The organism is Agrobacterium larrymoorei (genome assembly GCF_037722385.1).
GTDB lineage: Bacteria > Pseudomonadota > Alphaproteobacteria > Rhizobiales > Rhizobiaceae > Agrobacterium > Agrobacterium larrymoorei_C.
Genome location: NZ_JBBKAQ010000016.1, coordinates 172,402 through 285,700 on the forward strand (window position 1 = coordinate 172,402; position 113,299 = coordinate 285,700).

109 protein-coding genes, 1 tRNA gene and 1 pseudogene (2 of these 111 running past the window's edge) are annotated in these 113,299 nt (G+C 58.4%); 62 read left to right on the forward strand and 49 right to left on the reverse strand.

What is annotated here, in order from left to right:
- The 5 genes from WKI41_RS15015 to yacG form a co-directional block, all read left to right on the forward strand.
- On the forward strand, positions 1-273 hold the 3' portion of the coding sequence (locus WKI41_RS15015; RefSeq protein ID WP_340194294.1) for a UPF0262 family protein. The gene continues 201 nt to the left of window position 1, outside the view; the window shows 273 of its 474 coding nt (coding positions 202-474); its start codon lies beyond the left edge, outside the window; its stop codon occupies positions 271-273.
- 2 nt (positions 274-275) lie between these two features.
- Positions 276-755, forward strand: coding sequence for a low molecular weight phosphatase family protein (locus tag WKI41_RS15020; protein ID WP_340194295.1), 480 nt, complete (start codon positions 276-278; stop codon positions 753-755).
- A gap of 107 nt (positions 756-862) precedes the next feature.
- The gene (gene infA, locus WKI41_RS15025; RefSeq protein WP_027673809.1) at positions 863-1,081 is read left to right on the forward strand and encodes a translation initiation factor IF-1; all 219 of its coding nucleotides are present in this window, start codon (positions 863-865) and stop codon (positions 1,079-1,081) included.
- A 30-nt stretch (positions 1,082-1,111) separates the two neighbouring features.
- Positions 1,112-1,735 carry a Maf-like protein gene (locus WKI41_RS15030; RefSeq protein ID WP_340194296.1) on the forward strand — a complete coding sequence of 208 codons (624 nt, stop codon included), beginning with the start codon at positions 1,112-1,114 and terminating at the stop codon, positions 1,733-1,735.
- A gap of 5 nt (positions 1,736-1,740) precedes the next feature.
- Entirely contained in the window at positions 1,741-1,956 is a 216-nt protein-coding gene (gene yacG / locus WKI41_RS15035; RefSeq protein ID WP_340194297.1) for a DNA gyrase inhibitor YacG, read from the forward strand.
- A gap of 66 nt (positions 1,957-2,022) precedes the next feature.
- Here yacG and WKI41_RS15040 read toward each other — a convergent pair whose 3' ends face one another.
- Entirely contained in the window at positions 2,023-4,203 is a 2,181-nt protein-coding gene (locus WKI41_RS15040) for a DUF1217 domain-containing protein (RefSeq protein ID WP_340194298.1), read from the reverse strand.
- A gap of 314 nt (positions 4,204-4,517) precedes the next feature.
- Between WKI41_RS15040 and flhA the strand changes: the two genes are divergently transcribed.
- The 6 genes from flhA to WKI41_RS15070 are packed head-to-tail and all read left to right on the forward strand — an operon-like array spanning position 4,518 to position 9,288.
- Positions 4,518-6,608: a flagellar biosynthesis protein FlhA gene (gene flhA, locus WKI41_RS15045; RefSeq protein WP_340194299.1), complete on the forward strand. Its 2,091-nt coding sequence runs from the start codon at positions 4,518-4,520 to the stop codon at positions 6,606-6,608.
- Positions 6,605-7,357 carry a flagellar biosynthetic protein FliR gene (gene fliR, locus WKI41_RS15050; protein ID WP_340194300.1) on the forward strand — a complete coding sequence of 251 codons (753 nt, stop codon included), beginning with the start codon at positions 6,605-6,607 and terminating at the stop codon, positions 7,355-7,357. Before flhA ends, fliR begins: the two co-directional genes overlap by 4 nt.
- A gap of 6 nt (positions 7,358-7,363) precedes the next feature.
- Complete coding sequence (locus tag WKI41_RS15055; protein ID WP_340194301.1) at positions 7,364-7,774, forward strand: hypothetical protein; 411 nt, start codon at positions 7,364-7,366, stop codon at positions 7,772-7,774.
- Positions 7,775-7,814: 40 nt separating this feature from the next.
- Positions 7,815-8,369, forward strand: a complete 555-nt coding sequence (locus WKI41_RS15060) for a rod-binding protein (RefSeq protein WP_340194302.1) — start codon at positions 7,815-7,817, stop codon at positions 8,367-8,369.
- A 23-nt stretch (positions 8,370-8,392) separates the two neighbouring features.
- Positions 8,393-8,758 carry a hypothetical protein gene (locus WKI41_RS15065; RefSeq protein ID WP_340194303.1) on the forward strand — a complete coding sequence of 122 codons (366 nt, stop codon included), beginning with the start codon at positions 8,393-8,395 and terminating at the stop codon, positions 8,756-8,758.
- Positions 8,755-9,288 carry a hypothetical protein gene (locus WKI41_RS15070; protein WP_340194304.1) on the forward strand — a complete coding sequence of 178 codons (534 nt, stop codon included), beginning with the start codon at positions 8,755-8,757 and terminating at the stop codon, positions 9,286-9,288. Before WKI41_RS15065 ends, WKI41_RS15070 begins: the two co-directional genes overlap by 4 nt.
- Positions 9,289-9,570: 282 nt before the next feature.
- On the opposite strand, the gene fliP is transcribed toward WKI41_RS15070, so the two are convergent.
- The 10 genes from fliP to flgB form a co-directional block, all read right to left on the reverse strand.
- Positions 9,571-10,308, reverse strand: a complete 738-nt coding sequence (gene fliP, locus WKI41_RS15075; RefSeq protein WP_340194305.1) for a flagellar type III secretion system pore protein FliP — start codon at positions 10,306-10,308, stop codon at positions 9,571-9,573.
- Positions 10,305-10,862 carry a flagellar basal body-associated FliL family protein gene (locus WKI41_RS15080; protein WP_340194306.1) on the reverse strand — a complete coding sequence of 186 codons (558 nt, stop codon included), beginning with the start codon at positions 10,860-10,862 and terminating at the stop codon, positions 10,305-10,307. Before WKI41_RS15080 ends, fliP begins: the two co-directional genes overlap by 4 nt.
- Positions 10,863-11,059: 197 nt before the next feature.
- Positions 11,060-11,785 (reverse strand): flagellar basal body L-ring protein FlgH, encoded by a 726-nt coding sequence (gene flgH, locus WKI41_RS15085; protein WP_340194307.1) that lies wholly within the window; start codon positions 11,783-11,785, stop codon positions 11,060-11,062.
- Positions 11,782-12,312: a MotE family protein gene (locus WKI41_RS15090; RefSeq protein WP_340194308.1), complete on the reverse strand. Its 531-nt coding sequence runs from the start codon at positions 12,310-12,312 to the stop codon at positions 11,782-11,784. Before WKI41_RS15090 ends, flgH begins: the two co-directional genes overlap by 4 nt.
- The gene (locus WKI41_RS15095; RefSeq protein ID WP_340194309.1) at positions 12,309-13,433 is read right to left on the reverse strand and encodes a flagellar basal body P-ring protein FlgI; all 1,125 of its coding nucleotides are present in this window, start codon (positions 13,431-13,433) and stop codon (positions 12,309-12,311) included. Before WKI41_RS15095 ends, WKI41_RS15090 begins: the two co-directional genes overlap by 4 nt.
- Entirely contained in the window at positions 13,430-13,918 is a 489-nt protein-coding gene (flgA, locus tag WKI41_RS15100; RefSeq protein ID WP_340194310.1) for a flagellar basal body P-ring formation chaperone FlgA, read from the reverse strand. The genes WKI41_RS15095 and flgA overlap by 4 nt, the downstream gene beginning before the upstream one ends.
- Before the next feature lie 17 nt (positions 13,919-13,935).
- Positions 13,936-14,724: a flagellar basal-body rod protein FlgG gene (gene flgG, locus WKI41_RS15105; protein WP_340194311.1), complete on the reverse strand. Its 789-nt coding sequence runs from the start codon at positions 14,722-14,724 to the stop codon at positions 13,936-13,938.
- A gap of 18 nt (positions 14,725-14,742) precedes the next feature.
- Positions 14,743-15,090: a flagellar hook-basal body complex protein FliE gene (locus WKI41_RS15110; RefSeq protein WP_340194312.1), complete on the reverse strand. Its 348-nt coding sequence runs from the start codon at positions 15,088-15,090 to the stop codon at positions 14,743-14,745.
- A complete protein-coding gene (gene flgC / locus WKI41_RS15115; protein WP_340194313.1) occupies positions 15,090-15,506 on the reverse strand; it encodes a flagellar basal body rod protein FlgC in 417 nt (138 codons plus the stop codon). The genes WKI41_RS15110 and flgC overlap by 1 nt, the downstream gene beginning before the upstream one ends.
- Before the next feature lies 1 nt (position 15,507).
- A complete protein-coding gene (gene flgB / locus WKI41_RS15120) occupies positions 15,508-15,897 on the reverse strand; it encodes a flagellar basal body rod protein FlgB (protein ID WP_340194314.1) in 390 nt (129 codons plus the stop codon).
- Between the two features lie 194 nt (positions 15,898-16,091).
- Here flgB and WKI41_RS15125 point away from each other — a divergent pair, with 194 nt between their 5' ends.
- Together WKI41_RS15125 and folD are read left to right on the forward strand one after the other, a co-directional pair.
- Complete coding sequence (locus WKI41_RS15125) at positions 16,092-17,867, forward strand: hypothetical protein (protein WP_340194315.1); 1,776 nt, start codon at positions 16,092-16,094, stop codon at positions 17,865-17,867.
- Positions 17,868-17,959: 92 nt separating this feature from the next.
- Positions 17,960-18,859, forward strand: coding sequence for a bifunctional methylenetetrahydrofolate dehydrogenase/methenyltetrahydrofolate cyclohydrolase FolD (gene folD, locus WKI41_RS15130; protein WP_340194316.1), 900 nt, complete (start codon positions 17,960-17,962; stop codon positions 18,857-18,859).
- 5 nt (positions 18,860-18,864) lie between these two features.
- Here the strand turns inward: folD and WKI41_RS15135 are convergent, their stop codons facing one another.
- Complete coding sequence (locus WKI41_RS15135; RefSeq protein ID WP_340194317.1) at positions 18,865-19,887, reverse strand: LacI family DNA-binding transcriptional regulator; 1,023 nt, start codon at positions 19,885-19,887, stop codon at positions 18,865-18,867.
- Between the two features lie 282 nt (positions 19,888-20,169).
- Here WKI41_RS15135 and WKI41_RS15140 point away from each other — a divergent pair, with 282 nt between their 5' ends.
- From WKI41_RS15140 to WKI41_RS15160, 5 genes are all read left to right on the forward strand, one after another.
- A complete protein-coding gene (locus tag WKI41_RS15140) occupies positions 20,170-21,531 on the forward strand; it encodes an ABC transporter substrate-binding protein (protein ID WP_340194318.1) in 1,362 nt (453 codons plus the stop codon).
- A gap of 97 nt (positions 21,532-21,628) precedes the next feature.
- Complete coding sequence (locus WKI41_RS15145) at positions 21,629-22,642, forward strand: carbohydrate ABC transporter permease (RefSeq protein WP_340194319.1); 1,014 nt, start codon at positions 21,629-21,631, stop codon at positions 22,640-22,642.
- Position 22,643: 1 nt separating this feature from the next.
- Entirely contained in the window at positions 22,644-23,804 is a 1,161-nt protein-coding gene (locus tag WKI41_RS15150) for a carbohydrate ABC transporter permease (RefSeq protein WP_340194320.1), read from the forward strand.
- A 38-nt stretch (positions 23,805-23,842) separates the two neighbouring features.
- The gene (locus tag WKI41_RS15155; RefSeq protein WP_340194321.1) at positions 23,843-25,498 is read left to right on the forward strand and encodes an alpha-glucosidase family protein; all 1,656 of its coding nucleotides are present in this window, start codon (positions 23,843-23,845) and stop codon (positions 25,496-25,498) included.
- Positions 25,499-25,519: 21 nt separating this feature from the next.
- Complete coding sequence (locus tag WKI41_RS15160) at positions 25,520-26,608, forward strand: sn-glycerol-3-phosphate ABC transporter ATP-binding protein UgpC (RefSeq protein ID WP_340194322.1); 1,089 nt, start codon at positions 25,520-25,522, stop codon at positions 26,606-26,608.
- 158 nt (positions 26,609-26,766) lie between these two features.
- Here the strand turns inward: WKI41_RS15160 and WKI41_RS15165 are convergent, their stop codons facing one another.
- The 6 genes from WKI41_RS15165 to WKI41_RS15190 all read right to left on the reverse strand — a co-directional run bounded on the left by WKI41_RS15165 (position 26,767) and on the right by WKI41_RS15190 (position 35,320).
- On the reverse strand, positions 26,767-28,128 hold the full coding sequence (locus WKI41_RS15165; protein ID WP_340194323.1) for a metallophosphoesterase: 1,362 nt from the start codon (positions 28,126-28,128) through the stop codon (positions 26,767-26,769).
- Positions 28,129-28,318: 190 nt separating this feature from the next.
- Positions 28,319-30,136 (reverse strand): phosphogluconate dehydratase, encoded by a 1,818-nt coding sequence (edd, locus tag WKI41_RS15170; RefSeq protein ID WP_340194324.1) that lies wholly within the window; start codon positions 30,134-30,136, stop codon positions 28,319-28,321.
- 108 nt (positions 30,137-30,244) lie between these two features.
- Positions 30,245-30,943 (reverse strand): 6-phosphogluconolactonase, encoded by a 699-nt coding sequence (gene pgl, locus WKI41_RS15175; RefSeq protein ID WP_340194325.1) that lies wholly within the window; start codon positions 30,941-30,943, stop codon positions 30,245-30,247.
- A gap of 11 nt (positions 30,944-30,954) precedes the next feature.
- Positions 30,955-32,430 (reverse strand): glucose-6-phosphate dehydrogenase, encoded by a 1,476-nt coding sequence (gene zwf / locus WKI41_RS15180; protein WP_340194326.1) that lies wholly within the window; start codon positions 32,428-32,430, stop codon positions 30,955-30,957.
- A 156-nt stretch (positions 32,431-32,586) separates the two neighbouring features.
- Positions 32,587-33,873 (reverse strand): NAD(P)/FAD-dependent oxidoreductase, encoded by a 1,287-nt coding sequence (locus WKI41_RS15185; RefSeq protein ID WP_340194327.1) that lies wholly within the window; start codon positions 33,871-33,873, stop codon positions 32,587-32,589.
- 10 nt (positions 33,874-33,883) lie between these two features.
- A complete protein-coding gene (locus tag WKI41_RS15190) occupies positions 33,884-35,320 on the reverse strand; it encodes a glutamine synthetase family protein (protein ID WP_340194328.1) in 1,437 nt (478 codons plus the stop codon).
- Between the two features lie 127 nt (positions 35,321-35,447).
- Between WKI41_RS15190 and WKI41_RS15195 the strand changes: the two genes are divergently transcribed.
- Entirely contained in the window at positions 35,448-36,632 is a 1,185-nt protein-coding gene (locus WKI41_RS15195; RefSeq protein WP_340194329.1) for an aminoacetone oxidase family FAD-binding enzyme, read from the forward strand.
- Between the two features lie 141 nt (positions 36,633-36,773).
- Positions 36,774-36,905 carry a hypothetical protein gene (locus WKI41_RS15200; RefSeq protein ID WP_340194330.1) on the forward strand — a complete coding sequence of 44 codons (132 nt, stop codon included), beginning with the start codon at positions 36,774-36,776 and terminating at the stop codon, positions 36,903-36,905.
- A gap of 60 nt (positions 36,906-36,965) precedes the next feature.
- On the opposite strand, the gene WKI41_RS15205 is transcribed toward WKI41_RS15200, so the two are convergent.
- Together WKI41_RS15205 and aceA are read right to left on the reverse strand one after the other, a co-directional pair.
- Positions 36,966-37,211 carry a hypothetical protein gene (locus tag WKI41_RS15205; protein WP_296015665.1) on the reverse strand — a complete coding sequence of 82 codons (246 nt, stop codon included), beginning with the start codon at positions 37,209-37,211 and terminating at the stop codon, positions 36,966-36,968.
- A gap of 104 nt (positions 37,212-37,315) precedes the next feature.
- Entirely contained in the window at positions 37,316-38,605 is a 1,290-nt protein-coding gene (gene aceA / locus WKI41_RS15210; protein WP_340194331.1) for an isocitrate lyase, read from the reverse strand.
- A 240-nt stretch (positions 38,606-38,845) separates the two neighbouring features.
- On the opposite strand from aceA, the gene WKI41_RS15215 reads away from it, so the two are divergent.
- The 6 genes from WKI41_RS15215 to WKI41_RS15240 all read left to right on the forward strand — a co-directional run bounded on the left by WKI41_RS15215 (position 38,846) and on the right by WKI41_RS15240 (position 46,504).
- A complete protein-coding gene (locus WKI41_RS15215) occupies positions 38,846-40,264 on the forward strand; it encodes a helix-turn-helix domain-containing protein (RefSeq protein ID WP_340194332.1) in 1,419 nt (472 codons plus the stop codon).
- A 186-nt stretch (positions 40,265-40,450) separates the two neighbouring features.
- Complete coding sequence (locus tag WKI41_RS15220; RefSeq protein ID WP_340194333.1) at positions 40,451-41,548, forward strand: polyamine ABC transporter substrate-binding protein; 1,098 nt, start codon at positions 40,451-40,453, stop codon at positions 41,546-41,548.
- A gap of 84 nt (positions 41,549-41,632) precedes the next feature.
- Complete coding sequence (locus WKI41_RS15225; protein ID WP_340194334.1) at positions 41,633-42,790, forward strand: ABC transporter ATP-binding protein; 1,158 nt, start codon at positions 41,633-41,635, stop codon at positions 42,788-42,790.
- Between the two features lie 10 nt (positions 42,791-42,800).
- Positions 42,801-43,709 (forward strand): ABC transporter permease subunit, encoded by a 909-nt coding sequence (locus WKI41_RS15230; protein ID WP_340194335.1) that lies wholly within the window; start codon positions 42,801-42,803, stop codon positions 43,707-43,709.
- Positions 43,710-43,712: 3 nt separating this feature from the next.
- A complete protein-coding gene (locus WKI41_RS15235; RefSeq protein WP_340194336.1) occupies positions 43,713-44,525 on the forward strand; it encodes an ABC transporter permease in 813 nt (270 codons plus the stop codon).
- 26 nt (positions 44,526-44,551) lie between these two features.
- Positions 44,552-46,504: an acetoacetate--CoA ligase gene (locus tag WKI41_RS15240; RefSeq protein ID WP_340194337.1), complete on the forward strand. Its 1,953-nt coding sequence runs from the start codon at positions 44,552-44,554 to the stop codon at positions 46,502-46,504.
- Positions 46,505-46,759: 255 nt separating this feature from the next.
- Here WKI41_RS15240 and WKI41_RS15245 read toward each other — a convergent pair whose 3' ends face one another.
- Complete coding sequence (locus tag WKI41_RS15245) at positions 46,760-48,400, reverse strand: ABC transporter permease (RefSeq protein ID WP_340194459.1); 1,641 nt, start codon at positions 48,398-48,400, stop codon at positions 46,760-46,762.
- Positions 48,401-48,494: 94 nt separating this feature from the next.
- Positions 48,495-52,352, reverse strand: coding sequence for an ATP-binding protein (locus WKI41_RS15250; RefSeq protein ID WP_340194338.1), 3,858 nt, complete (start codon positions 52,350-52,352; stop codon positions 48,495-48,497).
- A 313-nt stretch (positions 52,353-52,665) separates the two neighbouring features.
- Between WKI41_RS15250 and WKI41_RS15255 the strand changes: the two genes are divergently transcribed.
- From WKI41_RS15255 to WKI41_RS15265, 3 genes are all read left to right on the forward strand, one after another.
- Positions 52,666-52,742 (forward strand) — tRNA-His (locus WKI41_RS15255).
- 223 nt (positions 52,743-52,965) lie between these two features.
- Complete coding sequence (locus WKI41_RS15260; RefSeq protein WP_340194339.1) at positions 52,966-54,513, forward strand: Ppx/GppA phosphatase family protein; 1,548 nt, start codon at positions 52,966-52,968, stop codon at positions 54,511-54,513.
- 1 nt (position 54,514) lies between these two features.
- On the forward strand, positions 54,515-55,237 hold the full coding sequence (locus WKI41_RS15265; RefSeq protein ID WP_340194340.1) for an RlmE family RNA methyltransferase: 723 nt from the start codon (positions 54,515-54,517) through the stop codon (positions 55,235-55,237).
- Between the two features lie 14 nt (positions 55,238-55,251).
- Here the strand turns inward: WKI41_RS15265 and WKI41_RS15270 are convergent, their stop codons facing one another.
- Positions 55,252-56,649, reverse strand: a complete 1,398-nt coding sequence (locus WKI41_RS15270; RefSeq protein ID WP_340194341.1) for an MDR family MFS transporter — start codon at positions 56,647-56,649, stop codon at positions 55,252-55,254.
- A 193-nt stretch (positions 56,650-56,842) separates the two neighbouring features.
- Here WKI41_RS15270 and WKI41_RS15275 point away from each other — a divergent pair, with 193 nt between their 5' ends.
- From WKI41_RS15275 to WKI41_RS15285, 3 genes are all read left to right on the forward strand, one after another.
- Positions 56,843-57,841, forward strand: a complete 999-nt coding sequence (locus WKI41_RS15275; protein ID WP_340194342.1) for an MBL fold metallo-hydrolase — start codon at positions 56,843-56,845, stop codon at positions 57,839-57,841.
- Positions 57,842-58,060: 219 nt separating this feature from the next.
- Positions 58,061-59,566, forward strand: a complete 1,506-nt coding sequence (gene guaB, locus WKI41_RS15280) for an IMP dehydrogenase (protein ID WP_340194343.1) — start codon at positions 58,061-58,063, stop codon at positions 59,564-59,566.
- Between the two features lie 108 nt (positions 59,567-59,674).
- Positions 59,675-60,076 carry an MAPEG family protein gene (locus tag WKI41_RS15285; RefSeq protein WP_340194460.1) on the forward strand — a complete coding sequence of 134 codons (402 nt, stop codon included), beginning with the start codon at positions 59,675-59,677 and terminating at the stop codon, positions 60,074-60,076.
- Positions 60,077-60,086: 10 nt separating this feature from the next.
- On the opposite strand, the gene WKI41_RS15290 is transcribed toward WKI41_RS15285, so the two are convergent.
- The gene (locus tag WKI41_RS15290) at positions 60,087-60,974 is read right to left on the reverse strand and encodes a hydrogen peroxide-inducible genes activator (RefSeq protein WP_340194344.1); all 888 of its coding nucleotides are present in this window, start codon (positions 60,972-60,974) and stop codon (positions 60,087-60,089) included.
- A 72-nt stretch (positions 60,975-61,046) separates the two neighbouring features.
- A complete protein-coding gene (locus WKI41_RS15295) occupies positions 61,047-61,997 on the reverse strand; it encodes a LysR substrate-binding domain-containing protein (RefSeq protein WP_340194345.1) in 951 nt (316 codons plus the stop codon).
- A gap of 196 nt (positions 61,998-62,193) precedes the next feature.
- Between WKI41_RS15295 and WKI41_RS15300 the strand changes: the two genes are divergently transcribed.
- Positions 62,194-62,487 carry a DUF1127 domain-containing protein gene (locus WKI41_RS15300; protein WP_340194346.1) on the forward strand — a complete coding sequence of 98 codons (294 nt, stop codon included), beginning with the start codon at positions 62,194-62,196 and terminating at the stop codon, positions 62,485-62,487.
- Between the two features lie 143 nt (positions 62,488-62,630).
- Here WKI41_RS15300 and WKI41_RS15305 read toward each other — a convergent pair whose 3' ends face one another.
- From WKI41_RS15305 to WKI41_RS15330, 6 genes are all read right to left on the reverse strand, one after another.
- The gene (locus WKI41_RS15305) at positions 62,631-64,004 is read right to left on the reverse strand and encodes a glutamate--cysteine ligase (protein ID WP_340194347.1); all 1,374 of its coding nucleotides are present in this window, start codon (positions 64,002-64,004) and stop codon (positions 62,631-62,633) included.
- Positions 64,005-64,145: 141 nt separating this feature from the next.
- Complete coding sequence (locus tag WKI41_RS15310; RefSeq protein WP_340194348.1) at positions 64,146-64,883, reverse strand: 16S rRNA (uracil(1498)-N(3))-methyltransferase; 738 nt, start codon at positions 64,881-64,883, stop codon at positions 64,146-64,148.
- Between the two features lie 33 nt (positions 64,884-64,916).
- The gene (locus WKI41_RS15315) at positions 64,917-66,425 is read right to left on the reverse strand and encodes an inorganic phosphate transporter (RefSeq protein ID WP_340194349.1); all 1,509 of its coding nucleotides are present in this window, start codon (positions 66,423-66,425) and stop codon (positions 64,917-64,919) included.
- 93 nt (positions 66,426-66,518) lie between these two features.
- Positions 66,519-66,989 (reverse strand): NUDIX hydrolase, encoded by a 471-nt coding sequence (locus tag WKI41_RS15320; RefSeq protein ID WP_340194461.1) that lies wholly within the window; start codon positions 66,987-66,989, stop codon positions 66,519-66,521.
- Between the two features lie 129 nt (positions 66,990-67,118).
- Positions 67,119-67,913 (reverse strand): HAD-IIB family hydrolase, encoded by a 795-nt coding sequence (locus WKI41_RS15325; RefSeq protein WP_340194350.1) that lies wholly within the window; start codon positions 67,911-67,913, stop codon positions 67,119-67,121.
- Positions 67,910-69,247 (reverse strand): glycosyltransferase family 4 protein, encoded by a 1,338-nt coding sequence (locus WKI41_RS15330; protein ID WP_340194351.1) that lies wholly within the window; start codon positions 69,245-69,247, stop codon positions 67,910-67,912. The genes WKI41_RS15325 and WKI41_RS15330 overlap by 4 nt, the downstream gene beginning before the upstream one ends.
- Positions 69,248-69,469: 222 nt before the next feature.
- On the opposite strand from WKI41_RS15330, the gene WKI41_RS15335 reads away from it, so the two are divergent.
- Complete coding sequence (locus WKI41_RS15335; protein WP_340194352.1) at positions 69,470-70,744, forward strand: DUF3422 family protein; 1,275 nt, start codon at positions 69,470-69,472, stop codon at positions 70,742-70,744.
- Between the two features lie 3 nt (positions 70,745-70,747).
- On the opposite strand, the gene WKI41_RS15340 is transcribed toward WKI41_RS15335, so the two are convergent.
- Positions 70,748-71,653 carry a LysR family transcriptional regulator gene (locus WKI41_RS15340; RefSeq protein ID WP_340194353.1) on the reverse strand — a complete coding sequence of 302 codons (906 nt, stop codon included), beginning with the start codon at positions 71,651-71,653 and terminating at the stop codon, positions 70,748-70,750.
- A gap of 112 nt (positions 71,654-71,765) precedes the next feature.
- Between WKI41_RS15340 and WKI41_RS15345 the strand changes: the two genes are divergently transcribed.
- From WKI41_RS15345 to glcF, 3 genes are read left to right on the forward strand one after another with little or no spacing between them, the layout of a single operon-like run.
- Positions 71,766-73,199 carry an FAD-linked oxidase C-terminal domain-containing protein gene (locus tag WKI41_RS15345; protein ID WP_340194354.1) on the forward strand — a complete coding sequence of 478 codons (1,434 nt, stop codon included), beginning with the start codon at positions 71,766-71,768 and terminating at the stop codon, positions 73,197-73,199.
- Positions 73,199-74,413 carry an FAD-binding protein gene (locus WKI41_RS15350; RefSeq protein WP_340194355.1) on the forward strand — a complete coding sequence of 405 codons (1,215 nt, stop codon included), beginning with the start codon at positions 73,199-73,201 and terminating at the stop codon, positions 74,411-74,413. Before WKI41_RS15345 ends, WKI41_RS15350 begins: the two co-directional genes overlap by 1 nt.
- Before the next feature lie 2 nt (positions 74,414-74,415).
- A complete protein-coding gene (glcF, locus tag WKI41_RS15355) occupies positions 74,416-75,729 on the forward strand; it encodes a glycolate oxidase subunit GlcF (protein WP_340194356.1) in 1,314 nt (437 codons plus the stop codon).
- A 161-nt stretch (positions 75,730-75,890) separates the two neighbouring features.
- Here the strand turns inward: glcF and WKI41_RS15360 are convergent, their stop codons facing one another.
- Entirely contained in the window at positions 75,891-76,613 is a 723-nt protein-coding gene (locus WKI41_RS15360; RefSeq protein ID WP_340194357.1) for a L,D-transpeptidase, read from the reverse strand.
- Positions 76,614-76,795: 182 nt separating this feature from the next.
- Here WKI41_RS15360 and WKI41_RS15365 point away from each other — a divergent pair, with 182 nt between their 5' ends.
- Positions 76,796-77,425 carry a DNA-3-methyladenine glycosylase I gene (locus WKI41_RS15365; RefSeq protein ID WP_340194358.1) on the forward strand — a complete coding sequence of 210 codons (630 nt, stop codon included), beginning with the start codon at positions 76,796-76,798 and terminating at the stop codon, positions 77,423-77,425.
- 8 nt (positions 77,426-77,433) lie between these two features.
- Positions 77,434-77,865, forward strand: a complete 432-nt coding sequence (locus WKI41_RS15370; RefSeq protein WP_425341055.1) for a hypothetical protein — start codon at positions 77,434-77,436, stop codon at positions 77,863-77,865.
- Positions 77,866-77,870: 5 nt separating this feature from the next.
- Here WKI41_RS15370 and WKI41_RS15375 read toward each other — a convergent pair whose 3' ends face one another.
- Positions 77,871-78,908 (reverse strand): YeiH family protein, encoded by a 1,038-nt coding sequence (locus WKI41_RS15375; protein ID WP_340194360.1) that lies wholly within the window; start codon positions 78,906-78,908, stop codon positions 77,871-77,873.
- 81 nt (positions 78,909-78,989) lie between these two features.
- Here WKI41_RS15375 and WKI41_RS15380 point away from each other — a divergent pair, with 81 nt between their 5' ends.
- Positions 78,990-79,904, forward strand: coding sequence for a LysR substrate-binding domain-containing protein (locus WKI41_RS15380; protein ID WP_340194361.1), 915 nt, complete (start codon positions 78,990-78,992; stop codon positions 79,902-79,904).
- A gap of 62 nt (positions 79,905-79,966) precedes the next feature.
- Here the strand turns inward: WKI41_RS15380 and copM are convergent, their stop codons facing one another.
- The 5 genes and pseudogenes from copM to relB form a co-directional block, all read right to left on the reverse strand.
- Complete coding sequence (copM, locus tag WKI41_RS15385; protein WP_340194362.1) at positions 79,967-80,341, reverse strand: CopM family metallochaperone; 375 nt, start codon at positions 80,339-80,341, stop codon at positions 79,967-79,969.
- Positions 80,342-80,795: 454 nt separating this feature from the next.
- Positions 80,796-81,560: a hypothetical protein gene (locus tag WKI41_RS15390; RefSeq protein ID WP_340194363.1), complete on the reverse strand. Its 765-nt coding sequence runs from the start codon at positions 81,558-81,560 to the stop codon at positions 80,796-80,798.
- Positions 81,561-81,628: 68 nt separating this feature from the next.
- Positions 81,629-81,874, reverse strand: coding sequence for a DUF2798 domain-containing protein (locus WKI41_RS15395; protein WP_340194364.1), 246 nt, complete (start codon positions 81,872-81,874; stop codon positions 81,629-81,631).
- Positions 81,875-82,073: 199 nt separating this feature from the next.
- Positions 82,074-82,337 (reverse strand): annotated as a pseudogene (locus WKI41_RS15400) (type II toxin-antitoxin system RelE family toxin); the annotation flags it as partial.
- Positions 82,327-82,560, reverse strand: coding sequence for a type II toxin-antitoxin system RelB family antitoxin (relB, locus tag WKI41_RS15405; RefSeq protein ID WP_340194365.1), 234 nt, complete (start codon positions 82,558-82,560; stop codon positions 82,327-82,329). The gene relB and the pseudogene WKI41_RS15400, both read right to left, overlap by 11 nt.
- 153 nt (positions 82,561-82,713) lie before the next feature.
- On the opposite strand from relB, the gene hisS reads away from it, so the two are divergent.
- Genes hisS through WKI41_RS15430 form a run of 5 tightly spaced genes read left to right on the forward strand, consistent with a single transcriptional unit; the run spans position 82,714 to position 86,891 of the window.
- Positions 82,714-84,231, forward strand: a complete 1,518-nt coding sequence (gene hisS / locus WKI41_RS15410) for a histidine--tRNA ligase (protein WP_340194366.1) — start codon at positions 82,714-82,716, stop codon at positions 84,229-84,231.
- Between the two features lie 6 nt (positions 84,232-84,237).
- A complete protein-coding gene (locus WKI41_RS15415; RefSeq protein WP_340194367.1) occupies positions 84,238-84,606 on the forward strand; it encodes a VOC family protein in 369 nt (122 codons plus the stop codon).
- Between the two features lie 16 nt (positions 84,607-84,622).
- The gene (locus tag WKI41_RS15420; RefSeq protein ID WP_340194368.1) at positions 84,623-85,744 is read left to right on the forward strand and encodes an ATP phosphoribosyltransferase regulatory subunit; all 1,122 of its coding nucleotides are present in this window, start codon (positions 84,623-84,625) and stop codon (positions 85,742-85,744) included.
- Entirely contained in the window at positions 85,741-86,439 is a 699-nt protein-coding gene (gene hisG / locus WKI41_RS15425; RefSeq protein ID WP_340194369.1) for an ATP phosphoribosyltransferase, read from the forward strand. Before WKI41_RS15420 ends, hisG begins: the two co-directional genes overlap by 4 nt.
- Before the next feature lie 44 nt (positions 86,440-86,483).
- Positions 86,484-86,891: a GFA family protein gene (locus WKI41_RS15430; protein WP_340194370.1), complete on the forward strand. Its 408-nt coding sequence runs from the start codon at positions 86,484-86,486 to the stop codon at positions 86,889-86,891.
- Positions 86,892-86,939: 48 nt separating this feature from the next.
- On the opposite strand, the gene WKI41_RS15435 is transcribed toward WKI41_RS15430, so the two are convergent.
- Positions 86,940-87,386 (reverse strand): DoxX family protein, encoded by a 447-nt coding sequence (locus WKI41_RS15435; protein ID WP_340194371.1) that lies wholly within the window; start codon positions 87,384-87,386, stop codon positions 86,940-86,942.
- A gap of 203 nt (positions 87,387-87,589) precedes the next feature.
- On the opposite strand from WKI41_RS15435, the gene aac(6') reads away from it, so the two are divergent.
- On the forward strand, positions 87,590-88,042 hold the full coding sequence (gene aac(6') / locus WKI41_RS15440; protein WP_340194372.1) for an aminoglycoside 6'-N-acetyltransferase: 453 nt from the start codon (positions 87,590-87,592) through the stop codon (positions 88,040-88,042).
- A gap of 80 nt (positions 88,043-88,122) precedes the next feature.
- Here aac(6') and groL read toward each other — a convergent pair whose 3' ends face one another.
- The gene (gene groL / locus WKI41_RS15445) at positions 88,123-89,757 is read right to left on the reverse strand and encodes a chaperonin GroEL (protein ID WP_340194373.1); all 1,635 of its coding nucleotides are present in this window, start codon (positions 89,755-89,757) and stop codon (positions 88,123-88,125) included.
- Between the two features lie 76 nt (positions 89,758-89,833).
- Positions 89,834-90,130 (reverse strand): co-chaperone GroES, encoded by a 297-nt coding sequence (gene groES, locus WKI41_RS15450; RefSeq protein WP_062425989.1) that lies wholly within the window; start codon positions 90,128-90,130, stop codon positions 89,834-89,836.
- Positions 90,131-90,299: 169 nt separating this feature from the next.
- Between groES and chrA the strand changes: the two genes are divergently transcribed.
- From chrA to WKI41_RS15480, 6 genes are all read left to right on the forward strand, one after another.
- A complete protein-coding gene (chrA, locus tag WKI41_RS15455) occupies positions 90,300-91,619 on the forward strand; it encodes a chromate efflux transporter (RefSeq protein WP_340194374.1) in 1,320 nt (439 codons plus the stop codon).
- Between the two features lie 102 nt (positions 91,620-91,721).
- A complete protein-coding gene (locus tag WKI41_RS15460; RefSeq protein WP_340194375.1) occupies positions 91,722-92,570 on the forward strand; it encodes a TIGR01459 family HAD-type hydrolase in 849 nt (282 codons plus the stop codon).
- A 10-nt stretch (positions 92,571-92,580) separates the two neighbouring features.
- The gene (locus WKI41_RS15465) at positions 92,581-93,561 is read left to right on the forward strand and encodes a bifunctional riboflavin kinase/FAD synthetase (protein ID WP_340194376.1); all 981 of its coding nucleotides are present in this window, start codon (positions 92,581-92,583) and stop codon (positions 93,559-93,561) included.
- Between the two features lie 239 nt (positions 93,562-93,800).
- Entirely contained in the window at positions 93,801-96,704 is a 2,904-nt protein-coding gene (gene ileS, locus WKI41_RS15470) for an isoleucine--tRNA ligase (protein ID WP_340194377.1), read from the forward strand.
- 232 nt (positions 96,705-96,936) lie between these two features.
- Positions 96,937-97,569 (forward strand): hypothetical protein, encoded by a 633-nt coding sequence (locus WKI41_RS15475; protein ID WP_340194378.1) that lies wholly within the window; start codon positions 96,937-96,939, stop codon positions 97,567-97,569.
- An 80-nt stretch (positions 97,570-97,649) separates the two neighbouring features.
- Positions 97,650-98,126, forward strand: a complete 477-nt coding sequence (locus WKI41_RS15480) for a GNAT family N-acetyltransferase (protein WP_340194379.1) — start codon at positions 97,650-97,652, stop codon at positions 98,124-98,126.
- A 14-nt stretch (positions 98,127-98,140) separates the two neighbouring features.
- On the opposite strand, the gene WKI41_RS15485 is transcribed toward WKI41_RS15480, so the two are convergent.
- Positions 98,141-98,596 (reverse strand): nucleoside deaminase, encoded by a 456-nt coding sequence (locus WKI41_RS15485; RefSeq protein WP_340194380.1) that lies wholly within the window; start codon positions 98,594-98,596, stop codon positions 98,141-98,143.
- 72 nt (positions 98,597-98,668) lie between these two features.
- Between WKI41_RS15485 and WKI41_RS15490 the strand changes: the two genes are divergently transcribed.
- The 10 genes from WKI41_RS15490 (at position 98,669) to WKI41_RS15535 (ending at position 108,755) form a co-directional block, all read left to right on the forward strand.
- Complete coding sequence (locus WKI41_RS15490; protein ID WP_340194381.1) at positions 98,669-100,651, forward strand: pseudouridine synthase; 1,983 nt, start codon at positions 98,669-98,671, stop codon at positions 100,649-100,651.
- Positions 100,651-101,208, forward strand: a complete 558-nt coding sequence (gene rsmD, locus WKI41_RS15495; protein ID WP_340194383.1) for a 16S rRNA (guanine(966)-N(2))-methyltransferase RsmD — start codon at positions 100,651-100,653, stop codon at positions 101,206-101,208. Before WKI41_RS15490 ends, rsmD begins: the two co-directional genes overlap by 1 nt.
- A 135-nt stretch (positions 101,209-101,343) precedes the next feature.
- On the forward strand, positions 101,344-102,258 hold the full coding sequence (locus WKI41_RS15500) for a patatin-like phospholipase family protein (RefSeq protein ID WP_340194384.1): 915 nt from the start codon (positions 101,344-101,346) through the stop codon (positions 102,256-102,258).
- A 91-nt stretch (positions 102,259-102,349) separates the two neighbouring features.
- Positions 102,350-103,696, forward strand: coding sequence for a TldD/PmbA family protein (locus WKI41_RS15505; RefSeq protein ID WP_340194385.1), 1,347 nt, complete (start codon positions 102,350-102,352; stop codon positions 103,694-103,696).
- Positions 103,697-103,784: 88 nt separating this feature from the next.
- Positions 103,785-104,594: a 3'(2'),5'-bisphosphate nucleotidase CysQ gene (locus tag WKI41_RS15510; protein ID WP_340194386.1), complete on the forward strand. Its 810-nt coding sequence runs from the start codon at positions 103,785-103,787 to the stop codon at positions 104,592-104,594.
- Positions 104,595-104,665: 71 nt separating this feature from the next.
- Positions 104,666-104,902 (forward strand): DUF4170 domain-containing protein, encoded by a 237-nt coding sequence (locus WKI41_RS15515; protein ID WP_340194387.1) that lies wholly within the window; start codon positions 104,666-104,668, stop codon positions 104,900-104,902.
- 209 nt (positions 104,903-105,111) lie between these two features.
- Positions 105,112-106,428, forward strand: coding sequence for a lipid IV(A) 3-deoxy-D-manno-octulosonic acid transferase (waaA, locus tag WKI41_RS15520; protein ID WP_340194388.1), 1,317 nt, complete (start codon positions 105,112-105,114; stop codon positions 106,426-106,428).
- A 22-nt stretch (positions 106,429-106,450) separates the two neighbouring features.
- Positions 106,451-107,173 carry an HAD-IA family hydrolase gene (locus tag WKI41_RS15525; protein WP_340194389.1) on the forward strand — a complete coding sequence of 241 codons (723 nt, stop codon included), beginning with the start codon at positions 106,451-106,453 and terminating at the stop codon, positions 107,171-107,173.
- A gap of 123 nt (positions 107,174-107,296) precedes the next feature.
- Positions 107,297-108,328, forward strand: a complete 1,032-nt coding sequence (gene lpxK, locus WKI41_RS15530) for a tetraacyldisaccharide 4'-kinase (RefSeq protein ID WP_340194390.1) — start codon at positions 107,297-107,299, stop codon at positions 108,326-108,328.
- A gap of 112 nt (positions 108,329-108,440) precedes the next feature.
- Positions 108,441-108,755 carry a hypothetical protein gene (locus tag WKI41_RS15535; protein ID WP_340194391.1) on the forward strand — a complete coding sequence of 105 codons (315 nt, stop codon included), beginning with the start codon at positions 108,441-108,443 and terminating at the stop codon, positions 108,753-108,755.
- Positions 108,756-108,864: 109 nt separating this feature from the next.
- On the opposite strand, the gene WKI41_RS15540 is transcribed toward WKI41_RS15535, so the two are convergent.
- From WKI41_RS15540 to mutL, 6 genes are all read right to left on the reverse strand, one after another.
- Positions 108,865-109,362 carry a ferritin-like domain-containing protein gene (locus WKI41_RS15540; protein ID WP_340194392.1) on the reverse strand — a complete coding sequence of 166 codons (498 nt, stop codon included), beginning with the start codon at positions 109,360-109,362 and terminating at the stop codon, positions 108,865-108,867.
- Positions 109,363-109,477: 115 nt separating this feature from the next.
- A complete protein-coding gene (locus tag WKI41_RS15545; protein ID WP_340194393.1) occupies positions 109,478-110,635 on the reverse strand; it encodes a glutathionylspermidine synthase family protein in 1,158 nt (385 codons plus the stop codon).
- Positions 110,636-111,265: a DUF1190 domain-containing protein gene (locus WKI41_RS15550; RefSeq protein WP_340194394.1), complete on the reverse strand. Its 630-nt coding sequence runs from the start codon at positions 111,263-111,265 to the stop codon at positions 110,636-110,638.
- Between the two features lie 11 nt (positions 111,266-111,276).
- Positions 111,277-111,678, reverse strand: a complete 402-nt coding sequence (locus WKI41_RS15555) for a DUF350 domain-containing protein (protein ID WP_340194395.1) — start codon at positions 111,676-111,678, stop codon at positions 111,277-111,279.
- A 53-nt stretch (positions 111,679-111,731) separates the two neighbouring features.
- Positions 111,732-111,962, reverse strand: a complete 231-nt coding sequence (locus WKI41_RS15560; RefSeq protein ID WP_340194396.1) for a DUF2093 domain-containing protein — start codon at positions 111,960-111,962, stop codon at positions 111,732-111,734.
- Positions 111,963-112,107: 145 nt separating this feature from the next.
- Positions 112,108-113,299 carry the 3' portion of a DNA mismatch repair endonuclease MutL gene (mutL, locus tag WKI41_RS15565; RefSeq protein WP_340194397.1) on the reverse strand. It continues 629 nt past the right edge of the window, so the window shows 1,192 of its 1,821 coding nt (coding positions 630-1,821); the start codon falls outside the window, past its right edge — the gene reads right to left on this strand; the stop codon is at positions 112,108-112,110.

Sequence of the window (113,299 nt, forward strand, 5' to 3'; positions counted from 1 at the left end):
ACAGAGGATGGAACGGCTGTTGCCACCCACATCCTCTCGCTGACGCCCTTCCGCCGTATCATCAAGGACTACTTCCTGATCTGCGAAAGTTACTACGAAGCGATCCGCTCCTCGACACCGAGCCAGATCGAGGCGATCGATATGGGCAGGCGCGGCATCCATAATGACGGATCGCAGACCCTGATGGATCGTCTCTCGGGCAAGATCAAGGTGGATTTCGATACGGCACGCCGCCTCTTTACCCTCGTCTGTGTCCTCTATTGGCGAGGCTAGGCATGGAAGGTCCGGCCGCTCCAGACTTGAAAGACAAGGCCCCGCGCGCCATATTGTTCATGTGCGGCATGAACTCCATCCGTTCTCCAATGGCAGAGGTCATCGCCAAGCAGATCGTTGCTCCCGGCATATATATCCAGTCCGCAGGGGTGAGAGCTGGCGAACGCGATCCCTTCGTAGATGCCGTTCTGGATGAGTCCGGCCTAACGCTAGGCAAGCACAAGCCGCGCACCATGGATGAGATCGAGGACGACTTCTTCGATTTGATCATTACTTTGACGCCTGAGGCCCATCACGCTGCACTCGAGTTGACGCGTTATAACGCGCTCGACGTCGTCTACTGGCCGACTATGGATCCGACGGTTGAAACCGGTTCCAGAGAACAAAGACTGGAAGCCTATCGCGAGGTCCGCGATCACCTGAAAAAGCTCATTTCCGAGCGCCTACCGCAACGCGCGCAACCGTTTTCGGAAACGCTTTGAAGCGAACGACAATTTAGGTTCACAAATGTGCGGCGATTGTGTAGTTTCCGCGCAATTTTCCCGGGCACTTTGCGCCTGGCATCATCAACAGGAAGAAACAAACCTATATGACAAAAGAAGAAGTCCTTGAATTCCCGGGCGTCGTGACCGAACTCCTGCCCAATGCGACGTTCCGTGTGAAGCTGGAAAACGAGCATGAAATTATTGCTCATACGGCAGGACGCATGCGCAAGAACCGAATCCGCGTTCTTGCCGGCGACAAGGTTCTGGTCGAAATGACCCCTTACGACCTCACCAAAGGCCGCATCACCTACCGTTTCAAGTAATCGCCCGATAGATCGGACGGCTGGCAGAGCATGACAGACCCAAAACAAAAGCTGATTCTGGCATCCGGATCGCCACGCCGTCTTGAACTCCTGCATCAGGTGGGTATCGAACCCACGCGGCTGATGCCGATGGATATCGACGAGACACCCGCACGCCTCGAACATCCCCGCACGCTGTGCCGACGCCTGTCGTTGCAGAAGGCGCAGGCCGCGAATAAGGCGGTCAAGGGTGAACTGGCTTGGCGCGATGCCTATATTCTCGGGTCCGATACGGTGGTCGCCGTCGGCCGCAGGATTGTCGGCAAAGCGGAATACATCGAGGACGCCTCGGCGGCTCTCCATCTTCTTTCTGGCAGAAGCCATTGGGTCTACACCGGCATCTGTCTGATAACGCCGAACGGCAAGGTTCGCCAGAAGGTGGCCGAAACCAAGGTCCGCTTCAAGCGACTGTCGCAGTTCGAAATCGAAAATTACATCGCGTCCGGCCAATGGCGTGGCAAGGCTGGCGCCTATGCCATCCAGGGTATCGCTGGCTGCTTCGTGCAGAAGCTGACGGGCTCCTACACCAATGTGGTGGGACTGCCGCTTTACGAAACGGCCGCACTCCTGGCAGGCGAAGGTTTCGAAGTCACGTCGGGCTGGCAGGAAGGCTGAAAAGCATGACCTCCGATCCAAAGGTTACACCTCTTCGCAAGGCGCAGCCATGCCCCGAATGCGGCAGGCCATCCACACGTGAAGATTATCCCTTCTGCTCCGATCGCTGCCGATCACTAGACCTGTCCCGCTGGCTGAACGGCTCTTATGCCATTCCCGTTGCCGATGACGAGGAACTTGCTGATAACAAGCGCCGCACCGATAACGACAGCGATTATTGAGGGTTACCCTTCAGCATCGTGCTTCGCTTTGCGCGCGTGCCGCCTCAAAGCGTCAACCGAACGCAATCATCCTGCTCTCAGTTGGGCGACTGCCAGAAGCGTGTCCGCACTGATCGAGGCCGACCGGCCCAGGAGGCTGATCGACGAGGAGGTGGGACCGTTCTTCTGGGTATCGTAGAGCGCGGTAAACCGTTTGACGATCTTGTCGACATATTCTGAATCGCCAAGCTTGCCGACGTCTATGTACTTCTTCACCAGGTCGGCCTGTTTGGCCACGTCGATATTGCCGATCGCGGTTGGCAGATTATAGGCTGTCTTGAAGAAGGTGTAGAGCGCCTTGTCGCTGATGATCGAGTAGGGGCTCGTGATCTCAGGTGCCTTGCGTTTGAAGTAGAGTGCCAGGCGAACGCCATCATTTTGCTCGCCCTGTTGCACTTCCAGCGTTTGCTGCAGATACTGGTTTGTCGTCTCCAAAATGGCGCCGCGCTGCTGAACGCCTTCGGTCGCCGTCGCATCTAGCTGCCCCTTGGCGCTGAAATTGAAGGACGCGACAATTTCTGCAAACTTGCTGTTGCTCTGCGTGTTGACGAAGCTCTTCGGATCGGAAAGATCCGACTTGAACATTCTGCGAAGATCGGTGGCGGTGACCGCTTTCGGGTCAATGCTATTGGCTTCCAACACGAACTTTGTCAGTCGGCTGTCTGCGAGGAATTGATCGGCGGTTTTGATCCCGGCCATTGTCGACGTATAGTACGCAATCTCTTTGTCGGCGGCCTTGGAGGCAGTATCTTTGGCGGTACCCGTCAAGGCTCGCAGCTTTCCGGCTTTGTAATCCGCAGCCACCTGGGCCAGCATCCGCTGTGACTGAGCGGCCAGAGGGGCCTCTGTTCCCCCATCGGCAGTGAAGTTGAAGGCCTTGACGAGCTTGACGAAGCGATCGTCGTCCAGCCTGTTGACGTAGCTTTTCTTGTCGGCCACATCGCTGGAGAGGATCTTCTTCAGTTCGGATTTCGAGACCTCGTCGGGATTGATACCGAACGCTCTCAGGGCGACGTCCCAGACTTCGCTGACCTCGTCGTTGTTCTTGTCGTCGTCTTTCTTGTTGGAAACGAAGAAGTCGTCGAGCTTCGTCACCTTGGCGATGCGTGTCTCGTAATTGGCGACGGCATCGGTGATCTTCTTATCCGCGTCTTTCCTGAATTCCGTCGCGTACTGAGTTGCCACCGATGACATCTGTGCAGGCGTCTGCGCTTGCGTGCCGGCAGGAAGGGTGCCGTCACTGGAAAATTCGAACGCGTCGAGCAACTTGGTGTTGCCATAGGTCGTCGCGAAATTCTCGCTGTACATCAGGCTCGCCACGCTGCTCGCGAGCATGGTTGGGTTCAGACCAAACGCGGTTTTGACGTAGGCGACGAGACGGCTGTCCTTGACGAGATCCTGCGCACTCTGCACTTGGGGAACATGCTTTTCCCAGTAGCGCTGATTGGCATCCAGAAGGGTTGTCGACGGATAGGTCGACATGCTGGACACGTAATCGAGCTTCAGGTCCTCCGTCTGGTCGGCGGTCTGGGCCTGACCGTTGACCGTACCGTCCGCGTTGAAGTTGAAGAATGCCGTGAGCTTTTTCCAGGCGGGATTTTTTGCTTGGTTGGCCACGCTGTCAGGATCGGCAAGATCGCTTGTCAGCACCTGCTTCAAATAGGACTTGGAGGTAAAGGTCGTATCAAGCCCGACCGCATCCAGAACGTAGGTGCGAAGACGTGTGTTGTTGACCAGATCGTCAACATTGGTAATCGCGCCGATCTTGGACGCAAAATTAGCGGCCTCTGTCTTTATGTTGGTCTCTTCGGTCTTGAAGGAGGCCTTGTAGGCATCGGTCGTGCTGTCGGCCTGCGCGGTGCTCTGCGCCACCTTGGCGTCGCCCTTGAAGTTGAAAGCCTGGGCAAATTGAAGATAGCGCTTGTCGGTCAGCGTGTTGGCGAAGCTCTTGCTGTCGCTGAGATCGCTCTCCAGCACCTTGCGCATGAAAGCTTTACCATAGGTCATTTCGCCGAGACCATAGGCTGTCATCGCATAGGAGTAGAGACGGTAATCGCCGAGCAGATCGTCGACGTTTTTCACCTTGCCGATATTGGCTTCATAATATTCGGTGTCGCGCTTGACGGTCGCCTGGCTCTCTACCTTTGAGAGAGAGGCCTTCATATCCCGGTTGACCGTGAGATAACTGCTATATGTCGACAGAACCATGACGAGCCCTAGTTCGTTGAAGACCGTTCATGGTCGACGGATACGCGGTCATGGCGCAGATATTGATGCGATCATATTACAAGATGACGGTTGACCAAAGCTAAAAATCCTTTTCAACCGGGTAAAATGCGGAAAATGCGCGCTTTTTGACCGTTGTTCGCTTTCGTTCCCGCTGCCCGCTTTGCCTCCATTCTCGCGCAAGCTTGACCCATTATGCCTCGGTCGTTGATCTGCGTCCAACGGGTCGGCAAGGCCTTTTCATGATGGAAAGGCTCTGGACGTCCTGCCGGTTCTCATGATGAGATGGAGTTAGAATGGCTACCCCGCCCAGCGTAATGCCACTTCCGAAAGTCGCCCCCCGAGGGCGCGACATTGGGTTTGCAGCGGGCATCGTTGCCATTTTGTGCATCCTGTTCCTGCCGATCCCTCCCTTCATGATCGATATGGGGCTGGCATTTTCGATTGCCTTCTCCGTTTTGATCCTGATGGTGTCGCTGTGGATTCACCGTCCGCTGGATTTCTCCTCCTTCCCGACGATCCTGCTGATCTCAACCATGATTCGCCTCGCGCTCAATATTGCGACGACGCGCGTCATTCTCTCACATGGTCACCAGGGCCACGATGCTGCCGGCGGCGTGATTGCAGGCTTTTCCAGCCTCGTCATGTCCGGCGACTTCGTCATCGGTCTGATCGTCTTCCTGATCCTCATCGTGGTGAACTTCATCGTCATCACCAAGGGTGCCACGCGTATCGCGGAAGTCGGCGCCCGCTTCACCTTGGACGCCATCCCGGGCAAGCAGATGTCGATCGACGCGGATTTGTCCGCTGGCATCATCAATGAGAAGGAAGCCCAGCTTCGCCGTCGCGAACTGGAAGAAGAAAGCTCCTTCTACGGTGCGATGGACGGTGCGTCGAAATTCGTGCGCGGCGACGCGGTTGCCGGCCTTCTCATCACCATGATCAACATCTGCGGCGGCATCATCATCGGTGTCTTCCGTCACGGCATGCCGGTCAGCGAAGCGGCAGACGTTTTCGTCAAGCTCTCGGTCGGTGACGGTATCGTCTCGCAGGTTCCGGCGCTGATCGTTTCGCTCGCCGCCGGCCTTATCGTGACCCGTGGCGGCACGCTCGGCTCCACCGACACCGCCGTCATCAACCAGCTGAGTGGCTATCCGAAGGCCCTTTCGGTTGCCGCCGGCTTGATGTTCATTCTTGCGCTTGTGCCGGGACTGCCATTTTTGCCTTTTGTTGCGCTTGGCGGCCTGCTTGCACTCGGCGCATGGTTCATTCCGCGCCAGATGCAGCGCGAACAGGATGTGGCACGTGCCGAGGAAGACCAGAAGGCCGCAGACGCCACACAGGCCGAAAGCGAAACGGTCAAGAGCGTTCTGCGCACCACCGAAATCGAGCTGGCACTTGGCAAGCAGGTCTCGCCGCGCCTTCTCGGCGCACACCAGGAGCTGGGCTTCCGTGTGGGCAAGATGCGCAAGAAGTTCGCTGCGCAATACGGCTTCGTCGTACCGGAAATCAAGGTCACCGACGATATCGCCATCCCCGACAAGTCCTACCAGATCCGCATCCATGGCACGACCGTTGCAGCCAATCAGCTGCGCGTCGGCGAAGTGCTGGTCATCACCGGCAAGGGAAGACGTCCGTCGGTTCCGGGAGACGATGTCAGAGAACCCGCTTTCGGCATGCCGGCGGTTTCGGTGCTGGAGCATTTCGTCGAGGATCTGCGGCGCGAAGGCTTCCATCCGATCGACAACATCTCCGCGCTCCTCACGCATGTCAGCGAAGTCATCCGCAACAACCTGCCGATGCTTCTCTCCTACAAGGACGTCAAGGTTCTGATCGACCGGCTCGATCCGGAGTACAAGAAGCTTGCCGACGAAATCTGCTCGTCGCACATGTCCTATTCCGGTCTTCAGGCCATCCTAAAGCTTCTACTCGCGGAACGCGTTTCCATCCGTAACCTGCACCTGATCCTCGAAGCGGTTGCCGAATTGGCCCCGCATCTGCGCAAGACCGAGCAGATCGTCGAGCATGTGCGTATCCGTATGGCTCAGCAGATTTGCGGCGACCTTTCCGACAACGGCGTTCTGCGCGTCTTACGTCTCGGTACCAAGTGGGACGTCATCTTCCAGCAGGCGCTGAAGCGCGATCCGAAGGGCGATGTCATCGAATTCGATATCGATCCCCGCCAGGTCGAAGAATTCTCCAACGAGGCGACCCAAGTAATCCGTGAATACATGGATGTCGGTCTGCCATTCGTGCTTGTCACGCTGCCTGAAACGCGCGCATATGTAAGGATGATTACGGAACGACTGTTCAGCACCTTGCCGGTGCTCTCGCATGTCGAACTGGCAAAGGGTACGGAAATCAAGATCCTCGGCTCCATTTCATGATCTCTGACCCGCAAGGAACCATTATGGCGCTGTTCCTGGCTTTTTGCCGGATCGGTTCCTGCCTTATGGCGATGCCGGGGTTTTCTTCTGCCAGGCTTCCCGTCCAGATCAGGCTCTTCCTTGCACTGACGCTCTCCGTCGCTCTGTTGCCGCTACTTTGGGATGTGATCTATCCGGTCACCCAAGGTAACACGGTGGCCTTCTTCCGGGCGATGCTCTACGAAACCTTCATCGGCACGATGTTTGGCCTGATCGCCCATCTCTACCTGCTGGGCATGCAGTTTGCTGCAACCGTGATGGGCACGGCGATCGCCTTTACCGGCCCCCCCGCGCAGGACGTGCTTGAGGATACGTCAGAAAGCCAGCTTGCGGCGATGCTGACATTCGGCGTGCTGCTCGTGCTGTTCATCCTCGATTTTCACCACGTCATTTTCAAAGCGCTGGTCGAGTCCTACTCGTCGATCCCCTTGGGTGGGCCGATCACGGCCCAGCGCATGCTGATCACGCTGACCGATACGCTCGTTGCCTCGATGAATGTCGCGATCCGCGTGGCGAGCCCCTTCATCCTCTACGGCTTTCTGTTCAACGTGGCGATCGGTCTGATCAACAAGCTCGCGCCACAGATTCCGGTTTACTTCATCTCCACCCCTTACGCTCTGGCTGGCGGTCTGCTGCTTCTCTATTTCGGCATTGCCGCGGTGGTGAACCAGTTCGTCAGCGGATTCTTCCTCGTTTTCTCCAACATGTGAGTGGAAATGGCGGATCTTTCGAAATCCAAGAAACTCGACAGGCTGGTCAAGGTGCAGGGCCACCTGAAGCAGATGGTCGAAAACGAGCTTGCCATCACCACGCGTGAGCGTGCCGAACTCGCCGAAAAGATTGAAACACTCGCTGGCTATCTGACCTCGTATGATCCGCTTCATCAGGACATGCTGAAGCACTATGTCATGCGACACAGCCGTTTGGTGGCGCGCGATGTCCGTCTTGAATCCATTCAGGAAGCGCAGGAAACCCAGCTTCTGAAGGAAACCAAGAAGGGCGAAAAGCTGGAAGACAAGCGCGACAGTGCTCGCGAGGACGAGGCGCGAGTACGTGACGACAACAGTATCTACGAGCTGGTCGATCTGCAGATCAGCATGAAGGCCTCCAGCCTCCAGCAAGGTTAGGCGCTTATCGTCATCCGATCAAAACGGAAAGGATGACGACGTGGCGATTTCTCCTCCAAGCGATCTTGTGCTTGATGTGGTCAATGCGGCCGACCCGATGCAGGTCTCCGCTGCGCGTGAAAAGCTGCGGGCGGTGAGCGCAACGCGCGAAGCTTCGGTCCTGACGGCCAGCAATGCCGGTTTTGCCTCTGAAATCAACAGCATCGAGACGCCGGAAAGCCGCGCAGGCCTTGGAAACATCCACAGGCAGGAGCATCACGAGAAAATCCCCGAAACTTACCGCAAGTTCGAGGCGAGCGTTCTCAACACATTCATCCAGAACATGATGCCGTCCGATACTGAAGAAGTTTACGGCAAGGGCTCGGCCGGCGAGTTCTGGAAGAGCATGATGTCCGAGCAGATGGCCGACCAGATGTCCAAGAAGGGCGGCATCGGCATCGCCGAACAGGTCTATTCGCAGGCGCTGCAGCGCCAGCGCAATGCAGCCCCTGTCTCTGCCGTCAACGAAGACGACAAGAAGATTGCCATGAGCATGGTCACCGACTTTCAGCGACGCATCTTCTCCGACACCGACACCAAGAAAACCGATAGCTGAGTAAGGCGGAGCGCTGAAGCAACATGGAAATTGTCAACAACGACTACAGAATTCAGGCTGTGCTTGGTCGTCTCGAAGCAGTCATCGACAACGAGAATGCCCGGATCGGCAAAGAACCTGACTTCGACTTCAAACTGTCGAATGCTCACAAGAGCCGCTGCCTCTACGAACTGACGATGCTGATCCGCGACGTTGATAGCCCGAAGATTGCCGACGTGCATCGCCAGCAGATTCTCGACATCAAGGAGAAGCTCGCGATCAACACGCGCCGTGTCGAAGCGAGCATGAAGGCCGTGAAAGCGGTCGTCGAGTTGTTGAAGGATGCGCAGAAGAATGCCGAAGACGACGGTACCTATTCGCTGCAACAGTTCGCTCGTGAGGCGCAATGATTAAGCTGATTGCCACAGGGGTCCTGGTGCTTGTCATGACCCTTGGCGGGGTCTTCGCTGCTGTCAAGTTCGGCCAGCCCCCTGCGGACGATCACAAGATCGATGCACCGCCTCCGCCGCAATATGTCCAGGGCGATCTCATCACGCTGCCGGTTCTCACCAATGGCGCAGTCGCCGGCTACTTCCTGATACGCTCCACGCTTCTGGTGGACTCCGTCATCATGAAAGACGTTAAGGCGCCGATGACCGCTTACATGACCGACGAACTCTTCGGTCTGCTGATCGGCGACAAGATCCTTGACGTCAAGGAGGTCGGCAAGTTCGATGTGGCAGGCTTCAAGACCAAAATCAAAGACGGCATCAATGCCCGCATGGAAAAGCCGCTTGTCCGCGATGTGATGATCCAGCAGATGGACTACATCACCAAGGAAATCCTGGACGCTCGCGATTCCACCCGCAAGCCGCAGAAGATCGTGATCAATACCGATCCCGAGCCACCGAAAGCGGCCGCAGCCACCCCATCCCACTGATAGCTTTTCAAAGACAGAGCGTGTCGAGATCGTCTCGGACACGCTCTTCGTCCCTTGAGTCCCGACCGTTTTGGTAGCGCGTCGACCCGACTAAAAATACGACGAAGCTCTCAAGCTGGCCAATCCAAGCAAATGAGTTCTTGCGCGCTCGCGCGTCGGTGAACACCGTATTGCGTCGGGAATTTTATCTCCATTTGCGCCAAGAGTGTCGCGATCTTTCGCGTGCAGCAGGGGTTACAGCCGAGCGAGGTTCCCCGGCTGATGCTCATCCTTGAGAAAGTCTCAGTAAAACGACCGTACCAACGAGCCGACCAACAGGTTCCATCCGTCGATCAGCACGAAGAACAATATCTTGAACGGCAGGGAGATCGAGGTCGGCGGCAGCATCATCATGCCCATGGCCATGGTAATCGTCGCCACCACCATGTCGATGACAAGGAAGGGCAGGATGACGAGAAAGCCGATTTCGAAGCCGCGGCGGATTTCCGACAGCATGAAGGCCGGCACGAGGATTCGATATTGCGGCTGGGTGCCGTTCATCGTCTCCTGGCCCCGCTCGCTCGCCAGATCGACGAAAAGAGCCAGATCCTTCGGCCGCGTGTTGGCCAGCATGAAGGTCCGAAAAGGTTCTGCCGCCCTCTCGATCGCCTGCGCTTCGGTGATCTGGTTCTGTATCATCGGCTGAATGCCATCGTTCCACGAGCGCTCGAAGGTCGGCGCCATGACGTAGAAGGTCATGAACATCGCCATGCTCGTCAGGATCATGTTGGATGGCGTGGTACCGAGCCCCATGCCCGACCGCAGGATGGAAAAGGCGATGATGAAGCGGGGAAAGCTTGTGACCATGATCAGGATGCCGGGCGCGATCGAAAGGATCGTCAGCAAGCCGAAGGTACGAATGATCCATGCCGCAGCGGAGCCGTCGACGGGCAGATTTAGCAAATCGGCCGGTGACTGCTGCGCAAAAGCAACCCCTGGTATCAGGGCGAAAGCAATCAGGCAGATAAGGGTGCGAATCATTCTATCACGAAGGTTTTGAATAAAACCTTGGATACGCGCCCTTTCGTCCTGAGGTCAACGATCTCTCTCAGGTCATCCCTAAGATATTGAAAGCCACGTGGGCCCTGAATTTGCTGGAGAGGCACGGTCCTGATGTAGGCCATGATCTCCTGATGAAGCTCCTGAACCACGGCCGGGTCGGAAGGGCCATTGAATTGCAGCGCAAGTTCAAGCCTGACCCAGTTCTCTGCAGGATAACCGAGATTGGTAATGATCGGGTCGAGCGACACCAGGCTTGGCCCGACGGGTGCACCGTGAGCATCCTTGGCAGGCTCGCCATGGGCTTCCGCCTTCGGGGCTTCGCCGTGCTCGCCGGCTGCAGCAACTTCTGCCGGCGCCTCATGGGCAGGAGCCGTTGGCGCCGCTGACGCGGGTGGCGCGGGCACGAACAGCATCTTGCCGACGAACCAACCGCCGCCAAGACCCAGAAGGCACAGCACCGCAATCGCGCCGATCGCCGGGATGGGCGAGCTCTTCTTCGGTACCGGTCCTTCAAGTGCCAACTGGTCGGTCATAGGTCTGTCGCCTGTTTCAAAGTTTTACACGGCGGAACGCAAAAATTGCATCTGCCGCGTCTGTCGTCTTGCCACTCAAGCATGTCGCGCAAAGGCGTGAAGCGGTTTTGCGAGAACGACATGCGATCACAGGGATCTAAAGGGTGTGAGCGAATCTGAAAGATCGCGACACACTTTAGGATCGCATCGCTTGGTTCTTAGATCGGCGAGAAGAGGTCGACGACCTGCTGTCCCACCGGTGGCTGTTGAACTTCCATGATGCGTCCGCGACCGCCATAGGAAATGCGCGCTTCCGCGATCTTTTCGTAGGACACGGTGTTTTCGGAATTGACGTCCTGCGGCCTGACGATACCTGCGACGTTGAGAATTCGGATTTCGTGGTTGACGCGCACTTCCTGCGAACCGCTGATCAGCAGGTTGCCGTTTTCCAGAATACCGGTCACGACCGCTGCAACGAGAAGGGTGAGCTTCTCCGCGCGGTTGATTGAGCCCTTGCCATTGGCTTCGCTGTCGTTGTCGAAGCTCAGAGATGAGTCGGCCTGCGGCTTCCAGCCGAGAATTTCCGCATTTGCCTTCCAGCCGGTCTTCCGGTTGTTCTTTCGGCTGCGGTCCGTTTCGTTATCGAACGAGGCCTTGTCGTTGATCTGAATGTTGACCGTCAGAATGTCGCCGATATTGAGCGCGCGCGAATCCTTGAAGAGCGCTGCCTTGCTATCGCTCCACAGCGAATAGCCGCTTGCCGCATGAAGCGGTTGCTTGGGATAGGACGCGAGCTGCGGTGCCTGGTTGAATTGCAGGCCGCTACCGATCGGGCTCATCGCCGGAGCATTGCCGATTTCCCGCAAAGTCTGGTTCTTCGTAACGCTCTCGCATCCCGTCAGGATGCTCGCAGCTGATAGGGCGAGAATGAGCGCTTTGTTCATGACGGATCTCTTGATGTGGTTTTATCGGTCGCGCTGGCCATGATCGAGGCGACGGTTGCCGCCTTCTTCGCATTCATTTCGCTGAGGATCAGCCCGGATTGGCGCGGTGGCAGTTTCATGATGATGGCCGCAGCCATGCCCGGATCGAGCTCCTGAAGCTGGGGTGCGGCGGCATCCGCTTTCATTGTCTTGTAGACTTCGACGAGATTGCTTTCCGCCTGCTTTAGAAAATCGTTACGGCGCTGCAGCCAGTCTTCATACTCGGCCTTGCGTGCTTCGAGGATCGCGACACGCTCGTTGATGTCTTCCTGGAGCTTCTCGAGATCCTGCTTTTGCATCAGATAGCGCTGGTCTCGCGCCTGATCGACGATGTTGGTGCAATATTGCTGGATTTCCTGTCCGCTGGTCTCGCCGGTGGTAACGCGCACCTGTTCCTGCGCACGTGCCGAAGGCAGCGAACCGGCGACGACGAAGAGCGCGAGGAGAACCCGCTGTGGCGTAAAGATTCGGGAAACGGCGATCATCATTGTAGTACCAATTCTGCCTGGAGCGCACCTGCGGACTTGATGCCTTGAAGGATGGCGATGATGCCGTCCGGTTTGACGCCGATATTGTTGAGGCCTGCCACCAGCGATCGAAGGCTCGGACCTTCGAGAATGGCGACCGGGCCGCCGCTCTTTTCAGCCTGGATATCCGTCTGTTCCTGCACCGCGGTCTGTCCGCGCGAGAACGGGGCAGGCTGCACGACCTGCGGCATTTCGGTCACCTGGACCGTCAGCGTACCGTAGCTCACGGCGACCTTCGACACGCGGACATCCGCCCCGATGATGATCGTGCCGGTCCGTTCGTTGATGACGACCTTTGCCGGCGTGTCTGTCTCTACCGCGAGGTTTTCGATACTCGCCATCAGGCGGGTAAGATCGGCTGTGCGCGGCTTCTGGATGTAGACGACCTGGGAATCGCGCGCCTCGGCGATCGGCTCGTTGAAGGAGGTGCGAGCGTAGCTGTTGATCGTATCTGCGATGCGGATTGCGGTGGAAAAGTCAGGGTTTCGAAGCTGCAGGACGAGATTGACGGAATCCTTGAACTGCGAAGGCAGTTCACGCTCGATGATCGCACCGCCCGGCACCCGGCCGGCTGTCGTAACACCTTGCGTTACCTGCGCTGCCTGGCCCTCGGCGTTGAAGCCGGAGACGATGACCGAGCCCTGAGCAACGGCGTAGATCTGCCCGTCGGCGCCCGACATGGAGGTCATGATCAGCGTGCCGCCGCGCAGCGACGAGGCGTCACCAAGCGAGCTGATGTTGACGTCCAGTCTGCTGCCAGGGCTTGCGAAAGGCGGGAGGTTGGCAGTGACCATCACGGCTGCGACATTCTTGGAAGATGTCTGGTTGCCCTGCATCGAAATGCCTAGATTTTGCAGCATTGCGCGCATCGACTGTTCGGTGAAAGGCGACGAACGCATATTGTCGCCGGACCCTTGCAGGCCGACGACAAGACCATAGCCGATCAGCTGGTTTTCACGTCCCGACTGAAGCGACGCAATATCCTTCACGCGCGCCATCGTCTGCGCGAAGCCGTCTGGAGCCGCTGCGAGAAAAGCCATTGCCGCAAGTGCCGCAGCAAGAAAGCGCTGACGAAACCTCATCTTTGGAAAACCTCCACGGTCCCGTCGAGCTTCGCCGTTCCGCTCACCGTCACGCCGGTGTCTTTGTTACGCACGCGAATGATGTCGCCGGCCATGCCGTCTTCGATGGCAACGCCGGAGGCCGAAAGGTTCATGCCGTTATTGTTATAGGTGATGCGCACGGGCGCGCCGCGTTCCACCGCATAAGGATCGCGCAGATCGCCGGTCGGAATGGTCCGCCCGGCAACCAGCGTTCTCTTGGAAACCTTGCCCACCACCTCTTCGATCGACTGCGAGTAGCCGGGGGCGATATTGGGATTGGTGACGGGAACTTCCGTCACCCGGCCTTGGGTGATGATTTCGCCCGAAAGTATCGTGACTGTGGGAACGACAGCGAATTTCTGCTGCGACATGGCACTGTGCGGAGCGCACATCGCAAAAGCGAGTGCCAACGCGAACGTCGCCGTGCGACCTTGAACAGGCATGATTTTCGGGCGGAACTTCATGTTACCCTACCTTCCACTTATTTCAGGTTCTGGCTGACGATCTGAGCCATCTGGTCGGCGGTGGTGATGACCTTGGAGTTCATCTCGTACGCACGTTGAGCGGAAATCATGTCGGTGATTTCCTTGACCGAGTCGACGTTGGACCCTTCCAGATAGCTCTGCTTCAGATAGCCGAAACCAATCGACTGAGGCGTTCCGTCGACGGCTGCACCCGATGCATCCGTCTGGGCGAAGAGGTTGTCACCGAGCGGACGCAGACCGGCTTCGTTGGCGAAGTTGCTCATCGTCAGCTGACCGACTTCGGTCATCTGGTTCGACTGGCCGATACGCACCGAAACGATACCGTCATCACTGATCTTGGTTTCGGTCGAATCTGTCGGGATGGTGATCGCCGGCAGAACCGGGTAGCCATCGGTCGTTACCAGGCGACCGGTCGAATCCATGTTGAATGCGCCTGCGCGGGTATAGAGCGGAGCGCCGTCCGGACCCTGCACGCGAAACCAGCCCTTGCCGACGATGGCAAGGTCAAGCGCGTTGCCCGTTTGGGAGACAGGTCCCTGGATATGCAGCTTGCGCACGGCAGAGGTCTGCACGCCAAGACCGATATTGGCGCCTTCCGGTACCATGGCCTGGTTGGCGCGGTTCATCACGCCCTGGGCACGCTCGGTCTGATAGAGCAAGTCGGTGAATTCGGCACGGCCACGCTTGAAGCCGGTGGTGTTGATGTTCGCGATGTTGTTCGCGATGACCTCAAGGTTTGTCTGCTGGGCATCCATGCCCGTTGCTGCGATTGCTAGAGCTCTCATTTCTTAGGTCCTCACGGGTCAAATCTGCATTTTAACGACATCGAGATAGGCCGAGACGAGCCTGTCTCTGAGCGCAACAGCGGTCCTCAGGGTCTGGTCGGCCTGCATGACGGCGTCGACCACTTCGCGGGTATTGGCCTTGCCCTGCATGCCGGCGAAGGACATGGCTTCGCTGTTCTTGAGCGAGTCCACCGCATCCTGCGCAACGCCGCCAAGAACGCTGGCAAATGTCGGACCGACGGTTGCTGTGGCGGCGGTTGAGACGGCCGCGCCCGCAAGCGAGGTCAGTCCGCTTGCTACACCCTTGATGCTGTCCAACGCAGAGTTATTGGTCAGCGATTTAACGCCGTTAATGGAGTCGATCATCACGTAGCCTTCAATAGGTCGATGGTTGAGGAGATCAAATCGCGCGTCTGCTTGATGACCTGGAGATTTGCTTCATAGCTGCGGTTGGCTTCGCGAAGGTCGGCCATTTCGATCAGCATGTTGACGTTGGGAAGCTTCACCACGCCTTTTTCATCGGCCGCCGGGCTGTCCGGATCGTATTCCTCGATGAAGTTGGAGCGGTCGTAACCGAGCTTCTTGACCTCGACGAGGTTGGTGCCCGATGCGCGATCCATCTCGTTGGCGAACGTAATGGTCTTGCGGCGATAGGGATCCGCCCCTGGACCATCGCCGGTCGTACGGGAGTTGGCGATGTTTTCCGAAACGATGCGCAGGCGCGTCGCCTGTGCTTCCATTCCGCTGCCTGCGATCTTGAGCGATGTTGATAATGAATCCATCTTACTTGCCCACCGCGGTCATCATCATGGAGTGGAAGGTGCGAACGAGCTGCGTGTTCAATTCGAACTGCCGCTTGATCTCGCCGGTCTTTGCCATTTCAGTCGAAAGCGAAACCGTGTTACCGGACGCCTGCACACCAATTTCATTGTTCAGTGGAGCATCCCGCAAGCCGATCTTGCCGGCACCGGTCACGCTCATTTCCATGTGCGCCGGGTTGGTGCGCGCCATCTGCATGCCAGCGGCCTTCAGTTCGGTTTCGAACGGAACGACTTCCTTGGCGCGATATTGCGGCGTGCTCGCATTGGCGATGTTCGTGGCGACAACTTCCTGACGGATTGAGAGCCACTCGGCCTGCCGGGAGGCCAGCGCAAACAGCTGAATAGGCTGCATGACAATTCTCCGTATTTAATCTGTCCCCGGTCTAGACCCACAATCTTGCGCGGGACTTACCCGCGGGGAGGATGCTGATTTTGCGGATGTCACGGCCAATTTCGCTGAGGCATTAACCATTTGTTTGCCATGGCCCTTTAGATTTCATTGATATTTCCGCCAGACGGACAGTTCTTACATCCCTGCGGGTTGCGATGGCTCTTCATACAAACAGGCACGTCGGTTCGGTTAAGCAGCAGCCTCAGACAGGCGGGTGGCGGCGTGTCGGCATTCCGGCAGTGTGCGTGCTGGCCTTTGGTGGCGCTGGCGCAGCCTTGCCGTCCGCCTTCCTGTCCGCGCCACCTACGGGTTACGTGTCGCACGCTGTCGTGAACGTCTCCGCACCTCATGGAAACCCCGTCGATACGAGCCGCATCGCGGCCTCCTTGCAGCAGAGCCTGCTGTCACCCGTTTCCCTGACGCTTGCCATTTCTGAGCTGAAGCTCAAGGCAGGGGACGTCACAGATGTTGCCGAAGAGGGAAGGCTTGCCGTGTTGGCAAACCTGCTGATGGGCGACACTCAGCCGACCACGCCTGTAAATGCCATTGAAGATGCGCTTCGTCAGTCGGTGAAGATCACCTCCACGTCGAAGACGGATATCGATGTCGGCGTGACTGCGGCCACACCGCAGGCGGCTGAACGCATCGTCGATTATCTCGCCCGTCAAGTCGTCAAAGGTATCGGTGGCGATCACGCAGAACCTGCTTTGCAGGCGGTCGAAAAAGCCCGCGCCGCGCTCGACGCGGCCGAAGGCGCCTTGACCGGATTTCAGATGCGTCACGGCAACGATATCGTTTCGCGTATCCAAGGCCTGCAGCAATCGCTCCATGATGCGGATGCGACGATCGTGGCTTTGGGAGAAAAGGAACACGATCTCGCGCAGGCCGTCACCAAGGTCTCTGCGATGAAGACAGACGATGTGCTGACGAAAGCGCTGCCACCGCTTCCTGTTTTCGAAGCCCTTGCGCCGGTCAGGGATAACTACACCACCGCAAAGCTTGCGCTCGACGACGTCAACGTCGATCACGGGCCAAAACACCCTCGCACCATTGCAGCGCAAGGCGCTGTCGACGCTGCGAGATCGGCTGCCATGCCGGCCCTGCGCCGTGCGCTCGACGGCGCAAAGGCGGAACTGAAGGAAGTCGCTGCCGAGCTCGACGCGCAAACGCGCGAGAAGGCGGGCGTCGAAGAACAGCTGCGTGCCATGGGCAACGCACCTGACGAGCTTGCCAAGCTGGAAAAAGCACTCGAAACGGCCCGCCGTGATTACCTCGCGGCAAGCGAAAAGGCAGGTCCTTTCGCAGCGCCGACCGTGACCGCCGCAATCGCCAAGCCCACGTCACCTGCAGTCCTGCAGGAAGACGGTGTCCTGCAACAAATGATTCCCGGCGCAATGGCAGCTGGTGGCGCACTGACTGGCATGCTGCTGGCACTCTTCCTCATGAGCTTCCGCCGCATGGAAGCCGAAGACCGTGTCGGGGCCGCTATCCAAATGGAAATAGAGGCCGAGGCTGCCTTTGAGGCTGCTCCGCTAGTGGCGGATGCGCGGCATCATGAACATTTCAAGATGGAGCCGGACATTTTCCACGATATCGTCGAGGACGACGTTGAACCCGTTGACGTAAGCGAACGCTACGACGTGGCCGCGCACGATACATGGGAAGAAAATGTCCACGACGAGCCAGCCAATGACGTCCCGCTCGATGAGCGAGTGCGTCAGGTGTTGCTCGCCAACCGCGTCCGTTACGCGCAAAAGACCAATAAGGCGGACGGCTTCCGTCTGCCGCCCTTGCTGGCCGCAGCACTCGAAGGCAAGGCAGATCATCCGCAGGCTCAAACCGAAGAGCTGCAAGCACTTCGGCAGGAGTTGGCCATGCTCAAGCAAAGATTGAACGGCTTTGCCGAAGACGACACGCGGCGTCGCGCTTGATCCACTGATTTCCCCTTGCAATCTGTAGCCTCGCGCAGCATTAGGGGTCTCACCCCTCAAGGCAGGTTTGCGGGTTCTCAGGAGGCAGGCATATGGTGGTTGTGATCGACGGCAAGGCCAAGGCGGCATCGGTGACGGATGCTGTGCGAGACGCGTCCGAGCGACTGGAAACTGAAACCGGCAAGAAGCCCGGTCTCGCCGTCGTCATCGTCGGCGATGATCCTGCAAGCCATGCCTATGTGAACTCCAAAAGCAAGATGGCCAAGCAGTGCGGTTTCAACTCGGTTCAGCATACGCTGCCGGAAGAAACGACGCAGCAGGAACTCGCAGCCCTGGTCGCGACGCTGAATGCCGACGCATCGATCCACGGCATCCTCGTTCAGCTCCCGCTGCCAAAACACCTCGATTCCGATCCGATCATCCAGTCAATCCTACCTGAGAAGGATGTGGACGGCCTGAGCGTTTTGAACGCCGGAAAGCTCGCCGTCGGCGATCTGAAGACAGGGCTGCTTTCGTGCACTCCGGCTGGTGCCATGCTTCTGGTTCGCAGCATCCATGGGGACGATCTGTCGGGCCTGAATGCCGTGGTGATCGGTCGTTCCAACCTGTTCGGTAAGCCGATGGGTCAGTTGCTGCTGAACGCCAACGCGACGGTGACGATGGCACATTCGCGCACCAAAGATCTCGCCTCCGTCTGCAAGTCGGCCGACATCCTGGTTGCCGCCGTCGGGCGCGCGCAAATGGTGAAGGCCGATTGGGTCAAGCCAGGTGCGACGGTCATCGATGTCGGCATCAACCGCATTCCGGCTCCCGAGAAGGGCGAGGGCAAGTCGAGGCTCGTTGGCGATGTGGCGTTCGAAGAGGCAAGTGCGGTCGCCGCGGCCATCACGCCTGTCCCAGGCGGCGTTGGTCCGATGACAATTGCCATGCTGATGGCCAACACGGTGATCGCTGCTTACCGCGCGCTCGGCAAAGACGCGCCGACGTTCTGATCGGATTACCGAGGTGCGGGGCCTGTCGAGGCGCGCACCACCAGTTCCGCTTTCCATAGCTCGTGAAACGGCTCGTTTTGCCCAGTCTTGATCTGGGCAATAAGCCGTTCGGCAACACGCATACCTGCTGCTCGAAGCGAAGACCGTGTCGTGGTGAGCGGCACGGAAAAATTGACCGGCTTCAAGAGCGGCAGCACGTCGTCATGGGCGATGAGGGATATATCACGCCCGGGGCGCAGTCCCCGCTGGTTAAGCGAGCGGATGGCACCGAGCGCAAGCGCCGTGGAGGCACAGAGAACAGCGGTTGGCTGTTGCTGCTGATCGAGCAGTCGCTCCATCATCAAAAACCCGGCTTCGTCCGTCATGATGCTGTGACTGACCTTGTCGGGATCAAGTGAATGGCCTTGAGCTGCCAGCGCTGCTTCAACACCGCGATAGCGCCGAAATGTAAAGTCGAAGCCTTCCGGCCCATTGATCAGGGCGATAGTCTCATGGCCAAGTTGCAACAGCAGTGATGCCGCATCATGAAAGGCGCCCTCATTGTCAACGTCGAGATAGGGGTAATCTGGCTCGATCCCCCAGGAGCGGCCATGCACCATGAAGGGGATCGACAGGCTCTTCATCATCGCGATGCGGCGGTCGTTCTTCTTCATGTAGGCGAGGTAGATGCCATCGACCGTGCCGTTGGCCGCAAGGTCCTTCAGCGCCTCATCTTCGTCGCGCGGATCGGTCGGCATGATGACAAGGTGAAATCCGTTTTTGGCGGAGACCTCGCCAAGCCCGTTAAGAAACTCACCGAAGTGAACGTCGGATTGATGCTCCGCACCTGTCGGCATGACGAGGCCGATGGAGCCGACCTTGCCGGTGGCCAGTCGCTGTGCGGCCGCGTTGGGCCGATATCCGTTCTGGCGCGCCGCCTCGACGATCTTGCGACGCGTTTCGGCATTGACTTCGGGATAGCCGTTGAGAGCGCGGCTGATCGTGGTCTGAGAAATCCCGAGCAGCTGCGATAATTGCTTTAGATTCATGCCGCAGCCTCCCTCTGCTGCTCAACCTTGCGATCTGCCGATTTGCAGGCGCTCCTCAACCGTCTCCAAACCGCTTTGGATGCTAGCAAGTGTGAAAGCTCTAGACAATTCAAAAATCCTTGCTGCGCTGCAAATCTTGTCTTCTGCAGAGCAAAACACAACCAAATTTGGCATCATCATCAACCCTCTTGACTCTGAGCAATTTCCAATGAGATGAATAGGCAGCCAAAGCGCTTTGAAAAGATACGCCGAAGCCGTTTAATGTGATGGGAGGTAGATCACATGAAAAAGTTATTTTTGACGACCGTTGCCGTAGCCACGCTTCTGTCGGGTGCATCCTTTGCCGCCGAACTTAAATTCAAGCCGGGTGAAGACAGCAAGTTCAACTGGAAGAGCTATGAAGACTTCAAGTCTGCCAATTCCAGCCTGAAGGGCGAAACGCTGACGATCTTCGGGCCGTGGCGTGGTGAGGACGAGGCACTATTCCAGTCCGTTCTGGCATATTTTGCCGATGCGACCGGCGTTAATGTCCGTTACTCGTCTTCGGAAAACTACGAGCAGCAGATCGTCATCGATACGCAGGCGGGCTCCCCGCCAAACGTCGCGATTCTGCCGCAGCCTGGCCTTCTTGCCGATCTGGCCGCCAAGGGACTTCTCACTCCGCTGGGTGATGAGACGGCAAACTGGGTGAAGGAAAATTACGGCGCGGGCCAGTCCTGGGTCGATCTTGGCATGTACAAGAACAAGGACGGCAACAAGGCCTATTTCGCCTTCCCGTTCAAGGCGGACGTCAAGTCGCTGGTGTGGTACGTTCCTGAGAACTTTGAGGAAGCCGGTTACAAGGTACCGGAAACCATGGAAGATCTGGTCAAGCTCAGCGACCAGATCGTTGCCGATGGCGGCACCCCGTGGTGCATCGGTTTGGGTTCCGGTGGCGCGACCGGCTGGCCTGCAACCGACTGGGTTGAAGACTTCATGCTGCGCACGCAGCCGCTCGATGTCTACCAGAAGTGGACGACGAACGAGGTGAAGTTCAATGATCCGCGCGTCGTTGCCGCCATTGAGGAATTCGGCAAGTTCGCCAAGAACGACAAGTATGTCTCGGGCGGCGTCGCAGCTGTTGCCTCCACCGACTTCCGAGACAGCCCGAAGGGCCTCTTCGACATTCCGCCGAAGTGCTACCTGCACCGTCAGGCCTCCTTCATTCCATCTTTCTTCCCTGAAGGAACGAAGGTCGGAACGGATGTCGACTTCTTCTACATGCCGACCTTCGCCTCCAAGGCAGATCTCGGCAAGCCGGTTCTGGGTGCCGGGACGCTCTTCACCATCACCAAGGATTCCAAGGCAGCGCGCGCGCTCGTCGAATTCCTGAAGACGCCGATCGCTCACGAAGTCTGGATGGCGCAGTCCGGCTTCCTCACACCGTTCAAGGGTGTGAACAAGGATGCCTATGCCAATGATCAGGTGAAGCGTCAGGGCGAAATTCTGACGACGGCCACCACCTTCGGCTTCGACGGTTCCGACCTCATGCCCGGCAAGATCGGTGCGGGCGCGTTCTGGACCGGCATGGTTGATTTCGTCGGCGGCAAGTCCGCCGAACAGGTTGCCAACGATATCCAGAAGGCCTGGGACGGCCTGAAGTAATCTCCAGATCCAGCCCGGCGGTCATCGCTGCCGGGCTGTAATGACAAGAGCGGCGCGAACATACGAGCCGCATAAAAGCAAGATCGGGGAGGGAATGATGATTACGCAAATCGTATCTGCGCTGGGCGTCGTTATCGTCGGCGTCTTTGCCTGCGCCGCCTATTATTGGCTGTCGGACAAAGCATTGCAGCTTATCTTTCCGGTGCGGGATGGCGACGTCATTCACGCTTCGCGCAATCTCAACCGCCGCGCTGCCGTTCGTCCGTGGCTCTTCGTGGGCCCGGCCTTGCTGCTGCTGGCGGTCTATCTCGTCTACCCGGTCGTTGCGACATTTCTCCTGTCATTTTATGACCGGACAGGTACAAATTACGTCGGCTCCGCCAACTATGTCTGGGCTTTTTACGACGCCGGTTTCCGCCAGTCGATCTTCAATAACATTCTCTGGCTTGCCGTGGTCCCCGCCGCTTGCACCTTTCTCGGACTCGTCATCGCCGTCATGACCGACCGCATCTGGTGGGGCAATATCGCCAAGTCCATCGTCTTCATGCCAATGGCGATCTCCTTCGTCGGCGCATCCGTCATCTGGAAGTTCATCTACGAATATCGCGGCGAAGGACAGACGCAGATCGGCCTTCTCAATGCGCTGGTCGAGTTCTTCGGCGGCAATCCGCAGGTGTGGATTTCGATGCCATTCTGGAACAACTTCTTCCTGATGGTCATCCTGATCTGGATTCAGACAGGCTTTGCCATGGTTATCCTGTCGGCGGCTCTTCGCGGAATCCCTGAAGAGACTATCGAGGCTGCCGTGATCGATGGCGCCAATGGCTGGCAGATTTTCTGGAAGATCATGGTGCCGCAGATTTGGGGCACGATCGCGGTCGTCTGGACCACCATCACCATTCTCGTCCTCAAGGTCTTCGATATTGTTCTCACCATGACCAACGGCCAGTGGAACACCATGGTTCTTGCCAATCTCATGTTCGACTGGATGTTCCGCGGCGGTGGCGACAGCGGACGAAGTGCCGTCATCGCGCTCGTCATCATGGCAGCCGTTACCCCTATCATGATCTGGAATATTCGCCAGGCGAACCGCGAGATGGAGGGCCGCTGATATGACACTAGCAACCCGTCTGCGCCGCATCGGCCTTCCACGTCTTATCGTCCATGCCAGCGTGCTTTTCATCGTTCTGCTCTGGCTTCTGCCGACGCTCGGTATTCTGGTCAGCTCGCTACGCGACAAGGATCAGATTGTCGTCTCCGGTTGGTGGACGGCCTTCTCCAGTTCCAACCAGACCCAAGCTCTGCGCCTCGGCGATCCTTCGACACAAACGCAGCAGGGAGAACGCTTCGTCATTGCCGGCAACGTCTTCGGTGAAGGCAAGAGCGGCAATGTCTCGGCCTTCGGCGTGCGCGTTCAGGAACCGGCAGCCTTCAAGGCCGGTACGTCCGCCGATCTCGGTGATGGCGAGACGCTCCAACTCAACGAGGATGGCAGCTATCAATACAGCAAGAACGCCAGCTTCGAAGGATCTCGCGCAAAACGAGTTTATGTCGTTGTCTCCACGCCTCCGATCTTCACGCTCGACAATTATCGCACCGTGCTCCTCTCCGAAGGGATCGGGCAGTCCTTCGTCAACTCGCTGACGGTCGCCATTCCCGCGACGATCATCCCGATCCTGATTGCAGCTTTTGCGGCCTATGCCCTGTCATGGATGCGCTTTAGTGGCAGGTCTCTAATGATCGCACTGGTCGTCGGACTGATCGTGGTGCCGTTGCAGATGTCACTCATTCCGCTGCTGCAGCTCTATAACTGGATCGGCGCTGTCTTTGGCGTGCCGTCCAAAACCTATGCCGGCATCTGGCTTGCGCATACCGCCTTCGGCCTGCCGCTCGCGATCTATCTGCTGCGCAATTATATCTCCGGTCTGCCGAAGGAAATCATCGAGAGCGCGCGCGTCGATGGCGCCAGCGATTTTGAAATCTTCGTCAAGATCGTGCTGCCGCTCTCCTTCCCGGCGCTTGCCTCCTTCGCCATCTTCCAGTTCCTTTGGACCTGGAACGACCTGCTCGTCGCCATGGTTTTCCTCGGCACGCAGAAGGATGAACTGGTCCTAACCGGTGCGCTGAACGCGCTGCTCGGCTCGCGCGGCGGCAATTGGGAAATCCTCACCGCGTCGGCCTTCGTCACCATCATCGTGCCGCTCTGCGTCTTCTTTGCGCTCCAACGTTACCTTGTCCGCGGTCTGCTGGCAGGTTCCGTCAAGGGAGGCTGATCGAACCCATGAATGCTTTCAATCAACAGGACAATGCCATGACCGCGACCGTTTCTTCCGCCCTTATTCCCGACAAGGATTGGTGGCGCGGCGCTGTGATCTACCAGATCTATCCGCGTTCCTATCAGGACTCCAACGGCGATGGCATTGGCGACCTGAAGGGCATCACGTCCAGACTGGAACACATCGCCAATCTCGGCGCCGATGCCATCTGGATCTCACCTTTCTTCACCTCGCCCATGCGGGACTTCGGCTACGACGTCTCCAACTACGTCGATGTCGATCCGATGTTCGGCACGCTTGCGGATTTCGATGGTCTGATCACCGAGGCACATCGCCTAGGCATCCGGGTGATGATCGATCTCGTTCTGTCGCATACTTCCGACCAGCATCCCTGGTTCGTTGAAAGCCGCTCGAGCCGCAGCAATCCGCGCGCAGACTGGTATGTTTGGAGCGACGGCAAGCCGGACGGCACGCCGCCGAACAACTGGCTGTCGATCTTCGGCGGCTCCGGTTGGCAGTGGGACCCGACCCGCATGCAATATTACATGCACAACTTCCTGACCTCGCAGCCGGATCTCAATCTGCATAATCCGGAAGTGCAGGAAGAGTTGCTGAATATCACCCGTTTCTGGCTGAAGCGCGGCGTCGATGGCTTCCGTCTGGATACGATTAACTTCTACTTCCACGACAAGGAATTGCGCGACAACCCGGCACTTGCGCCGGAACGCCGCAACGCCTCCACCGCGCCTGCGGTAAACCCCTATAACTTCCAGGAACATATCTACGACAAGAATCGTCCGGAAAACCTGGAATTCCTCAAGCGCTTCCGTGCCGTTCTGGACGAGTTCCCGGATATCGCCGCCGTCGGCGAAGTCGGTGACAGCCAACGCGGTCTAGAGATCGTCGGCGAATACACCTCCGGCGATGACAAGATGCAGATGTGCTATGCCTTCGAATTCCTGGCACCGGATGCGCTGACCCCCGCCCGCGTCGCCGAAGTTCAGGCGGCCTTCGCTCAAGCAGCACCTGAAGGCTGGGCCTGCTGGGCTTTCTCCAACCACGACGTCGTCCGCCATGTGACCCGCTGGGGTGAGACGGTCGAGGACAAGGATGCCTTTGCCAAGGTGCTGTCAGCTCTGCTGATGACGCAGCGCGGCTCTGTCTGCATCTATGAGGGTGAAGAGCTTGGCCTGACGGAAGCCGATATCGCCTTCGAAGATTTGCAGGATCCCTACGGCATTCAGTTCTGGCCGGAGTTCAAGGGCCGCGACGGCTGCCGCACGCCGATGGTCTGGGATGCGGGCCACGCGCAGGCAGGCTTCTCCACCTCCGATAAGACATGGCTTCCTATCCCGACCGAACACAAGATGCGCGCCGTCAGCACGCAACAGGGCAACGAAGGCTCCGTTCTGGAGCACTATCGCCGCTTCCTGGCGTTCCGCAAGCAGCATCCGGCTTTTGCAAAGGGCAAGATCGAGTTCCAGGACGCAGATGCGACTGTCTCAAGCTATACCCGCACGCTCGGCAACGAAACCGTGCTTTGCCTCTTCAACCTGTCGGCCGTCCCGGCAACGGCAAAGCTGCCGGATGGCGAATGGGAAGTCTTGGAAGGTCACGGCTTTGCGGCTGAACGGAATGGCACAACCGTAGAACTTCCGGCATGGGGCGCGTTTTTCGCCCGGCACGCATAACAGGATAGGGAGGAGCACCGCATGACTGGACTTATTCTTAAGGGCATCCGTAAATCCTATGGTGAGGTGAAGGTCCTGCATGGGATCGACCTCGATATCAAGCAAGGCGAGTTTATCGTCTTCGTCGGCCCGTCCGGCTGCGGCAAGTCGACGCTTCTGCGCATGATTGCCGGGCTGGAGGAAATCACCGGCGGCGAGATGTATATCGATGGGCAACTGGTAAACGAAATCCCGCCGTCGCGCCGCGGCATCGCCATGGTGTTCCAGTCTTACGCGCTCTATCCGCACATGACGGTTTACGACAACATGGCCTTCGGTATGAAGATCGCCAAGGAAAGCAAGCAGGAGATAGACCGCCGCGTTCGCGCTGCGGCTGAAATCCTGCAACTCACCCAATACCTCGAACGCCTGCCGAAGGCGCTCTCCGGCGGTCAGCGCCAGCGCGTCGCGATCGGCCGTGCCATCTGCCGCAACCCCAAGGTCTTCCTCTTCGACGAGCCGCTCTCCAACCTCGATGCAGCACTTCGCGTTGCGACCCGCATCGAGATTGCCAAGCTCAGCGAGAAGATGGCGGACACCACCATGATCTACGTGACGCACGATCAGGTGGAAGCCATGACGCTGGCAGACCGGATTGTCGTGTTGAATGGCGGCCGCGTGGAGCAGGTGGGCGAACCGCTGGAGCTTTACGAAAACCCCGCCAACCTCTTCGTTGCCCGCTTCATCGGCTCGCCGGCCATGAACATTATTGCAGGTACCGTAAGAGTGACCGGCGAAACCACCACGCTCGATCTTGCAGGCGGCAAGACGCTTGCCGTGCATATTGCGACGCCAGCAGGCGAGGAAGGCAAAGCCGCATCCTTCGGTGTGCGCCCGGAAGATTTGTTCATCGCCAACGGCGACGATTATCTGTTTGAGGGTAAGGTCTCGATCGTCGAGGCGCTTGGCGAGGTGACGTTGCTCTATCTTGAAGCACCGGCTGGCGAAGAGCCAATCATCGTCAAGATCCCAGGCATCGCGCCGGTGAAGAAGGGTGAGACGCTGCGCTTCTCTGCACCGCCAGAAAAGCTTCATCTGTTCGATGCGCTTGGCAAGACGTACCGCCGCTAACTCAGCTGGCGTGGTTGCGGCTCAGGCCGTCAGCGTATGAAAAAGGGTGAGAGCAATCCAGTTGCCGCGAGGTCGCTCGAATTGCGCTCACTCTCTATGTGTATCTTGGAGCACTGGGCGTCCTATCCGATGCACGATGTTGTAAAACTCGCCGGCGATCAGCTGAACCCCGTAAGAACCGTCTGCTTCAACTTCACGTCCGGCACTTCGCTGAAGGTCAGGTCGCCACGGCCGAAGTAAGATTTTTGGTTGGTGGCCGACCAGTCGTTACAGACAAGCTTGTAACGGTCTTTCGCCGCAGGATTGTCCGGCATCGCATAGAGATAGTCGCCGGTGCGCTTGGCCAGTGGAATATCGCCATCCTGATTGCAGCGGCTCAAAATCTGTCTCAACACCTCGCTATCGACCTCAGTGACCATCAACTTGCCATCGAAGCGCAGGCACGCATTGAAGTCGTAGCGGCGGATGTCGCCTTCGGGCAGACCAGCGCCGAAAGAAGTATGGCCAATGAAGCCAACATCCGCGCCGGTCTTCGCCGCGATAAGCTGAGCCACACGGCGTCCCGCCTCATCGACCGTCATGGCACTCGCCGTTTTGGCGACGGTTTCCCGCTCCTCCGGGGTCAGGTGCTGAGAGAGCGTCTTTTCGATTAGCGCGCTGAGAGCAGGGGAAGGCTTCGCACTGCGATCGATCGCAACCGTTTCGATGGTTGCGGCCTCGCCGGGGCCTGCAATGCTTGCAACCGCCATCGACGTGCACCAAGATCCGGTATGGACATAGCGCGTGGCTCCGGCTTCATGCACGAAGTTCAGGTGGTCGTGACCGCCGACGACAAGCGTTCCGTCTGGTAGAAGAGGCAGAATATCGCGGTCCGCCACCACACCGGCGTGGCTCATCACGATGTTGATGGCATCCGGCTTGATGATTTCGGCAAGGTTCGCCTTTGCCCATTCCACCGGCTGGGGGATGGTCAGCGCATCGCGCGCTGCTTTCGGATATGTGTTGATGGCGTTGGTGGCGAGCCCGACAACGACGACCGTCTGTCCGCCGATCTCGAAAGTCTTGCTGGCCGGTGCGTAGGGCGTGCCGCTGCGCTTATCGATGATATTGGAAAGAACAGTGACGCCTAGCCCCGCAGCACGGCTGACGAAATGGGCGAGATCATTGTCGGTGTCCGGCTCGTGGTTGCCGATGTTGACGACCGTGGGTACCAGTTTGGCAAGAGCTGAAAGAAAGCTCCACTCAATTTCGCCTTGAGACCGCATCGCAACCGTGTTGCCGCTTTCGAACAGATCGCCATTCAGGAGAATGATATGCGGGGTTTTGTCCGCAGAAATATGTGTCTCAATCGCCGCCAGAAGCTGGCCCATGCGTTCATAGGCGGAGTGCAAGTCGGAAATGATGATGGCGCGGAGCGCATTCTGCTGATCGGCGACGGCCGGCAAACGCAGCAGCGGCAGCACGGCCGTGCCTGCTATGAGCTTCAGCACGTTGCGGCGTGTGCGTGAGAAAATCGTCATATTGGCCCCCGTCACTTCAGACTGCGCCACCGCCCCTGCGGCTGGCTGCACAGGCCCTATAGGGCAATCATCACAGCCACATGACAGCAGAGGCGCTGGCCTTCCCGTCAATAGGGGATGACCCAAGAGGGGATGTCAAGGCATTCAGCCAGAGCATCGCGGATGCTCTGGCTGAATGATTTTGGCAAGGTCAGTGGAAGACGCTGGCGCCCTGGTCGGCCGTTCCGGCATTGCGACGGAACGGTGCGAAAAGTTCGCGCCCCATGCCCCATTCATTGGCGGAAAGATCGGCACTTGCGGGCTCGCGCTTGGAAAGCTCTGCTGCGGAAACCAGCACTTCCAGTGTGCCGGAAACCGCATCGAGACGGATGATGTCGCCATCGCGAATAAGCGAGATCGGGCCGCAATCGGAGGCTTCCGGTGTGACGTGGATGGCGGCAGGGACCTTGCCCGATGCACCGGACATGCGACCGTCGGTGACGAGCGCCACCTTGAAGCCGCGATCCTGCAGCACGCCGAGCGGCGGGGTTAGGCGGTGAAGTTCCGGCATGCCGTTGGCCTTCGGTCCCTGGAAGCGCACAACCGCAATGAAGTCGCGGTTCAGCTTGCCTTCCTTGAAGGCATCCTGAAGTTCCTGCTGGTCGTGGAAGACGATGGCAGGGGCTTCGATGATGTGACGCTCCGGCTTCACGGCAGAGATCTTGATGACAGATTTGCCGAGATTGCCGGTCAGCATCTTCAGGCCGCCCGTCGGCTGGAACGGCGTTTCGATCCGGGAGAGAACCTTCGGATCATGGCTCTCTTCGGGCGCTGCGTCACGCTGAATGCCGCCGTTTTCACCGAGCTTAGCATCGATCGTATAGGCCTCTAGCCCGTGACCGAAAACGGTGCGTACATCGTCATGCACGAAGCCCTGCTTCAGCAGTTGCTTGATCAGGAAGCCCATGCCACCGGCCGCATGGAAGTGGTTTACATCCGCAAGACCGTTCGGATAAACGCGCGCCAGAAGTGGCACGATGTCCGAAAGGTCAGAGATATCCTGCCAGGTCAGAATGATGCCGGCGGCGCGTGCCATGGCGATCAGGTGCATGGTGTGGTTGGTGGAACCACCCGTCGCATGCAGGCCAACCACGCCGTTGACGACGGAGCGCTCATCGATCATCTCGCCGGCTGGCGTAAACTCGTTGCCCTGTGCGGTGATCGCCAGCGCCCGCTTCACGGCTTCCTTGGTGAGTGCATCACGCAGAGGCGTATTCGGGTTGATGAAGGAGGAGCCGGGCATATGGAAGCCCATGATCTCCATCAGCATCTGGTTGGAGTTGGCAGTGCCATAGAAGGTGCAGGTGCCGGGGCCGTGATAGGACTTGGATTCGGCTTCCAGCAACTCCGCACGACCGACCTTGCCTTCGGCGTAAAGCTGGCGAATGCGCGACTTCTCGTCATTCGGCAGACCTGTCGTCATCGGGCCGGCTGGAATAAAAACGGCGGGCAGGTGGCCGAAGGTCAGTGCTGCGATCACCAGACCGGGCACGATCTTGTCGCAGACGCCGAGATAGACCGCTGCATCGAACATGTTGTGCGACAGGCCGATCCCGGCCGCCATGGCGATGGCATCGCGGGAAAAGAGAGATAGCTCCATGCCGGGTTGGCCTTGCGTGACACCGTCGCACATTGCAGGCACTGCACCTGCTACCTGCGCAATCCCGCCCGCTTCCTTTGCCGCATCACGAATGATCTGCGGGAAGACTTCATAGGGCTGGTGGGCGGAAAGCATATCGTTGTAGGCGGTGATGATGCCGAGATTGGGAATCCGGTCGCCGGCAAGGATATCCTTGTCGGCGGGGGAACAGACGGCAAAGCCATGGGCGAGGTTACCGCAGGACAGGGTGGAGCGATGAACCCCCTTGAAAACCTGTAGGTTAAGCCGTTCGAGATAAATCTCGCGATAAGGTTTCGAACGTTCAACGATACGGTCGGTAATTGCCTGAACGCGTGAGTCGGCAGCCATTGCTTCATCCTGTCCTTCTGTTGAGCGTCGGCCACAGGCTTGGGAGACCGGGCCGACGATCTTGTTTCATTCAAGTGCTGGGCACCCCCGCTGCGTGAGCGAGAGCGGTTATGGTGCCCAATAAATATTGACCGTCGAATCCGCCCGGTTCAGCACGGAGCGGATCGGCATTTCGTCCTCATCGAGATCGGACTGCGCCTTCGCAAGCGTTTCCTTCTTTGCCGCACCTTCAATGTGCAGCACCAGGAAGCGTGCGTCGTGGAGCGCCGCGAGATTGAAGGTCAGCCGTTCCTCGCCCGCATTTTCCGCAGCCATGGTCAGCACGGTGCGCGGCTCATCGAGGTCGAGTGCTTCTTCGAGGTTGTCGCCACCGGGGAAGAAGGACGCAGTATGTCCATCCGTCCCCATGCCGAGAATGACGATATCGAACGGATCGCAGATATCGGCGGTCTTTGCCGTTGCCAGTGTGGCCGCATCTTCAGGCGACGCCGACGACTGGTAGAGTGGCACGAAGTAGGCCGCTTTCGCCTCGTTCTGCAGAAGGTTCTCCGCTACCAGCTTGTGATTGGAGCGGTCGTTATCCGCAGGTACGAAACGCTCATCCACCAGCGTGATGCTGACGCGCGGCCATTCCAGCTCATGCTTGGAGAGCGTCTGGAAAAACAACTTCGGCGTAGAGCCGCCGGAAACGGCCATGCTGGCCGTCCCGCGCTCTTCGATGGCCGCTTTCAAATGCGCGACAACATCGCCGGCGAGCTTTTCGGCCAGTTCCGCACCGTCCTTGAAGATGTGCATGTTCGGTTCCATCCGCATCTTCCTCAGTCGGCTTCGTGCCAGGTACGACCATCTCGCTCGATTAGCGCGATCGCGCCGCTCGGTCCCCAGGTTCCGGAGGTGTAACCCTGCACGCCCTGGCCGACCGCTTCCCAGCTTTTCAGAATCGGATCGACCCAGTTCCATGCCGCTTCCACTTCGTCGCGGCGCATGAAGAGCGTCTGGTTCGAGCGGATCGTATCCATCAACAGACGCTCATAGGCATCCGGATTGCGCACGTTGAAGGCCTGGGCAAAGCTCATATCGAGCGACACCTGGCGCAGACGCATGCCGCCTGGACCTGGATCCTTGATGAGCAGCGACTGCTTGACACCTTCATCCGGCTGCAGGCGGATCACCAGCTTGTTGGCTTCGATCTTGCCAGCCGCGTCATCGAAGATCGAATGCGGGATCTGCTTGAAGGTGACGACGATTTCCGAAACGCGCGTGGCAAGGCGCTTGCCGGTGCGGATGTAGAAGGGCACGCCCGCCCAGCGCCAGTTGCCGATTTCCGCCTTGAGAGCGACGAAAGTTTCCGTGTTGGAAACGCCGCCTTCCAGCTCTTCCAGATAACCCTTCACCGCGCCGCCTGCCGAAGCACCTGCACGATATTGTCCACGCACGGTGTTCTTTTCAACATTGGCCTGCGTAATGGGTTTTAGCGCGCGCAGAACTTTAAGCTTCTCGTCGCGCACCGCTTCGGCGTTCATCGAGGAGGGAGGCTCCATCGCAACAAGGCAAAGCAGCTGGAGAATATGGTTCTGCACCATATCGCGAAGCGCGCCAGCCTTGTCATAGTAACCCGCACGACCCTCGAGGCCCACGGATTCGGCCACAGTGATCTGCACGTGGTCGATATGGGTGGAGTTCCACAGCGGCTCGAACAGCGCGTTGGCAAAACGCAGAACCATCAGGTTTTGAACGGTTTCCTTGCCGAGATAGTGGTCGATACGGAAGATTTGCTCTTCCTTGAAGACGTTGCCGAGCGTGTCGTTCAGCTCCAGCGCGGAGGCCAGGTCACGGCCGATCGGCTTTTCCACCACGATGCGGGTGGACTTGGTGATCAGCTTATGATCGCGGATCTTGGAGGCGATGTCGCCGAAAATTCCAGGCGCGACGGCAAGATAGAAAGCGCGGATGCGATCCTTGCCTTCGTCAAGAAGCTTCTTCAGCTTGTCCCAGCCATCGTCCGACTTGGCATCGACGGGAATGTAGAAGAGGCGCGCGCAGAACTTCGCAACCTGCTCCTCGTCATATTCGCCGGACTTCAGGTGCTCCTTCAGGGCATCCTGCGCAAACTTCCGATATTCCTCATGCGTCATGACAGAGCGGGAAGCGCCGATGATGCGGGTCGGTTCGGTCAGCTGGCCTTCCACCTGGCGGTGATAAAGGGCGGGCAGAAGCTTGCGTTCTGCCAGATCGCCGGTGCCGCCAAAGACGACGCAATCAAAGGGGTCAACGGGAATAATTTGACTGCTCATGTCGATTCTCTCGATCTCTACACGTTAGGGGCATCCATAATCTAATCGATTTAAAAATGCCAGAGTTGATGTACGAAATAATGAATTTTGCTACCGGCCTGTCATGCCAGCGAGGTTTCCAAGCGGTGCTTTTGCACAATGCGAAGGCAGAGGCGTTCAAAACCTGTCCCGTAATGCATACCACGTCAGCGCCAGGAACAAGAGCGGCGACCTCAGCGACGCCCCGCCTGGGAACGACGGCACGTCAAGTGCGGCAAACTGGTCGAGTGCCTTATCCTTATTCACAACCATATCCGCAAAAAGCTTGCCACAGTAGTTGGAGAGCATGACGCCGTGGCCGGAATATCCGCCGATGGACAGCACGTTCGGCATGACTTCGCGCACGAAAGGCTGGCGTGTCAGCGTAATGCCGACAGACCCGCCCCAGGCATGGGTCATCTCGACATTGGCAAGAGCTGGATAAATCGCTGCTATCTGCTTGCGGATGTGTTTGGAAATGTCGCGCGGCGAGTCAGCCGTATAGGCTTCGCGCCCGCCGAACAACAGGCGGTTGTCGAGCGTCTTGCGAAAGTAGCGCACGACAAAGCGCGAATCCGCCACCGCTTCCTTCTCTGGAATTATGGATGGAAATGCATCGAGCGGCGCCGTTGCCCCGATGAAGGAGCGGATCGGCATCACATGCGCTGCCGTCACCGGTTCCAGATTGCCGATATAGGCGTTGGTCGCGATCAGCACGCGGCCAGCTGTGATCGTGCCGGCGGGTGTCTCGATCAGCGTCTTGCCGCCGGACTGGCGAATAGACTTGGCCGGTGTCATTTCGAAGACATCGGCGCCCGCCGCTTTCGCCACTCTCGCCAGACCGACCAGCAGTTTCAGGGGGTGGATATGGCCGGTGCCGGTGTCGCGCACGCCGCAGTGATAATGCGACGATCCCAGACGATCAGCGGTTTCGTCCTTCTCCATGAAGGAGATTTGCTCATAGCCATAGCGACCCACCATTGCCTCGACGCTGTCGCGATAGCTCTTTTCGTAAGCACGCTTGTGCGAGACGTTCAACTGGCCGGGCTGAAATTCCATGTCGATCTGGTTTTCGCGGGCAAAGTCCAGCACATAGTGCTTGGCATTTTCCGCAAGATCGAACAGCGCTTTGGAGCGCTCGAAGCCGATCTTTTCTTCAAGCTCATCCGGCCAGGCGCGCTGGCCGGTACCAAACTGTCCGCCATTGCGTCCCGACGCGCCATCGCCAAACCGATGCGCTTCGATGAGAGTCACGGAAATGCCCGCTCGCGCTAGATTGTAGGCCGCCTGAAGGCCTGTGAAGCCGCCGCCGATGATGGCGACATCTGAAGTTCGCGAGCCATCCATCGCGGGATAGTCGGGCCTTTCGGCAACGGTATCCTGATACCATGAAACGCCCGGCGCTATCGGGCTTTGCCATGCCATATCGCTCACCTCAAACGTTCAGCAGCAGGAACTCGCGCTCCCATGGGCTGATGACCTGCATGAAGGTCTCGAACTCACCGCGTTTCAAACCGGCATAAAGACCAACGAATTCGTTGCCGAAGATGCGCTCGAACTGCTGCTCCTGCTCGAGCAAAGCAACTGCTTCGAGAAGGCCACGTGGAAGCTCGATGGAGCCTTCGTTCGCCGTCTCATAGGTCGGCTCTGTCGGTTCGATATTGTTCATGATGCCGAGCCAGCCGCAGCCGAGCGACGCGGCGAGCGCGAGATACGGATTGGCGTCCGAACTCGGCAGGCGGTTTTCCACGCGCCGCGCCTGCGGGCCGGAGATCGGCACGCGAAACGCGGTGGTGCGGTTGTCGTAACCCCAGGCGTTGTTGACCGGGCAGGCCATGTCCGGCGTCAGCCGACGATAGGAGTTGACGTAAGGGGCCAGCATCACCAGCGCGTTCGGCACATAGCGCTGCATGCCGCCCACGAAGGAGAAGAACTCTTTCGACGGGCTGCCATCCTTGTTGGAAAACACGTTCTGCCCGGTCTCGATATCGATAACGGACTGGTGGATGTGCATTGCCGAACCCGGCTGGGCCTGCATCGGCTTTGCCATGAAGGTTGCGTAGATGCCGTGTTTCAGCGCAGCTTCGCGAATGGTGCGCTTGAAGAGAAACACCTGATCGGCAAGCTCGACCGGATCGCCATGGCGCAAGTTGATTTCCAGCTGTGCCGGACCCTCTTCATGGATGAGGGTATCGATCTCAAGTCCCTGCTTTTCCGAGAAGTGGTAGATGTCGTCGATCAACTCGTCGAACTCGTTGATGCCGGCAATCGAATAGCTCTGTCCACCGACGATGGAGCGACCCGAACGCCCCTTCGGCGGATGCAGCGGATAATCCGGATCGTCGTTCATCGCCACGAGATAGAACTCGATTTCTGGCGCCACAACAGGCTTCCAGCCCTTTTCCTGGTAGAGCGAGAGCACGTTCTTCAAGACGTTGCGCGGCGTGTAGGAGACCAGGTTCCCTTCGGCATCCACCACATCGCAAATGACCTGCGCGGTCGGATCACTCTCCCACGGTACGACGGAGAGGGTGGAGAGATCGGGCACCAGCTTCAGATCGCTGTCGCGCGGCTCGTAACGGAAATTCGCAGTCTCCTCCGGATAATCGCCGGAAATCGTATGGCGATAGAGGGCAGAGGGCAGCGCCAGCGAGGTGTCGCCGGTAAATTTTGCCGTCGGCATCATCTTGCCGCGCGGTACGCCTGCCAGATCGGGGGTGATGCATTCAATATCTTCGATCCCGCGTGCCTTCAGCCATTGAGCCGCCTCGCGCCAGGAGGAGACGCCGCGGGTAGAGGAGAGTTCAACGGGTGGTTTCTTCGCCATGGTTGCCGGTTTTTTCGGGCGGAGCATGGTTTTCTTGGGGGGCATAAATCACCGGGGTCTGTTTCGACTGGGGCCATAATAGTCAGACTTTGACAATTGGCGAGAGGGGAATGCGCATTGACAAGCAGCCTGACTTCGAAAAGAGGAAGTGCAACAAGGATAAGGAAAATCCATGACGGAAAAATGTGACGTGCTGATTTTGGGGGCAGGCGCCGCAGGCATGATGTGCGCCATCCGCGCCGGTCAGCGCGGCCGCTCCGTCATCATCCTCGATCACGCAAAGGCACCGGGCGAGAAGATCCGCATCTCGGGCGGGGGGCGTTGCAACTTCACCAACATCCACGCCGGGCCGAAGAACTATCTGTCGCAGAACCCGCATTTCGCCAAATCGGCGCTCGCCCGCTACACGCCGCGCGATTTTCTCAATCTGGTGGAGAAGCACAAGATCGCCTGGCATGAGAAGACGCTTGGCCAACTTTTCTGCGACGACAGCGCCAAAGACATCATTCGTATGTTGCTGACGGAGATGCAGGCGGCGGGTGCCAAGCTGCGGCTACAAACGGAAATTGCGTCGGTCGAAGGAATGGCGGCGGGCGGCTTTCGCGTGTCGACGTCGCAAGGGTTAATCGAAACGAAGAGCCTCGTGGTCGCCACCGGCGGCAAGTCTATCCCGAAGATGGGCTCCACCGGTTTCGCATATAAAATCGCTGAGCAGTTTGGCCTCTCTATGATCGAGCCACGCCCTGGTCTCGTGCCATTGACGCTCGATCCGTTGCAGTTGGAGCGGCTGTCCGCGCTTTCGGGCGTCGCAGTTTCAGCGGACGTCTCGCATGGCAAAACGACATTTCGCGAAGCGCTACTTTTTACCCATCGCGGCTTGAGCGGTCCTTCCATTTTGCAGGTCTCGTCCTACTGGCGCGAAGGTGACGCGATTCGTCTGAAGCTTGAGCCGGATCAGGATATTGCCGAAAAGCTGAAAGCCGCAAGGAAGGCCAATGGGCGTCAGTCCGCCCAGACGGCGCTAGGCGAGATTTTGCCAAAGCGGCTTGCGCAGTATCTCGTAGAACAATCGGGCCTGACCAGCCATCTCGCTGATGTGTCGGATAAAGCGCTAAGCGCCCTCGCTGCAAGCGCGCAGGATTGGCAGATCAGACCATCCGGTTCGGAGGGATATCGTACAGCCGAAGTGACGCTCGGCGGCGTCGATACCACGTATCTGGACTCCAAAACCATGCAGGCAAAGTTAGTGCCGGGGCTCTATTTCATAGGTGAAGGTGTCGACGTCACAGGCTGGCTTGGCGGCTACAATTTCCAGTGGGCGTGGGCATCCGGCTATGCGGCTGGAGAATCCGTCTGAGAGGCATCAACCTTTAACATCTTGTTAAGAGGCCCGAGTCATGCTGACCTCTATGCCAGCACAACGCGAGTTGGAACATGAGGTCTCGCTGGACGCCGGAACCCGGCATTGAACGGTCAAGTTTTTCGTTGGAAGCCGCTCATGATGATGTCCAGAAACCGCGCCCGCGCTGTCGCCATTGCCCGCACCCGCAATGACAACCTCCTCACCGTTTTTCGCTTGAGCATGATTGCAGCTGGCGCTGTGGCTACTCTTCTGGCGCTCCTATTCTGACAAGCTCGTAGCTTGTAGAACGAGGTAAAGCCGGACGATTTCCGCCCGGCTTTATGTTGATCAGGCCGCCGCCTTATTCTGCGCAACGATAACGGGGATCAGCAGATCGCCCCAGTTCCCGTCGCCGCCGTGGTGGCGGGCGGAGCGGACGAGTTCGACCGAGATGCCCGCTTCGACCGCATTCATGACCGCCTGATTGAGGCGGTGGAGATCATTTGCCAGCATGCGGATGGCAGCCTGCTGGTCCTGCGTCATGGCAGAGGACTGTTCTTCTGCCCGTTCTCTAACTCTCGAAATCGAAGCCATTGTCTTTCCTCCTTAAGAAGCATGTCGCGCAAACGTGCTAAACGGTTTTTCGGATAGTGACATGCGTTAAAACAAGAACCTGAAGCGTTTCACACTTCAGAGGATCATTCTGCGGCCGGGCGGAACTGGTCGTGCTCGGTCGATTCTTTCATTGCGGTGGTGGATGAGGTGCCGCCGGAAATTGCGACGGAGACTGCATCGAAATAGCCGGTGCCGACTTCACGCTGGTGCTTGGTTGCGGTGTAGCCGTTGATTTCGGCTGCGAATTCGGCCTCCTGAAGCTCCGAATAGGCTGCCATCTGGCGGTCCTTGTAGCCGCGCGCCAGTTCGAACATGCCGAAATTCAGCTGGTGGAAACCGGCAAGCGTGATGAACTGGAACTTGTAGCCCATCGCTCCCAGTTCGCGCTGGAACTTGGCAATCGTTGCATCGTCGAGGTTCTTCTTCCAGTTGAATGACGGCGAGCAATTATAAGCAAGCTTCTTGCCGGGATGAACCTTGTGGACACCTTCTGCAAACCTGCGGGCCTGTTCCAGATCCGGCTTTGATGTTTCGCACCAGATCAGGTCGCAATAGGGGGCATAGGCATTCGCGCGGGCAATGCAGGGCTCCAGCCCGTTCTTCACCTGATAGAAGCCTTCAACCGTGCGCCCGGCATCGTAGTCAACGAAGGGACGATCCCGCTCGTCGATATCGGATGTGAGAAGCTTCGCCGCCTCCGCGTCGGTTCTGGCGATAACCAGCGTCGGAACCCCCATGACGTCTGCCGCGAGACGCGCTGCCGTCAGGTTGCGAATGTGCGCAGCTGTCGGGATCAGAACCTTGCCGCCGAGATGACCGCACTTCTTCTCCGACGCCAGCTGGTCTTCATAGTGAACGCCGGCCGCACCTGCCTCGATGAAGGCCTTCATGATCTCAAAGGCATTGAGCGGCCCCCCAAAGCCAGCTTCGGCATCGGCAACGATTGGCGCAAACCATGTGTCGACCGAAAGACCTTTGCCTTCTGCGGTTTCGATCTGGTCGGCACGCTGAAGTGTGCGGTTGATGCGCTTGGCAAGTTCGGGCGCGGCATTGGCCGGATAGAGCGACTGATCCGGATACATGGCCGACGCCGTATTCGCATCGGCTGCAACCTGCCAACCCGAAAGATAGATGGCCTTCAGCCCGGCGCGGACCATCTGCATGGCCTGATTGCCGGAAAGCGCGCCGAGTGCATTGACGAAGCTCTCTTCGTTGATCAGTTGCCACAGGCGATTGGCGCCCATTTCGGCCAGCGAATAACGGATGTCGACCGAGCCGCGCAGCTTCAATACGTCTTCTGCCGTATAGGTGCGCTCGATGCCATCGAAGCGGCCTTTTGGGGCATTCGGAACAAGCTTGTAAAAATCAGTCACATCTCTCTCCCATATCTATGTGCTGTCACTTCGCGCTGCGTTCAGAACTGGATCAGAAGCAGCGGTCTGATGTGACTGAATTTACATTTCTTGATTTTCGATGGCTAGTTGAAAAGGAAAAACAGTGACTTGAAACGGGTTATGCTGTATCGTCTTTGACAGAACATGTTTGTAAAAATGTAAATTTTGTAAATTGAACCGACGCTTCTGTTGTGTGAGCTTTTGTCAAAAGGAGTGGTGATGGCGGAAACGAAGATTTTTGCGGGACCGCGTGTGCGCCGGGTGCGCAATGGCTTGGGCCTGACGCAGACAGCCATGGCGGAGGCGCTCTCCATTTCGCCCTCTTATCTCAACCTCATCGAGCGCAATCAGCGGCCCTTGACGGTGCAACTGCTGCTGAAGCTTGCTTCCGTCTACAAGCTTGATCTCGACGATTTGCAGGGTGAGAGCGGTGGTACGGCAAGCCAGCTGCGCGAAGTCTTCGCCGATCCGCTGCTTGCCGGAGAGATTCCCTCACCCCAGGAACTTGTCGAGGTAGCGGAAGCAGCACCGAACGCTGCGATCGGCGTTATTAAACTCTATCGGGCCTATAGCGAACAGGCCAAGCGGCTGAGCGACCTCTCCGACCTTCTGGCACGTGAGGGACATCAGACGACACTGTCAGCCGCGCGCCTGCCGATCGATGAGGTCCGGCAGGTGTTTGAAAGCAGACCTGCTCATTTTACTCTTCTGGATAGCGCGGCGGAGAGCTTCCACGCCGCACTTGGCGTCAGCGATGATCTGGCATCTGCGTTGAAGTCCTGGTTGCAGAAGAACCACGGCATCATCGTCCGCAGTCTGCCGGTGCATGCAATGCCAAATTTACGCCGTCGCTATGATCGGCATTCCATGCGCCTGTTTCTCTCCGATCGCTTGTCGATGCATGATCAGCTTCGTGAATTGGCGATGGAAGTCTCACTTCTGGCGCTGACGGCAGAAATCTCGGAAGAACTGGAGGCGCTTTCGCTTTCGAACGAAGAGGCAAAACGGATCGCTCGTTTCGAACTTGCCCGCTACGCCGCCCACGCCTTGATGATGCCCTACGCAGCCTATCTGGCTGCGGCGCAGCGGGCGCGCTACGATATCGATGTGCTGCGCGCGCGCTTCAATGTTTCGTTCGAGCAGGCTTCCAACCGGCTTGTGTCATTGGCAAAGCCGGGATCGTCGGCAATCCCCTTCTTCATGATGGAAACAGACAGTGCCGGAAACCGCTTCCGCAAGGCCGGAGCGCAGGGCTTTCCGCAGGCGAAGTTTGGTGGTCTCTGTCCAAGGCTCAATATCCACGCGGCATTTGCCCAGCCTGGACAGGTACTGGTTGAGAGCGCCCAGATGCCGGATGGCGCTTCCTACGTCACCGTCGCCCGCACTCTTGAAGGGCCGCAGGCCGGTTTCGGCGAACGGGTGCGCCGCACCGCGCTGATGATTGTAACCGAGACGACGCATGCCAAGGATCTGGTCTATGGGGACGCGCTGACAGCTTCGAGCAATGCCGTCGGAATCGGACCATCCTGTCGGCTATGCGAACGGCAAGGCTGCCTGTCGCGGGCAGAGGCGCCACTGACGCGTCCGCTTGGTCTCGACGAAATGGTGACAGGCCTCAGTGTCTTCGATTTTCAATAACTTGACGATGAGATCCTGGCGCCGCTGGGCTTTTGCGCAGGTCTTTGGTCAGTCCGCCAAATTGTCATCTGCCTGAAATTTTCGCACTGCACATTTCTGCTTGCCGAGGCAGCTTTTCCTTTTTAGTCTCACCACAAACAAAGGGGTTTGCGCAGTTTCTCGTCATGCGCCACATCAGGAGAAATCATGAGTTACCGATCGCTTCGTTTCACCCTGGCTTTTGCCACGGCCGTTCTCTCTGCCGGCGCTGCCTTTGCCCAGGAAAAGGTCGTTCACGTCTATAACTGGTCGGACTATATCGATCCGTCGATCCTCGAGGACTTCACCAAGGAGACCGGCATCAAGGTCGTCTACGACGTTTACGATGGCAACGAGGTGCTTGAAACGAAGCTGCTTGCAGGTAATTCCGGCTATGACGTTGTGGCACCAACGTCGCCCTTCCTCGCACGCCAGATCAAGGCGGGCGTGTATCAAAAGCTCGACAAATCCAAGCTTCCGAACCTGAAGAACATGTGGCCGGAAATTACCACGCGTCTGGCGCAGTACGACCCCGGCAACGAATACGCCGTCAACTACATGTGGGGCACGACCGGTATCGGCTATAATGTCGCGAAGGTGAAGGCCGCATTGGGCGACGTGAAGATCGATAGCTGGGACGTTCTGTTCAAGCCGGAAAACGCAAAGAAGCTTCAGTCCTGCGGCATCAATATTCTCGATGCATCCGACGAGACCTTTGCAATCGCCATGAACTATCTGGGCAAAAACCCGGATAGCAAAGAGACTGCCGATCTCGAGGCCGGCGGCGATGTCTACAAGGCGATCCGCCCCTATGTGAAGACGTTCAACTCATCCGCCTATATCGATGAGCTCGCCAATGGCGATAGCTGCATCACTATCGGCTGGTCCGGCGACATCTTGCAGGCCAAGACCCGTGCAGAGGAAGCCAAGAACGGCGTCGAGGTCAACTACGTGATCCCGAAGGAAGGCACCTATATCTGGATGGACTCCTTTGCCATTCCAGCGGACGCCAAGAATGTCGATGCCGCACACACCTTCATCAATTACATGATGAAGCCGGAAGTGGCCGCAAAAGCCTCCGATTTCGTTCAATACGCCAATGGCAATCTGGCCTCTCAGGCGCTGATGAACCCGGCGGTTGCGAAGAACCCTTCCGTTTATCCAGACGAGGCGACGATGAAGAAGCTCTTCACCATCTCGCCCTATGGGCCGCGTGAACAGCGCGTTCTGAACCGCGTCTGGACCCAGATAAAAACCGGAAGCTGATCCGGTTTTGGACAGAAGGGGCAGGCGGTGAAAGCCTGCCCCTTTCACGTTGCGCCCTTTTCGCGAAACAACACAGAGCAGGTCATGGCGAAATCACTCGGCCCGGTAAAACGCAAATTCTCTCCCTGGACAGACCCTTCCTCGGTACCCTTCATCCGGTTCGAAAACGTGACCAAGCGCTTCGGTGATTTCACCGCCGTCGACAATCTGACGCTGGATATTTACGAGCGTGAATTCTTCTCGCTGCTTGGACCCTCCGGTTGCGGCAAGACCACGTTGATGCGCATGCTGGCTGGTTTTGAAGAACCAACATCGGGCCGTATTCTGCTGCAGGGCAAGGACATCTCCGACGTGCCGCCCTACAAGCGGCCGACCAACATGATGTTCCAGTCCTATGCATTGTTCCCCCACATGTCGGTGGAAAAGAACATTGCCTTCGGTCTGGAGCAGGATGGCCTGCCGAAAGCCGAGATCGCGATCCGCGTCGAAGAAATGCTACGTCTCGTCAAGCTCACCGAGTTCGCCAAGCGCAAGCCGAGCCAGCTTTCCGGCGGCCAGCGCCAACGTGTGGCGCTTGCCCGTTCGCTTGCAAAGCGCCCCAAGGTTTTGCTGCTGGACGAGCCGCTTGGCGCGCTGGACAAGAAGCTGCGCGAAGAAACCCAGTTCGAAATCATGGATTTGCAGCAGACGCTCGGCCTCACCTTCCTGATCGTGACCCACGACCAGGAAGAGGCCATGACCGTCTCGGACCGCATCGCGGTGATGGACAAGGGCATCGTTGTACAGGTGGCGACGCCCGCCGAAATTTACGAGGCGCCGAACAGCCGCTACGTCGCGGACTTCATCGGTGACATCAATATTTTCGAGGCGAAGGTCGAGAGCAAAACGTCCGTGGACGGCAAAGCTGCACAGGTTGTGCTCGACTGCGAGGGGCTGAAGGTGACGGTGGAGCAGGAATGCCAGGCCGCCGTCGGAAGCCAGGTGGCCTTTGCCGTGCGACCCGAGAAGGTCCGCATCTCGCTTGATCCACCTGCCGAAGGAACGATGAATGTTGCCCATGGCGAGGTTTGGGATATCGGCTATCTCGGCGACTTTTCCATCTTCATCGTCAAGCTGGATGACGGACGTATTATGCGTGCCGCTCAGGCGAACGTCTCGCGGCTCGTCGATCGCCCCATTACCTTCGACGATAAGGTGTGGCTGACGTGGAAAGCCGATTCCGGCCTGGTTCTCACCCGATAGGAGAGTGAAGATGGCGATCCCTTCTCCTGAAAGCCGCCGGAGCCCGCTGCAATGGCTGGTGGTGGCCGTTCCTTATTTTTGGCTGCTCTTGTTCTTCGCGGCACCCTTCTTCATCATCGTCAAAATATCGCTCTCAGACACCGCGATCGCCATGCCGCCTTATGTGCCGGTGTTCGAGGGCTTCAGCCGGATCGGCGAGTTCTTCTCGCAGCTTGATTTCGACAATTACCTGTTCCTCACCGAAGACCCGCTTTACATCGAGGCCTATCTCTCCTCGCTGCGAATTGCCTTCATCTCCACAGTGCTGCTTCTCCTGGTCGGATACCCGATGGCGCTTGCCATGGCGCGGGCACCAAATCACATCCGCCCAACCTTGGTGATGCTCGTCATCCTTCCATTCTGGACGTCCTTCTTGATCCGCGTCTATGCCTGGATCGGGATTCTCAAGCCCGAGGGGCTGCTTACAGTTCTATTCCAGTCGCTTGGCATTCTGGGGCCGGATGAGCAGGTCAACATCTTTCGCACCGAGATCTCCGTTTTCATCGGCATCGTCTATTCCTATCTGCCTTTCATGGTGCTGCCGCTCTATTCGGCGCTGGAGAAGCTGGACAATACTTTACTGGAAGCGGCCGCCGATCTTGGCTGCCCGCCGTGGAAAGCCTTCTGGAAGATCACCTTCCCCCTGTCGCTGCCGGGCGTCATTGCAGGCTCGATGATCTGCTTCATCCCCATCACCGGCGAGTTCGTCATTCCCGATCTTCTCGGCGGCGCTCAGACGCTGATGATCGGCAAGACGCTCTGGACAGAGTTCTTCGGCAATCGCGACTGGCCGCTTGCCTCGGCTGTTGCCGTGCTGCTCTTGCTGTTGCTGGTGGTGCCGATCGCCATCTTCCAGAACCAGCAGAAAAAGGTGGGGTGAGCCATGAAGCGCGGCAAGTTCGACACGACCATCCTCACCATCTGCTTTGCATTTCTCTACATCCCGATCCTGATCTTGGTGATCTACTCCTTCAACGCCTCCAAGCTGGTGACCGTCTGGGGTGGTTTTTCGCTGCACTGGTATCAATCCATGTGGTCGAACGAAGGGCTGATGGATGCGGCGTGGATCACCGTGCGCGTTGCAGTGCTGAGCGCCACGATCGGTACGATCCTCGGAACACTCGCAGCACTCTCTCTGACGCGCTTTGCCCGCTTTCCCGGTCGCATGCTGTTTTCCGGCATGATCTATGCGCCGCTCGTCATGCCTGAAGTCATCACCGGTCTGTCGCTGTTGCTTCTCTTCGTCTCCATCGGCGTCGATCGCGGCTTCTGGACGGTCGTCATTGCCCACACGACCTTTACCATGTGCTATGTGGCGATCGTCGTGCAATCCAGGCTTTTGACGTTCGATCGCAGTCTGGAAGAGGCAGCGCTTGATCTCGGTTGCCCGCCGGTTAAGACCTTCTTCCGCATCACCCTGCCTCTGATCATGCCGGCAGTCGTCGCCGGCTGGATGCTGGCGTTTTCGTTGTCGCTGGACGATCTGGTGATTGCAAGCTTCACCACGGGACCGGGCGCCACGACACTGCCGATCAAGATCTATTCGCAGGTGCGGCTCGGCGTCACGCCGGAAATCAACGCCATCTGCACCATCCTGATTGCGCTGGTGACGATCGGGGTGATTTGCGCCTCGATTACCTCCAAGCGGACGGAACTTCAGCGCATGCGCGATGAGCACGCGGCCGCCAAAGGCTGACAACTTGGGGGCAGGAGGAGGCCACCATGACTGCAAACAACCCGCTTTGGACACCTTCTTCTGAGCGTGTGGCCCAATCGCCGATGACCCAGTTCATCGATTGGTGCGCCAGCCACTTTGGCGAGACGTTTGCAGACTACGATGCCTTCCACAGTTGGTCGGTCGATGCACGAGAAGATTTCTGGAGTGCCGTCTGGTCCTATTGCGGCGTGATCGGGGAGCCCGGGAAACGCGTGCTCACCGACCGCGACGACATGCTGAACGCGCGTTTCTTTCCGGATGCAAAGCTGAACTTTGCCGAAAACCTGCTGAGCGGCGCTGGATCGGATGATGCGATCATTTTTCGCGGTGAAGACAAGGTGGAGGAACGCTGGTCCTGGGATCGGCTGCGTGACGAAGTTTCGCGCTTACAGCAAGCCTTCGCCGAAAAAGGCATAGAGCCCGGCGACGGCGTCGCCGCGATGATGCCGAACATGCCGCACACCGTTGCGCTGATGCTGGCCGCCACATCGCTCGGCGCCGTCTGGTCCTCATGCTCTCCCGATTTTGGCGAGCAAGGCGTCTTGGATCGTTTCGGGCAGATCGGACCGAAACTCTTCATCGCCTGCGATGGCTATTGGTACAATGGCAAGCGACAAGAGGTGGCGGATAAGGCCAAGGCGGTTGCCAAAAAACTCGGCGTTCCGCTGCTGTTGGTTCCCTATGCGGGAATAACGAGAGCCGACCAGGAGAGTGACCCCGGCATCGTTCACTACGATGATGTCATCCAGCCGTTTCAGGCGAAGCCATTGCATTATGTTCGCCAGCCATTCAGCCACCCGCTCTACATCCTCTTCTCCTCCGGCACCACGGGCGTCCCCAAATGCATTGTCCATTCGGCTGGCGGAACGCTGCTGCAGCATCTGAAAGAACATCGTCTTCACTGCGAGTTGAGAGAGGGCGAGCGCTTCTTCTACTTCACCACCTGCGGCTGGATGATGTGGAACTGGCTGGTGACCGGCCTTGCTTCGGGCGCGACGCTTTGCCTTTATGACGGTTCGCCATTCGCGCCCGATGGCAATGTGTTGTTCGATTATGCCGCGAAAGAAGGCTTTGCGGTCTTCGGCACATCGGCCAAATATATCGATGCGGTGCGCAAGGCCGGTCTGGAGCCTGGCGAGACGCATGATCTTTCGGCGCTGAGGCTTGTCACCTCCACCGGATCACCGCTCTCGCCCGAAGGCTTCTCCTTCGTCTATGACGGTATCAAAAGCGATGTCCAGCTTGCCTCGATCTCGGGCGGGACCGATATCGTTTCCTGCTTCGTGCTCGGCAATCCGGTAAAGCCGGTCTGGAAAGGCGAGATCCAGGGGCCGGGCCTTGGTCTTGCGGTAGATGTCTGGGATGACGAAGGCCGGCCGGTGCGCGGCAAAAAAGGCGAGCTCGTCTGCAGCGCCCCCTTTCCCTGCCAGCCCATCATGTTCTGGAACGATCCGGATGGTGAAAAATATCGCGCCGCCTATTTCGGTCGCTTCGACAATATCTGGTGCCATGGCGATTTTGCTGAATGGACACCCCATGGCGGGCTTATCATCCATGGGCGCTCTGATGCGACCTTGAACCCCGGCGGCGTGCGCATCGGCACGGCGGAGATCTACAATCAGGTCGAGACGATCGACGAAGTGTTGGAAGCACTGTGCATCGGACAGGATTGGGATGGCGACGTGCGTGTCGTGCTGTTCGTTCGGCTGAAGGACGGTATTAGCCTGGATGATGCGCTGATCGCACGCATCAAGAACCGTATCAGAACAGGCGCATCGCCCCGGCATGTGCCGGCAAAGGTCATCGCCATTGCCGATATCCCGCGCACGAAATCCGGCAAGATCGTTGAACTCGCGGTGCGCGATGTCGTCCATGGGCGGCCGGTCAAGAACAAGGAAGCCCTCGCCAATCCGGAAGCTCTGACCCTTTTCGAAGGCGTCCCGGAGCTCAAGAACTGACAGCCGCCGAGACAGAAAGATCGTTGAATTTGATGCGGGATTCACCTTCGCGTGATGCATGATAGGAATTGTCGCCCGTCAAAGGTGGGGCGCAGTTTTAACCTTCTCTTAAAGTGAATTGTCCAAACATGAATGTAACGCGGGTCCATTCAATGACGGGATGGAGAGCCGTTGGCTCCAAAAAGACATGATGTATTTTCGATCCTACTCTCGTTGAAAGCACAAACTTAGTGGCAGCGTCAGCTGCCTCTTTTTTTATGCGTCATTATCCAGGGAGTCAGAAACGAGAATGACCGGCACCAGCCCGGCCGCAATAATGACGAGCGCTGGAAGCGCCGCATCTTGCACGCGTGATCGTGACGCACTCTCATAGACCATCGTCGACAGCGTATTGAAGTTGAAGGGCCGCAGCATGATATTGGCCGGAAGCTCCTTCAGCGATTCGATGAAGACCAGCAGCGAGGCCGTAATCGCGGCGGGCCGGATGTTGGGCAACAATACGCTGACAAGCGTCTGAAGCCTGGTCCGGCCAAGCGTGCGCGATGCCATGTCGAGATGCGGCGACAGCTTTTGAAACCCGGCATCGACCGTACCTTCCGCAAGCGTCATGAAGCGCACGCTGTGTGCATAGATGATCGCAAAGGCGGTTCCGGACAACAGAAGTCCCGTGGAAACGCCAAGTCGAGTGCGCATCACCCCGTCCACAGCATTGTCGAGACCGGCAAGTGGAAGCAACACGCCGATCGCGAGCACGGTGCCTGGAATGCCGTAACCAAGCGAGCCGACGCGGACCGCAAAGCGCGTTGGCCAAGAGGGGCGTTCTCTTTGCGCATAGGCGAGGAGAAAACCGCCAAGCAAGGTGATGAGCGCCACCGGAAGAGACACCTCCAGGCTGTGCAGCAGCGCCTTGAAGAGTTTTAGATCGGCGATCCCATTCAGCCGTTTGACGGCGTAGCTGCCAAGCACGAGAACGGGAATTGCAAAGCCGGAGAGAAATGGCAGGGCGCAGAAGAGCATCGCAACCCACCCGCGCGTTGGCGAAAGTGTTACTCGCGTGGATCGCTGATGCATTGCCGTTGCTTTTCCGGCAGCAAAACGTTGTCGTCTGCGGGCTCTTCGCTCAATCACGATCAGAGCCGCGACGATGAGGACGAGGCAGGCGGCGATTTGTGTCGCGCCCGCCAGATTGCCGCGGTTGAGCCACGTCTCGTATATCGTGAAGGTCAACGTATGAACGCCAAGATACTCGACCGCGCCGATATCGTTCAGCGTCTCCATCATCACCAATGCAAGGCCAATGATGATCGCGGGGCGCGCCATCGGCAGTTGGACAGTCAGGAACAGGCGTAGAGGTCCGACACCGAGTGTCCGTGCCGCATCCGCCGCGAACCGCCCCTGCAAGCCGAAAGCTGCACGGGTCGATAGATAGACGTAAGGATAAAGAACCGAACCCAGAACCAGCACGGCTCCACCGAGCGAGCGGATGTCGGGAAAGCAGTAGTCGCGAATGGTCTGGTATCCGAAGAGCGTGCGTAAAGCGCTCTGCACCGGGCCGGCGAAATCGAGAAACTCGCCAAAGGCATAGGCTGCGAGATAGGACGGGATCGCCAGCGGCAACACCAGCGCGAAGGACAAAAACCGCCGGAAGGGAAAATCGAACATGCTCACGAGCCAAGCTGTCGTGACGCCGATGATGGCGCTAAAGGTGCCCGTCATGACGAGCAGAAGCAGTGTCTGCGTGCCGGACCGTGGCAGCACATTGACGAGGAGGTGCTGCCAGCCGTTCGTACCACCGGTCAAAGCAATGATGAAGATGGCGATCAGCGGCATCGCGACCAGCGCAGACAGAAGAATGGCCGTTATTGTCAACGGGCTAGCGAGCGATCCTGCTTGCATCGATACGGCAGTTGGGTGTTCGGCTGGCTGCAAGGCGATAATCCTTCCGTGACGAGCAAGGTGCCGCCACGGATTGTGCTAATACCTCAGCACCTCAGTTCGCAAGCACCCGCTGCGATGGAAAGCTGATTTCCACCAGCGTTCCTTCATTCGGCGTGGAGGTGATGGAGAAATTGGCGCGGTTGGCATCCACCATCGCCTTGGTCAAAGGCAACCCCAGACCCGTCCCGTCACCACGCACACGGCTACTGGAAGCCGAGACCTGGCGGAATGGCTTCATCGCGTGCTCCAGCTCCGAACGCGTCATGCCGATGCCGGTATCGCGCACCCTTAGCACGACGCTGCCATTCGCCTCATAGGCTGTCGACACGACGATCTGGCCGCCTGAAGGCGTAAACTTGATGGCGTTGGACAGGATGTTGAGCAGAATCTGCTTGATCGAGCGCAGATCCGCAACGACGGCAGGAACCGATTGCGAGAGCGCCGTGCGGATAATGACCCGCTGGTTGTTCGCCTGCGGTTGCACCAGCGACACCGCTTCCGCGATGGTCTCGTTCAGCACCACCGCTTTGAAATCCACATCCATCTGACCGGCTTCGATCTTGGAGATATCCAAAAGATCGTTGACGATATCAAGGACATGTCGCCCGGAGCGGACAATGTCGTTGGAATACTCGATATAACGAGGATGACCGATCGGTCCGAAGCGCTCGGTCGCCATCATATCGGCGAAGCCGATGATGGCATTCAGGGGCGTGCGGATTTCGTGACTGACGCGGGCGAGGAAGTCGGTCTTGTGCGCGTTGGCAGTTTCGGCAGCGCGCTTGGCGTTGCGCAAATCTTCCTCGGTCCGCTTCCACTGGGTGATATCGCGAATGACAGCACAGTAGCCATTGGTGGATTTCAGCCGGCCGATCGTCATGAACAGCGGCAGGAAACCGCCAGAGGCTTCACGACCAATCACCTCGCGACCATCATTGAGGACGCTCGCCACCCCATTATTGGCAAGGCCCGAAAGATAATCCAGCACGGCGCGCTGACTCTCATGCGCAAACAGCGTCACGAAAGGCTTGTTGGCAATTTCGGCATTGTCGTAGTTGAAGAGCGCGCTTGCCGATCGGTTGAGCGAACGGATATTGCCGTCCTCGCCCACCAGAACCACGCCATCGGTCGCCGTCTCCAGGATGGAGTGCAACTCCTCGATCTCGCCCCTCATTCGGGCCGCATCCTCTGCGGCTTCGTTGGTCGGCTCTGCGCCGGCCGCATCATCCGCTTGAACCGGCGCAGCGTCCCGCGTCGTTTCCGTCGGGATCAGCGACAGCATCAGGGCGCTGGCATCCTCCCAACGAACCGATTGCAGCTTGGCGCGCACGGGAATGAGTTCGTTTTCGGCGCTGACCGCCACCATGCCGCCACTGCGCTCGGAAACATTCTCCAGTTCCTCGCGTTGCAGCAGCGCATCCAGACCGCCAAGCGCTGCCAGCTCGTCGAGATCCGTATAGCCGGTCAGGCGCAGAAACTCAGGGTTCGCGTGGATCAGAAGATCGCCGCTGTGGATGAGAAGCGCCACCGGCATCTGGTCGACAGTCTCGGGCATCAATCCAGTCGAAAGGCGGCTCGAAGCAGCGAGAGTGAACTCCTCATCGTCGATGTCGCGATCGGCGTCCTCTTTTTGCGTAACAGATTCGTCGTCAGTAGCGTCGTTGCGCTGACCCTGATCCTCTTGCTCATCATGGCCGCTTTCCATGCGGTTGCCGATGGGCGGATGCGTGAAGGCAACAGGCTCGTCACCCCGTGTGTAGGCGTGGAAAGCGTCGTCATCGCTTTGTGCTGCTGGATGCGGAGCATCGACAATCTCCGGAAGGGCAACCGGTTCTTCGGCTTCGACTTTCACATCGTCTGTCTGTACTGCAGCCGTCAAAGCGTCTTCGGCTTCAGCCTCGAGAGAGACCTCGTCTGCAGCATCGTCCGCTGGCGCGGGTTCAGAAACAACCGGCGCCGCGTCCTGATCTTCGACCGGCTTCAGCTTTCGGCCGATTTCGCGAAACGCTGCCTGTTCGTTGGCCGTCAGGCCATCGCGACGATTACGGTGTTCATCGATATGGACGACCTTGTCGGAATAGGATTGAACCGGCTCTTCAGCAATTTTGAGCACCGGGACCTCGTGTTCCGGCGGCTGGTGAAAACGCTGTGGCTGCGATTCTTCGGACGCGGAATCCGGGTCGAGCTCATCTGCAGTGGCCGCCTTTGCCTCGTCCTGGTTCCCAACGGAAGACGCAACGGCTTCTTCGACTCCAGCCGGTATAGTCTCGGCGACAGCATCGGGTTCTACCGTTGCCGCATCATCCTGTGGAGCCTCGGCAATCGCTGGCTGATCGTCGGGATGGGGTTCACCAGCGAGCGCGAGACCGGCGGCGTGAGGGTCTTCCACCGCATCAGCGATCCGCACAATGCCGAAGCCGCGGAAGCCGTCGAAGTCGCGTGCACGTGTATAGGTGGGAAGGGCGGCGAGATCGATCGGTACAGCTAGAGACGTGCCCTCGACTGGCCAGTAGATTGTCTTACCAGACCAGGTGTCACGGCGCTTCAAGAGTTCGGCAATCTTGCCTTCCGGATCGAGATTGAAGAGAGCAGCCAGATCGGAAAAGCTCATGCCTTCGACGGCTGCCGCCTTCGGCCCGACAGCTTCTGCAAACTCATGGGAAATGGAGCTGAAGCATCCCGCAGCGTCGATCTTCCAGACGAAGCGGCTTGCCCGGCCATTCGGATTGAACACAAAACGCGACGGGGGTGATGGTTCGCCGGCGGCCTCGGACGTATCAGTCTTCATAGCCTCGGGCTCGGCCGCCTCGGGGACACGCGCTTCCTGTCCCTCGGACGTATTGTCTTTCAGGCTCTTTACGTCGTCGGTGTCAGGGGCCAGATGACTATCGCTGGCGTCTTCATCCAGGACCGTTGCCGGCTTTTCTTCTTCTGCTTTTACCAAAAGAGAATTGTCCGAATGCGATACCGGCTGGACTGTTTCAAGCTCTTCGTCGGTGTCCTGCTTATAGGCTAGGAAAACAGACTGGTCCTCATTCGAGATGGCTTCTGCAATGGCGTGCTCGTCCGCCTCTTGCTGCTCATCATCCGTTTCTTCGATCTGGGCAACAGCATTAAGAACGCTTTCGAACGCCAGTTGCTCAGACGGCGAATGTTCCGGTGCTGCCTCTGCTTTTTCGTCGATAGGCGTAACCTTCGCTTCAGGCCGCTCCTCGATGAAATCGGAAGACGGATCAAGTCTTCCGAGTGCGGTCTCAACCACGAAGACGAGATTGAGGACTGGTTCCTGCGTCAGCTGCGCGGTCGCAGCAGGCAGATAGCCCTTGCCGGTCGGGACAGGGCGCTTCACCAGTTTGCTACCATGACGCGCTGCCATCGATATCAATGTTTTGGCGGTCGGCGGTGCGATGGCAAGATCGGCGAATTTTTCAGAGGCGGCAATGATCGCGCCGCTTTCGTCCATAACTGCCATGTGGATATCGGGATCGTCGAAACCCTCGATCATCCGCCGGCCGCGCTCTTCCAACGACAGGTCAGACTGATCCAGCATCGCGGAAAACAGCAGCACCGGCTGTTGCCGCTCGACTTCGATCACTTCAAGGGCGGCAGAAACCGCAACGCTGCGAAAGCCAGCCAGAACGCGGATCGTGAATTGTTGCCGGTCGCCGATATTGTGCATGCGGCTCGCCGCGCCCGCGACTTGACGGAAGGTCACATCCTGCACTTTTGGCCCATGCTCAATGAAGTCGTAGATCATCGCCGTGCCGAAAAGAGCAGCACCCCGTCCATTTGCCCAGAGCGCGCTTTTAAGGTCCATCGAGAACAGCGCAAGCGCTTCGCCCTTGGCGAATTTATCCCTAACGCGCTCATGCACGGCTATGTCGATAAACGGGTATTGAACGGCGGGCATGTCGAAACCTACTTTGGCACTACGTGACCTTCGCTGCCGCACGGCCTCCTCATGAGGCACCACACAGCCTGCATCGGCGTGACGTTAACAGAATCTTAAATAACGTCACAGGGCCGCCGGGTCCATAATCGCCTGAGGGAATTGGGAAATAGAGTTAATATCATGTGGACCGAACTTGTGCCGTTCCGGGTACTGGAACGGCGCGGGAAAACGCGCTTGCTTTCTATATGTTTTTTCGCAAAAATTAGAGAAGGACTTGCAAAAGTGAAAAACTCCCCGTATGTGAGCCCCGTGACGCGCAAGCGTCTCTTGTGCGGTTGTAGCTCAGTTGGTTAGAGCGCAGGTTTGTGGCACCTGAGGTCGGTGGTTCGACCCCACTCAACCGTACCATTCTCTTCTCCCCGTCAGTCATTTCGTCACATCGACTTGCGGGGAGAAGAGAAGTTTTCCTTCTCAATCTCCCCCGCCTAACCGCTTTCTCTCCTACAAAACTGCTTGCGCGATTTTGCGCGCCGGCAAAAATTGGTTGGCTAGAATGTCACATACTGTTAAGGTCACGCCAACGTAACCTTATGGACGCCAGCGGCATGCCTTCGGGCCTTTGCGCGGCGGAATGGAAAAAACAGTGATTGACCCCGGCAACGGCGTAAAGCCGTCGGAACCAGGGGCGTCGGTGGCAGAAAAAGGGAAGGCGAAGCGTTCCCGTCGTGGCAAGGGCAAGCGAGGCGGCAAGAACCGTTCTGCTTCTGCTTTGCCGCAGCTGCATGGTGCCGACTCCCGTCAGGACTCTCCACCCCCAGGCGGTATTGAGCCTGGAGCGGAGCCGCGCAAGCGCAAACGCCGCAGACGTTCCGGCGGGCAGAGCGCTCAAAAACCAATTCCAGGCATTACTGCAGAAGGTCAAAAGGAAAGCGTATCGGCGCGTCCTGACCAGCTCCCATCCGGTAAAAGGAAAGCGCGCAACCGCAAGCGGCCGCATCGCGATCCGCAGGGTCGGCCACTGGTGCCAAGCCAGGCACCCCGGCCTGCCGCCAAACAGAATGGCGCAGGTGCCAATGGTGCTGCGATCGTCTTGGAGCCTGCAGGCTTTGCACATGCGCGGCATGGAGCAGGGCGAGAGGCTTTCGAGACGAGTTCCGATATGTATGCGGCGCTTGATCTCGGGACAAACAATTGCCGCTTGCTGATTGCACAGCCGACGCGTCCGGGTCAGTTCCGGGTCGTCGACGCCTTTTCCCGGATCGTTCGTCTCGGTGAAGGTCTGGTATCGACCGGTCGCCTGTCCGATGACGCAATGGATCGTGCCGTCGAAGCGTTGAAGGTCTGCGCCTCCAAGCTTGCTGGACGACCCATTCGCCGCATGCGCCTGATTGCGACCGAGGCCTGCCGCGCGGCCGCCAATGGCGAAGAGTTCCTGGAACGCGTCACGCGTGAGACTGGCCTCAACCTCGAAATCATCAGCCGCGAGACCGAAGCGCGCCTTGCCGTTTCCGGTTGTTCGTCGCTTGTCGGACGCGAAGCACGCTCCGTCGTGCTCTTCGATATTGGTGGCGGCTCCTCGGAAATCGCCGTCATTCGTTTGAACGAGAACCGTTCGAACCGGCTTGCCAACCATATCACCCATTGGACGTCCCTGCCGGTGGGCGTAGTGACGCTGTCGGAACGCCATGGCGGTCGCGACGTGACGCCTGAAGTCTTCGAGGCTATGGTGACGGAAGTCGAGGGCCTGCTTGATGCCTTCCACTGCCCCCCGCTGTCGGACCAGTCGACACTTGATGATTTTCACCTGATCGGCACATCCGGCACGGTGACGACGCTTGCCGGTGTGCATCTCGATCTGCCGCGTTACGATCGCCGCAAGGTCGATGGGCTATGGCTGTCGGATGCCGAGGTTACGGCCATGCAGAACAAGCTTTTGGCCTGGGATTTTGCCGGACGTGCGGCGAATGCCTGCATTGGGCCGGATCGCGCCGATCTGGTTCTTGCGGGTTGCGCCATTCTGGAGGCGATCCGCAGACGCTGGCCCGCACGACGCATGCGCGTGGCAGATCGCGGGCTGCGCGAAGGCCTGTTGACGGATATGATGGCAGATGATGGCGCATGGCGTCGCAATAAGATACGCCGTGCCCAGACGCAGGGCAAAGTAGAGCGGAAGGGTTGATATGAGCAAGGCGCCCACAAGCACCAACCGTACCGGACGCAAGATCGGCCAGAAGGTGAAGAAGACGAAGCTGAAGGCCTCGTCCCGCCGCTGGCTGGAACGTCATATCAACGACCCTTACGTACAGCGCGCCAAGCTGGAAGGCTATCGCGCCCGCGCCGCCTTCAAGCTTCTGGAAATCAACGACAAGCATCAGATCTTGAAGGATGCGCATCGCATCATCGACTTGGGCGCTGCCCCCGGCAGCTGGTCGCAGATTGCTGCAAAGGTCACGGATTCGACCGAGGACGACATCCGCGTCGCAGCGATCGATTTCCTTGAGCTCGATCCGATCCCCGGCGTAAAAATCCTGCAGCTTGACTTTCTCGATCCGAAAGCGCCGGAGCTTTTGATGGAAGCCGTTGGCGGCACGCCCGATCTCGTTCTCTCCGACATGGCGGCCCCGACGACTGGCCACCAGAAGACAGACCATATCCGCACCATGCATCTGTGCGAAGTGGCGGCGGATTTTGCCGTGCAGGTTCTGGCCGAAGGCGGACACTTTCTTGCCAAGACCTTCCAGGGTGGCACGGAGAAGCAGTTGCTCGATATGCTGAAGCAGAACTTCAAGCAGGTCATCCACATCAAGCCCGCCTCGTCGCGTTCTGAATCCGTGGAAATGTTCCTGCTCGCCAAGCATTTCAGAGGTCGAAAGACAGCTCCGGCTGACGCGCCCGACAATTAGAATCGCGAGTAGAATTATTCAGCGGGCTGCGAGACTTTGCGTCTATGGCCTGACACCTCGGAACCCGCACCTCGGTCCATCGCAATCAGCGGCAGGGTGGCAAACAGCGACACCAGCGCGACAACGACGAATGCCAGATGGAAATCGGCAAGCTGCAGATGTCCGCCGGACAAGAAGCCGCTGAGCTCAAGGATCATGGCCGCGAAGGCGACACCGAGTGCCAGGCTGATCTGCTGTAACACCGATGCCATCGAGGTCGCCTGGCTTGCCTGCCGGTCATCAATATCGGAATAGCTAAGCGCATTGGTGCCGGTGAAGAAGAAGGACCGGGCAAAACCCGCCACAACCAGGCAGATCATGATCAGCGGATAGGGCGTATCCGGTGTGAAGAAACTGTTCGCAACCGTGGTACAGGCGCCAACGAAGCCAGCGCTAATCAGCGTGGCTTTAAAGCCGGTGGCCGCAAAGACGCGCCGCGCCATGAACTTCGTGGTGATCGCGCCGATCGCCCCTGCAAAGGTGATCATGCCCGACTGAAACGGGTTGAGACCAAAGCCGATCTGCAACATGAGCGGCATTAGAAACGGAATGGCGCCTGTCGAAATGCGGAATACCGTGCCGCTGATGGACGCTGTGCGGAATGTCGCATTCTGAAAAATCTTGAAATCCAGGATCGGGGCCGGATGGATTCTTGCATGACGAATGTAAAGCGCCCCGCAGATGAAGCCGATGATGATCGAGCCTATGCCGACGACGGGTGGGAGCGCGGGCAGGCTGACAACCGAGAAGCCGAATACGACGCCCGATGCTGCAAGGCCGGACAGAACAAAGCCGGTGAAATCCATCGGCGGCGGATTGGTGGTCTCGATTTCCGGGAGATAGATGGTCGAAAGCCAGATGCCGATCACGCCGATCGGGACGTTGATCAGGAAGATCCAGTGCCAGGAAAAATAGGTGGTGATGAAGCCGCCGATCGGCGGGCCGGTTAGCGGCCCGACCAGAGCCGGAATAGTCAGTAGCGCCATGGCCGAAACGAGATCTGTGCGCTTGGTGGTGCGCAACAGAACGAGACGTCCGACTGGCGTCATCATTGCCCCGCCCATGCCCTGCAGGAAGCGTGACACGACGAATTCAACGACGGAGCCGGAGACCGCGCAGCAGATCGAGCCGATAACGAAAATCGCAATGGCGAAGCGGAAAATCTTTTTTGCACCGAACTTGTCAGCCATCCAGCCGCTGATCGGAATGAAGATGGCAAGCGACACCATATAGGCGGTCAATGCAAGCTTGAGGGTGATGGGGCCGACATTCAAATCCGCTGCGATTGCCGGCAATGACGTCGCAATCACAGTCGAGTCCATCTGCTCCATGAAAAGGGCGACGGCAAGGATAAGCGGAATAATTCTGTTCATGGCTTGGCTGCGGCCCACCCCGCATCAACGAAAGTTCGGTCCACTTACTACTCCTGCGGTCGGAACTTGCCAACTAAACATTTGGCAAGAATGGCGACATCTTCTTCCTCACGACGCTGTGAGGACTTGCCAATGAACCGAATGGCGGAGATGCTCGTTAAGCCCGTTGGTACCCCAACAAGCGGAGATTTTCATGACGGACAGGATGAACATCAGCCGGCGCACGCTGCTCGGAACGGCCGGCGCCGGAGCAGTCGCCCCCTTCGTATTGAGCGGCACCGCTGCCGCCCAGACAAGCCAGCCTCAGACGTCCATGGAGATCAATCACGCGATGCCCCCCGAAACCAACCGTTTCAAGCTTGGAGACTTCGAGGTTCTGGTCGTCAAGGACGGTGCGCGTCCCTCCGGCAAGCCAGGTGAGACATTCGGTACGAACCAGAGCCCGGAAGCGGTCGGCGAGTTGCTGCAGAAGAACTTTTTGCCGACCGAGCAATTCGTCAACAGTTTCTCGCCCGCCTTGATCAACACGGGGTCCGACCTCGTCCTGTTCGATACCGGCTTTGGTGAACAGGGGCGTGAGGCTGGCAATGGGCGGTTGCTCGAAGGGCTTGCCGCTGCCGGATATACGCCGGACGACGTAACCGTCGTGGTTTTGACCCATATGCATGGCGACCACATTGGCGGCCTGATGGAGAAGGGCAAGCCGGCCTTTCCGAAGGCACGTTACGTCTTCGGCCAGAAGGAGTACGACTTCTGGACCGACGAAAAGCGTGTCGGCACGCCTGCCGAAAACGGTCACAAGGCGGTGCTTGCCAATGTGAAGCCGCTGGCGGAAAAGGCGACCTTCATCGGCGATGGTGCTGAGGTCGTACCCGGCATCAATGCGATTGCCGCCTTTGGTCACTCTCCGGGCCATATGATCTTCAACGTTGAATCCAGCGGCAAGCGCCTCGTCCTGACCGCGGACACAGCAAACCACTTCGTACTGTCGCTGCAACGCCCGGACTGGGAGGTGCGCTTCGATATGGATAAGGCGGCGGCTGCAGCAAGCCGCAAGAAGGTCTTCGATATGGTTTCGACCGACCGCGTCCCGTTCCTCGGCTACCACATGCCGTTCCCCTCCGTTGGTTATGCGGAGAAGCTCGAAACCGGATACAGGTTTGTGCCGAAATCCTACCAGTTCGACATCTGATCGGTAGTCCAGGATCCGAAGTCCCACGAGCCGCGGTCAAAGCGACTGCGGCTAGTCTGCATCATGGTGCATTGCACAGGGTTCAGGGTTTTTTCTATTCCCTTCCCGTCATAACCGTGTTACCAGCCCTCGCCAACTTCCAAGCAATCCTTTGCAGGACCGCCGGGGTGAACATTCGTTCCGGATCGGCCGTGCATTTCATACTGAAGGAATTTGGCCATGGCACGCATCATTGAAACTCCCACTGGTCTCGACGCCTTGACGTTCGACGACGTGCTCCTCCAGCCGGGGCATTCTGAAGTCATGCCCGGCCAGACGAATATCGCGACCCGCATCGCGCATGATATCGAACTCAACCTCCCCATTCTCTCTTCGGCAATGGACACGGTCACCGAAAGCCGACTGGCGATCGCCATGGCTCAGGCCGGTGGCATCGGGGTCATTCACAGAAATCTGACGCCGATCGAGCAGGCCGAAGAGGTTCGCCAGGTCAAGAAGTTCGAAAGCGGCATGGTGGTCAACCCGGTCACGATCGGACCGGATGCCACGCTGGCCGAAGCTCAGTCGCTGATGAAGGCGCATGGCATTTCAGGTATTCCGGTTGTTGAAAATGGCGGTAGCGGCGGTCACAAGATCGGCCGTCTCGTCGGCATTCTAACCAACCGCGACGTTCGTTTTGCCTCCGATCCAGCGCAGAAGATCTATGAATTGATGACGCGGGAAAACCTCGTCACCGTCAAGGAAAGCAGCGTCGATCAGCAGGAAGCTCGCCGCCTTCTGCACAAGCATCGCATCGAAAAGCTGCTGGTCGTCGATGGCAAGGGCAACTGCGTTGGCCTCATCACCGTCAAGGACATCGAGAAGTCGCAGCTCAATCCAAATGCCACGAAGGATGCGCAGGGCCGCCTTCGTGCCGCAGCAGCCATCAGCGTTGGCGACGATGCCATCGAGCGCGCCGAGCGTCTGATCGAAGTGGGCGTTGACGTTCTCGTGGTCGATACCGCACATGGCCATTCGCAGCGTGTTCTCGATGCGGTAAGCCACGTCAAGAAGATGTCAAACTCGGTTCGCGTCATTGCCGGTAACGTCGCGACATCGGCTGGCACCAAGGCGCTGATCGATGCCGGTGCGGATGCCGTCAAGGTCGGTATCGGCCCAGGCTCGATCTGCACAACGCGTATTGTTGCAGGTGTGGGCGTTCCGCAGCTTGCGGCCGTCATGTCCGCCGTCGAAGCGGCCCATAGCGCCAATATCCCGGTGATTGCCGATGGCGGCATCAAGTTCTCGGGCGACCTTGCCAAGGCGATCGCCGCCGGTGCCTCCGCCGTGATGATCGGCTCGCTCTTGGCGGGTACGGATGAAAGCCCAGGCGAAGTGTTCCTCTATCAGGGCCGCTCCTTCAAGGCCTATCGTGGCATGGGTTCCGTCGGTGCCATGGCGCGTGGTTCGGCAGACCGTTACTTCCAGGCGGAAGTGCGCGACACGCTAAAGCTCGTGCCGGAAGGCATCGAAGGCCAGGTTCCCTACAAGGGACCGGTCTCCGGCGTCCTGCACCAGCTTGCTGGAGGTCTGAAGGCGGCGATGGGTTATGTCGGTGGCGGAACAATAAAGGACTTCCAGGAGCGTGCCACTTTCGTGCGCATCTCGGGGGCGGGCTTGCGCGAAAGCCACGCGCATGATGTGACCATCACCCGCGAAAGCCCGAACTATCCAGGCGCCGTTTGATCTGCTGCCTGCTTCGGGTAAAAGACTGAGATGATTTGAACGCTCTCCGAACGCCGTTTGGAGAGCGTCTTTGTTGATAGGGGAAGAAGTATGTCGCCCACGACTGCCATGTTCTGGCCAATGATTGCCCACGCATTTCTCGTGTTCTGGCTCTATGGTCTACTGGCGTATCGCCGCAAGAAATTCACCTTTCTCGACAGTGACGCCGTGCGCCGTTTCCGCGATGCTGGCGAAGAAGCCCCCGAGAGCAAGCTCGTCAACAAGAACATCGCCAATCAGTTCGAGCTGCCGATGCTGTTCCACGCGGCGTGCCTGCTGCTCTATATCACCGATGCGGACAATATCGTCACTATCGTGCTTGGCTGGATTTTCGTTCTTTCTCGGATATTCCATTCCTATATCCACGTCACCAGCAACCGTCTGCGTTACCGCGGTCCAGCTTTCATAACCGGCTTCGTCACGCTCGTGCTGATGTGGGGCTGGCTCTTCATCTGGCTCGCGCTGGAATAGGACGTTAGATCTAACGGATGCACTGCCTGATGGCGTCGGCAAGGGCAGCGATGTCGCCTTTACGACCGCTCGCCATGCGCCAGACAAGACCGATCTCCCGCGCAGGTGCTGGATCGGCAAAAGGAACGATGCGCAGATTATTGCGCATCGTCTCAGTCGGAATGGCAATTTCCGGGATCAGCGTCATTCCCATATCATGGGACACCATCTGCAAGAGCGTCGCCATCGATGTTGCGCCGTAATTGACAAGACTGCGTTTGCCGGCCGCATCGCAAACTGCCAGCGCCTGATCACGAAGGCAGTGGCCTTCCTCCAAAAGCAGCAGTCGATCCATGTCGACCTGACCTTCGTTGACAGGCGAGACCAGGATCTTATCGTCGCTCTTGGCAGTCGCCATGAAGAAGCGATCGGTAAACAGGTGGCACGTCTCCAACCCTTCGCCCTCGATCGGAATGGCTGCAATTACTGCATCCAGCTTGCGCGCCGCGAGATCGGCCAGAAGGCGGTCGGTTACGGTTTCCTTCAACTCGATCTCGATCAGGGCATGATGGGCGCGCAGATGCGGTACGAGCTTTGGAACGAGGTAGGGCGCGATAGTGGGAATGATACCGATCCTCACCAGCCCTTCCAGAGCGCCCGAAGTTTTGCGTGCGACTTCTTCCAGCCGTTCTACCTCAAGAAGAATAGTTCGCACGTGGTGCAGCACTTCCTCGCCCTTTGGGGTTATGGTGATATCCCCACGGCTGCGCTCCACGAGCTTGACGCCCAAATGCTCCTCCATATCCATGATCTGCACGGAAAGCGCCGGCTGGCTGATATGGGCCTCCGCAGCAGCCTTGCCAAAATGCAGGGTGCGGGCCAAAGCATCGAAATAGCGCATCTGTCGAAGTGTGAGCATGATAGGGTTTTCCTATCACTCTTGGCATTTCACCGAAAGACGAAACTATCGAAGAGGATTAGGCAGAGTGCATCACCAGCCCGGCGCTGTGTAGTTGGCTTTGAGCTTCTGCATGCCGGGCAGCATCTTTACCCGCGAGTCGAGCTCCTCCGGAGGAGGGCTCAGCGTGATATTGTCGAGGCAAGCGGTGATGTGATCAGTGATGGCATTGATCAGCGACGGCGACAGGCCGGGACGCTTCATCAGGCCGATCTGCACGGGCGGCAGAGGAGGGAAACCGTCAGCAGAGGTCAGCACCCGCATGCCTGTCCGAAGCGTTGACTCCGGCAGAACGGAGACCGCCATGCCGGCCAGAACCGCAGCGGCAATTACTGTGGACGACCAGCTGGTGAAGAGCACCTGATAGTCGCGCCCATCGGCATCGAGAGCCGAGCAGGCAAGCTGCCGCCAATGGCAATCGCGTCGACCGACTGCAAGCGGTACCGGGGCATCATCGCGAAGAGGATGGTTAGCCGACGTCACCCAGCAAAGCGGCTCAGTGCGCACGATATCTGACACACGTGTGCGTGGATTATGCGTCACCAGCGCGATGTCGAGTTCGCCGCGTGCCATCTTTTCCGCAAGGCTGATCGATGGCTCGCAGACGATGTAGAGTTCAACATTCGGATGGGTCTTGGCAAAGCGCCCTATGATCTCGGGCATGTATCGGTCGGCATAGTCATCGGGAGTACCGATGCGCAGTGTGCCTTCCAACCGGTTGTCGTCGAAGGCTGCGACAGCCTCATTGTTGAGACGAATGATCCGGCGGGCATAATGCATTAGCTTCTCGCCTTCAGCTGTCAGCCTGTTGCCGCGCCCGTCCTTGGCAAAAAGCTGCTTGCCCAGCCGCTCTTCCAGCCTGCGCATCTGCATCGATACCGCCGACTGCGTCTTGAACACGCGGTCCGCAGCTTTTGTGAAGCTGCCCGTATCTACGATGGCGATGAAAGTATGAAGCTGATCGATATCGAGCGGAGCGGACATAATAGTGATCCATAAGAGCTATTGATATCTGACATTAGAAACATTCGTTGGACTGATCAATAGTCTTGCGACATTTTGACGCTCAAGACATCCGATCAACCCGCCCAACGCTTCAGGGCTGCGGCCTCAACCTCACCAATCTTCGTGCGAAAGCGCGAAGCGATATCTTCACGTGCCTCATAGGAAGGACAGTGTCATGCGCACGGCAGAACGGAAAATGGAATTGCAGATGCTAGCCCCCGCGGTCTCGCTCGAGACGCGTTGGAACACGGCTTTCAATCGCGTTGCGAAACTCGCCCGTTCCATCATCAACCGTTTGGCCGCGAACAAGCTGACGGAGATGACCGATCAACAGCTTGCCGACATCGGACTGGTGCGTAGTGATGTGATGAGCGCGCTGGAGACCGGCCTTCTGGACGATCCGACCCTGTACTTGGCGCGTGCCGCCAAAATGCGCGCTGGCTCCCGTTTCACCCGTCACAGTCGCTGACTTCGACAACAGGGTTTTGGCCCACCATCAAGTTTCCCCGCAGGGTGATTGCCAATAACCCTGCCTTTGCCCGGTGTTCGGCCCCAAGCCGCACCGGGCTTTTTTGCATCGAGCGCAAGTTCAGCCTTAAGAGGCAACTGCGATCAATATTGGTAGTCTTCGAAGACAGGTAGAACCGACTGCTGCCAGCGGCCGTGATAAAGCGCCAGCATGTCTTCAGCAAGCGTTGACTTCTTTGCGAGCACCTCTTCCAGAGGCGAGAGGAAAGCGCTCTCGTCCTGGCCTTCGCGGTTCAGGCGCGCCCGCCTTTGCAAGCCCTTGCGGGAGACTGCTACTACGTCTCGCGCGACGTCCAGCAGATCGCGACCGGCGATGGTCGCTTTCAGGCCTTCTGCCGGGACAGCATTGCGAAGCGCAATGACGTCGTCCACCTGCCAGTCCGCGGTGAACTGGTCGGCTGCCGTCAGCGCCTCGTCGTCATAAAGCAGACCGACCCAGAAGGCCGGAAGCGCGCAGATGCGCCGCCAAGGGCCACCATCGGCACCGCGCATTTCGAGGAAGCGTTTGAGGCGCACGTCAGGAAACAGCGTCGAAAGGTGGTTGGTCCAGTCACCCAGATTGGGTTCCCACTCGGCAATCTCGCCCTTCAGGGCACCCGCCATGAACTGGCGGAAGGTGATGGTGGTGCAGTCACGGTACTTGCCGTCGCGCACGATGAAGTACATCGGCACGTCGAGCGCCCATTCGACATAGTCCTTGAAGCCGAAATCCGGCTTGAAGGTGAAGGGGAGAACACCGGAGCGCTGATTGTCGGTGTCGCGCCAGATATCGCCGCGCCACGAGAGAAGCCCGTTTGGCTTGCCTTCGGTAAAAGGCGAGGATGCAAAAAGCGCAGTCGCCAGCGGCTGCAGCTTCATCGAAACGCGCATCTTGCGGCGCATGTCTTCTTCCGAAGAGAAGTCCAGATTCACCTGGATGGTGCAGGTCCGGTACATCATGTCGAGACCCTGAGTGCCGACCTTGGGCATGTAGTTGGTCATGATGGTATAGCGCGACTTCGGCATCTGCGGCGTTTCGTCAAACGTCCAGAGCGGGCTTCCGCCAATGCCGAGGAAACGAATGCCCATGGGCTCGGCGATCTCGCGCAGCGTTGCAAGATGCTGGTTGGATTCCCGACAGGTGTCATGCAGGTTTTCCAAAGGCGCGCCAGAAAGTTCGAACTGTCCGCCGGGTTCGATGGAGATCGCGCCCATGCCGCTCGGCTCGCTAAGACCGATGATATGGTCGCCATCCATGATCGGTTCCCAGCCGAGCTTTTCCTGCATGCCCTTCAATAGAGCGGAAATGCTGGCATCGCCGAAGTAGGGAACGGGTTTGTTCCCATCCCGGAAGAAGGCGAACTTTTCATGCTCCGTCCCGATCCTGAATTTATCTTTCGGCTTGCAGCCGCCGGCCAGATAATCTGTCAGTTCCTGCACGGAGGAAATCGGCGTCTGGTCGGTGGTGTCGCGGGCCATGAAATTACCTTGTTGTCTTTGCTGCCTGCGCAGCAATGTTGCCATCGCTGATAGGGTGCGATGCATGCGCAAGCAAATGAATTTCTTTTAAGCATGAAGTCATGCCGCAAGTTTGCGCGAGCGCGACATCAAACGCTCAAATTATTTCCAGTCGCCGATGCTCGCCTGAATGACCGCAAGTGCCGCGACCGCCGCCGTATCCGCCCGCAGGATGCGTGGTCCCAGAGGTATCGGCGTCACCCAAGCTTTGCTTCGCAGCAATTGTCGTTCTTCCTCCGAAAAGCCTCCCTCAGGCCCGACGAGAAGAGCCAATTCCTTCTCCTCAATCTCTCGAAGCACAGGCAGAGGATTCTGCCCTGCATCACCTTCGTCGCAATAAATGATGCGGCGTGAAGGAGACCAGCTTTCCAACAGGTCTTTGAGCCGAACCGGTTCTTCGACATCCGGAACGGCAAGGATACCGCATTGTTCCGCAGCTTCGATGACATTGGCTCGTAGCTTGTCTAGATTGGTGATTTTGCCCTGAACATGCTGGGTCAGCACAGGTCGAAGAACGCCGGCCCCCATCTCCACCGCCTTCTGCACCAAATAATCCAGGCGCCCGGTTTTCAGCGGTGCGAATATATAGTGCAGATCCGGCTTTTCCGGCTGAGGCCGTGTTTCCTCAAAGGGTGTGAGCGTAATCTTCTTGCGCGTCGGGAAGGAGAGGCTCGCCTTCCATTCGCCGTCGCGTCCGTTGAAGAGCAGGATTTCCGAACTGCCGCCCATGCGCAGCACATTGGCGAGATAATTGAACTGGTCGCTATCGGCCTCGACGCTTTCTCCAGCCCGCAGGGACTGATTGACGTAAAGTCGCTGCATTCTGAAATTGGCACGCATGTCGGTACTTCGATGAGTTGATGATCTGTCTGCTCATATAAACAGAAGATGCATGATTGCGTAGAGCACAGCCGCAAGTGCGGCACTTGCTGGTAGCGTGATGATCCAGGCGGCGATGATCGTCATGAAGTGCGATCGGCGCACAAGATAGCGTCGCCGCGTCTCCGAGGCGTTCTCGTCCGGTTCGTTGCGGGCAGGATCGGCTGCGACAATGGTCTTGCGGATCGCCTCCTGCTGCTTTCTGTCCCTCTGGGTGTACCACTCGCGGAAAAAGCCGACGCCGAAGACGGCGCCGATCGCAGTATGTGTTGTGCTGACGGGCATGCCAAAATGCGAGGCGGTCAGAACAGTGAGCGCCGTCGAAGTGGAAACGCAAAAAGCGCGCATCGGGTTAAGCTTGGTGATCTGCTCGCCAACGAGCCGGATCAGGCGCGGCCCGAAGAGCAGGATGCCGCAGGATAGGCCGAACGCACCAATCAGCATGACCCATTGCGGTGCCGGCGCGAATACCTCGGCGATGTTACCGTAATCCGCTCTGACGATGGCAACGACCGGGCCAATGGCGTTAGACACGTCATTGGCGCCGTGCCCGAAGGACATCAGCGCTGCCGCAAAGATCAGTGGCCATTGAAACAGCGTGCGAAGCGACTGGTTGCGGTTTTCCAACCCCTCGGACTGGTTGCGAATGAGCGGGATACAAAGCCGCCAGCCGATGAGGCCAACGGCAAGGCCCGCCGCAAGTGAAAGGCCGGTCGGAACATCCATGACCCGATGCAATCCGAAGCGCATCAGGTAGGCGGTCATCACCCCGCCCATCACGCCAAGCAGCACCGGCACCCACTTGCGCGCAGCGGCGATCTTGTCGTCGCGATAGATGATGAATTCCTTGATGAAGGCGAGCAGAGCAACCGCAAAGAAGGCGCTGATGAAGGGCGTGAGCACCCAGGTGATCGCGATGCCCAGAAGCGACGTCCAATCCACCGCACCCACGCCGAAGGCGGCTGTGCCCGCACCAGCAACTGCACCGACGATACTGTGGGTTGTGGAAATCGGCGCCTTGAGCAGGTTGGAAAGATTGACCAGAAGTGCGGCTGCCAGAATGGCGCCGAGCATGGCCCAGGCAAACACATGCGGGTCGGGTACGGTTCTGACATCGACGATGCCGCTGGCAATCGTCTCGACCACATTGCCACCGGTGATGAGGGCGCCGCAAATTTCACAGATCGCGGCAATGATCAACGCAGCGGTAAGCGGTAGAGCCTTTGAACCGACCGCGGGCCCGACATTATTTGCCACATCCTTGGCGCCGATATTCATCGCCATATAGGCACCGATGATGGCTGCGGCGAGGGTAATCACCGCGCCCGGCGTTCCGCCAGCATAGGAACTGGCGATGAGAGCCGTCACCACCAGAAACAGAAGCGCAGCACCTGGCGCCACGAACCTCTGGCCGAGATGGTTCACCGCTTCCTCGACACGGGTCATCTTGTCGAGATCCTTGTCGAGTGTCGGTTTCTTGCGATTTTCAGGTAATTGCGCCATGGGCAAGCTCTATAGCGACATCGAGAGCGTTTGGCTGGCGTATTCGCGACACGAAATCGTCATCAGGGCGTTTTCATTCACTGAGAAAACGCTTTAAGAATTGGCAGCCTTTTGCGCCAGGGGCGGCGCGGCTCTCACCATGTGCTTGCCGAAAGCAACAAAAAGCTGCTTCAACTCGATTTCATTGACCCGCTTTTCCGCTTCCTCCGGCGAGACCCATTCGAGCTTACGGCTTTCCCGCTCGGGGAAATTTTTGACCAGGTCAGCGACCTCGAGAAGATGAACCTGCACCAGACAGGTGACCCTCACACCGTTCTTCAGCTTCTTCTCGTAGTGGAAAAAGCCGAAAGGTTCCTTCTGCGCCGTTCCTCGTACACCTGCCTCTTCGAAAGCCTCGCGTTCTGCAACCGCATGAGCCTTTTTGCCTTCCATCGGCCAACCCTTCGGGATGACCCACCGTCCTGTGTCCCGGCTGGTCAGCAACAATACCTCCACATCGCCGTGTTTCTTATTCCGGCGGTGGCATATGGCACCATATTGCTGACGAGGGGGACGACGCAGCATTAGGCTGACGTCTTTGGCCAGACGGCTCAGAAGGTTCAATGCGAGATATTCCTTTCGAGTGTGAATGTGCGAAAGCCCGAACCGCGAAGCGCTCGAGTTGTTTCATTGTCTGCTTATGAAGAGAGCGGGTCAATGCAGATGTCCCGCTCTTACACCAGTATTTCTGGGCTGTTTTTGGGTCGGGATCGGAGACATCCAGTGCTTGAGCCCCATTATTACCCCATCTGCTTCTTCTTTGCGCGCGATGAACATATTGTGCTTATCGCTGGCGAAAGATCGAAGCTCTTCGAGGGCATTGGCGACAACCACGCCCCGCACATCGGGCAGTTCGAACATGGCTCGGTCGTTGCCAGTATCTCCCGCCACCACGACCTCATCGAGCCCGATGCCGAGGTGACCGCAAAGCCAGCGAATAGCCGCACCCTTATTCGCTGCGCGGGGGAGAATATCGAGGTCCCGCGCGCTCGAATACACGATGCGTGCGGCAACACCATTGTCGTTGAGGCGTCGCTCGATATCGGCAAGCGCCTCTTTTTCAGCATGGTGAAGATACCAACTCGATTTCAGACCATGTTGGTATCGCTCCGGCTGAAGACTTGAGCCTGGAACGTCCTGCATGATCGATGCGATCTTGTCGGCGTCGAACGCCGCGCCAAGCTGAGAGGTATAGGCTTCGGACAACGCTGGCTCGTCTTGACGTGACACCATAGTGCCCACCCCGCCGATGATGTAATCCGGGCGGGGCAGCGGCACGGAGTCCAGAAGTTCGAGCTGATCGTCGATCAGTCGCCCGCTGTTCAATACCAAGAGCGGGCGCGTCTCTTGCGGAAGCGCGTTCCAGAAGTCGCGAAAGCGCGCCGTCGCCTCATTGTTGCCGACGACGGTACCATCCAGATCGGTGGAAAAAAGACGAACCGGTTTCAATCGCCGTCATTCCATGGTTCGGCCCAATCGGATTCTTCCAGGACGGGCATCATCGTGCGGCCCTCGACCACAGACAGAAGCTGCTGGGCAATACCTGTCCATGTAAACAGGCTGCGGGCCTTGTGAGCCCCCATGCGCGACAGACGACCGTAAAGACGCTCGTGCTTGAACGGCTTCATCATGGTGATGCCAAGGTCTTCCTTATCGAAAGGATCGGCAAACAACGCGTGACGACCATAGCTGACGGCTCGGAAGAGACCGCCATGGATGGTCACCACAGTCGGCGTGCCACTCGCCATGGCCTCAATGGCCGTCATGCCGAAAGGCTCGTAACGGCTGGACAGGACGAAGAGATCAGCGGCGCGGTAGATATCCGGCAAATCCTCGTCCGAGACATAACCGGAGAAGACAACTTTGTCTTCCAGACCCAGCTCGCTCACTCGCTCTTTCAGCTGGTTGAGGATCGTGGTCTCCTGCTGGTCCATATTCTCGCCGCCAACGGCAAGATGCAGGCGTGCTTCCGGCTCGCGCTCGGCCAGCACCGAGAAGCCATCTATCAGAAGGTCGTAGCCTTTATTGGTGGCCAAACGACCAAGCGCAAGAACGGTCTTGCCTTCGAAGCCGAAACGCTGGCGCAGCATTTGCCGTGAGGCTTCCGAGACGGGGAAGAAGCGATTGTCGTCATATCCCGGCGGGATCATATGGACCTGCTTGCGCTTAAGTCCGTAGTCCTCAAGCAGCACGTCAAGCTGCACCGGCGTCGTTGCAATCACCATGTCGCAGCTGCGATAGATGATGAGTTCGTGCTGGATGCGTTCCTTGAAGTTGAATTCGAGTTCGAACGTATCAGCCTTTTCCGGATAGTCGGTTTCCATCTGGCGCTTTTTCCAGATGCCGAGCGAGTGAGGCGTGTGTAGGTGAGGGATTTTTAGCGCTTCGGAAAGCCGCTGACCGGCAACCCCGGCATCCCAGTAATGGCTGTTGATGAAGGAATAGGTCAGGTCGTTTTTCTTGATGAAGCGCAGCGCGTTTTCGCACCATTCCAGCAGATGGCGGTGGAGATATTCCTTAGGAATGAACTCCTTCCCGCCACAGGGAATGCGAACCACGCGAACGCGTTCGTCCACCTCATCGATTTCCGGCTGATCTTCGAAACGGCGGGTGTAAAGATCGACCGTATAACCGAGCTGGCCAAGCTTCTTTGCAAGTTCGAGGACATAGACAACCTGTCCTCCGGTGTCGGCTGCGCCAAGTGGCGGGTGTGCGGCTACGTAGCCATGCGTCGATATGAGTGCTATCCGTGGATAGCGTTCAGTTTCGCTCGTGGTAGTCATAGCGTCCCATCTTGGTAGAAATTTCCAATAACCCGTCAAGAACCTCTGGAAGTTGATAAAGTTCCCGGGAAAATTGCCAGATCAGGATTTTTCGTTCTGCGGAGGTGGAAAGATAGGGCTTCTGAGCACGGCGTATTTTAGCAGTTGCCCTGCGTCAACTCGGCATCTGCCAATGCGTCGTGTCGTTTGATAAATCGAGATAATCGATACGGGGAATGTTGGATGGCCAGGGGACGATTTGCATTTGCCAGCGCGCCTGAACGGGCGCTGGCGCTAGGGGAAATTCATGCAAGGCCGACCGTGCTGCTCGGTTCCTCGCGCATCATCGTCCAACTGGCCTTCATGATGGATGGCGGGGCGTCCGTCCACCATTCGGCGATTGCGGAAATGTCGCGCAGCCGCGGCGTTGCACCACCGGAACGAGACGCCCGTCACCACGCCATGCCCTGCGGCCTTGGCACCCTTCGGTGGGAGAGGCACACGGAATTCTCCACATGGTTCTGGGATGGTCCGGCGCCAGACAAGATCGGCGGCGATATTGTCGGCGACCCCTTTGGAGATGGCTTTTCGCCGCCCGGTTCGCTCATCTCCGCCGTCAGACTGGAGATCCGGCCAGACGGGCTGGAGACGGTGGATGCTGAAAGTCATTTCGATCCGATCAGCCTCTGCCACAGTACGGTGCGTGAGGGGCAGGCTTCCATTTTCACCGACTTCCGCCAGGATCGTGATGGGCTGACGCAGTTTCTGCTGCTTGATCGGGGCCTGACGGATTCGGCGCGCGGCGGTATTGTGCAGCGTCTCTTGGACATCGAGACCTATCGCACCCTTGCTATGCTCGGCCTGCCGTTGGCGCAGACGCTCTCTCCGGAAATCCGCAGGATCGAAGATGGTCTGACGGCAATCACCCAGCGAATGAAGAACGGCGCGCGTGAAGAAGCCGATGCGCTTCTGGCTGAAATGACGCGTCTGGCTGCCGAACTGGAAGCCAACGCCGCACTTAGCCTCTACCGTTTTGGCGCAAGCCGCGCCTATGACGTGATTGTTCGCGAGCGCATTCGTACACTGGCCGAAACGCCGATCCAGGGTCACGAAACCATGGCGACCTTTCTGGAGCGGCGGCTCGCGCCCGCAATGCGCACCTGCCAGTCGGTGGAAGAGCGTCAGGCGAACCTGTCACGCAAGCTTTATCGCGCCACCGCTTTGGTTCGCAGCTGGATCGATGTCGAGTTGGAGCGACAGAATACGGTGCTTTTGAACAACATGAACAAGCGCGCCGCGATGCAACTGCGCCTGCAGCAAACGGTCGAGGGCCTCTCGGTCGCCGCCATTTCCTATTATGTCGTCGGATTGATCGGCTACCTCGTCAAAGCCGTCACCCATGATCTCTTGCCGATCGATCCGGCAGTGGTCACTGGTGCTAGCGTTCCGGTCGCCGTTTTCGGTGTCTGGTGGGTGGTTCGCAACATTCGCAAGCGCCACACCGATGGAGCGCATTAACGCTTAAAGCGCATCCTTGTCCCAGTAAGGCACCGGACCGTAAAGCCCCGCCAGGTAATCGATGAACAGTCGGACCTTAGCCGGCAGGAACCGGCGGCTGGAGTAGACTGCGGAAAGAGCGACGTTCTTCGATCCTTCATAGGCGGGAAGAACCTGAACCAGCGCGCCGGATTTCAATTCTGACCCAATATCCCACGTCGAACGTAGCGCAATACCAAGACCGGAGATCACCGCCTCACGGATCACTTCGGAGGAATTTGTCACAAGCAGACCTTCAGGCCGAAGGTTTAATGCACCCTCCGGTCCCTCCAAACGCCAGAGATCGTTATTATGCGCCGGGAGGCAGCGATGGTTCTTCAGATCCTCGATCGTTTCCGGCACTCCATACTCTTCGACATAGGCGCGAGAAGCGCAAAGGACGCGCCGCACCGGTGCTAGTCTGCGGGCAACAAGGCTTGAATCCGACAGGTCGGCGATGCGTATGGCGAGGTCATAACCGCCCGCGACGATATCGATAAAGTCATCGCTAAGCGTCAGGTTGATGGAGAGTGACGGGTGCTGATGCATGAACCCTTTCAGATGCGGTGCGACATGCATGCGTCCAAAGGAGGTAGAGGCGGAAACCTTCAGCGTACCAGTGAGCGTGTTCGATCGACCGGACACGAAGTCTTCGGCCTCTTCCAGACCTTCCAGCACGGCGAGAATTCTCTGATGAAATCCGTGACCCGCTTCGGTGAGCGAAATCTGCCGCGTAGTGCGCTGGAATAGCCGCGCGCCAAGTTTCTCCTCAAGCCGCTTGATCCGCTTAGAGATGACGGCTGGAGAATAGCCCAGTGCTTTTGCAGCTACCGACATGCTGCCGGAGGCAGCGACGCTGGCAAAGACTTCGAGATCGCCGAGGTTTGTCATAGAGTGCCACCATTCTTTCCGAATTGGAAACAATCTCTAACATTCGCGAGGGTTGCCACCAAGGCACAAACGCCGCATAGGATTGTGTGGATGAGGGAGGCATCTGCAAACCATGTCGCAATCCATTCAATTCTTGAAGCCACGCGCCGCAGTGCTTTCCGCTCGGGACAGGATTGTCTCCGACCTAGCAGACCTGCTTCCGCCAGAGTGTCTTGTGCATGAGCCGCGAGAGCTTATGCCCTTCGAGACCGATGCCTTTGTCTCCTACCGCCGCATGCCGCTTGCGGTTGCACTGCCGAAGACTACCGCGCAGGTTGCGGCGGTTCTGAAATATTGTCATCGCTATGGCATACCAGTGGTGCCGAGAGGGGCTGGCACGTCGCTGTCTGGCGGCGCGATCCCGCAGGAAGATGCCGTGGTGATCGGCCTGTCGAAGATGTCCTCGATTCTCGAGCTGGACTTCTTCAATCGCACTGCCACCGTGCAGGCCGGTGTTACCAATCTCTCGATTTCCGAGGCAGCAGGTCCTCAGGGATTTTTCTATGCGCCCGATCCGAGTTCGCAGCTCGCTTGCACCATCGGCGGCAATATCGGCATGAATTCCGGGGGCGCGCACTGTCTGAAGTATGGTGTGACCACCAACAATCTTCTCGGCGTTAAGATGGTGCTGGTGGATGGCACGGTGCTGGAGCTTGGCGGTAAGCACCTGGATGCGTCAGGCTATGATCTTCTCGGTCTCGTCTGTGGCTCCGAAGGCCAGCTCGGCATCGTAACGGAGGCGACGGTGCGACTGATCGCCAAGCCGGAAGGCGCGCGCCCAGTGCTCTTCGGTTTTGAGAGTTCGGAAGAGGCCGGATCCTGCGTGGCTGACATTATCGGCTCCGGCATCATCCCCGTTGCCATCGAATTCATGGACAAGCCAGCCATCGAAATCTGTGAGGCTTTTGCCCACGCAGGTTATCCGCTCGATGTCGGCGCGCTCTTGATCGTCGAGGTCGAGGGCTCTGAAGAAGAGATGGATGCCATGCTGGCAGACATCGTCGCGATCGCGCGCAAGCATTCTGTCAAGACGGTGCGCGAGTGCCAGTCCGCAATAGAGGCTGCGGCAATCTGGAAAGGCCGCAAATCTGCCTTCGGCGCCACGGGCCGGATCGCCGATTACATCTGCATGGATGGTACCGTGCCACTCAGCCAGCTGTCCTATGTGCTGAAGAAAACCAGCGAGATCACCGACGCTCTGGGCCTTCGCGTCGCCAATGTCTTCCACGCAGGCGACGGCAACATGCATCCGCTGATCCTGTTCAACGCCAACGATCCGGAGGATGCGGCGCGCGCAGAAGAGGCTGGCAACCAGATACTGAAGCTCTGCGTCGATGCCGGCGGTTGCCTCACTGGTGAGCATGGAGTCGGCATCGAAAAGCGCGACCTGATGCGGCATCAATATTCCGATGCCGATCTGGCGCAGCAAATGGCCGTTCGCGCAGCCTTTGACGAAGGCTGGATACTGAACCCGTCCAAGGTCTTTCCCCTGGAGGGCAGAGGTTGATGGACGCTGCAGCTTCGACCCTTACGCCGCAATCGGAAACGGAAGCGGCAGACCTCATTCGTGGCCACGCAGAAGTGAGGCGTCCGCTCGCCATTATCGGCGGCAATACGCGCTCCGGCCTGGGCAATGTCGTTGAGGCCGATGCGACGCTGTCTTCACGAGGCTTGAGCGGCATTGTCTCCTATAATCCCGCCGAGATGGTGATGACGGTCCGAGCCGGCACGCCCGTGGCGGAGGTGGAGGCCGCTTTATCCGCCGCCCGACAGATGATGGCCTTCGAACCTCTGGATCACCGCGCCATCATCGGAACGGCAGGCGAACCGACAATCGGCGGCGTCTTTGCCGCCAACGTTTCCGGTCCGCGCCGTTTCGTGGCCGGTGCCGCGCGCGACAGCCTGCTCGGCATCCGCTTCATCAACGGCGGGGGCGAGGCGATCAAGGCCGGCGGGCGGGTGATGAAGAACGTCACCGGGCTCGATCTCGTCAAGCTTCTTGCGGGCTCCTACGGCACGCTGGGTTTTTTGACGGAAGTCACATTCCGCGTGCTGCCGGTTCCGCCTGCTGAAGCGACGATGGTCATTTCGGGTTTGGAGGATGAAGCAGCGACCAACGCCATGGCGGCGGCGATGGCAACCAGCCTAGAAGTGTCCGGTGCGGCGCATCTGCCGGAGAGCGTAAAGTCGCGTTTCGTGAACGGGGTTCTGCCGGAAGGTGCCGCCACCGTATTGCGACTGGAAGGACTTGCGGCCTCCGTCGAGGCGCGGACGCGAAAGCTGCAAATGCTTTTGTCGCCATTCGGTCCCATGGTCGCTCTTGCCCGAGACGAAAGCCGGACGCTGTGGCGGGACATCAAGAATGTCGCGCCTTATGCAGGCAATCCATCCAAGCCACTTTGGCGCGTGTCGATCGCGCCATCGCAGGGTCACAAGCTGGTCGCGGCACTACGGTTGGAAGCGGGCATCGATGCATTCTACGACTGGCAGGGTGGGCTGGTCTGGATGCAGATGGAGGCCGATCCGGAAGGACAGTTGCTGCGCGGGTACATCCGTTCTCTCGGCGGCGGAAACGCTATGCTGCTTCGCGCATCTCATGATGTGCGTCGAAGAATTCCAACTTTCGAGCCGCTAAATGGCGTCGAAGCCGCGTTATCCCAGCGCATCAAGCAAAAGCTCGATCCGGCAGGGATATTCAATCCGGGTAGAATGGGGATCTGACCATGCAAACCTCCTTCACGCCCGAGCAGTTGGCCGATCCGCAGGTTGCCGAATCCGAGAAGATCCTGCGCAAATGCGTCCACTGCGGTTTCTGCACGGCCACCTGTCCGACCTATGTCACCCTCGGCAACGAACTCGATAGTCCGCGTGGCCGCATCTACCTCATCAAGGACATGCTGGAAAACGACCGTCCCGCCGACCGCGAGGTAGTCACCCATATTGATCGCTGTCTCTCCTGTCTGGCCTGCACCACGACCTGTCCTTCGGGCGTGGATTACATGCACCTGGTGGATCATGCGCGGGTGCATATCGAGAAGACCTATCGCCGCCCTGTGATGGACCGGTTGATACGCAGCCTTCTGGCCACCGTCCTGCCGTATTCCGGCAGGTTCAGGCTCGCCTTGAAGCTCGCGAAAATCGGCCAACCACTTGCCCCGCTTCTGCGCAAGGTTTCAGCTTTAAAACCGCTTGCGGCCATGCTCGATCTCGCGCCGAACGCCGTTCCAGCTCAGGCAGACCGAGCCGCGGTTCATGCACCGGTTGCTGAAAAACGAGGCCGAGTCGCGATCCTCACCGGCTGTGCGCAGCCTGTTCTCGATCCGGGCATCAACGAGGCGACTGTCCGACTCCTGACCGGTCTCGGCATCGAGGTCTGCACGCCGAAGGGCGAGGGCTGCTGCGGCGCTCTGGTGCATCACATGGGGCGGGAAGAGCAGGCTTTAGCTTTTGCGCGCCGGAACGTCGACGTCTGGATGCGTGAAGTGGAAGAGGGCGGGCTCGACGCCATCATCATAACCGCGTCCGGCTGCGGAACGACAATCAAGGATTACGGCCACATGTTGCGGCTGGATCCAGCCTACGCGGAGAAGGCGGCGCGGGTCTCAGCGCTGGCAAAGGACATCACCGAATATCTGGCAACACTGGAACTGCCGATCTTGGAGCGTAACGGCCTCTCTGTCGCCTACCATTCCGCTTGCTCCATGCAGCACGGGCAGAAGATCACTATGGCGCCGAAGTTGTTGTTGAGGGCGGCAGGGTTTGTGGTGCGCGATCCGGCGGAAGGCCATCTCTGTTGCGGCTCGGCCGGGACCTATAACATTATGCAGCCGGAGATTTCCGGCCAGTTGAAGGCGCGCAAGATCAAGAACATCGAGGCGACCAAGGCGGACATCATCGCAACCGGCAACATCGGCTGCATGACGCAGATTGCCACTGGCACAACGATGCCGATCCTGCATACGGTCGAGCTACTGGACTGGGCCTATGGCGGTAAAAAGCCAGCCAAGTTGGGCCTGAAACAAAAAACGAGCGGCTGAGCCGCTCGTTTCTCATCGGTTGCTGCTAAAAGCGCTTACCGTTCCCCCTGGCATCCCCCGCCAAGCTTGTGGGAGGCAATCTAGCGTTTCGGCTGAAAGCCGCAAGTATAAGTACCGAATTACAAGGCGCTCGATCTCAAACTTATACTTGGGCGTTGCTATCAGATCACAATAACCTTGGTCCCGACAGGCACGCGCTCATAGAGGTCGGTCACGTCCTCGTTGCGCATGCGGATGCAGCCGGACGAATTGTTGCTGCCGATAGTCCATGGCTGATTTGTGCCGTGGATGCGGTAGAGCGTCGAGCCCAGATACATGGCGCGCGCACCCATCGGGTTTTCCGGGCCGCCTTCCATGAAGGCCGGAAGATAATGACCCTTCGCGGCTTCGCGGGTGATCATTTCCTTTGGCGGCGTCCACGTCGGCCATTCCGTCTTGCGGGTGATGGAATGCGTGCCGGCCCACTCAAAGCCCGGCTTACCTACGCCAACACCATAACGACGTGCTTTGCCGCTTTCCATCACCAGATAGAGTAGGCGGTTTGGCGTATCGATCACGATCGTGCCGGGTGCTTCCTTGGTGTCGTAGTTGACGATCTGCGGCAGGAACTGCGGGTCGATCCTAACGCGCGGCGCGTTGGGTCGTGCAGCCACGGCCTGAGGGCGCTGCTGCACGGCGCGGCGCTGGAAAAGTGGCTGGCGCTGTGGCGGCTGCGGATAGACGACCGGACGTACATCGCCACGGCCCATCTGTGTCACCCAGGGCGCGGTCAGATCGGGGCTGACGACGATCGGCGGACGCTCGCGATAACGGTCATTGGCCATTGCCGGATTGAGAGCGGCACACACGGCGCTCAACGCTAGAAAGACGGTTCTGATCGACATCGGGTGGACTCTTTTACATGACACCGAAAAATGATTGCCACGTTCGCATGTGCCGACAAGCGAATGGTAAAGAGACGTCGATCCAATCCGCTATTTTGCTGAAACCTTTCGATAAGGTTAGCAGGCAGTTTTAAAACAGGGTGAATCAATGGTAAGAACCGGGCGGAAAGAGACGGTGCCGCATGAGTGAAAACGGGTTGTTGACGGGCGAGGATGGCAAGGTCCGCTGCTTCTGGCAGCAGGGCCTGGAAGATTACCGCCGCTACCATGATGACGAGTGGGGCCACCCCGTCACCGACGACAAGCGGTTGTTCGAGAAGATCTGTCTCGAGGGCTTCCAGTCCGGCCTGTCCTGGCTGACGATCCTGCGCAAGCGCGAGAGCTTTCGTGCCGCCTTTGCCGGCTTCGATTTCGACAAGGTTGCCGCCTTCGATGACGCCGATATAGAGCGGTGCTTGGCCGACAAGGGCATCGTGCGCCACCGCGGCAAGATCGTTTCAACCATCAACAACGCCAAGCGCGCCGTTGCCCTTCGTGACGAATTCGGTACGCTGGCGCGCTATTTCTGGAGCTTCGAGCCCAAGCAGGACGAACGCCCGGATGTCTTCGATTATGCCACCTTGCGTGCCAATCCGACGACACCTGCGTCCACGCGTCTCTCCAAAGACTTGAAGAAGCGCGGCTGGAGTTTCGTCGGCCCAACGACAGTCTATGCTTTCATGCAGGCCATGGGCATGGTCAATGACCACATCGAGGGCTGCCACTGTCGTCCTCGGATCGCGACGATGCGGCAGGAGTTCTTACGGCCGTGAAGACATTCATCAGATATGCGCTCGTCAGTTTGCTGATCGCGACCGTTTCCTTTCCCGCCGTTGCCGAACAACGCAATGTCGACGGCATGTGGCTTGACGATGGGGAGCAGTTGAAGGCCGTCGAAATGCCGGCGTCTGGCAATCTGAAGCTGAATGGCTGGACCCGTCAGGGCAGGGGTGAAGTCTATCGTCTCAAGGTGAAAGCTGGTGAAACGCTGAAAGTGTCGCTCGCCAGTCGCAGCGAATTCGTTGTCATGGCGATTTTTGATTTCGCAAAGCCGGATGACGATGCGATCTTCTTTAGCGATACTGGCAACAACACCACGGTGCTGACGCCGAAGGAAGACACCGAGTGGCTGATCCGGCCCATTCTGGTCCTCAGTTCGTCGCGGCGTGGTCTGGGTGCCAATTACACGATCACTGTCGAACGCCAACCGTAAGCCGATTATCCGGCGATCGCGATCAACCCGACGGATAGCGCGCAGAGAAGCAGCAGGGAAGCCGTGGCGGCGATAATGACTTTGCCACCCGCATGGCGCAGAGAGCGGATATCCACCGACAGACCGAGCGCGGCCATCGACATGATCGTGAGTACATTCGCAAGCCCGCTAATGGGGGCCAGCGCAATATTCGGGATAAGCCCGAAGGAGCGCGCCATGATCATCAGCACGAAACCGATGATGAACCACGGCACCATCCGTTGCAGATCGAGCCGACCGCTCGCCCCACGCCCATGGATGATCGACAGCGTGGTGACGACGGGTCCGAGCATCAAGACGCGGATGAGCTTGACGACGGTGCCGGTTTGAACCGCAACCGCGCCCATTGGCGCCGTTGCTGCAAGAACCTGCGGCACGGCATAAACGGTCATGCCTGCAAACATGCCGTAGTGCACGGCATCCATCGAGAAAAGGCCGGGGAGTGCCGGCATGATGATGACGGCCGCAACACCAAGAACGGCAGTAAAGGCGATGGCTGCGGTTACGTCCTGCGCCTTCGCGCCGACGGCAGGTGCCGCCGCAGCAATAGCGGAGTTGCCGCAGATCGAGTTGCCGCATGCAACGAGAATGGCAAGCTTTGGCTCAAGGCCGATCGCGCGACTGATGGCGTAGCTGCCGACGAGCGACAATGCGACGATGATGGCGATGCCGAAGATCAGCAAGCCGCCGGCACCCTTCAGAATGGAAAGGCTAAGCGATGCGCCGAGAAGAACGACTGCGACCTCAAGCAGCGTCTTGGCACTGAACTTGATGCCAGCTCCCGTCGCCTCCGGTAGACGGGCGAAGCTCCTGAGTAGCACGCCGAACACGATCGCGATCACCAGGTCACCAAGCCAGGCATGCCCAGCCAGTCGAACCTGAGCCTCCTGCGCGAAGATCGCGGCAACACTGATTGCGCCGCACAAAAGAATTCCCGGAAGCAGGCGTAGGGCCGGGAAACGCGACAAGGAGATATTTGAGGTGATTGAACGATGATGTGCCATATGACCATCATCTTACGAACGTCCATTCCATTCCATCAAATAATATGGCATGTTTCATTCGATTAAATCGAATGATAAGACATGACCTTTGAGCAGTTGAGAATATTCGTCGCCGTTGCGGAGCGCCAGCACCTGACGCGTGCGGCTGAGACATTGGGACTGACACCATCTGCCGTCAGTTCCGCGATCAAGACGCTGGAGGCTTATTACAATGTCGAGCTGTTTCATCGCGTCGGGCGAGGCATCGAGTTGACGGAAAGCGGCCGCGTCTTTCTTGACGAAGCACGCTCGACCTTGAACCGGGTGCGCAGCGCAGAACTCATCCTCTCGGAGATGGGGGGTCTGACCCGCGGCGAAATCCGTGTCTTCGCCAGTCAGACCATTGCCAGCTACTGGCTACCGTCCATTCTCATGCAGTTCAAACAGCTCTACCCAGGCGTGACGGTGTCGCTTGAGGTTGGTAATACCCGGACCGTGACGGAGGCGGTGCTGAAGGGCGTCGCCGAAATTGGCTTCATTGAAGGCGATATCGACGAGCCGGCGCTGTCGGTTCGACCCATTGTCTCGGATAAGCTCCTCGTCGTGGTCGGGCCGCTGCACCCGTTCTCGGATGGTCGGCAGTTGAAGGCGCAGGATATCCGCTCCACGACCTGGGTGCTGCGCGAGCAGGGCTCTGGCACGCGCTCCGCCTTCGAAGCCGCATTAAAGGCCATGGGCATGTCTCTGGCCGATCTGCAGGTGACGCTTGAGCTGCCGTCCAACGAGGCTGTCGTCGCGGCAGCGCGCGCAGGCGGCGCGGCTGCGGTGGTGTCGGCGTCCGTCGCGGCACTGATGCTGCGTCAAGGGCTGCTCACCCGCGTCGGCATCGACCTGCCCGCGCGACAGTTTTCGCTTCTCATGCACAAGGAAAGGCACCCCAGCCGTGCATCGCTGGAGCTTGAGCGCCTGAGCCGCGAATTTGCCGGAAGCTACAAGGCGGGCCTGACCGGGCTTTGACCACGGGTGGCCGAGAAGGGGAAGCGCCTGAAGGGCGCTCCCCCGATACACATACTGTTTGCTTAGTACCCCTTCGACTTTAACCACTCTTTCATCATGGCGATCTCAGCCTCCTGCGCCTTGATCACCTCTTCGGCCAGCTTGCGGATTTCCGGGTCCTTGCCATATTGCAACTGCACCTTGGCCATATCGACCGCGCCTTGATGATGCGGGATCATGCCACGAACGAAATCGACATCGGCATTGCCGGTATAGTCCTGCTCCATGGCAGCGTGCATTTTCTTCGAAACCTCCATGAAGGCCTTCGTCGAGGCGTTGTCTGTGGTTTCCTGCTTCGGCATGGCATGGCCGGCATGACCGGAGCGCTCCTGTGCCAGTGTAGGTAGTGCCAGAAAAGCACTTATGGTGACGGCATTAAAGATGGTCTTGATAGACATGAGATATCCTTCCTCTGTCGGAATTTCGATTGCATTTAAATCGCGAAATCGTCAGGCGCGGGGAGGAGGAAGAGGTGGCGCGGGAACATCGCCAACAAGGCTTGCCTGCACACCGGGCATAGGAGCAGCGTGAGGCGATCGACCTTTTTCCGCAAAGGTAAGGTCTGGCAGAAGAACAAGGCAGGCAGCGCAGAAGGGCGCGTGCGTCATGCTCTTTTCATGCGGACATGGAGCACTTTGGCCTCCCGTGAATCCGGAGGCATCTGCGATCTCGTGACTGACAGGATGGCCCTTAGCCATTATCGGCGCATGCACTTCGCGGCTTGGCATTGACCTGTCCATCGCAGCCGTAACCGGCATGGCGCCATAGAGCAGGCAGGCGAGGAACATCAACGTGCGAATGAGTAAGCGCATAACGACATTCTAGCCGATCAACCAGTGTCAGCAAATAGGGTCATCTGATGTTGCTGGCGACGACTTTGTGAACGATCTGATAGTCCTTGCTTTCCTCACCGAATGGCGCGACCGGCCAGTCCCATTGTTGTGGGATATTCGGGACCTGAACCCCATGGAGCAAGTCTTCATGCTGATGAACCTTCCCGGTCCGGTCGATGATGTCGAAGCCGGTATCGGTAAGGAGGCACACTTTGCAGGGCAAGCCGGAAAGACCATCGACGTGCGCCTGGATCAGTCGTTGAAGCGTGTCTTCCGGCATATCGTTCGCCCCCTCACGCTCCATCCTGTGGCGCGCGCCCGTGCCGATCTGCGACAGGAGATTGGCGGAAACGACGAGGTCGAGATAAGGCACTTGTCGGAGGAAGCTCAGCGGTTCTAGGTCGACGCCAGCCTTCAAAGCGTCATAGCCAGAAAGATCGCGGCTGGTAAGCACGACATTGCGATACTTCCGACCGTAAAGCTTTGTGCGGACGCTGGAAAGATGCACCAGATCGACGAGAACCAGCGTGTCGAACGCCGCGGCGAGCTGCTGCCATGGCACATCCCTTAAAAGCCCTGAGCCGAGGATCACGGCCGTGCGTCGCTGCCTCATTCGGGATGCAGTCGAAAGAATGAAGCGCTTGCTGTTCACCTCATGCTGTTCCCACGCCTTCGTGCATCGGTTGGCACGCGCCCACAGATTGATGGAGTAGCGAATGTGCGGGCGAAATTCCGGCTCGGTCTTCCAGAGGGTTCCGGCGTAGTTCAGGACTTCGAGGATCATTGCATCTTCATTCTGGGAAAACGGATAGGCTGCGCAAGTGAAAGCCGCCTGCACAACCTATTGCAGTATCAACTGCGCTGCGGTTCGACCAGAGCGTTGACGATCCGGCGCACCAATGGCAGCACGAGCAGCAATGTCGGAAAGGCCACAAGCCAGGACAGACCCCAGGCTGGCAACCAGCGCACCAGGAAATCCTCGGCCAGACCGATGGCGCGGACCGTCGCGATGAGCGAAACGACGAACGTCATCAGGATGGAGAGGACCATAGGCATGAGAATAGCGCCGTAGCGCGCGGGTAAGCGTGACAATGTCATGAAGCAAGTCTTTCTAAACGTCGTCTTCAAAAGCGCACCTTGTTCGCGCCCTCGAAGAACGAGGGGTTAAGGCGCGTTGCTTGACGTTAGACGCTTACGGTCGCAATCGACGACGAAGATGAGCTAACACGGGCGCATGCGGCTTTCAAGTCTCCTCGCATTTCGCCGTCATTACGCCCGTGCACTCGATCATCGTGGTTTAGCGATAGACGTCCCGGCGATGACCGATGTCGACGACGGGAACGACGAGCTTCTGATCCTGAATGTCGCAGATGATGCCATAGTCGCCGACACGATAACGCCAGAAATTGCCGAGTTCGAAGCCTTGCAAGGCATGGCCGCCTCGGTGCGGGTCGTCATCACCCGCAATTCGATCTGCAAGAAAGGCCACGATGCGCGTTGCGTTGCTCTTGCCTAGCTTCTCAAGCTACTTGAGAGGCTTTTCCTGAAACTCAAGTGTCCACGCCGAGGCGACGCTTCACTTCTTCCAGAGAGTAGGCCCGGTCGTCATTGGCAAGATGCCGCCGCATTGCCTCTTCCGCCAGATACAGATCCTCCATATCCTCGATATGTTTCTCGATGGCCTCGCGGATGTAAAAGGCCGAAGTTCGTCCGGTGCGCTCGGAAAGCGCTTTCAGGCGTTCATAGGTCTCATCCGGCAGGCGGATGGCGGTTTGCCTGCTCATCCGGTTCTCTCCCTAAGAGATTGGAATGCGTGTATCCCATCTAGCAGCTTTTCGCGCCAAACGCCAGCAAATGCGCAGACCTCCGGCCTTGCCGCAGGGTTTGTCATCCTCTAAGACACCGGCTTGATTTCAAGAGACAATTGGACTGGCACCATGAGCGAAAAAGCAAAAAAGCCTCAGAAACTGAAAGCGCGCCTGCCGCGCGGCTTCGTGGACCGTTCGGCTGCCGATATCCATGCCACCAATGAGATGATCGAGAAGATCCGTGGGGTCTATGAGTTGTATGGTTTCGATCCCGTCGAAACCCCGCTGTTTGAATACACCGATGCGCTCGGCAAGTTCCTCCCCGATAGCGACCGACCGAACGAGGGCGTGTTTTCGCTCACGGACGATGACGACCAGTGGATGAGCCTGCGCTACGATCTGACTGCGCCGCTTGCCCGTCACGTCGCTGAAAATTTCAACGAAATCCAGCTACCTTACCGCACCTATCGCGCGGGCTATGTCTTCCGCAACGAGAAGCCCGGCCCGGGCCGTTTCCGTCAGTTCATGCAGTTCGATGCCGATACCGTCGGTGCCGCAGGCGTCCAGGCCGATGCCGAAATGTGCATGATGATGGCCGATACGCTAGAAGCGCTTGGCATCAAGCGTGGCGATTACGTCATCCGCGTCAACAACCGCAAGGTTCTGGATGGCGTGATGGAAGCCATCGGCCTCGGCGGCGAAGAGAATGCCGGTCGTCGTCTCAACGTTCTGCGTGCCATCGACAAGCTCGACAAGTTCGGCCCGGAGGGCGTTAAGCTCCTGCTCGGTCCCGGTCGCAAGGATGAATCCGGCGACTTCACCAAAGGTGCAGGGCTCGATGAGGCGCAGATCGAAAAGGTTCTCTTCTTTGTCGGCATCAAGGATTATGCCGCCAATGCAGACGATCTCGCAAAGCTCGTTGCCGGTACCTCCAAGGGTGAGGAAGGCGTCGAGGAACTCAATGTCATCGGCGCGCTTGTTGCGAGCGCTGGCTATGAAGCCGATCGTATCAAGATCGATCCATCGGTCGTGCGCGGTCTCGAATATTACACTGGCCCTGTTTATGAAGCCGAACTGACCTTCGATGTCACCAACGAGAAGGGCGAGAAGGTTGTGTTCGGCTCTGTCGGCGGCGGTGGCCGTTACGATGGTCTGGTGTCCCGCTTCATGGGTCAGCCGGTTCCGGCAACCGGTTTCTCCATCGGTGTTTCGCGATTGATGACGGCCTTGAAGAACCTCGGCAAACTTGGTCAGGCAAAGCCGCTTGCGCCTGTTCTCATCACCGTCATGGATGGCGATGTGGAGAGCATGGGACGCTATCAGCGCTTCACGCAGGCGCTGCGTGCAGAAGGCATTCGCGCCGAGATGTATCAGGGCAACTGGAAGAAGTTCGGCAACCAGCTGAAATATGCCGACCGCATGGGCGCGCCGATTGCCATCATCCAGGGTGGTGACGAGCGCGCCGAAGGCGTGGTGCAGATAAAGGATCTGATCGAAGGCAAGCGCCTGTCCGGAGAGATCGAAGACAATGCGACATGGCGCGAAGCGCGTGTGGCGCAGGAGGTCGTTGCCGAGGCTGAACTGGTCGCCAAGGTCAAGGAAATCCTAGAAGCACAGGCTGAAGACCGGCGCCGGGCAGAGGGCTGAACGGCCATGACCATTCTCCGTCTGGATCACGTCCAACTGGCAATGCCTGAAGGTGGAGAAGACGAGGCGCGGACGTTTTATGCGGGCCTTCTCGGTCTTCAGGAGGTTGCAAAGCCTGCCAATCTGGCGGGCCGTGGCGGATGTTGGTTTACGCATGGCGATGTTCGCGTGCATCTCGGCGTCGCGAAGGATTTCGTCGCCGGCACCAAGGCCCATCCCGCCTTTGTGGTCGATGATCTTCCGGAGCTTCGAAAAAGACTTGAAACCGCAGGCTGCCTTGTGGTTGAGGATGAGCCGCTGGAAGGGTATCACCGCTTCTACGTGTATGATCCATTCGGAAACCGCATTGAGATGATGCAACCGCTCGAACCGTGACGAAAAGTACTGCTTCATGCCCCTGATCGACATGCCGGAGTTTTCCGCAGAGCTGCTGGACGAGTTTGCGGCGCGCAACACGGCGCGGGTCAATACACCCGTCATCCAGCCCGCCGCGCCGTTCTTGGATATGGCTGGCGAGGATTTGCGCCGTCGTATTTTCCTCACCGAAAGCGAGACCGGCGAGAGCCTGTGCCTTCGTCCGGAATTCACCATTCCCGTCTGCCTTCGCCATATCGAAACGGCCACCGGTACGCCGAAGCGGTATGCCTATCTCGGCGAGGTCTTTCGCCAGCGCCGTGAGGGCGGAAACGAATTCTATCAGGCTGGTATCGAAGATCTGGGCGATGGCGATGTCGCCGCTGCCGATGCCCGTGCGATCGGTGATGCTTTCGGCATTTTGAACCGGCTGCTTCCAGGGCAAAGGCTTTCCGCGCGCTTAGGCGACCAGAAGGTCTTCGAGGCCGTGATTGCCGCACTCGGGCTCCCGCTTGGTTGGCAGAAGCGGTTGGTGCAAGCCTTTGGCGACACAGTGCAACTCGATGCGCTGCTGGAAAGCCTTGTCAGCCCCAAGCCGATGACGGGGCTTGATGCCCGCGTGGCCGGACTGCTCGCCACCGGAGAGGAGAAGGTGCTGGTCGATTATATCGACAGCGTCATGCAAGACACCGGCTACTCCACCAATGCCAGCCGCTCCCCGCAGGAGATTGCACGACGCCTTCGCGAAAAGCTGGCGCTTGCCGCCACCCGTCTGCCGGATGACAGCTTCCAGCTGCTGAAGCAGTTTCTTAGCCTCCAAGCACCCTTGTCCGAAGCATCAAAAACGCTTTCTGATTTTGCCGAGAAGGCAAAGCTGAAGCTTGCGCCAGCACTTTTCGATTTTGACGCCCGTGTCGCAGCTCTTGCGAATGGCGGCGTCGATCTGAACGATGTGACCTACGGCGCTGCTTTCGGTCGCCCACTGGATTATTACACTGGCCTCGTCTTCGAAATCACGCAGGCAGGTGAGACAGCAGTGCTCGCGGGCGGCGGAAGGTTCGACCGCCTGATGACGCTGCTTGGCGCCATCGACACCATTCCTGCCGTCGGCTTCTCGCTCTGGCTGGACCGCATCGAATCTGCGAGGGCCGCTGCATGACCATCACCATAGCGCTACCCTCCAAGGGACGCATGAAAGACGATTCGTCTGCCATTCTGGAACGCGCCGGGTTAAAGATCACAGCGATCGGCAGCGATCGCTCATACCGTGGCCGCGTCGAGGGGCGAGACGATATCGAGATCGCCTATCTTTCGGCCTCCGAGATTGCGCGTGAAATCGGCAACGGCACGGTCGATTTCGGCGTGACAGGCGAAGATCTCGTGCGCGAGGATTTAAGCAATGTCGATACCCGCGTGGAGTTCTGCGCTCGCCTCGGGTTTGGCCATGCAGATGTGGTGGTTGCCGTGCCGGAAATATGGCTCGATGTCGATAGCATGGCCGATCTTGGCGATGTCGCCTCCGAGTTTCGCGCCCGCCATGGACGCCGCCTGGCAATCGCCACCAAGTACTGGCGACTGACGCAGCAGTTCTTCTCCCGCCAGCACGGCATTCAGCTTTACCGCATCGTGGAAAGCCTCGGCGCGACCGAGGGCGCGCCCGCGGCAGGGCAGGCGGATATCATCGTCGATATTACCTCCACAGGCTCGACGCTGAAGGCCAATCATCTGAAAATCCTGACGGACGGAATCATCCTGAGATCGGAAGCCTGCTTTGTGCGCGCCAGAAAGGCCGAGCATGAGGAGGATGCCGTCGTTCAAGAGATCGTCTCGCGCGTCAAGACGGTGCTTGGTTAAGGCCATATTTGGTCTATGCTGCCCTCCTCATAGAGGAGGGCGTCATGCGCATCACAGGTCAATGCCACTGTGGCAACGTTCAATATGAAGCAGAAGCCGATCCGGAGCATGTGGTTATCTGCCACTGCACCGACTGCCAGCGTCTGACAGGCTCGCCCTATCGAGTAACGCTGCGAGCGAAGCGCGATGATATCAAGCTCACAGGCGTCGAGCCGAAGCTTTACCGGAAGGCGGCGGAGAACGGCAACATCCGTTTGATGCATTTCTGTCAGGACTGCGGCGCGCCGCTGTTCAGCAGTGCCGAACAGGACAATGGCACGTGGGGCATCCGTTGGGGCTCGATCAATGAACGGGCCGAGTTGGAGCCGCGCGCGCAGATCTGGGCGCGCTCCAAAGCCGCGTGGGTCGACCATATCGACGCGATCCCCGCTTTTCCAAAAGAACGCGGATAAAGAAAAAGCCGCCGGATCGCTCCAGCGGCTTTTTGCATCAACTTTGACTTAAGCGTGGGCGAGCTTCGGGCCGCGCATCGCGTCGACCGAGTATGCACCGGCGCCGAAGGCTCCGAGGAGGATGTAGGCGCCGGCCAGCGTGATGTTCTTCATCAGCATGATACCGTTCAGCGTGTTGATCCAGCCGAGAGCCGCATCAGGCCAGCCGGGAACGGCTACCGTGCCGCTGTGGAAGACGACGCCGGTGAACACGCAGAATGCGGCAAGCGCGAAGGCTGCGACCTTGGTCTGAAAGCCGACGAGGACGGCAAGACCAGTCACCAGTTCAAACAGGCCGGCAAGGTAAGCCAACGCGGTTGCCGCAGGCAAACCAGCACCGGTGATCATGCCAGCCGTGCCGGCAGGGTCCATCAGCTTGCCGAAGCCGGAATAGACGAAGATGAAGGAAAGAAGGATGCGTGCGACGAGCACGAGAGCGTTCTGACTGCTGGACATTGTATGTCTCCGTTAAAGGCTTTCGTTCAAGCCGTTGAGTGAACTCTGGAGACAGTTCTGGCCGATTTTTCAAATTGACGAAAGATAAACGGGAGAAGACTGTTCGTCTTCAAAAAGTGAACAATGCGGTTGGATACTCACGCACAAAAGACGTTGTTGAGGCATGGGTCAAGACAAGAGAACAACGCGATAAGTGAGACAAGATGAAGATCGTCAGAGGCAGCATCCACAATGTCGATTCATGGTCGCGTTTACGCGCAGCGCTCTGGCCTGATGGTTCTCTCGAGCAACACCGTGAGGATGTCGTTGAGACCTTCTTACGGGGAGCCGATAAGGTTGTCGCCTTCCTGATTGAAAGTGAGGAAGGCGAGATCGTCGGTTTTGCCGAAGGCAGTTTGCGCAGCGACTACGTTAACGGCTGCAAGAGCTCGCCGGTTCTCTTCCTAGAGGGCATCTATGTCCTGCCCTCACACAGGCAAAAGGGGATCGCCAGGCTGCTCTGCGACGCGATCGGTATATGGGGCAGGTCCCGCGGATGTTCGGAATTCGCCTCCGACGCCCCGCTTGAGAATGAGGTGAGTCAAAAGTTTCACGCCGCTCTCGGTTTTGCGGAGACACAACGCGTCGTCTTCTTCCGTAAGGATATTGAGCATTAGCCGTCAGAAAGTGGGTCAGCCCAAATAAAAAGGGCGATCCGAAGACCGCCCTTTCTTAAATCCCAGAGGGAATGGACTGATTAGAAGTCCATGCCGCCCATGCCGCCACCTGGCATTGCAGGCATTGCGGATTCTTTCTTCGGCAGCTCGGCAATCATGGCTTCCGTGGTGATCAGCAGCGAAGCAACCGAAGCTGCGTTCTGCAGAGCCGTACGGACAACCTTGACAGGGTCAACGATACCCATAGCGATCATGTCGCCATATTCGCCGGTCTGAGCATTGTAACCGAAGTTGTCGTCAGCCTTGTCGAGAACCTTGCCAACAACGATCGAAGCTTCGTCACCGGCGTTGTCTGCGATCTGGCGAACCAGCGACTGCAGAGCGCGGCGAACGATATTGATACCAGCTTCCTGGTCGTCGTTTACACCCTTGACGGTGATCTTCTGAGCGGAGCGAAGCAGAGCGGTACCACCGCCAGCAACGATGCCTTCCTGAACAGCAGCGCGAGTTGCGTTCAAAGCGTCGTCGATACGATCCTTGCGCTCCTTCACTTCAACTTCCGTTGCACCGCCGACGCGGATGACGGCAACGCCACCAGCGAGCTTAGCAAGGCGTTCCTGCAGCTTTTCGCGGTCGTAATCGGAAGAGGTCTCTTCGATCTGAGCCTTGATCTGGGCAACGCGGCCTTCGATGTCGGTCTTCTGGCCGGAGCCGTCAACGATCGTGGTGTTTTCCTTGGAGATGGAAACCTTCTTGGCCTTGCCGAGCATGTCAAGCGTGACATTTTCGAGCTTGATGCCGAGGTCTTCGGAAATCACCGTACCACCGGTCAGGATCGCGATGTCTTCGAGCATCGCCTTGCGGCGGTCGCCGAAGCCAGGAGCCTTGACGGCAGCGATCTTGAGGCCGCCACGCAGCTTGTTGACGACGAGCGTAGCAAGAGCTTCGCCTTCAACGTCTTCAGCGATGATGACGAGCGGCTTGCCGGTCTGAACGACAGCTTCGAGAACTGGAAGCATGGCCTGCAGGTTGGAGAGCTTCTTCTCGTGGAGGAGAATGTAAGCGTCTTCGAGGTCAGCAACCATCTTTTCAGGGTTGGTTACGAAGTAAGGCGACAGGTAGCCGCGGTCGAACTGCATGCCTTCGACGACTTCGAGCTCGGTTTCGGCAGTCTTGGCTTCTTCGACGGTGATAACGCCTTCGTTGCCAACCTTCTGCATGGCTTCCGCGATGTCGCGGCCAACCTGCGTGTCGCCGTTGGCGGAGATCGTACCGACCTGAGCAACTTCCTCAGAGGTGTTGATCTTCTTTGCCTTGGCCTGTAGGTCCTTGACGACTTCGGAGACGGCCAGATCGATACCGCGCTTCAGGTCCATCGGGTTCATGCCGGCTGCAACAGCCTTCTGGCCTTCGCGAACGATAGCCTGAGCAAGAACGGTAGCGGTCGTGGTGCCGTCACCAGCGATGTCGTTGGTCTTCGAAGCAACTTCGCGGACCATCTGTGCGCCCATGTTTTCGAACTTGTCTTCCAGTTCGATTTCCTTGGCAACGGAAACGCCGTCCTTAGTGATGCGCGGTGCGCCGAAGGACTTGTCGATAACAACGTTACGACCCTTCGGGCCGAGCGTGACCTTCACTGCGTCAGCGAGAACGTCGACGCCCTTGAGCATCTTTTCGCGCGCCGAGCGGCCGAATTTTACTTCTTTGGCTGCCATGTTTCAAAACTCCTGGTTTCGAATGGCCGGAACGATGTCCGGCTTTAAGATTACGGAAAATGGGAAGGCGGCTAAATCAGCCGATAATGCCCATAATGTCGGCTTCCTTCATAATCAGAAGGTCTTCGCCGTCGAGCTTGACTTCCGTGCCGGACCACTTGCCGAACAGGATGCGATCGCCAACCTTAACGTCGAGAGCGACGATCTTGCCGGACTCGTCACGCGCGCCGGAACCGACGGCGACGATCTCGCCTTCCTGCGGCTTTTCCTTTGCGGTATCAGGAATGATGATGCCGCCCTTGGTCTTAGCTTCGGACTCAACGCGACGAACGACGACGCGGTCGTGCAGCGGGCGGAAATTGGTGCTTGCCATTGTCTATTCCCTCGATCAAATGACATTCGCGGATCGGATACGACCCACCTGGATTGATGTTAGCACTCTCATTTGCCGAGTGCTAGCGGCAGTGAGATAAGCAGGGCCCAAGGCACTGTCAAGAACGGCCTGTCGGAAAAATTTCACGTAAAATGGTTACTGCGATTGCATGACAGATTTTTTGCGCCCTGAAACTTCCTCCACCCATCCGACGCTGTCGGAGCTCTTTCTGGTCTTCGGCCGTGTCGGCCTTTTAAGCTTCGGCGGGCCCGCCGGGCAGATCGGTATGATGCACCGTGTACTGGTCGACGAAAAACGCTGGCTTTCCGAAGAGAGGTTCCTGCATGCGTTGAATTACTGCATGCTTTTGCCCGGTCCTGAGGCTCAGCAACTGGCGACTTACGCAGGATGGCTTCTGCACGGCAGACGCGGAGGGATTATCGCCGGCACGCTCTTTATCCTTCCGGGCTTCATCGTTATCGTCGCACTCGCCGCAGCCTATGCTCTGTATCAGGACACCCACTGGCTTCCAGCATTGCTCTTCGGCCTGAAGGCGGGTGTGCTGGCCATCGTCATCGAGGCTTTGTTACGGGTGGCAAAGCGCGCCTTGAAGAGCCGCTTCCTGGTCAGTGTGGCAGCCGTAGCCTTCATCGCACTGTTCTTTTTCGCCGTGCCGTTTCCGCTCGTTATTCTCGTCGCTGGAGTTACTGGCTTTCTAAAGGCCCGTGGAGCCCCGTCGGTGACGCCTGATAGGGCCGGGAAAGCACCATCTTTTGCGCGCCAACTCCGCGGGCTTCTCGTTGGTGTGCTCATTTGGCAGATGCCGCTCTTGCCATTCTGGCTTCTGGCGGCGCCGGAGTCGCTTCTGGAACTGCAGGCTTTCTTCTCGCGGCTTGCAGTCGTTACCTTTGGTGGTGCCTATGCCGTTCTTGCCTATGTGGCGCAGGTTGCGGTGGAAACCCACGGCTGGATGACGGCGAGCGAGATGCTGGATGGTCTGGCGCTAGCCGAGGCGACGCCAGGGCCACTCGTCCTCGTCCTTTCCTATATCGGTTTTCTCGCGGCGTTTCGTCATCCGGGCATGCTTGACCCGATGCTGGCGGGCGTGCTGGGTGCAAGTGTTGCCGCCTGGGCAACCTTTGTCCCAAGCTTCGTCTTCATTTTTCTTGGTGCGCCCTATGTGGAGCGGTTGAAGGACAATGCGGCCTTGTCCGGCGCCCTCTCGGCCATTACCGGCGCAGTCGTGGGCGTCATCCTCAATCTTTCGGTCTGGTTCGGACTGCATGTTCTTTTCGGCAAAGTGGACCGGGTAGAGCTTTTGCCTCAGATCAATCTCGGCATGTCGCGGCCGGACTGGACAACGCTCGATTTTGCGTCACTGGCACTCTTCGTCGTCTCGGCCATCATGCTGTTTCGCTGGAAACTTGGCATGGTGCCGGTGCTTGGTCTTTGCATCGCGGCGGGTTTTGTCAGGCTTTGGGTCGGTTGAGGTTCTGGCACTTCACGTAAGCCTTTTTTGTTTTTCTCTTGCCATCGCGAACAGCCTTTGCGATGTCACGAGCTTGAAATGATGGAAAGAGTTGGAAGATTCATGGCCCACCGCATTGCCACACTTGGCGACATTACCTCCCAATTCGATGTCATTCTCTCCGATGTTTGGGGTGTGCTGCACAATGGCGTTACGTGTTTTCCCGCCGCCGGTGCTGCATTGGCTGAGGCCCGGAAGAGTGGCAAGACCGTCGTCCTCATCACCAATTCCCCGCGTCCGGCCGTCGGCGTCATTCCGCAGTTGCGCGCACTCGGCGTTCCCGATGATGCCTATGACCGTATCGTTACCTCGGGTGATGTGACGCGTGAGCTGATCGCAGAAGGGCCGAAGAAGGTTTTCCTCTTGGGCCCCGAACGCGATATGCCGCTGTTCGATGGTCTTGACGTTACGGTGGTGGGTGAGAGCGAAGCAGAAGCCGTTGTCTGCACCGGCTTCTTCGACGACGAAACCGAAACGCCTGAAGATTATACGGAGATGCTGAAGGGCTTCGTTGCCCGTTCCGCGCCGATGATCTGCGCCAACCCTGATCTGGTGGTCGAGCGCGGCGAACGCATCATCCCCTGCGCGGGCGCGATGGCGGTATACTTCGAACAACTGGGCGGTGAGGTTCGGATCGCTGGCAAGCCGCATTCGCCGATCTATGAGGCCTGCTTTGCCGCAGCAAAGGAAGTGCGCGGCGCGTTCAGCAAGGATCGCGTTCTGGCGATCGGCGACGGCATGCCGACCGATGTGAAGGGCGCCATCTCCGCCGGTCTTGATCTTCTTTATATCAGCGGCGGTATTCACGCGGCTGAATATACGTTGAACGGTGAGATCGACGAGGCGCTTCTCAACAGCTATTTGAAAAGCCAGAATGCAGCGCCCGGCTGGTGGATGCCGCGCCTGGCCTAGAGAGTTTCCGATGACCGTGTTCCATCGCAATGAGAAGAAAGAACCGCTTCCCGACGCATTGAGGGGCGGCGTCGTCGCCATCGGCAATTTCGATGGCGTCCATCGCGGTCATCGCGCCGTATTGGATCAGGCGCTGGAGCTTGCGAAGTCGCGCGGTGTGGCCGCTCTCGTTCTGACATTCGAGCCGCATCCGCGCACCGTGTTTCGGCCTGAAACACCGGTCTTTCGCCTGACGCCAGCGCCCCTGAAGGCCCGCCTTCTGGAGGCGGAAGGCTTTCAATCCGTCATCGAATATCCCTTCGACAAGACGTTCTCGCAACGCTCGGCAGACGACTTCGTCAAATCCATACTGGTCGACTGGCTGGGAGCCGGCAGCGTCGTCACCGGCGTTGATTTTCATTTCGGCAAGGGCCGTGAGGGTGGTCCCGCCTTTTTGATGCAGGCAGGCAAGCGCCACGGTTTCGACGTGACGCTTGTGGATTCCTTTCGCGATGAGGGCGCAGAGGTGATTTCGTCCAGCCGTATTCGTGAGTGTCTGGCCGAAGGGGATGTGGTGGGTGCCGCGGGGCTGCTTGGCTACCGCTTTACAGTAGAAGCCGAAGTCATCCGCGGGCAACAGCTTGGTCGCACGCTGGGTTATCCTACAGCCAATATGTCGCTACCGCCCGAAACGGAACTGAAGCCTGGCATCTATGCCGTCCGCTTCAGAGGGGCCAACGGCACATTGCATGACGGCGTTGCGAGCTTCGGCTATCGACCAACTGTGACGGACAATGGTGCAGCCCTGCTCGAAACCTTCGTCTTCGACTTCAACGGCGATCTTTACGGCCAGGTCTGCTCGGTCTCCTTCTTCGGTCATCTCCGAGATGAGTTGAAATTCGATGGGCTGGAAGCGCTCGTCGTCCAGATGAAGAAGGATGAAGAGGAGGCGAGGGCGCTTCTGTCCGGTGTTGCGCCAATGAGCGACGTGGATGCCAAGATCGCTTTTTGAGACGGCTACGCGCTCTCTGTCATCAATTCCCTTTTCAAACAGGCTGAAACGGCTTAAACAACCGGCCATGAACCAATTTCGGTGGACGTTCATATCCCGAATTATTGGCCCGGCCTTCCGCCCGCTCTGAGAGCCGGAAGGTCCGGGATTTTGGCGCTTGTTCCCAAGCGCCTTCGCTAAGCCCTCTTTTTTGTTGAGACGGCGCGAGCCTTATTCGGCGCCGCGATAATGGTACGATCATGAACGACACCGCAAAAAAAATCGATTATTCCGCAACGCTTTACCTGCCGCAGACGGATTTTCCGATGCGCGCCGGGTTGCCGCAGAAAGAGCCGGAGCTGGTCAAGCGCTGGCAGCAAATGGACCTCTACAAGAAGCTGCGCGCGTCCGCCGCTGGCCGCGAAAAATTCGTGCTGCATGATGGCCCTCCCTACGCAAACGGCAACATCCATATCGGCCATGCGCTGAACAAGATCCTGAAGGACGTCATCACCCGTTCCTTCCAGATGCGCGGTTACGACTCCAACTATGTCCCGGGTTGGGATTGCCACGGCCTGCCGATTGAATGGAAGATCGAAGAAGCCTATCGCGCCAAGGGCAAGAACAAGGACGAGGTTCCGATCAACGAATTCCGCAAGGAATGCCGTGACTTTGCCGCGGGCTGGATCAAGGTTCAGTCGGAAGAGTTCAAGCGCCTCGGTATCGAAGGCGATTTCGATAACCCCTACACGACGATGAACTTCCACGCCGAAGCACGCATCGCTGGCGAGTTGTTGAAGATCGCCAAGAGCGGCCAACTCTATCGCGGTTCCAAGCCTGTGATGTGGTCGGTGGTCGAGCGCACGGCGCTAGCGGAAGCTGAAGTTGAGTATCACGATGTCGAAAGCGACACGATCTGGGTGAAATTCCCGGTTGTCGAAGGTTCGGCTGAGCTCGCGGACGCCTCGGTCGTCATCTGGACCACGACGCCGTGGACGATCCCGGGCAATCGCGCGATCTCCTTCTCGTCGCGCATCCAATACGGTCTCTATGAAGTCACCGCTGCTGCCAATGATTTTGGTCCGCAGCCGGGCGAGAAGCTCGTCTTTGCCGACAAGCTTGCAGCCGAATGCTTTGCCAAGGCAAAGCTCGAGTTTGCACGCCTACGCGATGTGAAGGCTGATGAGCTTGGAAAGCTTGTCACCGCCCATCCGCTTGTCGATCTCGGTTACGATTTCCAAGTGCCGCTGCTCGATGGCGATCATGTCACAGACGATGCCGGTACGGGCTTCGTGCACACCGCTCCTGGTCACGGTCGTGAGGACTTTGACGCCTGGATGGCCCAGGCACGCGAGCTGGAAGCGCGCGGCATCTCGGCAAAAATACCCTTCACCGTCGGAGATGATGGCTTCTACACGGAAGATGCTCCCGGCTTCGGCCCCTCGGCAGAGGGCGGCGCTGCCCGTGTGATGGATGATAACGGCAAGAAGGGCGACGCCAATGAGCGCGTTATCAAGGCGCTGATTGGAGCGAATAACCTGTTTGCCCGTGGCCGCCTCAAGCACAGCTATCCGCATAGCTGGCGCTCGAAGAAGCCCGTTATCTTTCGCAACACGCCACAATGGTTTGTCTATATGGACAAGGAACTGGGCGACGGCACCACGCTGCGCTCGCGAGCCCTGTCCGCCATCGACGACACCCGTTTCGTTCCGGCCGGCGGCCAGAACCGCCTGCGCGCCATGATCGAAAACCGCCCGGACTGGGTTCTGTCGCGCCAGCGCGCCTGGGGCGTTCCGATTGCCGTCTTTGCCGACGACAAGGGCGAGGTTCTCTTGGACGAGGCCGTCAACGCCCGCATCCTCGACGCTTTCGAAGCCGAAGGTGCGGATGCCTGGTTTGCTGAAGGCGCCAAGGAGCGGTTCCTGGGCAACGACCACGATCACGCCAAGTGGCATCAGGTCATGGACATTCTCGATGTCTGGTTCGACTCTGGCTCGACACACACCTTCACGCTGGAAGACCGCCCCGACCTGAAGTGGCCGGCGGACGTCTATCTCGAAGGGTCGGACCAGCATCGCGGCTGGTTCCATTCGTCGCTCTTGGAAAGCTGCGCGACGCGTGGCCGTGCGCCGTACAACGCCGTGGTCACCCATGGCTTTACTATGGATGAGCAGGGGCGCAAGCAATCGAAGTCGCTTGGCAACGTCGTTGCGCCGCAGGACGTGATGAAGGAGTCCGGGGCTGACATTCTGCGCCTGTGGGTCATGACAACGGACTATTGGGAAGATCAGCGTCTGGGCAAGGCCATCATCCAGACAAATATCGATTCCTACCGCAAACTGCGCAACACCATCCGCTGGATGCTGGGCACGCTAGCGCATGATCCGGGCGATGACATTGCCTACGCGGATCTACCGGAACTGGAGCAGTTGATGCTGCATCGGTTGGCGGAACTGGATAAGGTTGTGCGTGAAGGCTATGATGCCTTCGACTTCAAGAAGATCACCCGTGCGCTGATCGATTTTGCCAATGTCGAGCTGTCGGCCTTCTACTTCGATATTCGCAAGGATACCCTGTATTGCGACGCGCCGTCTTCGCTGAAGCGCCGAGCCTCGCTGTCGGTCATCGCGAAGCTCTTCAATTGCCTGGTGACATGGCTTGCACCCATGCTGCCCTTCACCACGGAGGAGGCTTGGCTTTCGCGATACCCGGAGGCTGAATCCGTGCATCTGGCGCAGTTCCCGACCGTTCCTGCGGAATGGAAGAACGAGTCGCTAGACCTCAAGTGGGAGAAAATCCGCAAGGTCCGCACGGTCGTCACCGGCGCGCTGGAAGTCGAGCGTCGTGAAAAGCGCATTGGTTCCTCGTTGGAAGCAGCCCCGGTGGTTCACGTTGCCGATCCGGATCTGGTGGCAGCACTCGAGGGCCAGGACTTTGCAGAGATCTGCATCACCTCGGCAATCTCCGTCGTCGCTGGCGAAGGCCCGGCCGATGCATTCCGCCTGGGCGAGGTGCAGAAGGTCGCCGTCGAGCAGAAGCTGGCGGAAGGGCAAAAGTGCGCCCGCTCCTGGCGGATCACCACCGATGTCGGCTCCGATCCGCAGTATCCGGACGTTTCGGCCCGCGATGCTGCGGCGCTGCGCGAACTCGGTGTTGGCGTCTAAGACGCCACTCTGGAAGAAAATGGCCGGATGAATTGCGCTTTTGCCGTTCATCCGGTACACCTGCCTGAAAATGGTCGGAATTACGCATCAAGGGGTGCATCCGGTCGTCGGGACAGCCGCGCGCTTGAGAAGATCAGGGTGGTCTTCGGCAAGCATTTCGCGTGGTTTTAATATGTAGAGCGTCTGGTATGCGTCATTCGTGCCGCGCGGCGTTCTTGGGCGGAAGGGTTTCATGAGCATGACGCAGAGTTTTCGCATGTATCGCACCGTGGCAGGTATCTCCTTCGCCTGCCTGGCGCTGAGCGCGTGCACCAGCCCGACCTACGGTACTGGCAAGTCTGCAAGCGAACAGCTCCTGGACGACCTTGGCAACGCTACGTCGATTACCGGCGATCAGACCAAGCGTAATGTGAAGTACAATCCGCGCCCAGGTCTCGTCGTGCCTGCCCAGGCCCGTGCCGAGCAACTGGCCCAGCCACAACAGAGCCTCGCCAACCGCGAGACCAATCCGCAGTGGCCGGAAACGCCGGAAGAGGCTCGTGAGCGACTTCGCGCAGAAGCCGAGGCCAACAAGGACAATCCGAACTACCGTTCGCCGCTCCTAGCTGGCAATGGCACCAATGGCCAGATGACGGAAACCCAGAAGTGGGAGGCCTTCCGCAAGGCCAAGGCCGATGCGCAGGGCGGCACGGTCGTCAATACCAACACCCGCAAGTATCTGACTGATCCTCCGGTGGAGTATCGTAACGTTTCTCAGGACGAACTGGCCGATCTCGGCGAGCCGGAACTGAAGAAGGAAAAAGAGCGCAAAAAGAAAGCTGCTATGGCCGGCACCGGCAAAAGCTGGTGGAACCCGTTCCAGTAAGTCTTCTCTGATTTCTTCCCGAACGCGGCGCAACAGCGTCGCGTTTTTTGTTTTCAGCGCTTTTGATAAGAGGAAATGTCGTGACGCTGTTGATCAGAGATGCGGTTGCGGCCGACGCGTCGACAATTCTGCGCTTCATTCGCGAATTGGCCATCTACGAAAATGCGGAGCACGAAGTTCAGGCCACGGTCGAAAGCATTACTGCGTCTATTTTCGGCGAGGGCTCCGTCACCTCAGCGCTGATCTGCGAGCGCGATGGCCAGCCGATCGGCTTTGCCGTCTGGTTCCTGACCTACTCCACTTGGCTGTCAAAGAACGGTCTCTATCTGGAAGACCTTTATGTAACGCCGGATGCGCGTGGCTCCGGTGCCGGAAAGGCGCTGTTGAAGCGCTTGGCGTCGATTGCGGTGGAGAGAGGCTGTGGTCGTTTCGAGTGGAGCGTTCTGGATTGGAACGAACCCGCCATCCGCGTCTACAAGGCCATTGGCGCTGAGCCGCAGGACGAATGGGTGCGCTACCGTCTCTCTGGGGAAGCGCTCAAGGCGTTTGCTGCCTAGGCCTGATCTTCAGCCTATCCGTCGCGCTTGTTTTGGAAGAAGGTCCGCAGAATTTCAGCACTCTTCACCTCTGCAAAGCCCGAGTAGACTTCCGGCGCATGATGGCAGGTCGGCTGGCTGTAGAAGCGAACGCCGCTTTCCACGCCGCCACCTTTTGGATCATCCGCGCCGTAATAGAGCCGCCGGATGCGGGAAAAAGAGATTGCCGCCGCGCACATGGTGCAGGGCTCGAGCGTCACATAGAGATCGGCACCCGGCAGTCGCTCCTGGCCAAGCGCTTCGCAGGCCATACGGATCACGGCGATTTCGGCGTGCGCAGTCACGTCGTTCAATTGCCGTGTCCGATTGCCCGAGCGGGCGATAACCCGGCCGTCATAAACCAGCACGGCACCGATCGGCACTTCGCCGCGGTCACCCGCTGCTTGCGCTTCTTGAAGCGCAATGTCCATGAAATGCGTCGTTTCCGCCATGCTTCGTGCAATTTCCTCTTAACCGTCGCCGCGTGACCTGATAGGACACGGCAAACAACAGGCAAACAGCAAATGACATTCAAAGACAAGCCGAAGCGCGCCGGTGGCAAGACATTCGACCGTGACAGGAAGCCGAAATCATCTGGCAAGCCGTCAGCCGATGCGTCAGGCACGCGCGAAAAGAAGCCTTTCAAGGAAAAGCCGGAAGCAGCAGCCGTGGTCGAAACGGTCGCGTCCAAGCCGGAGCGCATTTCCAAGATCATGGCGCGCGCAGGCGTGGCCTCGCGCCGCGACGTCGAGCGCATGATCATGGAAGGCCGCGTGTCTTTGAACGGCGTCAAGCTGGATAGCCCGGTTGTCAATGCGACGCTGGATGACAAGATAGAAGTCGATGGCGTGCCGATCCGCGGTGCGGAGCGCACGCGTCTCTGGCTCTACCATAAGCCCGCAGGACTGGTGACAACCAACTCCGATCCGGAAGGCCGTCCGACGGTCTTTGACAACCTGCCGAAGGAACTGCCGCGTGTTCTCTCGATCGGGCGTCTCGACATCAATACCGAAGGCCTGCTGCTGCTGACCAATGATGGCGGCCTGTCTCGTGTGCTTGAGTTGCCCACCACCGGTTGGCTGCGCCGTTACCGCGTGCGCGCCCATGGTGAGGTCGATCAGGCAGCACTCGACAAGCTGAAGGACGGCATCGCCGTGGACGGCGTGCTGTATGGCGCAATCGACGCGACGCTCGACCGCACGCAAGGCCACAATGTCTGGATCAGCATGGGCCTTCGTGAAGGCAAGAACCGTGAAATCAAGAACGTGCTGGGCGCGCTTGGTCTTGAGGTCAACCGCCTGATCCGCGTGTCCTATGGGCCGTTCCAGCTGGGCGATCTGCCGGAAGGCCAGGTCGTGGAGGTTCGCGGTCGTATGCTGCGGGACCAGTTGGGTCCACGCCTGATCGAGGCTGCCGGCGCTAATTTCGATGCGCCGATCTATGACCACAAGTCCGAAGAGGATGAGGACGAAGCACCCGCCAAGCCGGCCAAGGCCGAGTGGGGCAAGCAGGACCAGGCTGAGCGCCGGTCGCGCGATGGTGACGAGCGTTCCGCTGGCCGCTTCGACGGCAAGCGCTCTGACAAGCCCGCCGGCAAGTTTGGAGCCAAGCCAGCTGGCAAGACTGGTGGCAAGTTCGCCGGTAAGGGCAGGGACGAGGCGGAAACCGATGATCGCGGTCCGAAGCGTCCGCCGCTTGGCAGCAACCGAACCGCCAATGTCTGGATGGCACCGGGTGCCAAGCCAACCCGCGACGGCAAGGCCCGCAAGCTCTCTGCGCGTGCAGAAGCCGAAAGCGTATTCAAGCAGCCATCGGCACAGGCTGAGGCCCGCCGCGCCGTGGTGCGCCATGCTGATGATGAGGGTGAATGGATCCGCTCCGATTCCACCGCTGATGCTGGACGCGATGAAGGCCGCGGTCGTGGCCGCGGCGATCGTTCCTTCGGTGATCGCAAGCCACGCGAAGCGGGCGATCGTCCGGCACGCGGCTCGTTCGGAGACAAGCCTCGTGGCGACCGCAAATTCGGTGATCGTCCCTTTGGTGACCGCAAACCACGCGAAGAGGGCGAGCGCAGCGAACGTCCCCGCAACGATCGCACCGGTGGGGAAAGATCATTCGGTGGGAGAACTGAACGGTCGGATCGTCCCGCCCGCTCGTTCGATGATCGTCCTGCCCGCAGCGATCGCTCGTTTGGTGATCGCAAGCCGCGAGAAGACGGTGATCGCCCGGCACGCAGCGAACGCCCCTTCGGCGATAAGCCGCGTGGCGCAAAGCCTTTTGGCGGCAAGCCCTCCGGTGGAAGACCATCTGGCGGCAAGCCTGGCTTCGGCAAGCCTCGTGGTGAACGTTCCGAAGGCGGCAGCGGTCCCAAGGGCTTTGGCGGTAAGGGTGGCAATCGGGGCTCCGGCGGCAAGCCATCGGGCGGCGGTGGTCGCGGTCCGGGCGGCAAGCCATCAGGCGGTAGATCGTCTGGTCCAAGAGGCGGTTCGCGAGGGAACGGCGCTTAATGCGGATCGTAGGCGGTGAGTTTCGCGGCCGCAGCCTGGCTGCGCCCAAATCGAATGCCATTAGACCCACGATCGACCGGACGCGGGAAAGCCTGTTCAATATTCTGAGCCATGCCTATCCCGAAAGCCTGGACGGCACCCGCATTCTCGACGTCTTCGCCGGCACAGGTGCGGTTGGTCTGGAAGCGCTCTCTCGCGGTTGCCGCGTCGCGCTGTTCGTCGAAAACGGCGTGGAGGGCAGGGGGCTGTTGTGGGAGAATATCGATGCGCTCGGTCTTCATGGCCGCGCCCGAATTCTGCGCCGCGATGCGACGAAGCTTGGCGGCGTCAACAATATCGAACCCTTCGACCTTCTCTTCGCCGATCCGCCTTACGGTCAGGCTCTGGGTGAGAAGGCCTTCCAGGCAGCTCATCTCGGTGGCTGGCTCGTGCCCGGCGCGCTTGCTATCCTCGAAGAACAAGGTGATGTGCTTGTAACCGTCGATCCCGCGTTCAAAGCACTGGAAAGCCGCACCTTCGGCGATACGAAGATGCATTTCTATCGCTACCAGCCCTGAAGCCCTTCAGTTGACGCGAGAGTGGAACTCCGCGTCACTGTCCTGTCGTCTTTATGTCATAGAGCCAGTCCCTAAGATGACCGTCGCGGCGCTTCGTCCAGCCGCGACCGCATGACAGGAAATGAGGCTGTTCTCGTGGCTGCGAAGAAAAAGAAACTCTCCGACAAAAAGCGCAAGCGCAAAGAAACCGCACCGGAAAGAAGTGATCCTACATTCGCCGTTGCCTTTGGCGGGGGTGGTGCACGTGGCATCTGCCACATCAACGTCATCGAGGCGATGGACGAGCTTGGCATCCGACCAAGTGCCATTGCCGGTGCCTCTATCGGCGGCATTATGGGTGCGGGCATGGCCGCCGGCATGAGCGGCAAGGAAATCCGTGATTATACACTGGCGCTGATGGGCAAGAAGGGCAGTGTTGCCAACAAGCTTTGGAGCCTTGGCCCCGCCTCCATGCGCCATGCCGCCTTTGGCTTTCGCCTAGGCCAGTTCAATCTAGAACTCATTCTCGATGCGCTTTTGCCCTCTGCGCTGCCGCGCGACTTTGCCGAGCTCAGTATTCCGCTGAAGGTCATCGCAACGGACTATTATGCCCAGATGGAAGTCATCTGCGAGGATGGCGATCTGCGCCAAGCGCTTGCCGCATCCGCGGCCATTCCGGCTCTCTTCATGCCGATCCGCATGAACGACCGCATCATGATCGATGGCGGCATCTTCAACCCGGTTCCTTACGAACATCTGCTTGACGATGCCGACATCGTTATCGCAGTCGATGTGGTCGGCGGCCCGGAGGGCGACGGCAAAACCATGCCGAACCGGATCGAGAGCCTTTTCGGCGCCAGCCAGTTGATGATGCAATCGGCCATCGGGCTCAAATTGCGCATGCGTCCGCCGCATATTTTTCTGCGCCCGCCCGTCAACCGTTTTCGTGTGTTGGATTTCCTCAAGGCCCATGAGGTGCTGGCAGAATCGGATGGCATCAAGGAGGATCTGAAGCGGCAGATCGACATGCAGATTGAACTTTTTCATCGCGGGCGTGGCCTGGATATTTAAGCGCTCCTCCTCAAATGCAGGTGAAATGGCGCTTTGACCTTGATGCGGCAAAAGCTCGGCCATAAATGAAGGTCAACGAAAGGCCTGCCTCATGTCCTCAGAAATCGATTCTTCCAAGCTTCTTGATCGTGCAAGCGAACTCGTCACTCTCGCCAAGCGCGCGGGTGCCGATGAGGCAGATGCGGTCATCGTGCGCTCCCGTTCGCAATCTGTGGGGGTCAGGCTTGGCAAGGTCGAAAGCACGGAATCCTCAGAGAGCGACGATTTTTCGTTGCGTGTCTTCGTTGGAAAACGGGTTGCAAGCGTTTCCGCCAATCCCGGCTTCGACCTGAAGACACTGGCTGAGCGCGCCGTTGCGATGGCCAAGGTCTCGCCCGAAGATCCCTTTGCGTGTCTGGCCGACAAGGAGCGTCTCGCGACCTCCTATGACGATCTTCAACTGTTTGACCCGACGGAAGTCTCCGCAGATCAGCTTCGTGACGCAGCACTGGCCGCAGAAGAAGCAGCGCTTGCTGTAAAGGGCGTGTCGAACTCGTCAGGCGCTGGAGCATCCAGCGGCATGGGCGGACTTGTGCTTGTTACGTCCCACGGCTTTTCCGGCAGCTACATGGGCAGCCGTTTTGGCCGCTCCGTCAGCGTCATCGCCGGCGAAGGTACCAAGATGGAGCGTGACTACGATTACGACAGCCGCCTCTATTTCGCCGACCTCGACGCCCCGGAAGAAATCGGTCGCCGCGCGGGCGAAAGGGTCGTCAGACGCGTGAATCCGAGACAGGTCGATACCGGCAGCAACATCACCGTCGTGTTTGATCCGCGCATTGCGCGTGGCTTCGTCGGCTCGATTGCAGGCGCGATCAACGGCGCGTCGGTGGCGCGCAAGACCAGCTTTCTGCGTGACAAGATGGGTCAGCAGGTTTTGAAGAAGGGGCTCTCCATTACCGACGATCCGCAGATCGTTCGCGGTCCATCCTCGCGTCCGTTTGACGGCGAGGGCGTGCGCGGTGAAAAGCTGGTGATGATCGAGGATGGTGTGTTGAACCACTGGTTCCTTTCTACCTCCACCGCACGTGAGATCGGCCTTGAAACGAATGGTCGGGGCGTGCGCGGTGGCACCTCCGTATCGCCGGCATCCACCAACCTCGCACTTGAGCCGGGCGACATCTCGCCGGAAGATCTGATCCGTCAGGTTGGTACCGGCTTCTACGTGACCGAACTGATCGGCCACGGCGCAAACATGATCACCGGCGAATATAGCTGTGGGGCGAGCGGTTTCTGGATCGAGAACGGCGAAACCTCTTTCGCCGTCTCAGAGGTGACGATTGCATCAAACCTCAAAGACATGTTCATGCGTGTCACGCCCGCGAATGACATCGACCGCAAATATGGTGTGGCAGCACCCACACTTGCCATCGAAGGCATGACGATTGCGGGACGCTGACATCGCCATTCGGCGGTTGCTTTAGCGTCCTTCCCATGCGCATGTGAGAAGCGCAAAAGGAAACGCGCCACACGCGCAGAACGACAATATGATAGTTGAGACCCCAGGAGCCGATTGGCGCTCCGATCTGGACCTTGTTTTGAATGCCTCGCGCGAGGCTGGACAGGCGGCCCTGCGATATTTTCGCAAGGACCCTGAGGTCTGGTGGAAGGATGGCGGTCGCTCGCCGGTAAGTGCTGCCGACTATGCGGCGAACGACATCCTCGAAAGACTGCTGCGCTCGGCCCGCCCGGATTATGGCTGGCTATCGGAAGAAACCACCGATGATGACGATCGCCTGTCGCGCGATACACTCTTTGTGGTCGATCCGATTGATGGCACCCGCGCCTTCATCAACGGCAAGGATACGTGGTGCGTCAGTGTGGCGGTGGTTCATAAGGGCAGACCCGTGGTCGCGGTGCTGATAGCGCCCGCCTTGGGCGAGGAATTCACCGCGTTTCAGGGCGCCGAGGCTATCAAGAACGGTGATGTTCTTCACATCACCGAGACGGCCGGTGGGCCGATCCAGCTCGCGGCTCCCGAGGAAGTGGTCGCGCGGCTGCCTTCAGACTTCAAACCGTCGGTTCGGCGCATTCCGCACGTACCCTCTCTGGCTTATCGGCTGGCGATGGTGGCTGACGCAAGGATCGATGGAACGCTGGTACTCGCAAATTCGCATGACTGGGATCTCGCAGCCGCCGACTTGATCTTGCGGCAGGCGGGCGGCCAGCTTGTCGATCTTGAGGGCAAGCCCTTGATTTACAATCGGGCGCAAGTCAAACACGGCGCTTTGTGCGCTGGCGCAAACCACATTTTACCCACCCTGTTGATGCAGCTAGGGCGATCGGCCAGAGGTTGATTTTTACGGCGAAATCCAGCAGATGGAAGCTTGCTTGAACGCCTTTGAGAAGAAAGAAGAGACGACAGGACATGACCGAAGCGAATAACAAGAAACAGCTCCTTCACCTCGTATTTGGCGGCGAACTCGACAATCTCCAGGAAGTGCAGTTCCGCGATTTGAACGCGCTCGATATCGTCGGTATTTTCCCGGACTATGCGACCGCACTTGGCGCCTGGAAGTCTAAGGCGCAACAGACGGTCGATAATGCCCATATGCGCTATTTTATAGTGCATATGCACCGCCTTCTTGACCCGGAAAGCAAATAACGTCTTTCCACCCCCTCATTCTCTACTATAATTCGTCGTGCATATTGGTAGTGCGTCTCCCAGTGGGAGATGCACAACATATTGGGTATGGAGCGACAATTCGTCTTCTAACGCCCAGATCATAACAAAAAAGACGCATTTTCATCAGAAATAGCCGGCGACGTTAACGGGGGAAGAGCATTGCGCAGAGTGATCGAGGGCAGCATCGTATGAACAGCCGGATCGCACGTTTTGCCCTGTCGGGTTATAGGATGGCGGGAATGGCGGCCTATCCCTTCGCCCGGCCCTACCTGTCCTATCGAGCCGCGAAAGGCAAAGAAGACAAGCATCGGCGTCTTGAACGCTTCGGCTATTCCAGTGCCGAGCGTCCCCGTGGTCCTCTCGTCTGGTTTCATGCCGCAAGTGTCGGCGAGACCTTGGCGCTAATCCCGCTGATCCGCGAAATCCGCAAGCGTGACATCCATGTTCTTCTGACCACTGGCACGGTCACCTCGGCCGATATCAGTCGCACTCGACTTGGCAGTGATGTGATCCATCAATATGTGCCGCTCGACATCAAGATTTGCATCAACCGCTTTCTCACCTATTGGGCGCCCGACGCTGCTATCACTGCCGAGTCTGAGATTTGGCCGGTCACGATGATGGAGTTGGAACGCCGGCACATCCCCCAGATCCGCGTCAATGCCCGCATTTCCGACCGTTCCTTCGACCGGTGGAAACGCTATTCCGATTTTGCAGAGGCGCTGTTCAGCAAGCTGGCGCTGGTCGTCGTTCAGTCGGATGTGGATGCAGAACGTTTTAGAGACCTCGGCTCATGGCCGGTGATCACATCCGGCAATCTCAAGGGTGACACCGATCCGCCCCCCTGCGATCAGGCGCAGTTGGACATATACAAGCGTCAGATCGGCAACCGGAAGACCTGGGCGGCAATCTCCACCTTCGATGGTGAGGAGAAGGCAGCGGCCACCGTCCATGTTGCGATCAAATCCCGCAACGGCCAATTGACGATCATTGTCCCTCGCCATCCTGAGAGAGCGGACGAGATCGAAGCCATGCTGAAAGGCATGAACCTCAAGGTGGCGCGCAGAAGCCGCAATGATGTGATTACGCCCGAAACCGATATCTTCCTTGGCGACAGTATCGGCGAAATGGGTCTCTATCTTCGCTTGACGGAACTGGCATTCGTCGGCCGATCGTTGATGGCCGAAGGCGGCCAGAACCCGCTGGAACCTGCCATGCTCGGCTGCGCCGTCCTGTCCGGCGCCCATGTGCAAAACTTCCGCGAAGCCTATCAGAAGCTTTTGCGCTCCGGCGCTGGCCGCATCATCCGTGACGTAGAGATGCTGGCCAAGGCAGTGCACTATCTGCTGGCCAACGACAATGAGCGCTACAAGATGATCGATGCCGGTGGCCGGGTGATCCAGGATATGCGCGGCGCATTGTCACTAACGCTGAAGGCGCTGGAGCCCTACATCAACCCATTGACGGTGTCTGCGAAGCTCCAGCCACGCAGCGCGGTGGGCTGAAGCTTTGGACCAGCACAATCCGATGAAGTCCGCCGCTAATATTGCCGCCGTTCTATTCGACAAGGACGGCACCTTGATCGGCTATGATGCCAGTTGGGGACCGGTCAACCGCGAGTTGGCAGCGATTGCCGCCGAAGGTGACGCACAGCTTGCGGACCGTCTTCTTCTCGCCTGCGGTATGGACCCGGTCACCGGCCACGTAAAACCAGACAGCTTGCTGGCAGCAGGCAACACAGCGGAAATTGCCGCGGGCCTGATTGCAGCCGGATCGCCGTGTGATCTGCAGCCTCTGACGGAGCGGTTGGACCGGCTGTTTACCGAGGCGGCGGGCAAGTCCGTTGCCGTGACGGATCTGAGAGCCTTCTTTGGACGGCTGAAGGACAGGGGTTACAAGCTCGGTGTTGCGTCCAGCGACAATGAGGCCTCTATTCGAGAACTGGCAAAACGCTTCGGTTTCGATGCCCACCTCGATTTCGTGGCGGGCTATGACAGCGGCCATGGCGTCAAGCCGCAGCCAGGCATGGTGATGGGCTTTTGCGAGGCGACGGGCCTCGCGCCGGAGCGCGTGGCCGTTGTGGGCGACAACAATCACGATCTGCATATGGCGCGCAATGCGGGGGCGGGCTTGCGCATCGGCGTGCTCACAGGCACCGGATCGCGCGAGAGCCTGGCGGCAGATGGCGACTACTGTTTTGATGACATCACAGGTCTCGAAGCTTTGCTGCCGGAGCGTGCGTCTGTCTGATTTCGGACAACTGTCCCGCCATCGTCTCGTTGCCGCACATCCATCGGCAAAAGCGCTGGACACTTATGCGCGACATGCTTTAGCTCTCGCTACCATAAAATGTAATGAGGGTTCATAAGGCCAATGGTTTCGGAAGCGCCGCCCTTCTGGTGGAGAAAAGCTGGCTGGGAAGCCTGGGCGTTGAGTCCGTTTTCCTATCTCTACGGCCAGGTGGCCGGCCGCCGTATGAAAACTGCGCGGCGAGCCTCGGTTCCAGTACCGGTCATCTGCATCGGCAACTTTACCGTCGGCGGCGCCGGCAAGACGCCAACAGCCATTGCGCTTGCGCGCGCAGCGCTCGATAAGGGGCTTAAGCCCGGCTTTCTCAGTCGTGGATATGGTGGCACGCTCGACGTGACGACCCTCGTCGATCCGGATCATCATCGCTCTGCTGCAGTCGGTGATGAGCCGCTTCTGCTTGCGCGCGAGGCGACAACGGTAATTTCGCGCAGACGCGTCGAGGGTGCCGAACGCCTCGTTAAAGAAGGTGTCGATCTGATTATCATGGATGACGGCTTTCAAAGCGCGAGGTTGACGCTGGATTATGCCTTGCTTGTCATCGATACGCGGCGAGGGCTTGGCAACGGTCATCTCGTGCCCGGCGGCCCGGTGCGCGCACCCTTGGCCGAACAGATGCGCCAAGCCACCGCCATTTTGAAAGTTGGGGATGGAAGCGCTGCAGATGCGATCATCCGCACCGCCGCCCGTGCGGCAAAGCCGGTCTTCGTTGCGTCGACAGAGCCTCGGCCGCTGCCCGGCTTCGCGGGAAAGCGCGTTCTGGCCTTCGCAGGTATCGCCGATCCCAACAAGTTCTACCGTACCGTCAAAAGCCTGGGTGCCGAGATCGTTGTCGAGCGGTCCTTCCCTGATCACCATCAGTTCAGCGAGGATGAACTCGTCGATATGGTTGAGGCGGCGAAGAAACTTGACCTGCTGCCGGTCACGACAGCGAAAGATGCCGTGCGATTGGCGGGGCTTCAAGGACAAGCCGCAGAGCTGCTCTGGAGTAGCCAGGTCGTCGAGATCGATATGGTGTTTGACGATCCAATGGCGACTTCGACAATGATCGATACGGCGTTTGAAAACTGCCGGACGCGGCGTCTCTCGCAGAAGTAGATCGATAACCTTGTCGTGCGTAACAGCTTGGCAAAGGAACAATCGGCCGTTGCAACTCTTTTACCTGTCAGGAAAGCACCGTTTGGGCTCTGATCCGAGGAGGAGAGAGATTATGCAGCATTCGAATGTCGAAAAGAAAACCTTCACCCCGCGCGAAACCCGGCAGGGCTTCAAAGGCAAGCCGGTCCTTGTCATTCTCGTGATCAGCCTGTTTCTCGCAATGGCCGTTTGGCTCGTCGCGGAAATCTGGGGCGAAAGCACAGCACCTGCAACGACGGAGACGCCCCCGCCTCCTGGTCCAGCAACATCAAGCCAGACGGTCAATCCGGGCGCTCAGGGTGGCCAGGCCTTCGATAACAACCCGCCATCCGGCGCCACCCCACCGACGGAAGGCGTTGATCGTAACCCATCGACCCAGGCGCCCTGAGGCGCCGGGGGACCCTCAAAAAGCATCAACGATGCTTGATGGCGACGAAAACCATCCCAACAAAAAAGCCGGAGCGAGTGCCCCGGCTTTTTTGTTGATGGTATCGGTATCAAGCAGCTTTCTTGCCGGCTGCGTTCAGAGAGTCCGTCGCGAGCAACGAAAGGTCTTCGTCGGTCTTGGTCTCTTCCTTCAAGGTCTCGTCGAGCAACTGCACGGCCTGTTTGTGACCAAGCTGCTGTGCCCAGGCCTTCAGCGTGCCATAGCGTGCCATCTCGTAATGTTCGACGGCCTGCGCCGAGGAGATGAGGCCGGCATCGAGGGCCGGACTGCCCTTGAAGTCCTCCATGATTTCTTCGCCTTCGGCGATAATACCCTGGATTGCTTCGCAGGTTTTTCCCTGTGCGCGCTTGCCGATGATTTCGAAGATTTCTTGCAGGCGCTCGATCTGGCCCTGCGTTTCTTCCTTGTGCTTCTCAAATGCGGCCTTCAGCTTGTCGCTGCTGGCTGCTCGCGCCATCTTCGGCAACGCCTTTAAAATCTGGCGTTCTGCAAAATAGATGTCCTTGAGCGTATCATAGAAAAGATCGTCGAGCTTTTTCTCTGCCATGTGTATCTCCCAAACGTTGGTGCTGATAATCGCACGGCACACCGAACATCGGCCCTCTTTGATGGTTCCGGAAATCTGCAGAAGAGTTGAAGAAGCTGGAACGCTACCTTCTGCGTCAATCGACGATAAGGTGAGGAACAAAGCGCGAGAGGTTGGTGGTGATGCGACTCTCATCCTCACGAATACTGAGGCCGCATGCCACATCGCCGATGATCCAGCTTCCGAGAATGGCATGGACATTATCCACATCGAAGAGCGGCGCCAGCGCTTGGACGACATAACCTTCCGCCCCGTAGATGCCAGGGTTTTCAACAACCAGCCGCTGGGCTTCGAAAAGTGAGACGCTTTCCCCTTCGCGAGAGAAGAGCGGCTTCCTGACGTAATCGACAAGGTCGCGCGCTTTGGGATCGTCAGCAAAGTAGCTTGGCAGGAGATTGGGATGTCCGCGATGCCGTTCCCAGAGAAGCGGCAGGATGCCTTTATTGGAAAGAATGGACTTCCAAAGAGGCTCAACGAAAACGCCGCCGGCATCGGGAAGATGCACCGCGAAGGGCTCCTTGAACATCACCTCCCATGGATAGAGCTTGAAGCAGCGCTCGATCAATCGGTCACTGAGGTCGGTGAACCGTCCAGCTCGATCCACCCCGATATCGCGAATGTCGATGAGTTCTACCTGGTGACCGGCTTGGATGGCACAGTCCATAAGATAGGTGGTGGTCCCGCGATCTTCTTCATTGTCCAGCATCGTTGAGAAGTGGAAAACGCCGTCGATCGGGAACTGGCGAAAGGCTTCAACCAAGCATTCCTGAAGTGAATTGAACTGGTCGGCGTCGCCGGGCAACGCGCCGGAGGCAATCTGATCGGTCAGCCAGTCATATTGAAAATAGGCGCTCTCGAAGATCGAGGTCGGCGTATCGGCGTTGTATTCGAGAAGCTTCGCCGGACCTTTACCGATGTAGGCAAGATCGAACCGGCCGTAGAGATGTCGGTCGCCACGCAGCCAGGAATGTCTCACGGCGTCGCGCATATCTCGCGGAATTCGAAGTCTCTCGAGCGCTTCTTCGCTTGCAACGACATCCGCCACAAGGTCCATGCACATGTCGTGAAGCTCTTGTGAGGGGGCTTCTATATCGTCTTCGATCTGCTGGTAACTAAACAGGTACGCCGCATCATCGACCCAGTAAGGCTCTCCATACATCTCATGAAACCCGAAACCGACGGACTTTGCCTGTTCGCGCCAGTCGGGTCTTTCGGGAAGGGCGATGCGCTTCATTTAACTGCCGTAGTGGCTGGAGGAACTCCAATGGCCAAAACCGCTCCGTGCGGTTGTTTCCGGGACGCCGTAGCTGACATTTTTCAGCACACGATAGGAGTTGCTGCCGGCCTGACCCGTCTGGCTTTGCGCAACCATGGTCGTGCCCTGTCGATCCTTATAGACGGCCGAGCCGCTACCGGAACGAAATGAGCCACCACCACCACCACCACCGCCGCCGCCGCCGGAACTGGGCGCGGCCTCTTCTTCCTCCTGGCGCTTTCGATCCGCATAATAATCTGCAACCGAGCGCACGTTGCGCGCCAGATAAAAACCGGTCAGTGCCGGGATGAAGGGCGCAACATCCTGGTCGGTGCGGGGAGACCGGGTGCAAAGCCCGCTGCCGAAACTATCTTCGCAGCTCGCCTGGTCGGCAAACCGCGGTGCGTTCGCTTTGTAGTCGGCCGCTGCGTCGCGGAAGGCAACGTCGCAGACATCTGCTCCGATCCCGCTCATCACGCATTGCTGCGTCGACTTGAAGACGAAGGCATCCGGAGCCTTTTCGCCGCAGCCTGCAAGCGCAAGCCCCGACACGGTGATGGTTCCCAACGCAAGGACGGGCCTGGAATGGCTTCGCATTCGTCTTTTCATGCGAAGTCTCCTTAATAGGTCATGCAGGCAGCGTTGAGGATGCCGATGATCAGCGCAACGCCGCCGCCCCAGACGCCCGCAGAAACCTCGCCTCTGCTGATCTTCTCATGAATGCCGGGCAAGCTGGCGCGCGCGACGTAAAATGCGAGGATTTGCACCGCGATGCCGATGATGGACCAGATGATAAAGTCGATAATGTTGACGGAGTTAGCGGCTGCAGATGCCATCGGCAGACCAAAGCCAGCGAGCGCGCCCAAAAACGCGATCGTGGCGGAAAGATTGCCGGAGCGGATCAGCCGCATTTCGTCATGGGGCGTCAGCCGCGTGTAGATGCCGGCAAACACCGCATAGGCAAGCAGTCCGAATGCGAAATAGCTTAAAAACGCGGGCAGCCCCGCCACATACCCGAACATATCGCTTCCCTCACAATGACGACTTAGACATCAAATCTCGCGTGATTTTTTCTTCAAGCGCGCTTCTGGTTCGGCAAAGCGCCCGCCCGCTTCTCCGCCTCCACAGAGGCTGCGGCATCCGCATACGGTTCCTGACGTGCAACACTCCAGTAGCGCAGTTCATCGACGGGAATTTGAACGCCCGTCATCGCGCAAACCACATAGGCGCCGGTCTGGACGATACGCAGGTCGCCATCGAGATATTCGATCTTCGCTTCCCTTTGGCCACCGTCAAATCTGTTCATGCGCGTGCGTCTCCTCGGTCTTCTCATGTCTGGATGCGATCTCTATTCCTACGCAGCCTCTATTTCTAGTGGTCTGATTTTGACATTTGATCCTCACGGTCGCCGCGTATGGGCATCGAATGTCAAATTCAGACCACTCGTATCCTCAGCTTCTGCCGAAGAGTTTTTCGATGTCGGCAAGCTTCAGTTCAATATAGGTCGGACGGCCATGGTTACATTGGCCTGAGCCTGGCGTGTTTTCCATCTGCCGTAGGAGGGCATTCATCTCCTCCGGCCGCATCCGTCGGCCGGAGCGGACAGAGCCATGGCAGGCCATGGTGGCAGCAACATATTCCAACTTCCCGGACAGACTGCTTGCCGTATCCCATTCGGCGATCTCATCGGCCAGTTGCCGAACGAGCCCCTGAACATTGACTTCGCCCAGCATGGCTGGCGTTTCGCGAACCGCGACCGCGCCCGGTCCGAAACGCTCAATGGCAAACCCCATCTTGTCGAAGCCTTCCGCATGCTCCATCAACCGGTCGCAATCCTCTTCGGGAAGATCGACAATTTCAGGGATAAGCAGCACCTGCGAAGCGGGCCGTTTGGCGTGCAGCGCCTTGCGCATCTCCTCGAAGACGAGCCGCTCATGCGCGGCATGCTGATCGACGATCACCAACCCGTCCTCGGTCTGGGCAACGATGTAATTGGCATGCACTTGTGCGCGCGCTGCCCCCAAGGGATAGCGCGACGGCTCGATGGTAGTAGCGACCGGCTTTTCATCCGTGTGAAAGACTTCCGATCGGGCCGTCGGCATGGTGATGTCGATGAATTGCGACTGCGCGGGCTCGCGCAAAGCCAGCCCGTCCGACATCCCCAGCGGTCGGTATGGAGATGTCGCAGGTGTCCAGGTGGACGAAGCATAGGGTCTCACGATCGACGGGCTATAGCCGGGCCGAAACGCATTCATCATCTGCGAAGCGCCGGTCGTCGCTGCGCGGTCGCCCTCGCGGGACAGCGCCTGGCGGACCGCGCCGACGATCAACCCTCTGATAAGGCCAGGATCACGAAAGCGCACATCGGATTTTGCCGGATGTACGTTGACATCCACCAACGCCGGATCAAGGCGGAGCGACAGCACCGCAACCGGATATCGGCCATGCGGCACCGTCTCGGCGTAGGCGCCCCGGATGGCGGAGAGCAGCAGCTTGTCCTGCACCGGGCGGCCGTTGACGAACATGTACTGATGAGCGGAATTGCCTCGGTTGAAAGTGGGCACTCCAGCAAAACCGGTAAGCTCGACACCTTCGCGCATCGCGTCGATTTCGATAGCATTGTCCTTGAACTCTGCTCCAAGA

Bases quoted from the DNA above. Each gene is read 5' to 3' on its own strand.
- WKI41_RS15020 (WP_340194295.1), top strand. From the start codon at position 276: ATGGAAGGTCCGGCCGCTCCAGACTTGAAAGACAAGGCCCCGCGCGCC.
- infA (WP_027673809.1), top strand. From the start codon at position 863: ATGACAAAAGAAGAAGTCCTTGAATTCCCGGGCGTCGTGACCGAACTC.
- WKI41_RS15030 (WP_340194296.1), top strand. From the start codon at position 1,112: ATGACAGACCCAAAACAAAAGCTGATTCTGGCATCCGGATCGCCACGC.
- yacG (WP_340194297.1), top strand. From the start codon at position 1,741: ATGACCTCCGATCCAAAGGTTACACCTCTTCGCAAGGCGCAGCCATGC.
- WKI41_RS15040 (WP_340194298.1), bottom strand. From the start codon at position 4,203: ATGGTTCTGTCGACATATAGCAGTTATCTCACGGTCAACCGGGATATG.
- flhA (WP_340194299.1), top strand. From the start codon at position 4,518: ATGGCTACCCCGCCCAGCGTAATGCCACTTCCGAAAGTCGCCCCCCGA.
- fliR (WP_340194300.1), top strand. From the start codon at position 6,605: ATGATCTCTGACCCGCAAGGAACCATTATGGCGCTGTTCCTGGCTTTT.
- WKI41_RS15055 (WP_340194301.1), top strand. From the start codon at position 7,364: ATGGCGGATCTTTCGAAATCCAAGAAACTCGACAGGCTGGTCAAGGTG.
- WKI41_RS15065 (WP_340194303.1), top strand. From the start codon at position 8,393: ATGGAAATTGTCAACAACGACTACAGAATTCAGGCTGTGCTTGGTCGT.
- WKI41_RS15070 (WP_340194304.1), top strand. From the start codon at position 8,755: ATGATTAAGCTGATTGCCACAGGGGTCCTGGTGCTTGTCATGACCCTT.
- fliP (WP_340194305.1), bottom strand. From the start codon at position 10,308: ATGATTCGCACCCTTATCTGCCTGATTGCTTTCGCCCTGATACCAGGG.
- WKI41_RS15080 (WP_340194306.1), bottom strand. From the start codon at position 10,862: ATGACCGACCAGTTGGCACTTGAAGGACCGGTACCGAAGAAGAGCTCG.
- flgH (WP_340194307.1), bottom strand. From the start codon at position 11,785: ATGAACAAAGCGCTCATTCTCGCCCTATCAGCTGCGAGCATCCTGACG.
- WKI41_RS15090 (WP_340194308.1), bottom strand. From the start codon at position 12,312: ATGATGATCGCCGTTTCCCGAATCTTTACGCCACAGCGGGTTCTCCTC.
- WKI41_RS15095 (WP_340194309.1), bottom strand. From the start codon at position 13,433: ATGAGGTTTCGTCAGCGCTTTCTTGCTGCGGCACTTGCGGCAATGGCT.
- flgA (WP_340194310.1), bottom strand. From the start codon at position 13,918: ATGAAGTTCCGCCCGAAAATCATGCCTGTTCAAGGTCGCACGGCGACG.
- flgG (WP_340194311.1), bottom strand. From the start codon at position 14,724: ATGAGAGCTCTAGCAATCGCAGCAACGGGCATGGATGCCCAGCAGACA.
- WKI41_RS15110 (WP_340194312.1), bottom strand. From the start codon at position 15,090: ATGATCGACTCCATTAACGGCGTTAAATCGCTGACCAATAACTCTGCG.
- flgC (WP_340194313.1), bottom strand. From the start codon at position 15,506: ATGGATTCATTATCAACATCGCTCAAGATCGCAGGCAGCGGAATGGAA.
- flgB (WP_340194314.1), bottom strand. From the start codon at position 15,897: ATGCAGCCTATTCAGCTGTTTGCGCTGGCCTCCCGGCAGGCCGAGTGG.
- WKI41_RS15125 (WP_340194315.1), top strand. From the start codon at position 16,092: ATGGCTCTTCATACAAACAGGCACGTCGGTTCGGTTAAGCAGCAGCCT.
- folD (WP_340194316.1), top strand. From the start codon at position 17,960: ATGGTGGTTGTGATCGACGGCAAGGCCAAGGCGGCATCGGTGACGGAT.
- WKI41_RS15135 (WP_340194317.1), bottom strand. From the start codon at position 19,887: ATGAATCTAAAGCAATTATCGCAGCTGCTCGGGATTTCTCAGACCACG.
- WKI41_RS15140 (WP_340194318.1), top strand. From the start codon at position 20,170: ATGAAAAAGTTATTTTTGACGACCGTTGCCGTAGCCACGCTTCTGTCG.
- WKI41_RS15145 (WP_340194319.1), top strand. From the start codon at position 21,629: ATGATTACGCAAATCGTATCTGCGCTGGGCGTCGTTATCGTCGGCGTC.
- WKI41_RS15150 (WP_340194320.1), top strand. From the start codon at position 22,644: ATGACACTAGCAACCCGTCTGCGCCGCATCGGCCTTCCACGTCTTATC.
- WKI41_RS15155 (WP_340194321.1), top strand. From the start codon at position 23,843: ATGACCGCGACCGTTTCTTCCGCCCTTATTCCCGACAAGGATTGGTGG.
- WKI41_RS15160 (WP_340194322.1), top strand. From the start codon at position 25,520: ATGACTGGACTTATTCTTAAGGGCATCCGTAAATCCTATGGTGAGGTG.
- WKI41_RS15165 (WP_340194323.1), bottom strand. From the start codon at position 28,128: ATGACGATTTTCTCACGCACACGCCGCAACGTGCTGAAGCTCATAGCA.
- edd (WP_340194324.1), bottom strand. From the start codon at position 30,136: ATGGCTGCCGACTCACGCGTTCAGGCAATTACCGACCGTATCGTTGAA.
- pgl (WP_340194325.1), bottom strand. From the start codon at position 30,943: ATGGAACCGAACATGCACATCTTCAAGGACGGTGCGGAACTGGCCGAA.
- zwf (WP_340194326.1), bottom strand. From the start codon at position 32,430: ATGAGCAGTCAAATTATTCCCGTTGACCCCTTTGATTGCGTCGTCTTT.
- WKI41_RS15185 (WP_340194327.1), bottom strand. From the start codon at position 33,873: ATGGCATGGCAAAGCCCGATAGCGCCGGGCGTTTCATGGTATCAGGAT.
- WKI41_RS15190 (WP_340194328.1), bottom strand. From the start codon at position 35,320: ATGCCCCCCAAGAAAACCATGCTCCGCCCGAAAAAACCGGCAACCATG.
- WKI41_RS15195 (WP_340194329.1), top strand. From the start codon at position 35,448: ATGACGGAAAAATGTGACGTGCTGATTTTGGGGGCAGGCGCCGCAGGC.
- WKI41_RS15200 (WP_340194330.1), top strand. From the start codon at position 36,774: ATGATGATGTCCAGAAACCGCGCCCGCGCTGTCGCCATTGCCCGCACC.
- WKI41_RS15205 (WP_296015665.1), bottom strand. From the start codon at position 37,211: ATGGCTTCGATTTCGAGAGTTAGAGAACGGGCAGAAGAACAGTCCTCT.
- WKI41_RS15215 (WP_340194332.1), top strand. From the start codon at position 38,846: ATGGCGGAAACGAAGATTTTTGCGGGACCGCGTGTGCGCCGGGTGCGC.
- WKI41_RS15220 (WP_340194333.1), top strand. From the start codon at position 40,451: ATGAGTTACCGATCGCTTCGTTTCACCCTGGCTTTTGCCACGGCCGTT.
- WKI41_RS15225 (WP_340194334.1), top strand. From the start codon at position 41,633: ATGGCGAAATCACTCGGCCCGGTAAAACGCAAATTCTCTCCCTGGACA.
- WKI41_RS15230 (WP_340194335.1), top strand. From the start codon at position 42,801: ATGGCGATCCCTTCTCCTGAAAGCCGCCGGAGCCCGCTGCAATGGCTG.
- WKI41_RS15235 (WP_340194336.1), top strand. From the start codon at position 43,713: ATGAAGCGCGGCAAGTTCGACACGACCATCCTCACCATCTGCTTTGCA.
- WKI41_RS15240 (WP_340194337.1), top strand. From the start codon at position 44,552: ATGACTGCAAACAACCCGCTTTGGACACCTTCTTCTGAGCGTGTGGCC.
- WKI41_RS15245 (WP_340194459.1), bottom strand. From the start codon at position 48,400: ATGCAAGCAGGATCGCTCGCTAGCCCGTTGACAATAACGGCCATTCTT.
- WKI41_RS15250 (WP_340194338.1), bottom strand. From the start codon at position 52,352: ATGCCCGCCGTTCAATACCCGTTTATCGACATAGCCGTGCATGAGCGC.
- WKI41_RS15260 (WP_340194339.1), top strand. From the start codon at position 52,966: ATGGAAAAAACAGTGATTGACCCCGGCAACGGCGTAAAGCCGTCGGAA.
- WKI41_RS15265 (WP_340194340.1), top strand. From the start codon at position 54,515: ATGAGCAAGGCGCCCACAAGCACCAACCGTACCGGACGCAAGATCGGC.
- WKI41_RS15270 (WP_340194341.1), bottom strand. From the start codon at position 56,649: ATGAACAGAATTATTCCGCTTATCCTTGCCGTCGCCCTTTTCATGGAG.
- WKI41_RS15275 (WP_340194342.1), top strand. From the start codon at position 56,843: ATGACGGACAGGATGAACATCAGCCGGCGCACGCTGCTCGGAACGGCC.
- guaB (WP_340194343.1), top strand. From the start codon at position 58,061: ATGGCACGCATCATTGAAACTCCCACTGGTCTCGACGCCTTGACGTTC.
- WKI41_RS15285 (WP_340194460.1), top strand. From the start codon at position 59,675: ATGTTCTGGCCAATGATTGCCCACGCATTTCTCGTGTTCTGGCTCTAT.
- WKI41_RS15290 (WP_340194344.1), bottom strand. From the start codon at position 60,974: ATGCTCACACTTCGACAGATGCGCTATTTCGATGCTTTGGCCCGCACC.
- WKI41_RS15295 (WP_340194345.1), bottom strand. From the start codon at position 61,997: ATGTCCGCTCCGCTCGATATCGATCAGCTTCATACTTTCATCGCCATC.
- WKI41_RS15300 (WP_340194346.1), top strand. From the start codon at position 62,194: ATGCGCACGGCAGAACGGAAAATGGAATTGCAGATGCTAGCCCCCGCG.
- WKI41_RS15305 (WP_340194347.1), bottom strand. From the start codon at position 64,004: ATGGCCCGCGACACCACCGACCAGACGCCGATTTCCTCCGTGCAGGAA.
- WKI41_RS15310 (WP_340194348.1), bottom strand. From the start codon at position 64,883: ATGCGTGCCAATTTCAGAATGCAGCGACTTTACGTCAATCAGTCCCTG.
- WKI41_RS15315 (WP_340194349.1), bottom strand. From the start codon at position 66,425: ATGGCGCAATTACCTGAAAATCGCAAGAAACCGACACTCGACAAGGAT.
- WKI41_RS15320 (WP_340194461.1), bottom strand. From the start codon at position 66,989: ATGCTGCGTCGTCCCCCTCGTCAGCAATATGGTGCCATATGCCACCGC.
- WKI41_RS15330 (WP_340194351.1), bottom strand. From the start codon at position 69,247: ATGACTACCACGAGCGAAACTGAACGCTATCCACGGATAGCACTCATA.
- WKI41_RS15335 (WP_340194352.1), top strand. From the start codon at position 69,470: ATGGCCAGGGGACGATTTGCATTTGCCAGCGCGCCTGAACGGGCGCTG.
- WKI41_RS15340 (WP_340194353.1), bottom strand. From the start codon at position 71,653: ATGACAAACCTCGGCGATCTCGAAGTCTTTGCCAGCGTCGCTGCCTCC.
- WKI41_RS15345 (WP_340194354.1), top strand. From the start codon at position 71,766: ATGTCGCAATCCATTCAATTCTTGAAGCCACGCGCCGCAGTGCTTTCC.
- WKI41_RS15350 (WP_340194355.1), top strand. From the start codon at position 73,199: ATGGACGCTGCAGCTTCGACCCTTACGCCGCAATCGGAAACGGAAGCG.
- glcF (WP_340194356.1), top strand. From the start codon at position 74,416: ATGCAAACCTCCTTCACGCCCGAGCAGTTGGCCGATCCGCAGGTTGCC.
- WKI41_RS15360 (WP_340194357.1), bottom strand. From the start codon at position 76,613: ATGTCGATCAGAACCGTCTTTCTAGCGTTGAGCGCCGTGTGTGCCGCT.
- WKI41_RS15365 (WP_340194358.1), top strand. From the start codon at position 76,796: ATGAGTGAAAACGGGTTGTTGACGGGCGAGGATGGCAAGGTCCGCTGC.
- WKI41_RS15375 (WP_340194360.1), bottom strand. From the start codon at position 78,908: ATGGCACATCATCGTTCAATCACCTCAAATATCTCCTTGTCGCGTTTC.
- WKI41_RS15380 (WP_340194361.1), top strand. From the start codon at position 78,990: ATGACCTTTGAGCAGTTGAGAATATTCGTCGCCGTTGCGGAGCGCCAG.
- copM (WP_340194362.1), bottom strand. From the start codon at position 80,341: ATGTCTATCAAGACCATCTTTAATGCCGTCACCATAAGTGCTTTTCTG.
- WKI41_RS15390 (WP_340194363.1), bottom strand. From the start codon at position 81,560: ATGATCCTCGAAGTCCTGAACTACGCCGGAACCCTCTGGAAGACCGAG.
- WKI41_RS15395 (WP_340194364.1), bottom strand. From the start codon at position 81,874: ATGACATTGTCACGCTTACCCGCGCGCTACGGCGCTATTCTCATGCCT.
- relB (WP_340194365.1), bottom strand. From the start codon at position 82,560: ATGAGCAGGCAAACCGCCATCCGCCTGCCGGATGAGACCTATGAACGC.
- hisS (WP_340194366.1), top strand. From the start codon at position 82,714: ATGAGCGAAAAAGCAAAAAAGCCTCAGAAACTGAAAGCGCGCCTGCCG.
- WKI41_RS15415 (WP_340194367.1), top strand. From the start codon at position 84,238: ATGACCATTCTCCGTCTGGATCACGTCCAACTGGCAATGCCTGAAGGT.
- WKI41_RS15420 (WP_340194368.1), top strand. From the start codon at position 84,623: ATGCCCCTGATCGACATGCCGGAGTTTTCCGCAGAGCTGCTGGACGAG.
- hisG (WP_340194369.1), top strand. From the start codon at position 85,741: ATGACCATCACCATAGCGCTACCCTCCAAGGGACGCATGAAAGACGAT.
- WKI41_RS15430 (WP_340194370.1), top strand. From the start codon at position 86,484: ATGCGCATCACAGGTCAATGCCACTGTGGCAACGTTCAATATGAAGCA.
- WKI41_RS15435 (WP_340194371.1), bottom strand. From the start codon at position 87,386: ATGTCCAGCAGTCAGAACGCTCTCGTGCTCGTCGCACGCATCCTTCTT.
- groL (WP_340194373.1), bottom strand. From the start codon at position 89,757: ATGGCAGCCAAAGAAGTAAAATTCGGCCGCTCGGCGCGCGAAAAGATG.
- groES (WP_062425989.1), bottom strand. From the start codon at position 90,130: ATGGCAAGCACCAATTTCCGCCCGCTGCACGACCGCGTCGTCGTTCGT.
- chrA (WP_340194374.1), top strand. From the start codon at position 90,300: ATGACAGATTTTTTGCGCCCTGAAACTTCCTCCACCCATCCGACGCTG.
- WKI41_RS15460 (WP_340194375.1), top strand. From the start codon at position 91,722: ATGGCCCACCGCATTGCCACACTTGGCGACATTACCTCCCAATTCGAT.
- WKI41_RS15465 (WP_340194376.1), top strand. From the start codon at position 92,581: ATGACCGTGTTCCATCGCAATGAGAAGAAAGAACCGCTTCCCGACGCA.
- ileS (WP_340194377.1), top strand. From the start codon at position 93,801: ATGAACGACACCGCAAAAAAAATCGATTATTCCGCAACGCTTTACCTG.
- WKI41_RS15475 (WP_340194378.1), top strand. From the start codon at position 96,937: ATGAGCATGACGCAGAGTTTTCGCATGTATCGCACCGTGGCAGGTATC.
- WKI41_RS15485 (WP_340194380.1), bottom strand. From the start codon at position 98,596: ATGGCGGAAACGACGCATTTCATGGACATTGCGCTTCAAGAAGCGCAA.
- WKI41_RS15490 (WP_340194381.1), top strand. From the start codon at position 98,669: ATGACATTCAAAGACAAGCCGAAGCGCGCCGGTGGCAAGACATTCGAC.
- rsmD (WP_340194383.1), top strand. From the start codon at position 100,651: ATGCGGATCGTAGGCGGTGAGTTTCGCGGCCGCAGCCTGGCTGCGCCC.
- WKI41_RS15505 (WP_340194385.1), top strand. From the start codon at position 102,350: ATGTCCTCAGAAATCGATTCTTCCAAGCTTCTTGATCGTGCAAGCGAA.
- WKI41_RS15510 (WP_340194386.1), top strand. From the start codon at position 103,785: ATGATAGTTGAGACCCCAGGAGCCGATTGGCGCTCCGATCTGGACCTT.
- WKI41_RS15515 (WP_340194387.1), top strand. From the start codon at position 104,666: ATGACCGAAGCGAATAACAAGAAACAGCTCCTTCACCTCGTATTTGGC.
- waaA (WP_340194388.1), top strand. From the start codon at position 105,112: ATGAACAGCCGGATCGCACGTTTTGCCCTGTCGGGTTATAGGATGGCG.
- WKI41_RS15525 (WP_340194389.1), top strand. From the start codon at position 106,451: ATGAAGTCCGCCGCTAATATTGCCGCCGTTCTATTCGACAAGGACGGC.
- lpxK (WP_340194390.1), top strand. From the start codon at position 107,297: ATGGTTTCGGAAGCGCCGCCCTTCTGGTGGAGAAAAGCTGGCTGGGAA.
- WKI41_RS15535 (WP_340194391.1), top strand. From the start codon at position 108,441: ATGCAGCATTCGAATGTCGAAAAGAAAACCTTCACCCCGCGCGAAACC.
- WKI41_RS15540 (WP_340194392.1), bottom strand. From the start codon at position 109,362: ATGGCAGAGAAAAAGCTCGACGATCTTTTCTATGATACGCTCAAGGAC.
- WKI41_RS15545 (WP_340194393.1), bottom strand. From the start codon at position 110,635: ATGAAGCGCATCGCCCTTCCCGAAAGACCCGACTGGCGCGAACAGGCA.
- WKI41_RS15550 (WP_340194394.1), bottom strand. From the start codon at position 111,265: ATGAAAAGACGAATGCGAAGCCATTCCAGGCCCGTCCTTGCGTTGGGA.
- WKI41_RS15555 (WP_340194395.1), bottom strand. From the start codon at position 111,678: ATGTTCGGGTATGTGGCGGGGCTGCCCGCGTTTTTAAGCTATTTCGCA.
- WKI41_RS15560 (WP_340194396.1), bottom strand. From the start codon at position 111,962: ATGAACAGATTTGACGGTGGCCAAAGGGAAGCGAAGATCGAATATCTC.